General features: G+C 69.6%; 104 protein-coding genes, 2 pseudogenes and 1 riboswitch (1 of these 107 running past the window's edge). Of the genes and pseudogenes, 37 read left to right on the forward strand and 69 right to left on the reverse strand.

Translation table 11 applies throughout. The features are described 5' to 3' along the window. Window positions 1-291: 291 nt before the first annotated feature. The gene (locus FHR38_RS06530) at window positions 292-1,443 is read right to left on the reverse strand and encodes an epoxide hydrolase family protein (protein ID WP_184533688.1); all 1,152 of its coding nucleotides are present in this window, start codon (window positions 1,441-1,443) and stop codon (window positions 292-294) included. Window positions 1,444-1,505: 62 nt separating this feature from the next. Here FHR38_RS06530 and FHR38_RS06535 point away from each other — a divergent pair, with 62 nt between their 5' ends. After that, entirely contained in the window at window positions 1,506-2,462 is a 957-nt protein-coding gene (locus FHR38_RS06535; protein ID WP_184533690.1) for a helix-turn-helix transcriptional regulator, read from the forward strand. A 103-nt stretch (window positions 2,463-2,565) separates the two neighbouring features. Next, entirely contained in the window at window positions 2,566-2,922 is a 357-nt protein-coding gene (locus FHR38_RS06540) for a hypothetical protein (protein ID WP_184533692.1), read from the forward strand. A 77-nt stretch (window positions 2,923-2,999) separates the two neighbouring features. Here FHR38_RS06540 and serA read toward each other — a convergent pair whose 3' ends face one another. The 6 genes from serA to FHR38_RS06570 all read right to left on the reverse strand — a co-directional run bounded on the left by serA (window position 3,000) and on the right by FHR38_RS06570 (window position 12,546). After that, window positions 3,000-4,598, reverse strand: coding sequence for a phosphoglycerate dehydrogenase (gene serA, locus FHR38_RS06545; protein ID WP_184533694.1), 1,599 nt, complete (start codon window positions 4,596-4,598; stop codon window positions 3,000-3,002). A gap of 222 nt (window positions 4,599-4,820) precedes the next feature. After that, entirely contained in the window at window positions 4,821-6,044 is a 1,224-nt protein-coding gene (gene mpgS, locus FHR38_RS06550; protein WP_184533696.1) for a mannosyl-3-phosphoglycerate synthase, read from the reverse strand. A gap of 179 nt (window positions 6,045-6,223) precedes the next feature. Then, entirely contained in the window at window positions 6,224-7,237 is a 1,014-nt protein-coding gene (gene ilvC / locus FHR38_RS06555; protein WP_184533698.1) for a ketol-acid reductoisomerase, read from the reverse strand. A 113-nt stretch (window positions 7,238-7,350) separates the two neighbouring features. Further along, window positions 7,351-7,866, reverse strand: coding sequence for an acetolactate synthase small subunit (ilvN, locus tag FHR38_RS06560; RefSeq protein ID WP_184533700.1), 516 nt, complete (start codon window positions 7,864-7,866; stop codon window positions 7,351-7,353). Window positions 7,867-7,939: 73 nt separating this feature from the next. Beyond that, a complete protein-coding gene (locus FHR38_RS06565) occupies window positions 7,940-9,868 on the reverse strand; it encodes an acetolactate synthase large subunit (protein WP_184533702.1) in 1,929 nt (642 codons plus the stop codon). 245 nt (window positions 9,869-10,113) lie between these two features. Beyond that, entirely contained in the window at window positions 10,114-12,546 is a 2,433-nt protein-coding gene (locus tag FHR38_RS06570) for a putative bifunctional diguanylate cyclase/phosphodiesterase (RefSeq protein WP_376771387.1), read from the reverse strand. 178 nt (window positions 12,547-12,724) lie between these two features. Here FHR38_RS06570 and ilvD point away from each other — a divergent pair, with 178 nt between their 5' ends. Both ilvD and FHR38_RS06580 read left to right on the forward strand, forming a co-directional pair. Then, a complete protein-coding gene (ilvD, locus tag FHR38_RS06575) occupies window positions 12,725-14,572 on the forward strand; it encodes a dihydroxy-acid dehydratase (RefSeq protein ID WP_184533704.1) in 1,848 nt (615 codons plus the stop codon). A gap of 580 nt (window positions 14,573-15,152) precedes the next feature. Continuing rightward, window positions 15,153-16,271 carry a glycoside hydrolase family 183 protein gene (locus FHR38_RS06580; RefSeq protein ID WP_184533706.1) on the forward strand — a complete coding sequence of 373 codons (1,119 nt, stop codon included), beginning with the start codon at window positions 15,153-15,155 and terminating at the stop codon, window positions 16,269-16,271. Window positions 16,272-16,305: 34 nt separating this feature from the next. On the opposite strand, the gene FHR38_RS32795 is transcribed toward FHR38_RS06580, so the two are convergent. The 5 genes from FHR38_RS32795 to FHR38_RS06600 all read right to left on the reverse strand — a co-directional run bounded on the left by FHR38_RS32795 (window position 16,306) and on the right by FHR38_RS06600 (window position 19,663). Next, on the reverse strand, window positions 16,306-16,440 hold the full coding sequence (locus FHR38_RS32795; RefSeq protein ID WP_281384824.1) for a hypothetical protein: 135 nt from the start codon (window positions 16,438-16,440) through the stop codon (window positions 16,306-16,308). Between the two features lie 233 nt (window positions 16,441-16,673). Continuing rightward, complete coding sequence (locus FHR38_RS06585; RefSeq protein WP_184533708.1) at window positions 16,674-17,186, reverse strand: hypothetical protein; 513 nt, start codon at window positions 17,184-17,186, stop codon at window positions 16,674-16,676. Window positions 17,187-17,567: 381 nt separating this feature from the next. Then, window positions 17,568-18,503: an alpha/beta fold hydrolase gene (locus tag FHR38_RS06590; RefSeq protein ID WP_184533710.1), complete on the reverse strand. Its 936-nt coding sequence runs from the start codon at window positions 18,501-18,503 to the stop codon at window positions 17,568-17,570. Between the two features lie 174 nt (window positions 18,504-18,677). Continuing rightward, complete coding sequence (locus tag FHR38_RS06595; protein ID WP_184533713.1) at window positions 18,678-18,869, reverse strand: DUF397 domain-containing protein; 192 nt, start codon at window positions 18,867-18,869, stop codon at window positions 18,678-18,680. Beyond that, window positions 18,860-19,663 (reverse strand): helix-turn-helix domain-containing protein, encoded by an 804-nt coding sequence (locus FHR38_RS06600; RefSeq protein ID WP_312881905.1) that lies wholly within the window; start codon window positions 19,661-19,663, stop codon window positions 18,860-18,862. The genes FHR38_RS06595 and FHR38_RS06600 overlap by 10 nt, the downstream gene beginning before the upstream one ends. A 479-nt stretch (window positions 19,664-20,142) precedes the next feature. On the opposite strand from FHR38_RS06600, the gene FHR38_RS06605 reads away from it, so the two are divergent. Further along, window positions 20,143-20,493, forward strand: coding sequence for a hypothetical protein (locus FHR38_RS06605; protein ID WP_184533715.1), 351 nt, complete (start codon window positions 20,143-20,145; stop codon window positions 20,491-20,493). A gap of 72 nt (window positions 20,494-20,565) precedes the next feature. Here FHR38_RS06605 and FHR38_RS06610 read toward each other — a convergent pair whose 3' ends face one another. Beyond that, window positions 20,566-21,192 (reverse strand): dienelactone hydrolase family protein, encoded by a 627-nt coding sequence (locus FHR38_RS06610; RefSeq protein ID WP_184533717.1) that lies wholly within the window; start codon window positions 21,190-21,192, stop codon window positions 20,566-20,568. 131 nt (window positions 21,193-21,323) lie between these two features. Between FHR38_RS06610 and FHR38_RS06615 the strand changes: the two genes are divergently transcribed. Beyond that, on the forward strand, window positions 21,324-21,590 hold the full coding sequence (locus tag FHR38_RS06615) for a hypothetical protein (protein ID WP_184533719.1): 267 nt from the start codon (window positions 21,324-21,326) through the stop codon (window positions 21,588-21,590). A gap of 120 nt (window positions 21,591-21,710) precedes the next feature. On the opposite strand, the gene FHR38_RS06620 is transcribed toward FHR38_RS06615, so the two are convergent. Next, the gene (locus FHR38_RS06620) at window positions 21,711-22,556 is read right to left on the reverse strand and encodes an SDR family NAD(P)-dependent oxidoreductase (RefSeq protein ID WP_184533721.1); all 846 of its coding nucleotides are present in this window, start codon (window positions 22,554-22,556) and stop codon (window positions 21,711-21,713) included. Window positions 22,557-22,687: 131 nt separating this feature from the next. On the opposite strand from FHR38_RS06620, the gene FHR38_RS06625 reads away from it, so the two are divergent. After that, window positions 22,688-23,074 carry a winged helix-turn-helix transcriptional regulator gene (locus tag FHR38_RS06625; protein WP_184533724.1) on the forward strand — a complete coding sequence of 129 codons (387 nt, stop codon included), beginning with the start codon at window positions 22,688-22,690 and terminating at the stop codon, window positions 23,072-23,074. A gap of 108 nt (window positions 23,075-23,182) precedes the next feature. Here FHR38_RS06625 and FHR38_RS06630 read toward each other — a convergent pair whose 3' ends face one another. Beyond that, window positions 23,183-23,608: a hypothetical protein gene (locus FHR38_RS06630; RefSeq protein WP_184533726.1), complete on the reverse strand. Its 426-nt coding sequence runs from the start codon at window positions 23,606-23,608 to the stop codon at window positions 23,183-23,185. Continuing rightward, window positions 23,605-24,093: a winged helix DNA-binding protein gene (locus FHR38_RS06635; RefSeq protein ID WP_184533728.1), complete on the reverse strand. Its 489-nt coding sequence runs from the start codon at window positions 24,091-24,093 to the stop codon at window positions 23,605-23,607. Before FHR38_RS06635 ends, FHR38_RS06630 begins: the two co-directional genes overlap by 4 nt. A 62-nt stretch (window positions 24,094-24,155) precedes the next feature. On the opposite strand from FHR38_RS06635, the gene FHR38_RS06640 reads away from it, so the two are divergent. Next, window positions 24,156-24,620 (forward strand): MarR family winged helix-turn-helix transcriptional regulator, encoded by a 465-nt coding sequence (locus tag FHR38_RS06640; protein WP_184533730.1) that lies wholly within the window; start codon window positions 24,156-24,158, stop codon window positions 24,618-24,620. Window positions 24,621-24,819: 199 nt separating this feature from the next. On the opposite strand, the gene FHR38_RS06645 is transcribed toward FHR38_RS06640, so the two are convergent. Continuing rightward, window positions 24,820-25,356, reverse strand: coding sequence for a hypothetical protein (locus FHR38_RS06645; protein WP_184533732.1), 537 nt, complete (start codon window positions 25,354-25,356; stop codon window positions 24,820-24,822). A 287-nt stretch (window positions 25,357-25,643) separates the two neighbouring features. Next, window positions 25,644-25,730, forward strand: a riboswitch (ZMP/ZTP riboswitch). A 32-nt stretch (window positions 25,731-25,762) separates the two neighbouring features. Between FHR38_RS06645 and glyA the strand changes: the two genes are divergently transcribed. Further along, complete coding sequence (gene glyA, locus FHR38_RS06650; RefSeq protein WP_184533734.1) at window positions 25,763-27,028, forward strand: serine hydroxymethyltransferase; 1,266 nt, start codon at window positions 25,763-25,765, stop codon at window positions 27,026-27,028. 70 nt (window positions 27,029-27,098) lie between these two features. On the opposite strand, the gene FHR38_RS06655 is transcribed toward glyA, so the two are convergent. The 3 genes from FHR38_RS06655 to FHR38_RS06665 are packed head-to-tail and all read right to left on the reverse strand — an operon-like array spanning window position 27,099 to window position 28,675. Next, window positions 27,099-27,809 carry a DUF998 domain-containing protein gene (locus FHR38_RS06655; protein ID WP_184533736.1) on the reverse strand — a complete coding sequence of 237 codons (711 nt, stop codon included), beginning with the start codon at window positions 27,807-27,809 and terminating at the stop codon, window positions 27,099-27,101. Beyond that, the gene (locus tag FHR38_RS06660; protein WP_184533738.1) at window positions 27,806-28,438 is read right to left on the reverse strand and encodes a Clp protease N-terminal domain-containing protein; all 633 of its coding nucleotides are present in this window, start codon (window positions 28,436-28,438) and stop codon (window positions 27,806-27,808) included. Before FHR38_RS06660 ends, FHR38_RS06655 begins: the two co-directional genes overlap by 4 nt. Further along, window positions 28,439-28,675 carry a helix-turn-helix domain-containing protein gene (locus FHR38_RS06665; RefSeq protein ID WP_184533740.1) on the reverse strand — a complete coding sequence of 79 codons (237 nt, stop codon included), beginning with the start codon at window positions 28,673-28,675 and terminating at the stop codon, window positions 28,439-28,441. A 103-nt stretch (window positions 28,676-28,778) separates the two neighbouring features. Here FHR38_RS06665 and FHR38_RS06670 point away from each other — a divergent pair, with 103 nt between their 5' ends. Next, window positions 28,779-29,156, forward strand: a complete 378-nt coding sequence (locus FHR38_RS06670; protein ID WP_184533742.1) for a PH domain-containing protein — start codon at window positions 28,779-28,781, stop codon at window positions 29,154-29,156. On the opposite strand, the gene FHR38_RS06675 is transcribed toward FHR38_RS06670, so the two are convergent. Together FHR38_RS06675 and FHR38_RS32805 are read right to left on the reverse strand one after the other, a co-directional pair. Continuing rightward, complete coding sequence (locus tag FHR38_RS06675; protein WP_184533745.1) at window positions 29,150-30,067, reverse strand: 2-hydroxyacid dehydrogenase; 918 nt, start codon at window positions 30,065-30,067, stop codon at window positions 29,150-29,152. The genes FHR38_RS06670 and FHR38_RS06675 overlap by 7 nt on opposite strands. Window positions 30,068-30,342: 275 nt before the next feature. Next, on the reverse strand, window positions 30,343-32,241 hold the full coding sequence (locus tag FHR38_RS32805) for an ArnT family glycosyltransferase (protein ID WP_312881908.1): 1,899 nt from the start codon (window positions 32,239-32,241) through the stop codon (window positions 30,343-30,345). Window positions 32,242-32,350: 109 nt separating this feature from the next. Here FHR38_RS32805 and FHR38_RS06690 point away from each other — a divergent pair, with 109 nt between their 5' ends. After that, window positions 32,351-33,532, forward strand: coding sequence for a PQQ-dependent sugar dehydrogenase (locus FHR38_RS06690; RefSeq protein WP_184533748.1), 1,182 nt, complete (start codon window positions 32,351-32,353; stop codon window positions 33,530-33,532). Between the two features lie 84 nt (window positions 33,533-33,616). Continuing rightward, window positions 33,617-35,179, forward strand: a complete 1,563-nt coding sequence (locus FHR38_RS06695; RefSeq protein ID WP_184533751.1) for a metallophosphoesterase — start codon at window positions 33,617-33,619, stop codon at window positions 35,177-35,179. Between the two features lie 54 nt (window positions 35,180-35,233). Here FHR38_RS06695 and gatB read toward each other — a convergent pair whose 3' ends face one another. From gatB to FHR38_RS31540, 6 genes and pseudogenes are all read right to left on the reverse strand, one after another. After that, window positions 35,234-36,739 carry an Asp-tRNA(Asn)/Glu-tRNA(Gln) amidotransferase subunit GatB gene (gene gatB / locus FHR38_RS06700; protein WP_184533754.1) on the reverse strand — a complete coding sequence of 502 codons (1,506 nt, stop codon included), beginning with the start codon at window positions 36,737-36,739 and terminating at the stop codon, window positions 35,234-35,236. 140 nt (window positions 36,740-36,879) lie between these two features. After that, window positions 36,880-37,497, reverse strand: a complete 618-nt coding sequence (locus tag FHR38_RS06705) for a hypothetical protein (protein WP_184533756.1) — start codon at window positions 37,495-37,497, stop codon at window positions 36,880-36,882. 46 nt (window positions 37,498-37,543) lie between these two features. Next, a pseudogene (locus FHR38_RS33510) lies at window positions 37,544-37,735 on the reverse strand (hypothetical protein); the annotation flags it as partial. After that, entirely contained in the window at window positions 37,722-38,489 is a 768-nt protein-coding gene (locus FHR38_RS06710) for an ABC transporter permease (RefSeq protein ID WP_184533758.1), read from the reverse strand. The pseudogene FHR38_RS33510 and the gene FHR38_RS06710, both read right to left, overlap by 14 nt. Next, window positions 38,486-39,400: an ABC transporter ATP-binding protein gene (locus FHR38_RS06715; protein ID WP_184533761.1), complete on the reverse strand. Its 915-nt coding sequence runs from the start codon at window positions 39,398-39,400 to the stop codon at window positions 38,486-38,488. Before FHR38_RS06715 ends, FHR38_RS06710 begins: the two co-directional genes overlap by 4 nt. A gap of 101 nt (window positions 39,401-39,501) precedes the next feature. Then, window positions 39,502-39,744, reverse strand: a complete 243-nt coding sequence (locus FHR38_RS31540; protein ID WP_221448933.1) for a hypothetical protein — start codon at window positions 39,742-39,744, stop codon at window positions 39,502-39,504. A 163-nt stretch (window positions 39,745-39,907) separates the two neighbouring features. Here FHR38_RS31540 and FHR38_RS06725 point away from each other — a divergent pair, with 163 nt between their 5' ends. Genes FHR38_RS06725 through FHR38_RS06735 form a run of 3 tightly spaced genes read left to right on the forward strand, consistent with a single transcriptional unit; the run spans window position 39,908 to window position 42,172 of the window. Beyond that, on the forward strand, window positions 39,908-40,279 hold the full coding sequence (locus FHR38_RS06725; protein WP_184533764.1) for an MmyB family transcriptional regulator: 372 nt from the start codon (window positions 39,908-39,910) through the stop codon (window positions 40,277-40,279). A gap of 27 nt (window positions 40,280-40,306) precedes the next feature. Beyond that, on the forward strand, window positions 40,307-41,524 hold the full coding sequence (locus tag FHR38_RS32000) for a sensor histidine kinase (protein ID WP_184533766.1): 1,218 nt from the start codon (window positions 40,307-40,309) through the stop codon (window positions 41,522-41,524). Then, complete coding sequence (locus tag FHR38_RS06735; RefSeq protein ID WP_184533768.1) at window positions 41,525-42,172, forward strand: response regulator; 648 nt, start codon at window positions 41,525-41,527, stop codon at window positions 42,170-42,172. 40 nt (window positions 42,173-42,212) lie between these two features. On the opposite strand, the gene FHR38_RS06740 is transcribed toward FHR38_RS06735, so the two are convergent. From FHR38_RS06740 to FHR38_RS06810, 15 genes are all read right to left on the reverse strand, one after another. Further along, window positions 42,213-42,842 carry a DUF4276 family protein gene (locus FHR38_RS06740; protein WP_184533770.1) on the reverse strand — a complete coding sequence of 210 codons (630 nt, stop codon included), beginning with the start codon at window positions 42,840-42,842 and terminating at the stop codon, window positions 42,213-42,215. Next, window positions 42,842-44,236, reverse strand: coding sequence for an AAA family ATPase (locus FHR38_RS06745; protein ID WP_184533772.1), 1,395 nt, complete (start codon window positions 44,234-44,236; stop codon window positions 42,842-42,844). Before FHR38_RS06745 ends, FHR38_RS06740 begins: the two co-directional genes overlap by 1 nt. A gap of 10 nt (window positions 44,237-44,246) precedes the next feature. Beyond that, window positions 44,247-45,722: an Asp-tRNA(Asn)/Glu-tRNA(Gln) amidotransferase subunit GatA gene (gene gatA / locus FHR38_RS06750; RefSeq protein ID WP_184533774.1), complete on the reverse strand. Its 1,476-nt coding sequence runs from the start codon at window positions 45,720-45,722 to the stop codon at window positions 44,247-44,249. A gap of 159 nt (window positions 45,723-45,881) precedes the next feature. Next, the gene (gene gatC / locus FHR38_RS06755) at window positions 45,882-46,181 is read right to left on the reverse strand and encodes an Asp-tRNA(Asn)/Glu-tRNA(Gln) amidotransferase subunit GatC (protein WP_184533776.1); all 300 of its coding nucleotides are present in this window, start codon (window positions 46,179-46,181) and stop codon (window positions 45,882-45,884) included. 202 nt (window positions 46,182-46,383) lie between these two features. Continuing rightward, a complete protein-coding gene (locus tag FHR38_RS06760) occupies window positions 46,384-48,861 on the reverse strand; it encodes a putative bifunctional diguanylate cyclase/phosphodiesterase (protein WP_376771388.1) in 2,478 nt (825 codons plus the stop codon). Window positions 48,862-49,087: 226 nt separating this feature from the next. Then, window positions 49,088-51,217 carry an NAD-dependent DNA ligase LigA gene (ligA, locus tag FHR38_RS06765; protein ID WP_184533781.1) on the reverse strand — a complete coding sequence of 710 codons (2,130 nt, stop codon included), beginning with the start codon at window positions 51,215-51,217 and terminating at the stop codon, window positions 49,088-49,090. A gap of 118 nt (window positions 51,218-51,335) precedes the next feature. Then, window positions 51,336-52,367, reverse strand: coding sequence for an ADP-ribosylglycohydrolase family protein (locus FHR38_RS06770; RefSeq protein ID WP_184539326.1), 1,032 nt, complete (start codon window positions 52,365-52,367; stop codon window positions 51,336-51,338). A gap of 100 nt (window positions 52,368-52,467) precedes the next feature. Further along, window positions 52,468-52,827, reverse strand: coding sequence for a VOC family protein (locus tag FHR38_RS06775; RefSeq protein WP_184533783.1), 360 nt, complete (start codon window positions 52,825-52,827; stop codon window positions 52,468-52,470). A 30-nt stretch (window positions 52,828-52,857) separates the two neighbouring features. Beyond that, window positions 52,858-53,817 carry a methionine synthase gene (locus tag FHR38_RS06780; protein WP_312882525.1) on the reverse strand — a complete coding sequence of 320 codons (960 nt, stop codon included), beginning with the start codon at window positions 53,815-53,817 and terminating at the stop codon, window positions 52,858-52,860. Between the two features lie 124 nt (window positions 53,818-53,941). Continuing rightward, complete coding sequence (gene mnmA / locus FHR38_RS06785; protein ID WP_184533785.1) at window positions 53,942-55,015, reverse strand: tRNA 2-thiouridine(34) synthase MnmA; 1,074 nt, start codon at window positions 55,013-55,015, stop codon at window positions 53,942-53,944. 54 nt (window positions 55,016-55,069) lie between these two features. Beyond that, window positions 55,070-56,248, reverse strand: coding sequence for a cysteine desulfurase family protein (locus tag FHR38_RS06790; protein WP_184533787.1), 1,179 nt, complete (start codon window positions 56,246-56,248; stop codon window positions 55,070-55,072). Window positions 56,249-56,368: 120 nt separating this feature from the next. Further along, complete coding sequence (locus FHR38_RS06795) at window positions 56,369-57,328, reverse strand: electron transfer flavoprotein subunit alpha/FixB family protein (protein ID WP_184533789.1); 960 nt, start codon at window positions 57,326-57,328, stop codon at window positions 56,369-56,371. A gap of 12 nt (window positions 57,329-57,340) precedes the next feature. After that, window positions 57,341-58,120, reverse strand: coding sequence for an electron transfer flavoprotein subunit beta/FixA family protein (locus FHR38_RS06800; protein ID WP_184539330.1), 780 nt, complete (start codon window positions 58,118-58,120; stop codon window positions 57,341-57,343). Between the two features lie 357 nt (window positions 58,121-58,477). After that, a complete protein-coding gene (locus FHR38_RS06805) occupies window positions 58,478-58,885 on the reverse strand; it encodes a hypothetical protein (RefSeq protein ID WP_184533791.1) in 408 nt (135 codons plus the stop codon). A gap of 1 nt (window position 58,886) precedes the next feature. Next, window positions 58,887-59,690: a GNAT family N-acetyltransferase gene (locus tag FHR38_RS06810; RefSeq protein WP_184533794.1), complete on the reverse strand. Its 804-nt coding sequence runs from the start codon at window positions 59,688-59,690 to the stop codon at window positions 58,887-58,889. A 41-nt stretch (window positions 59,691-59,731) separates the two neighbouring features. On the opposite strand from FHR38_RS06810, the gene FHR38_RS06815 reads away from it, so the two are divergent. The 4 genes from FHR38_RS06815 to FHR38_RS06830 all read left to right on the forward strand — a co-directional run bounded on the left by FHR38_RS06815 (window position 59,732) and on the right by FHR38_RS06830 (window position 62,852). Further along, window positions 59,732-60,124, forward strand: a complete 393-nt coding sequence (locus FHR38_RS06815) for a YidH family protein (RefSeq protein WP_184533807.1) — start codon at window positions 59,732-59,734, stop codon at window positions 60,122-60,124. Then, window positions 60,121-60,549, forward strand: coding sequence for a DUF202 domain-containing protein (locus FHR38_RS06820; RefSeq protein WP_246446341.1), 429 nt, complete (start codon window positions 60,121-60,123; stop codon window positions 60,547-60,549). The genes FHR38_RS06815 and FHR38_RS06820 overlap by 4 nt, the downstream gene beginning before the upstream one ends. A gap of 97 nt (window positions 60,550-60,646) precedes the next feature. Then, a complete protein-coding gene (locus FHR38_RS06825; protein ID WP_184533808.1) occupies window positions 60,647-61,075 on the forward strand; it encodes a PLD nuclease N-terminal domain-containing protein in 429 nt (142 codons plus the stop codon). 157 nt (window positions 61,076-61,232) lie between these two features. Next, window positions 61,233-62,852 carry a DUF2339 domain-containing protein gene (locus FHR38_RS06830; RefSeq protein WP_184533809.1) on the forward strand — a complete coding sequence of 540 codons (1,620 nt, stop codon included), beginning with the start codon at window positions 61,233-61,235 and terminating at the stop codon, window positions 62,850-62,852. On the opposite strand, the gene FHR38_RS06835 is transcribed toward FHR38_RS06830, so the two are convergent. Together FHR38_RS06835 and FHR38_RS06840 are read right to left on the reverse strand one after the other, a co-directional pair. Next, a complete protein-coding gene (locus FHR38_RS06835) occupies window positions 62,825-64,471 on the reverse strand; it encodes an acetolactate synthase (protein ID WP_184533810.1) in 1,647 nt (548 codons plus the stop codon). The two genes, FHR38_RS06830 and FHR38_RS06835, sit on opposite strands and share 28 nt — an antisense overlap. A gap of 124 nt (window positions 64,472-64,595) precedes the next feature. Next, the gene (locus tag FHR38_RS06840) at window positions 64,596-65,369 is read right to left on the reverse strand and encodes an enoyl-CoA hydratase/isomerase family protein (RefSeq protein ID WP_184533811.1); all 774 of its coding nucleotides are present in this window, start codon (window positions 65,367-65,369) and stop codon (window positions 64,596-64,598) included. An 88-nt stretch (window positions 65,370-65,457) separates the two neighbouring features. Here FHR38_RS06840 and FHR38_RS06845 point away from each other — a divergent pair, with 88 nt between their 5' ends. Both FHR38_RS06845 and FHR38_RS06850 read left to right on the forward strand, forming a co-directional pair. Then, on the forward strand, window positions 65,458-65,934 hold the full coding sequence (locus FHR38_RS06845) for a DUF6232 family protein (protein ID WP_184533812.1): 477 nt from the start codon (window positions 65,458-65,460) through the stop codon (window positions 65,932-65,934). Beyond that, complete coding sequence (locus tag FHR38_RS06850) at window positions 65,931-66,905, forward strand: DUF1152 domain-containing protein (protein ID WP_312881910.1); 975 nt, start codon at window positions 65,931-65,933, stop codon at window positions 66,903-66,905. Before FHR38_RS06845 ends, FHR38_RS06850 begins: the two co-directional genes overlap by 4 nt. A gap of 118 nt (window positions 66,906-67,023) precedes the next feature. On the opposite strand, the gene FHR38_RS06855 is transcribed toward FHR38_RS06850, so the two are convergent. Next, a complete protein-coding gene (locus FHR38_RS06855) occupies window positions 67,024-69,075 on the reverse strand; it encodes a PrsW family intramembrane metalloprotease (protein ID WP_184533814.1) in 2,052 nt (683 codons plus the stop codon). Then, on the reverse strand, window positions 69,072-69,629 hold the full coding sequence (locus FHR38_RS06860) for a hypothetical protein (protein ID WP_184533816.1): 558 nt from the start codon (window positions 69,627-69,629) through the stop codon (window positions 69,072-69,074). The genes FHR38_RS06855 and FHR38_RS06860 overlap by 4 nt, the downstream gene beginning before the upstream one ends. A 129-nt stretch (window positions 69,630-69,758) precedes the next feature. Here FHR38_RS06860 and FHR38_RS06865 point away from each other — a divergent pair, with 129 nt between their 5' ends. Then, the gene (locus FHR38_RS06865) at window positions 69,759-70,238 is read left to right on the forward strand and encodes a DUF6232 family protein (protein ID WP_184533818.1); all 480 of its coding nucleotides are present in this window, start codon (window positions 69,759-69,761) and stop codon (window positions 70,236-70,238) included. 54 nt (window positions 70,239-70,292) lie between these two features. Here the strand turns inward: FHR38_RS06865 and FHR38_RS06870 are convergent, their stop codons facing one another. From FHR38_RS06870 to FHR38_RS06880, 3 genes are read right to left on the reverse strand one after another with little or no spacing between them, the layout of a single operon-like run. Next, window positions 70,293-70,781 carry an OsmC family protein gene (locus FHR38_RS06870; protein WP_184533820.1) on the reverse strand — a complete coding sequence of 163 codons (489 nt, stop codon included), beginning with the start codon at window positions 70,779-70,781 and terminating at the stop codon, window positions 70,293-70,295. Window positions 70,782-70,810: 29 nt separating this feature from the next. Further along, window positions 70,811-70,999, reverse strand: a complete 189-nt coding sequence (locus FHR38_RS06875; protein ID WP_184533823.1) for a DUF397 domain-containing protein — start codon at window positions 70,997-70,999, stop codon at window positions 70,811-70,813. Further along, window positions 70,990-71,790, reverse strand: a complete 801-nt coding sequence (locus FHR38_RS06880; protein ID WP_184533825.1) for a helix-turn-helix domain-containing protein — start codon at window positions 71,788-71,790, stop codon at window positions 70,990-70,992. Before FHR38_RS06880 ends, FHR38_RS06875 begins: the two co-directional genes overlap by 10 nt. A 315-nt stretch (window positions 71,791-72,105) precedes the next feature. On the opposite strand from FHR38_RS06880, the gene FHR38_RS06885 reads away from it, so the two are divergent. The 4 genes from FHR38_RS06885 to FHR38_RS06900 all read left to right on the forward strand — a co-directional run bounded on the left by FHR38_RS06885 (window position 72,106) and on the right by FHR38_RS06900 (window position 74,661). Continuing rightward, window positions 72,106-72,378 (forward strand): hypothetical protein, encoded by a 273-nt coding sequence (locus FHR38_RS06885; RefSeq protein WP_184533827.1) that lies wholly within the window; start codon window positions 72,106-72,108, stop codon window positions 72,376-72,378. A 221-nt stretch (window positions 72,379-72,599) separates the two neighbouring features. Further along, window positions 72,600-73,550, forward strand: a complete 951-nt coding sequence (locus tag FHR38_RS32005; protein ID WP_184533828.1) for a hypothetical protein — start codon at window positions 72,600-72,602, stop codon at window positions 73,548-73,550. After that, window positions 73,547-74,398, forward strand: coding sequence for an FG-GAP repeat domain-containing protein (locus FHR38_RS06895; protein WP_184533830.1), 852 nt, complete (start codon window positions 73,547-73,549; stop codon window positions 74,396-74,398). The genes FHR38_RS32005 and FHR38_RS06895 overlap by 4 nt, the downstream gene beginning before the upstream one ends. 77 nt (window positions 74,399-74,475) lie before the next feature. Next, window positions 74,476-74,661, forward strand: a complete 186-nt coding sequence (locus tag FHR38_RS06900; RefSeq protein WP_312881912.1) for a DUF1737 domain-containing protein — start codon at window positions 74,476-74,478, stop codon at window positions 74,659-74,661. A 77-nt stretch (window positions 74,662-74,738) separates the two neighbouring features. Here FHR38_RS06900 and FHR38_RS06905 read toward each other — a convergent pair whose 3' ends face one another. Continuing rightward, on the reverse strand, window positions 74,739-75,218 hold the full coding sequence (locus FHR38_RS06905) for a hypothetical protein (protein WP_184533832.1): 480 nt from the start codon (window positions 75,216-75,218) through the stop codon (window positions 74,739-74,741). A 553-nt stretch (window positions 75,219-75,771) separates the two neighbouring features. Here FHR38_RS06905 and FHR38_RS33515 point away from each other — a divergent pair. Further along, window positions 75,772-76,185, forward strand: coding sequence for a DUF2690 domain-containing protein (locus FHR38_RS33515; protein ID WP_376771469.1), 414 nt, complete (start codon window positions 75,772-75,774; stop codon window positions 76,183-76,185). Between the two features lie 44 nt (window positions 76,186-76,229). Beyond that, on the forward strand, window positions 76,230-77,459 hold the full coding sequence (locus tag FHR38_RS06915; RefSeq protein WP_184533837.1) for a WD40 repeat domain-containing protein: 1,230 nt from the start codon (window positions 76,230-76,232) through the stop codon (window positions 77,457-77,459). A 30-nt stretch (window positions 77,460-77,489) separates the two neighbouring features. On the opposite strand, the gene FHR38_RS06920 is transcribed toward FHR38_RS06915, so the two are convergent. The 13 genes from FHR38_RS06920 to FHR38_RS06980 form a co-directional block, all read right to left on the reverse strand. Next, window positions 77,490-78,362 (reverse strand): HpcH/HpaI aldolase/citrate lyase family protein, encoded by an 873-nt coding sequence (locus FHR38_RS06920; RefSeq protein WP_246446344.1) that lies wholly within the window; start codon window positions 78,360-78,362, stop codon window positions 77,490-77,492. Continuing rightward, complete coding sequence (locus tag FHR38_RS06925; RefSeq protein ID WP_184533838.1) at window positions 78,363-79,547, reverse strand: CaiB/BaiF CoA transferase family protein; 1,185 nt, start codon at window positions 79,545-79,547, stop codon at window positions 78,363-78,365. Then, the gene (locus FHR38_RS32010) at window positions 79,544-81,673 is read right to left on the reverse strand and encodes a formylglycine-generating enzyme family protein (RefSeq protein ID WP_312881913.1); all 2,130 of its coding nucleotides are present in this window, start codon (window positions 81,671-81,673) and stop codon (window positions 79,544-79,546) included. Before FHR38_RS32010 ends, FHR38_RS06925 begins: the two co-directional genes overlap by 4 nt. After that, complete coding sequence (locus tag FHR38_RS06935; RefSeq protein ID WP_184533841.1) at window positions 81,670-82,629, reverse strand: ribokinase; 960 nt, start codon at window positions 82,627-82,629, stop codon at window positions 81,670-81,672. The genes FHR38_RS32010 and FHR38_RS06935 overlap by 4 nt, the downstream gene beginning before the upstream one ends. Window positions 82,630-82,671: 42 nt before the next feature. Next, window positions 82,672-84,018 (reverse strand): ADP-ribosylglycohydrolase family protein, encoded by a 1,347-nt coding sequence (locus FHR38_RS06940; protein ID WP_184533843.1) that lies wholly within the window; start codon window positions 84,016-84,018, stop codon window positions 82,672-82,674. Window positions 84,019-84,024: 6 nt separating this feature from the next. Then, window positions 84,025-85,326 (reverse strand): ADP-ribosylglycohydrolase family protein, encoded by a 1,302-nt coding sequence (locus tag FHR38_RS06945; RefSeq protein ID WP_184533845.1) that lies wholly within the window; start codon window positions 85,324-85,326, stop codon window positions 84,025-84,027. Between the two features lie 2 nt (window positions 85,327-85,328). Further along, window positions 85,329-86,621 carry an ABC transporter substrate-binding protein gene (locus FHR38_RS06950; protein WP_184533848.1) on the reverse strand — a complete coding sequence of 431 codons (1,293 nt, stop codon included), beginning with the start codon at window positions 86,619-86,621 and terminating at the stop codon, window positions 85,329-85,331. Between the two features lie 50 nt (window positions 86,622-86,671). Further along, window positions 86,672-87,481 carry a carbohydrate ABC transporter permease gene (locus FHR38_RS06955; RefSeq protein ID WP_312881916.1) on the reverse strand — a complete coding sequence of 270 codons (810 nt, stop codon included), beginning with the start codon at window positions 87,479-87,481 and terminating at the stop codon, window positions 86,672-86,674. Window positions 87,482-87,512: 31 nt separating this feature from the next. Continuing rightward, a complete protein-coding gene (locus tag FHR38_RS06960) occupies window positions 87,513-88,457 on the reverse strand; it encodes a carbohydrate ABC transporter permease (protein WP_184533854.1) in 945 nt (314 codons plus the stop codon). After that, window positions 88,454-89,524 (reverse strand): LacI family DNA-binding transcriptional regulator, encoded by a 1,071-nt coding sequence (locus FHR38_RS06965; RefSeq protein ID WP_312881917.1) that lies wholly within the window; start codon window positions 89,522-89,524, stop codon window positions 88,454-88,456. The genes FHR38_RS06960 and FHR38_RS06965 overlap by 4 nt, the downstream gene beginning before the upstream one ends. A 222-nt stretch (window positions 89,525-89,746) precedes the next feature. Next, window positions 89,747-90,160 carry a YccF domain-containing protein gene (locus FHR38_RS06970; protein ID WP_184533856.1) on the reverse strand — a complete coding sequence of 138 codons (414 nt, stop codon included), beginning with the start codon at window positions 90,158-90,160 and terminating at the stop codon, window positions 89,747-89,749. A 56-nt stretch (window positions 90,161-90,216) separates the two neighbouring features. Continuing rightward, window positions 90,217-91,134, reverse strand: a complete 918-nt coding sequence (locus tag FHR38_RS06975) for a ribokinase (protein ID WP_184533858.1) — start codon at window positions 91,132-91,134, stop codon at window positions 90,217-90,219. A gap of 18 nt (window positions 91,135-91,152) precedes the next feature. After that, window positions 91,153-91,962 carry an ABC transporter ATP-binding protein gene (locus tag FHR38_RS06980; RefSeq protein ID WP_312881918.1) on the reverse strand — a complete coding sequence of 270 codons (810 nt, stop codon included), beginning with the start codon at window positions 91,960-91,962 and terminating at the stop codon, window positions 91,153-91,155. Between the two features lie 126 nt (window positions 91,963-92,088). On the opposite strand from FHR38_RS06980, the gene FHR38_RS06985 reads away from it, so the two are divergent. Then, window positions 92,089-93,111 (forward strand): ATP-binding cassette domain-containing protein, encoded by a 1,023-nt coding sequence (locus FHR38_RS06985; protein WP_184533868.1) that lies wholly within the window; start codon window positions 92,089-92,091, stop codon window positions 93,109-93,111. Continuing rightward, complete coding sequence (locus FHR38_RS06990) at window positions 93,108-94,100, forward strand: ABC transporter permease subunit (RefSeq protein WP_184533870.1); 993 nt, start codon at window positions 93,108-93,110, stop codon at window positions 94,098-94,100. Before FHR38_RS06985 ends, FHR38_RS06990 begins: the two co-directional genes overlap by 4 nt. A gap of 68 nt (window positions 94,101-94,168) precedes the next feature. Here the strand turns inward: FHR38_RS06990 and FHR38_RS33520 are convergent, their stop codons facing one another. Together FHR38_RS33520 and FHR38_RS07000 are read right to left on the reverse strand one after the other, a co-directional pair. Further along, on the reverse strand, window positions 94,169-95,731 hold the full coding sequence (locus FHR38_RS33520) for a golvesin C-terminal-like domain-containing protein (RefSeq protein WP_376771389.1): 1,563 nt from the start codon (window positions 95,729-95,731) through the stop codon (window positions 94,169-94,171). Window positions 95,732-95,968: 237 nt separating this feature from the next. Then, window positions 95,969-97,144: an ROK family transcriptional regulator gene (locus tag FHR38_RS07000; RefSeq protein WP_184533872.1), complete on the reverse strand. Its 1,176-nt coding sequence runs from the start codon at window positions 97,142-97,144 to the stop codon at window positions 95,969-95,971. Between the two features lie 288 nt (window positions 97,145-97,432). On the opposite strand from FHR38_RS07000, the gene FHR38_RS07005 reads away from it, so the two are divergent. Both FHR38_RS07005 and FHR38_RS07010 read left to right on the forward strand, forming a co-directional pair. Continuing rightward, on the forward strand, window positions 97,433-98,890 hold the full coding sequence (locus FHR38_RS07005) for a glycoside hydrolase family 3 N-terminal domain-containing protein (RefSeq protein ID WP_184533874.1): 1,458 nt from the start codon (window positions 97,433-97,435) through the stop codon (window positions 98,888-98,890). 149 nt (window positions 98,891-99,039) lie between these two features. After that, on the forward strand, window positions 99,040-99,984 hold the full coding sequence (locus tag FHR38_RS07010) for a type IV toxin-antitoxin system AbiEi family antitoxin domain-containing protein (protein WP_184533876.1): 945 nt from the start codon (window positions 99,040-99,042) through the stop codon (window positions 99,982-99,984). Here the strand turns inward: FHR38_RS07010 and FHR38_RS07015 are convergent. Continuing rightward, window positions 99,974-100,180 carry a hypothetical protein gene (locus FHR38_RS07015; protein ID WP_184533877.1) on the reverse strand — a complete coding sequence of 69 codons (207 nt, stop codon included), beginning with the start codon at window positions 100,178-100,180 and terminating at the stop codon, window positions 99,974-99,976. The two genes, FHR38_RS07010 and FHR38_RS07015, sit on opposite strands and share 11 nt — an antisense overlap. 642 nt (window positions 100,181-100,822) lie before the next feature. On the opposite strand from FHR38_RS07015, the gene FHR38_RS07020 reads away from it, so the two are divergent. Further along, window positions 100,823-101,218: an NUDIX hydrolase gene (locus FHR38_RS07020; protein WP_184533878.1), complete on the forward strand. Its 396-nt coding sequence runs from the start codon at window positions 100,823-100,825 to the stop codon at window positions 101,216-101,218. Window positions 101,219-101,263: 45 nt separating this feature from the next. On the opposite strand, the gene FHR38_RS07025 is transcribed toward FHR38_RS07020, so the two are convergent. Both FHR38_RS07025 and FHR38_RS07030 read right to left on the reverse strand, forming a co-directional pair. Further along, window positions 101,264-101,935, reverse strand: coding sequence for a GNAT family N-acetyltransferase (locus FHR38_RS07025; protein ID WP_184533879.1), 672 nt, complete (start codon window positions 101,933-101,935; stop codon window positions 101,264-101,266). Window positions 101,936-102,519: 584 nt separating this feature from the next. Further along, on the reverse strand, window positions 102,520-103,581 hold the full coding sequence (locus FHR38_RS07030; protein WP_184533880.1) for a hypothetical protein: 1,062 nt from the start codon (window positions 103,579-103,581) through the stop codon (window positions 102,520-102,522). Between the two features lie 337 nt (window positions 103,582-103,918). Between FHR38_RS07030 and FHR38_RS07035 the strand changes: the two genes are divergently transcribed. The 4 genes and pseudogenes from FHR38_RS07035 to FHR38_RS07045 all read left to right on the forward strand — a co-directional run. Next, window positions 103,919-106,618, forward strand: a complete 2,700-nt coding sequence (locus FHR38_RS07035; protein ID WP_184533881.1) for an ATP-binding protein — start codon at window positions 103,919-103,921, stop codon at window positions 106,616-106,618. Between the two features lie 209 nt (window positions 106,619-106,827). Continuing rightward, window positions 106,828-107,643 (forward strand): annotated as a pseudogene (locus tag FHR38_RS32020) (serine/threonine-protein kinase); the annotation flags it as partial. 194 nt (window positions 107,644-107,837) lie between these two features. Next, entirely contained in the window at window positions 107,838-113,090 is a 5,253-nt protein-coding gene (locus tag FHR38_RS07040) for a DEAD/DEAH box helicase (protein WP_221448937.1), read from the forward strand. Between the two features lie 91 nt (window positions 113,091-113,181). Then, window positions 113,182-115,343 carry the 5' portion of a DEAD/DEAH box helicase gene (locus FHR38_RS07045; protein WP_184533883.1) on the forward strand. It continues 883 nt past the right edge of the window, so only the first 2,162 of its 3,045 coding nucleotides appear in the window; the start codon lies at window positions 113,182-113,184; its stop codon lies off the right edge, out of view.

Genomic DNA, 115,343 nt, shown 5'->3' on the forward strand with positions numbered 1-115,343 from the left:
GGTGGGTCATCGGGTGACCGGCCGATGGTCGAGAGACAGCTGACCGTCGCTCGCCGTCCACAGCGGACGTTCTAATCGGAGACATGACCAGGCCCTCACGGTTGCGGCAACGACCGTGAGGGCCGGATCAGACGGGTGCGCGTGGCTCGCGCACGCGAACTGCCGATCACCCGACGCTGGCGCCGCGCCTCATCACCCGAAGACGAGCCCGCGCCCGGGGAACTCGCCGGGTAACCGCGTCGCCACGCTATCGACTGGCGATGACGGGGCGCAAGATCTCAGGCTGTCGGATCAACCACCGGATCCCACCTGCCGGAAGAATTCCCGGATGTCCGTCACCAGTAGACCCGGCGCCTGGAGCGAGGCGAAGTGCCCGCCCCGATCGAACTCCGACCAGTGCGTGACGTTGTTCGACAGCTCCGCCAGGCCGCGGAGGGCCCGGTCGCCGAGGAAGTTCGCCACCCCCGTCGGGACCGGCGAGGACGCGGGACGCTCCCCCCACCCCTCCGCACCGGCCTCGCGATAGATCCGGGCCGCCGAACCGGCGGTGCCCGTCAGCCAGAAGATGGACACGTTGCTGAGAATGGCGTCCCGGTCGACCGGGGTCCTCTCGCTCGTCGTCGGATCCCAGTCCACAAACCACTCCAGGTTCCAGGCGAGCTGCCCGGCGGGCGAGTCGTTGAGCGCGTACGCCAGGGTCTGCGGCCGGGTGGACATCTGGGTGGCATAGCCGGAGTGCTCGTACCACCACATCTCCTGCTCCTGTGCCAGCTTCCGCTCGGCCTCGGAGAGCTTGTCCAGGTCGCTCGGGTCGGTCGGCACCGAGGCGTTGGCCAGCGCGTTGACGTGCACCCCGATGACCTCGTCCGGGGCGACCCGGCCCAACTCCGGCGAGACGATGCTGCCGAAGTCCCCGCCCTGGGCCCCGTAGCGCTGGTAGCCCAGGCCACGCATCAGCTCCGCCCAGGCGCGGGCGGTCCGGTTCGACCCCCAGCCGGTGTCCCGGGTCGGCCCGGAGAACGCGAACCCGGGCACCGAGGGCACGACGAGATGGAAGGCGTCGGCCGGATCGGCACCGTGCGCCCTCGGGTCGGTGAGTGGGCCGATGACGTCGAGAAAGTCGTACACGGTGCTTGGCCAGCCGTGCGTCATGATCAGCGGAGTGGCGTCCGACTCCGGTGAGCGCACGTGCAGGAAGTGGATGTTCTGGCCGTCGATCGTGGTGGTGAACTGCGGGAACTCGTTCAGCCGCGCCTCGTGGCGACGCCAGTCGTAGCCGGAACGCCAGTAGCCCACCAACTCGACGAGGTAGTCCTTGTTGATCCCGTACGACCAGCCCACCCCGGGCAGTTCGTCGGGCCAGCGGGTCTTCGCCAGCCGGTCCCGCAGGTCGTCCAGGTCAGACTCGGCGATCTCCACCCGGAAGGGTTGCGTGTTTTCCATACCGCACAGCCTGGAACCGATCTAGGACAGATACGTTCCTAGTCGGCTGTCATCGTGAACCTATGTTGGCAACCTCCGCCCGCCTGCTCCGACTGCTGTCGCTGCTCCAACTGCATCGTGACTGGTCCGGCACCGAGCTGGCCGAACGCATGGGGGTGACCAGCCGGACCGTACGCCGCGATGTCGAACGGCTCCGGGAGCTGGGCTATCCCATCCACGCCTCGATGGGCACGACCGGCGGCTACCGGCTGGGCAGCGGCTCCTCCCTGCCCCCGCTGCTGCTCGACGACGAGGAGGCGGTGGCGGTCGCCATCGGGCTGCACACCGGTGCGGTGGGTGCGGTGGCCGACATCGAGGACGCGTCGGCCCGCGCGTTGACCAAGGTGGAGCAGGTGCTGCCGGCCCGGCTGCGGTATCGGGTGGGTGCCCTGGCAGAGGCACTGGTGACGATGCCGTCCCGCGACGGCCCGACCGTGGACGCGGCCGGGCTCACCTCGTTCTCCGCGGCGATCCGCGCCGCCGAGACGCTGCGCTTCGACTACGTCGACCACCACGGGACCGAATCCCGCCGGGACGTCGAGCCGCACCGGCTCGTGGTCTGGGGACGACGGTGGTACCTGGTCGGGTGGGACGTCGGACGGGCGGACTGGCGTACCTTCCGGGTCGACCGGATAACCCGGCGGACCCCCAACGGGCCCCGGTTCACCCCCCGCGAGCCGCCCGACGGTGATGTGACGGCATACCTGCGTCGGACGATGGTCTTCGACATGTGGCCGTACCGGGCCCGGATCCGGTTGCACGTGTCCGCGGCGGAGATCGCCGGACGGGTCGACGGGGTCGTGACCGCGATCGACGACCGGACCTGTCGGGTGGACCTGGCCACGGACTCGTTCGACATGGTGGCGTTCGTGCTGGCCATGCTCGACGTCGAGTTCGAGGTCGAGTCGCCGCCGGAACTCGCCCAGCACCTCCACCGGCTCGCCGGGCGCTTCACCCGAGGTGCCGGGCCGAGACGCTGACATCGTCCAGATTCGGCACCCACCGAACTCCGAAGACGATTCGGACCGCGTGTTGCCCAGGGTAGGCGTCACGCCGGGCCGGCGGGATGGCACGCTATCGCGCGTGACTTTCGATCTGGTCGTGTGGGCTCTGGAGGCCGGAGCCCCGGCAGCGAACGTACGAGCGGCCCACGAACGGTGCCGACAGGGGCAACACCTCCAGAGTGCACCCGATCCCCGGCTGGTGTCGTTCTACCGGGCGATCACCGCACGCTATCCGGACCGGCCGCCCCGGCCCGGCACCCCGTGGGCGGTGCTCCCCCTGCACACCGCCGCGGACCACATCGAGATGAACCTCACCGAGTCCTGCCCCGACCAGGTACTGCTGGACATCGAGCGGCTCGCCGCCACACACGGTCTGCTCCTCTTCGACCCGCAGGACGGCTCGGTCTATCCGCCCCCCGCACCGGTGGCGCGCTGACCCACCACCGACCCGTCCCTACCGACCACAAAGGGGCCCGGCCGAATGGCCGGGCCCCTTCGCCTGATCGCCGGTTCCTACTCGTCGCGCAGGTCCGCGGTGCTGGCGGCGACCGCGCCGACCGAGTCGGCCGCCGAGGCGAGCAGGTCGACGCCGACGGCCGAGTCGACGGTCAACGTCATCAGCGCCTCACCGCCGGCCTCCCGACGGGCCACCTGCATCGAGGCGATGTTGATGCCGGCCTCGCCGATGATCGAGCCGACCGTGCCGACGACGCCCGGCCGGTCCGCGTAGCGCAGGAACAGCAGGATGCCCTCGGCACCGATCTCCAGGCCGAAGCCGTCGACCTCGGTGAGCTTGACGACGTCCCGGGTGCCGGTGGTGACCACCGTGCCGGAGACGCTCACCGTACGACCGTCCGGCAGCGCGCCCCGGACGGTGACCAGGTTGGGGTGGTCGACCGTCTCGGCGGTGGTGGTCAGCTCGATCGCGACCCCCCGATCGGCGGCCAGGTGCGGCGCGTTGACGTAGGTCACCTGCTCCTCGACCACCGAGGTGAACAGGCCCTTGGTGGCGGCCAGCTTCAGCACCGACACGTCGTGGGCCACGATCTCGCCGCGTACCTCGACGGTGACGCTGGCGGCGACCCCACCGGCCACGGCGGTGAAGACCTTGCCCAGCTTCTCGGCCAGCGGCAGCAGCGGGCGTACGTCCTCGGCGACGACCCCGCCGACCTGCACGTTGACCGCGTCCGGCACGAACTCGCCCTGGAGCGCCAGCTTGACGCTGCGGGCCACGGCGAGACCGGCCTTGTCCTGCGCCTCAGCGGTCGAGGCACCGAGGTGCGGGGTGGCCACCACGTTGTCGAAGGCGAACAGCGGCGAGGAGGTGCACGGCTCCTTGGCGTACACGTCGACCCCGGCACCGGCGACCCGGCCCTCGGCGATCGCGTTGGCCAGCGCCTGCTCGTCGACCAGGCCGCCCCGGGCGGCGTTGATGATCCGCACCTCGGGCTTGACCAGCGCCAGTTCCTTCTCGCCGATCAGGCCGACCGTCTCCGGGGTCTTCGGCAGGTGGATGGAGATGAAGTCGCTCTCCCGCAGCAGCTCCTCCAAGCCGACCAGGCGTACGCCGAGCTGGGCCGCGCGGGCCGGCTGGATGTACGGGTCGTAGGCGATCAGCCGGGTGCCGAAGGCGGCGATGCGCTGGGCGAAGAGCACCCCGATGCGGCCCAGGCCGACCACACCGACGGTCTTGCCCTGCAACTCCACGCCGGTGTACTTGGACCGCTTCCACTCCCCCGCCTTCAGCGCCGCGCTGGCGCTGGCGGTGTTGCGCGCCACGGCGAGCAGCAGGGCCACGGCCTGCTCGGCGGCGGAGACGATGTTGGAGGTCGGGGCGTTGACCACCATCACGCCACGGGCGGTGGCGGCGGGCACCTCGACGTTGTCCAGGCCGACCCCGGCCCGGGCGACCACCTTCAGGCGGGGTGCGGCGGCGACCGCCTCCGCGTCGATCTGGGTGGCACTGCGCACGATGACGGCGTCCGCCTCGGCGAGTGCGGCGAGCAGGGCCGGGCGGTCGGTTCCGTCGACGTGACGTACGTCGAAGTCATGCGCCAGTACGTCGATGGCGGCGGGAGCGAGTTCTTCAGCGATCAGTACGACAGGAGTCATCGTTCCTCGTAAGTTCGGCAGTGGCAGGTACTGCGGCGAAGGGGCGCCGCGCTGCGCCCTACGCTCCTCCGTGTGGCGGTCCGGCGGGGCCGGATGCGACCTACCCCGCGATCGTAGGCGTAACGACTACGGACCATGGCTCTCCATTCGGCGTGAGTGCCCTCACAAACCAGACCTAATGCCCTTGTCACGACCTGTTTCCGACGGTAAGCGTGTCGCCCCTCACGCCCGGCGTGTCCATACTCTGGACCCCTCCACCGTCGAGTGACCGCCGATCTTGCACAGCGTCTCGGCCTCGGTGTCCAACTGGTCGCGGAGCAGGTCCAGTTCGAGCGAGCCGACCGGTGGATAGATCCGCTCCCGGGGTGGTTCCGCGCCGGGCGCCAGTGCCCCCTGGGCCACCATGAACTCGACGATCGCCGCGCGTACCGCAGGCAGGGTCACCGGGGAGTGGTAGAGCACGTTCAACGCCTGTAGGCGCATGCCCTGGACGTGTTCCTCGCCCTTGTTGTCGTGGAAGTGCGGATTACGCGTCTCGATCTGCAACACCGGCACCGAACTCGCCATCACCTCCGGCTGCGCCGCCGTGTCGAGCACCCCGCCGAACTGCTCGAACAGGTCGACGTACTCGAAGGGTTCGACGGCGAACCCACCGGCGAGCCGCAGCCGCAGACCGAGGTCGAGACTGAGCGCATGCTCCCCGGCGTTGCCGGTGGCGATGACCTCGGTGCCGAAGCCGGAGTACTCGGCGATCAACCGGTTGAGGAACCCGTTGGTGATCTCGGAGCTGCGGCCACGCCGGCTGAAGAAGAGACGGCCGTCACGCAGCTTGGGCTTGGAGTGCCAGGAGATCCGAACCATCGCGTACGGATTGTCCGCCAGGTGCAGGCCGGCGGCGTAGACCTTGACGTACTCGTGCACCGCCCCGGGAACGTAGTTGTCGGCGTCGATGTAGCCCAGGTAGCGTCGCCCGGTCAGGGCCGCCACCGCCATGCCGACCAGCATCGCCTCGCCCTTACCGGAGCGGACCAGCCCGTCGTCGCCGATCAGCTCGGGCATGCCGGCCGACTTGAAGGCGGCGGCGAGTCCCGGATCCCGCTGGTGCACCGTCACCGCCGGCCGATCCGCCAACCGGCAGAACTGCTCGACGGTCTGCGCCTCGATCTCGTACCGGTCGACCGGGTGTCGGGAACTGTTGGAAACGAGCACGATCAGACAATCCTGGGGTATCCCGGAGAGCACTCCCTCAATTACCCGACGCGTCTCGTTCATGCAGGGAATGACGATGACCATTTCCCGCTCGATCGCCCGGATGGCATCGTGCGACACGACGCCATCGTCCACCGCACCTCGGGCATCTCCCGAGTCGAGCTGGATGACGCGCTGAAGCTCGTGGATACGTACGGCGCCGAAGCGCTCGGTGCGGTGCGACTGCTCCAAACGCATGCGGCGACATTACCCGAATGGCTCGATGACCAGCCGCGATCAGCATGGCATTCATCGACGCAATGGTGTGGTGTCGAGCGGCCGGAATCCGAGGACGGTTTTCCACAGCCGCCCACCGCGCGCCCGGCACCCGTACCCGGGGCCGGAACAGACCCCGGGTACGGGCGGACAGAAGAAGGTCAGGCGGTCTCGGTGATCGGCCGGTCGACCCAGCTCATCATGTCCCGCAGCTTCTTGCCGGTCTCCTCGATCGGGTGCGCCGCGCCCTCGGCCCGCATCTTGGTGAAGTTGGGCCGACCCGCGTCGTCCTCGGCGATCAGCTCGCGGGTGAACTCACCCGACTGGATCTCGCTGAGGATCTTGCGCATCTCCTCCTTGACCCGGGCGTCCACCACGCGCGGGCCCCGGGTGTAGTCGCCGTACTCGGCGGTGTCGGAGACGCTGTACCGCATCCGGGCGATGCCGCCCTCGTACATCAGGTCGACGATCAGCTTCAGCTCGTGCAGGCACTCGAAGTAGGCGATCTCCGGGGCGTAGCCGGCCTCGGTGAGCACCTCGAACCCGGTCTGCACCAGCGCCGCCGCACCACCGCAGAGGACCGCCTGCTCGCCGAAGAGGTCGGTCTCGGTCTCCTCCTTGAAGGTGGTCCTGATGACGCCGGCCCGGGTGCCGCCGATGGCCTTGGCGTACGCGAGCGCCAGGGCGAGTGCGTTGCCGGTGGCGTCCTGCTCGACGGCGACCAGCGCCGGCACACCCTTGCCGTCGACGTACTGGCGGCGGACCAGGTGACCCGGGCCCTTCGGGGCGACCATCGCCACGTCCACGTCGGCGGGCGGGGTGATCAGGCCGTACCGGATGTTCAGGCCGTGGCCGAAGAACAGCGCCTTGCCGGCGGTGAGGTTGGGCGCGATCGCGTCGGCGTAGAGCGAGCGCTGCACCGTGTCCGGCGCCAGCACCATGATCACGTCGGCCTCGGCCGCCGCGTCGGCCGGCGTCAGCACCCGCAGGCCCTGCTCCTGCGCCTTGGCCCGGCTCTTGGAGCCCTCCGGCAGACCGATCACGACCTCGACACCGGAGTCACGCAGCGAGAGGGCGTGGGCGTGCCCCTGGCTGCCGTACCCCAGCACCGCGACCTTCTTGGCCTGGATGAGTGCCAGGTCGGCGTCGTCGTCGTAGTACACCTCAACGGACATTGTTTCCCTTTCCTGCGGCGGCCCGGTGGCCCGCCGAACCCGATGGCGGCGCGGAGCGCCGTGACCTATCCGACGCGCAGCGTCGTGACCTGTGCGAGGCGCAGCGTGGTGCCCTATGCGGCGCGCAGCGCCGTGCCGGTGGTGATCGAACGTGAGCCGCGACCGATGGCCACCGTGCCGGACTGCACCATCTCCTTGATGCCGAACGGTTCGAGGTCGCGCAGCAGCGCGTCCAGCTTGTCGGCGGTGCCGGTCGCCTCGATGGTGAGGGTGTCCGGTGCGACGTCCACGACCCGGGCCCGGAAGAGGTTGACCGTCTCCAGGACCTGCGCCCGGGTCGCCCGGTCGGCCCGGACCTTGACCAGCAGCAGCTCGCGGGCGACCGACACCGCCGGATCCAGCTCTACGATCTTCAGTACGTTGACCAGCTTGTTGAGCTGCTTGGTCACCTGCTCCAGCGGGGAGGAGTCGGCGTTGACCACGATCGTGATGCGGGAGACCTCGGGGTTCTCGGTCTCCCCGACCGCGAGCGAGTCGATGTTGAAGCTCCGGCGGGAGAACAACCCACTCACCCGGGCCAGGACACCCGGCTTGTTCTCCACCAACACGGAGAGCGTGTGCGTCGTCATCAGGACATCTTCCTCGTCGTTTCGAGTGCCACCCGGTTCATCCGTTCCCCCGTGTCCGTACCGGACCGGCGCATCAGAGGTTCTCGTCGTCGTCGAAGGCGGGCCGGACCCCACGGGCGAACATGATCTCGTCGTTGCTGGTCCCGGCGGCCACCATCGGCCACACCATCGCGTCCTTGCCCACCACAAAGTCGATCACGACCGGCGCGTCGTTGATCGCCATCGCGGCCTCGATGGTCTTGTCCACGTCGGCGGCGCTCTCGCAGCGCAGGCCGACGCAGCCCAGCGCCTCGGCGAGCTTGACGAAGTCCGGGATGCGGTGCTTGTGGGTGCCCAGCTCGGTGTTGGAGTAGCGCTCCCCGTAGAACAGGGTCTGCCACTGCCGCACCATGCCCAGGTTGCCGTTGTTGATCACGGCGATCTTGACCGGGATGCCCTCCAGGGCACAGGTCGCCAGCTCCTGGTTGGTCATCTGGAAGCAGCCGTCGCCGTCGACCGCCCAGACGGTGGTCTCCGGCTTGCCGACCTTGGCCCCCATGGCTGCCGGCACGGCGTAGCCCATCGTTCCGGCACCGCCGGAGTTGAGCCAGGTCTGCGGCTTCTCGTAGGAGATGAACTGCGAGGCCCACATCTGGTGCTGACCCACACCGGCCACGTAGATCGCGTCCGGCCCGACGATCTCGCCCAGCCGCTTGATCACGTACTGCGGGGCGAGGGTGCCGTCCGCCGGCTCCTCGTAGCCCAGCGGGTAACGGTCCCGCAGGTCGTTGAGCTGGCTCCACCAGTCGCCACGGTCGTTCGGTCCGGTGGCGGCCTGCTCCGCCGTCACCGCCGTGATCAGCTCCTCGATGACGTACCGGGCGTCGCCGACGATCGGCACGTCCACCGCCCGGTTCTTGCCGATCTCCGCCGGGTCGATGTCGGCGTGCACGATCGCGGCACCGGGCGCGAACGACTCGACCTGGCCGGTCACCCGGTCGTCGAACCGGGCCCCGAGCGCCACGATCAGGTCGGACTTCTGAAGGCCGTAGACCGCGGCCACCGTGCCGTGCATGCCGGGCATGCCCAGGTGCTGCGGGTGCGAGTCCGGGAACGCACCCCGGGCCATCAGCGTGGTGACCACCGGAACGCCGGTCAACTCGGCCAGCCGGCGCAGCGCCTCGGTGGCCCCGGCCTTGAGCACCCCACCCCCGACGTAGAGGACCGGCCGGCGCGCGGTGGTGATCAGGCGGGCCGCCTCACGGATCTGCTTGCCGTGCGGGTGCAGTGTCGGGCGGTAGCCGGGCAGGTCCAGCACCGGCGGCCAGTTGAACGTCGTCTTGGCCTGGAGCACGTCCTTGGGGATGTCGACCAGGACCGGGCCGGGACGGCCGGTGGCCGCCAGGTGGAACGCCTCGGCCAGGACCTGCGGGATCTCCTCGGGGGTACGGATGAGGAAGTTGTGCTTGGTGATGGGCAGGGTGATCCCCTGGATGTCCGCCTCCTGGAAGGCGTCGGTGCCGATCATCGGGCGGGCCACCTGCCCGGTGATCGCCACGATCGGCACCGAGTCCATGTACGCGTCGGCGATCGGGGTCACCAGGTTGGTCGCGCCCGGACCGGAGGTGGCGATGCAGACACCCACCTTGCCGGTGGCCTGGGCGTAGCCGGTCGCCGCGTGCCCGGCCCCCTGCTCGTGCCGGACCAGGATGTGCCGCACCGACGAGTCGTACAGCGGGTCGTAGGCCGGCAGGATCGCCCCGCCCGGAATGCCGAACGCCACCTCGACGCCGAGCGCCTCGAGCGACCGCACGAGCGAACCCGCACCGGAGACCTGGAGCGGGCCCGTCGCCCGTACGGCTGGGGTCTGCGCCGCCGTCCCCGCGCTGGTGGCGGGGGTCGGCGCGGCGGTCGGATCGGGCTGGTTGCCGGAGGGGGCGGTGGTACCGGCCCCCTCGGTGGCGACGCCCCGGTTCCGCCGGACGGAGTTGGCGAGTGTCTCAGGGGTGGGTCTGCTGGTCATGGCGATTCAGGCCTTCGGCTCGGGTCGGTGGTGGTTCTGTGGGTGCAACGCGGGCGTTCCGCCCGCCCCGATGCGGTGTGACGATGCCAGTAGCGGTGACGATGCCAATAAAAAAGACCCACGTGCAGATGCACGGGGTCAGCGCACTCTCGAAGAGGAGAGTGCGCTCAGGGAAGTACTCGGAACGACCTGGTCGGTGACATGGGGCTAAGCCTGACGCATCTCACGCGATGAGTCAACTGATCTCACATCCTGGGCGGAAAAAGTCGCTGACCTGCGTCACCCTCCGGGTCGGCGGACGCCGACTGACCGCCCGAGGCGGTCTGGGCCGCGGTCATCCCGGCCGGCTGGTCCGGCGGTGTCCGAGTCGCCCCGTTCGGCGGGTCGGCGTGCTCCCACAGGTCGTCCGGCCCTTCGGAAAGCTGTCCCATCCGGGGCATCGGCACCGCCCGCGCGGCCGGCGAGGTCGCCGCCTCCAGCATCGCCTCCAGGTGTTCGGCCGGCACCCCCCAACCGAACAACTGGCCCTGGCCGAACCGGCAACCCGCACCGACGACCACGGCCAACTCCGTCGGGTTGGTCACCCCCTCGGCGATCACCTCCAACCCCAACTGGTGTCCGAGTCGCATCACCACGTCGACCATCGGGGCGAAGGGTCGACCGGGACGGGCCGGCGGGCGGTTCGCCCGAGGCTCCCGTTCCGCCACCAGACTGTGGTCGATCTTGAGAATGTCGATCGGCAGCCGATGCAACTGCCCCAGGGACGAATAGCCCGCCCCGAAATCGTCCAGGGCGATCCGTACCCCGGTCCGCCGCAACGCGGTCAGCCGGCGGATCAGCTCGTCCAGGTCGGTCGCCACCGCGTGCTCGGTGATCTCCAGGACGAGTCGCTGCGGGGGGACCCGGTGTGCCTGCAGCGCCTCGGCCACCTGCACCACGTACTCCGGGGCGTGCAACTCACGAGGAGAGACGTTGACCGACACCCAGACGTCGTGCCCGTCGGCCAGCCACAGGGACAACTGGTGGCAGGCCTGATGCAGCACCCAGCCGCCCAGCTTCGCGATCATCCCGCACTCCTCGGCGAGCGGGATGAACTCGTCGGGACGTACCCGGCCCAGCTCCGGGTGACTCCAGCGCAGCAGCGCCTCCGCACCGACCGGACGTACCGACGGCACCGCCACCACCGGCTGGAAGACCAGGCGCAGCTCGTCGCGCTCGATCGCCCCGCGCAGCTCGTGCTCCAACGTCGTACGCCGGCGCAGTAGTTGGTCGTAGGCGACGTCGTAGCGTTCGACCCGGTTCTTGCCGCGCTGCTTGGCGTAGCGCAGGGCGAGATCGGCGTTGCGCAGCAGCGTCTCGACGTCCGGTGCCGCCCCATCGTTGGTCATACCGATGCTGACCGACAGGAAGATCTGCCCCTCCGGCTGGTCGTACGGCTGGCTCAGCACGGCGAGCAGGCGCTCGGCGGCCCGCTGCGCCTCCGGTGGCCGGGCCCGCATGAGTACGGCGAACTCGTCACCGCCGAGCCGCGCGGCCACGTCACCGGGGCGCAGGTTGCCGCGCAGCCGCTGCCCCACCTCCACCAGCACCGCGTCCCCGACGTCGTGCCCGCGCATGTCGTTGACGTGCTTGAACCCGTCAAGATCCAATCCGAGCAGCGCCCGGGGAACACCGGGTGCCTCGTTGTGCAGGGACCGCAGCAGGCCGCGTCGGTTGGCCAACCCGGTCAGTGGGTCGGTGTGCGCCAGTTCGCGGAAGTGCGCCTCCCGCTCGACCAGTCGGCTGGCGTAGCCCCGGACGTCCCGCAGGGCGAAGTACTGCCGGGCCACCAGCGCGAAACCCTCCATGCTGCCGGCGACGATGCCGAAGATGTCGAAGGTGCCGCCGCGCAGCAGGTGGTAGATGGCGGAGACGGCCATCGCCGCCATCGGCAGTACGGCGTAGCCGCTGGCACCCCGCATCACGTCGAAGTCGACCGGGCCGGGGATGTTGTCACCGACCTTGCCGGCCAACATGATCAGCAACAGCCCGACCGGCAGTACGGCGGCACCGGTCACCGCCGTACCCGCTCCGCCCTGGCAGACGCCGGTCGCGAACGTCAGGCCGGCACCGGCCACCAGGGTGACGCCGGAGGCGAGCAGCACCATTCCGGAGCGGGGCCGCGACGACCGGATCACGACGATCGCGGCCAGCCCGACGATCTCCGCCGCCGTCATGGTGGCCAGCAGGGTGGGGGTGCAGCCGATCGGGGTGGCGTCGCCGAACAGCCGGGTCGGTTCGGAGAGCAGGACCCACCCGACGAACCACAGCGCGCTGGCGATCACCAGCCCGTCGAGGACGGTGCGTACCGCCGCGGCCGGGGTGTCGGCAACGCCCGGCAGCCGCAGCAGACCGGCGCAGAGCACCAGCCCGCTCACCGTCAACCCGATCGCCACCACCATGCTGAGCGAACCGCGTTGCGACTGCTGCTCGCCCCACCCTCCGGCGCCGAGCAGCATCCCGGTGAACCCGACGACCACGCTGAGGGTGACCAGCCCACCGCCGATGGCCAGCAGCCGGCGGGCGGGCAGCAGCCGCCCGGTCGGCCGGCGGGCCAAGGCGATCAGTGTGCCCGCGCCCAAGATCGCCGCGAGAGCGCTCACAGCCGCGCCAGCCACCATGCCCGAGGGGAGTTGCACGCATCAACTTTGCCGGATCCAGCCCGCGCGTGGGGGACCGGGTATCCGGCGAGTTCTCGCACCAGATGTCCGGGGGTTCTCGTACCAGTTGCCCGGGGTTCTCGTACCAGTTGTCCCGATGGATGGACGGGCGCGCTGCGGTTCGTCGACGACCGTGCCGTGGTGCCACACTTGTCGGATGCCTGACCTGCGGTCAAAGACCTCCACGCACGGCCGGACGATGGCCGGGGCCCGCGCACTGTGGCGGGCCACCGGGATGACCGACGACGACTTCGGCAAGCCCATCGTCGCCATCGCCAACAGCTTCACCCAGTTCGTACCCGGGCATGTGCACCTCAAGGACCTCGGCGGGCTGGTGGCCGACGCGGTGGCCGACGCCGGCGGGGTCGGTCGGGAGTTCAACACCATCGCCGTGGACGACGGCATCGCCATGGGCCACGGCGGCATGCTCTACTCGCTGCCCAGTCGCGAGCTGATCGCCGACGCCGTGGAATACATGGTCAACGCGCACTGCGCCGACGCGCTGGTCTGCATCTCCAACTGCGACAAGATCACGCCGGGCATGCTGCTGGCCGCGCTGCGGCTCAACATCCCCACCATCTTCGTCTCCGGCGGCCCGATGGAGGCCGGCAAGACGGTGGCGATCGAGGGCGTCGTCCACGACAAGATCGACCTGATCGACGCCATGACCGCCGCCGCCAACAACGCGGTCACCGAGGCGCAGCTCGACACCATCGAACGCTCGGCCTGCCCGACCTGCGGATCGTGCTCGGGCATGTTCACCGCCAACTCGATGAACTGCCTCGCCGAGGCGATCGGCCTGGCGCTGCCCGGCAACGGGTCGGCCCTGGCCACCCACGCCGCGCGCAAGTCGCTCTTCGTCGAGGCCGGACGCACCATCGTGGAGATCGCCAAGCGCTGGTACGACGGTGACGACGCCTCCGTACTACCCCGGTCGATCGCCAGCCGCTCCGCCTTCGAGAACGCCGTCGCGCTCGACGTGGCCATGGGCGGCTCCACCAACACCGTGCTGCACCTGCTGGCCGCCGCCCGGGAAGCAGAGCTCGACTTCGGCGTCGCCGACATCGACGCCATCTCCCGCCGGGTGCCATGCCTGGCCAAGGTGGCACCGAACAGCCCGAAATACCACATGGAGGACGTACACCGGGCCGGCGGCATCCCCGCTCTCCTCGGTGAGCTGGACCGGGCCGGGCTGCTGCACCGGGACGTGCAGTCGGTGCACTCCCCCACCCTGGAGAAGTGGCTGGCCGACTGGGACATCCGGAGCGGATCGGCCACCCCGGCGGCGATCGAGTTGTTCCACGCCGCCCCGGGCGGGGTACGCACCACCGAAGCCTTCTCCACCACCAACCGGTGGGCCACCCTGGACACCGACGCCGCCGAGGGCTGCATCCGGGACAGGGCGCACGCGTACACCGCCGACGGTGGGCTGGCCATCCTGCACGGCAACCTCGCCCCGGACGGCTGCGTGGTCAAGACCGCCGGTGTGCCCGAGGAGGTGTGGCGGTTCACCGGCCCAGCCAAGGTGTACGAGTCGCAGGAGGCCGCGGTCGAGGCGATCCTCGGCAAGCAGGTCGTCGCCGGGGACGTGGTAGTGATCCGCTACGAGGGCCCCAAGGGCGGGCCGGGCATGCAGGAGATGCTCTACCCCACCTCGTTCCTCAAGGGACGCGGCCTCGGTCGGGCCTGCGCCCTGATCACCGACGGCCGGTTCTCCGGCGGCACCTCCGGCCTCTCCATCGGGCACGTCTCCCCGGAGGCGGCCGGCGGTGGGCTGATCGCCCTGGTCGAGGAGGGCGACGAGATCGTCATCGACATCCCGGGCCGGTCGATCGAACTGAACGTGCCCGAGGACGTGCTGGACGCCCGGCGGATCGCCCAGGAGAAGCGGGACCGCCCGTACACGCCGGTGGACCGGCAGCGGCCCGTCTCCGCCGCCCTGCGCGCGTACGCCTCGATGGCCACCTCGGCCAGCGACGGCGCGTACCGCCGCGTCCCGGAGTGATGTTAGGAAACGGCCCCTTCCTGTGCAAAGAGCGATAGGAAGGGGGCCCTTCCCAACACCCTCAGTCAGTACGGGCCAGTCACGCCAGATCACGGAGCAGCACCACACCACAGGCAAGGATGAACCCTAGGACGACCAGGCCGATCCGCAGCCAGGGCACGTCACGAGCCGGCTTCACACCGATGGAGACCGACCCCGAGGCTTCCACCCATGATTAGGCAGCTGATGATGGCCAGAATCCGGTATCCCCAGCTCTCCTCAGACCACCAGGTAAATGCTCCGAACAGGGCTGCGGCGAGAAAGAGCGAGCTCAGCCCGATCAAGGGGTAGGCGAGTTGCCACCGCCACCAGGCGTGGTCAGCACCGCGCGGGTAAGCGGTTACTGGACGATGTCGTCGGTCATGTTCCCCTTCGGCAGCCGGCTGGTGTCGATACGGCTTGGGTTCCGGTAACCGGGCAACCTCTGCTCCCGCCTCGATCATCGCAATCGAACCTGCGATCGCTTTGAAGGTGGCCTCGGCATCTCCGAACGACCATAATCACTACCGTCGATGACACCTGCCTACTGGAGGGGTTGCTCATGACACTCGCCCGTCGCTCGTTCCTCGGAAAGATCGCCATCGCCGGCGCGGCCGGAGCGGTCGCACCATTCCTGCTCCGCCCCGGCACCGCCCAGGCCGCGACCTGGAAGAAGCGCCTCACCGGCACGGACCTCGACACCAACAGCCGGTGGCAGGTCGCGGGCACCGACCTCGGCATCCCGTACGTGCTGGAGAACGGCTCGATCGGCTACCTCTTCGGCGACACGTTCAACACCCCGTGGCCGGAGGGCCCACCGCTGCCCAACGACTGGCGGTCACCGGTGATGCTGCGCTCCAACATCCACCCGGGTGCACCCGGCGGGGTCGTCTTCGACAGCGCGGCCCGGGTAGCCGGCAACGGCCGCGCCCCGGAGCTGATGCACAACGGCCACAACGGGATCGGCATCGACGGCCTCTGGGAGGTCACCGTCATCCCCAACGACGGCATCAGCTTCCCGGAGACCGGCCGCCAACTAATCTCGTACATGAGCATCGAGAACTGGAACTCCGCCGGACCAGCCGGGCCGCACTGGAAGTCGCGCTACGCCGGTCTGGCCTTCTCCGACAACGGCAACGACTTCATCCGTACGTCGTTGAAGTGGTGGAACACCGGCGACAACACCGACCCGTTCCAGATGTGGACGATGCAGCGCCACGGCGACTGGGTGTACGTCTTCTCGGTCCGCTCCGGTCGCCAGGACGGCCCGATGATGCTGCGCCGGGTCCGCTGGGACCGGTTGTTCTACCCCGAGTCGTACGAGGGTTGGGGTTGGAACGGCAGCAACTGGGGCTGGGGCCGACCGTGCACCCCGATCCTGACCGGCCGCTTCGGCGAACCCTCGGTACGGCGGCTCAGCGACGGCACCTGGGCGATGGCGTACCTCAACTGCGCTACCGGTTGCATCGTCACCCGTACGGCCGCCGGGCCGGACCAGGTCTGGACGGGCGAGAAGATCCAGGTCACCCCGTGGCAGGAGCCTGGACTGTACGGCGGTTTCATCCACCCCTGGTCCACAACCGGCGCGAACAACCTGCACTTGATGGTCTCCAAGTGGACCAAGACCCTCGACAACCGGAGCACCGCCTACCACATGAGCCAGTTCGTCGGCTCGCTGTAACGCTCACCTCGGCTGCACGATTCGGTGGACGCTGCTAGCAGGAGTTGACCTTCGCAAGCAACTGGGGGTGGTGGAACCAGTCAGCGTCGAGTCGGAGGCCGGTCAACGATTCGACGGTGACCATCGCGGTTTCCCAGTCCGGCGACGGGCCCCGATGGGTTCCTGACATCGCACGATCATGAAGCTCGCACATCGCATCGAGGTGGTCGGTCAGGGCTTCCAGGTCGGCACCCCACCTGTGCAGCGGGCTCAGCACGTCCAGCTCATTGACCAGCCCGTTACCGCTTTCAGGTCTACTTACCCTGTCCCCCTGCGAGATCCCTCAACGCCTCCGGCCTGACATGAAGCGCGTGTCGGTGGCTGAGATTGGTGCGCGAATTCGCCGGCCGACCAGCAAAATGATCAAGGCCGGGGTGGCGTGACGGTGGTTGGTCCGTACGACCTCACGCTACCGGCGATCGCCGCAGTGATCGCCGTCAGGACGCCGAAGATGATCGCCAGCCCTATGGCAATGCCGTCGCCCCCGTCGAAGCCGAAGACGAACTTGAGCTGAGCACTGACGGCCGTGCCCCACAGCACCGGCGCCGTCACGAAGATTGCCACTACGTAGAGCACGCAGAGCACGCACAGTGCCCACGCGCCGAAAATCATGCGGGCGAACGTGAACCCCGCTGCGACCAACAGCAACCCGGCGCCGACGACGCCACCGAGCACGTTCACCAACACCAGGCTGGACCAGCGACCGGCCGGCGCGCTGGCGTAGACGACGTTGTAGAGCGCGAACCAGACAAACATGCCAGCGGTGAGCAGCGCCAGAATGCCGGCAATCACCGCCGTCGGGGCGTTTGCCCTCGGCCTGGGCGGCATCGCCAACAGGCTCGGCCCGCCACCCCACGCCGCGGGTCCGCCCGCCATCGGCGGCTGACCATGCTGAGGAAGCCTGGGCTGCGATGGATTCGGCTGCATCCGTACTCCTCGCGCGTTTCGGCGACTCGACCTGCCGCCCGCTGTGATCGCCGATCATCGTAGCGACAGGTATCGAATGGCGGCCGGTGGTGACAGCAAGCGGCAATGCGCAGCATCAGCGCGAGCCCATCCATCGCGAACCCATCCCGTGCGAACCCACTCAGCGCGACTGAGGGACGTAGCCCCTGACCAGGTGCGCGAGAACGGCCTCGGCGAGCATCACGCCACCCCCAGCCACTTAATGCAAGAAAGGGCGCATCCGTTGCTGCCGGAACAGCTACCAGCGCAGCAACGGATGCGTACCAAGGGAGGCTGCCTCGCGGCTCAGCGCTACGCGGTATGGGTCAGGATGAGGTCGGCGATCTGCTGGGGCAGGCCCGGCGACCAGAGCGAGTGGCCCATTCCGGTGACAACCTGGAGTCGGGCACCCGGGATCTGTCCGGCGAGGGCCTCGCCGTGTGCCAGCGGGAAGAGCGGGTCGGCGGTGCCGTGGACGACCAATGTTGGCGCGGTGATCGAGGAGAGTGACGCGAGGCGATCGGCGGTCATCTGCCGACCGGCGAGGTCGTGGTTGGCGGCGGCCGGGTCGCGCGCCCGGTCGTACGAAATCTCGACGAACCACCGTACGGCCTGCTCGGCAAAGGGCAGGACGTCCCCGTTGAGCATGCGCCACGTCTGCACGCCCGCCTCGATGTGCTCTTCCCGAGTGGTCCGCGGTCGGCCCGCCGAGGTCTTGAGGAAGTCGAAGAACCGCGCACTGGGCGGCGGCAGTTCGTCGGGGTCGGCGGGCTGCCCGCTCATCGCCCGCAGCCAGGCTGGCCCGGGGTTGTTGCCCATCGGGGACGTCATCATCGTGGTCAGCGTCCTGATCCGCGCTGGGTGGTGCACGGCGAGCCACTGCCCGATGGCCCCACCCAGTGATGCGCCAACGATGTGCGCTGCGGCGACGCCGTGCCCGTCGAGCACCGCCAGGCTGTCCGCCGCCAGGTCCGCCAAGGCGTACGGGTGGGTCGCGAAGTCGACTCCGTCGGAGCGGCCGGTGTCGCGGTGGTCGAAGCGGATGACGTGTCGTCCCCCGTTGACCAGCCTCGTCACGAGTTCATCGGGCCAGCCGATGCCTTGCGTCGACGTTCCCATGATCAGTAGCACGGTCGGGTGTACGGGGTCGCCGAACTGCTGGGTCCACAGTTGCAGGCTTCCGGACGCCACGATCGTCTCGGAACCGGGTTCGGCAGTCGGGGCTGAGGCAGCTTCTTCGATAGCCATGGCGGCGAAGATAGCGAGCCGCCCATCGACGTTCATTGACCACTACCAGCACTCACAAAAATGGCCAATGATACAATTAGGGCGGCTCGCCGGCTCTCTTCGCTGATCATCCGCGATCCGGGTCAGCCACAATCCAACCGGCAACTCTTTCGGCCCCTGCCGGGGGCGGCGGAGTCAGTTGTGGGCTGGCACCGCCGCGACGAATGTGCGCCAGGCCGCCGGGCCAAAGACCAGCACCGGACCGGTTGGGTCCTTGCTGTCGCGCACCCCGACGACGCCCGTGAGGTTGTCGGCCACCTCTACACAGTTTCCGCCTGCGCTGTTGCTCCGGCTGCTCTTGCGCCACCGCGCCTTGCTCAGGTCCATGTCTCCGCCACTTCCAATATCAGCTTGAGGGACTGCTGGTGGGACAACGCCTCACCCCGGATAGATTCCCACAACTGGACCGCCGCCTTCAGGTCCTCCGGGCGGTCGAAGATCTTGGCGTGGAGCTGACCCTCCACATAGACGATGTCCTCTCCGGTCGGCGGCGTGGCGATCACGAACGGACCATCGAGGCCGGCGTAGGGGCCAACCGAGAGCGGTACGACGTGGATCCGCACCCGAGGCATCGACTCGCCCACCTTGGCCAACTGGAGCAACTGCTCACGCATCACCTCCGGGCCGCCGATCCGCCGCCGGAGCACGAACTCGTCGACGACCACGGTGAGCAGTGGCGGCCTATCGCCGGCGAGGACCTCCTGCCGGGTCAGCCGGGTCGCCACCTGCTGCTCGACCTCCGCTGCGGAGAGCAGCCCGGGACCGGTCAGAATCGCCCGCATGTACGCCTCGGTCTGCAACAGACCCGGCACGTAGAGCGGCTCGAAGCCGCGTAGCGCGCTCGCCTCCGCTTCGATGCCGGCCCACTCACGGAACCAGGCCACCAGGACTTCCCGGCTGAGCTGCCGCTGGATACGGGCGAAGAGGCCGTTCGTGTTGAGCACCGTGTCGCATCGGTGAGCGAAGTCGGCACTCGGTCGACGCTCCCCCGTTTCGATCTTCGCGATGGTGGCCGGTGAATAGTTGAGCAATTCGGCGAGTTGCGCCTGGGAAATGCCCGCCGCCGCGCGGGCGACCTTCAACTCTTCCGCAAAGTGTTCGAGCATGGGCGAGATCGCCACGGACAACCTCCGTACAAATAAGAGCTTGGCACAAAAGATCTCAGTCACTCGCCGCTGGCCAGCGCGATTCGCCTTCCCACAGTAGTGGCACGGACACCAAGCTGCATCTATCGGATGTGGCGGTTCTCGGCAGACCGCATGAGGGACACATCCGCCGGGGGCCGCCGTCGCCTCATCACCCGTCCCCACCGGCGGCGGCCCCATTCCACGCAATCCACAGGGAGGATTTCGATCATGTTCAGCGGAGACTTCGAGCAGATTCCGTATCCCACTCAGCGATCCAAGACGGAAGCCGGATCGACATCTGACTCCATCCCTACTTCGGTTCCGGAACCGAACTCCGATGACGCGCCTGCCGGTGGGACATCCGACAGTGGGACACCCGACAGTGGGACACCCGACAGTCCGGCACTCGACAGTCCGGCACCCGCCGAACCCACTTCGACGCAGCGGCAGATGCCCACGCGCCGGTCCATCTGATGGCTTCGCCGCCCCTCGGCGCCGCCCGCAACAACCCCGACGCCGAAACCCGCAATAATGCCCACGTCAGCACCGATGCCGCTGCGCTGACCGCCGAGGTACGAAAGCTGGTACAGCCCGGAGACACGATCACCATTCCCGAGCCGTACTACTACCTCGGAAACGGGACGCTACGGATGGAGGTGTCCAGTGTCGGCACGATCCTCCAGATCGGCGCGCTGGTCTTGGTGGAGTTGCGCGGCTGGGAAACGAGCCGTCTCCTCCCCGGACGCTCGCCGCGCCGGGCAGCCGTACACCTGGCGGCGCTACGGCTGCCCGGCGCGGTGACCAGACCCCTCGACCCGGAGTAGCCGGCCCTCTCGACGTGGCGTGGCCAGCCCTCCCGAGCTGGGTGGCCTGGCAGGCGGGCCGCTGCCACTGGGTCAAATACGATCGAGAAACTCCAGGCTGCGTTGCCAGAGGCGGGCGGCGGCCACCTCGTCAAGGACAGCCGTACCCGGATCTGCGGTTTTCGGATCTGCGGCTTCCGGGTCTGCAGTTTTCGGATCTGCGGCTTCCGGGTCGGTGAAGAGATGCCTCACCCCGGGATAGGTGAAGACCTCGACGGCCGCACCTGCCTCGGCCGTGGCCGTCCGCCAGGTGGTGACGTCGGCCTCGCTGAAATACTCGTCGGGCTGGGCGATGTGCAGTTGCACTGGCAGTCCGGCACGCAGCGGCATCAGTTCGCCACCAGTGCCGTGCAGCAACAACAGCCCGGTGGTCTCCCGACGCTCGGCAAGTAGGCCGCTGACCACACCCGTACCCATGGAAAGGCCGGCCAGAACGGTGCCGGCGGGTAGGTCCCGCACCGACTCCCGCGCCCGCTGCATGATCATCGGCCAGCCGATCCGCTCGCTGAGCGCGAACCCCTCGTCGACGGTGGTTGCCACCTGTCCGTCGTACAGGTCGGGGGTGACGACCTGGTGCCCGGCTGCGCGCAACCGATCGGCGGCGGCCAGTACGGCGGGGCGCAGCCCGTACACGGAGTGGAACAGTGCAATATGGGTCACCCGGACATCGTGCCCGATCGGGCCCCGATTTTTGGGGAACGATTGTTGCTGCTGGGTAAGGACCTGGGCTCCGGCCGACGTACGCATCCCGGGCAAACCTAATCGGCACCTGCGCATGCAATGATGCGCCGATGTCGCTCCCTCGCCCCTCCCGGGTCATCCGCGCAAACGACATCCTCGGCGGTCGGGTGATACTCGACGGCTATCCGTTCCGGTACATCGTCGTCGCCCCCGGGATGTCGGTGTCGACACTGGTAGGTGCCACCTTCAATCGTGCCGGCGCCGAGAACTCGATGTTCGATGAGGTACTGACAGCGGTGGAGTTCCTGGAAACGAGAGGATGGGAACTCGTCAGCATGGATCAGGGCTTCGTAGCCTGCTTACGGCGGGTCCGCTGATGACGACCTGGTGACCGGTGGCGCGAAACCGGTCGGCGGCGGTCCGTACGGCGGCACCCCTGGGAACGGTTATTGCGGCAGGGGCAGCAACAACCGTTCCCAAAGCACGCTTGTTGCGCCCTATTCCCTGCGTGTTCCCTGCTTGGACAACTCCCGCAACTCAGCCACCAGTCGGTGCGCGTCGGTCGGATCGAACGCCGGACCGGCGACATCGACCCGGCGACGGACCCGGTACCCGGACAGCACAGCCTCCGGCGGCGAACCGATCAGCTCCGTGATCGGTCGAATCGCCCGCGTGACCGGAGTGCCGAAGAGCTTCGCGAGCACCTTCACCACACCTCGCAATGGCTGCCGGAACGGGTCGGCGAGTCCAGTGTTGACGAACATCGGGTTGTACAGGACGTACCGGATCCGGCTGTCCGGATGTTCAGCGGCGAACGCGACCCCGAGCAGGTCGTTGGCGCGCGCACCCTGCATGGTGGCGGCGAAGGCGCGGTAACCCTCGCGTTGCTGAAGATCATCCCAGTGCAATACCCCGGCCTTGATCCCGCCGGTACCGCACAGGTTCACGATGACGGGGCGTGGTGCCCGTTCCAACGCCTCGCGCAGCCCCTCGACCAGCAGGAACCGGCTCAGTACGTAGAGCGCGAAGGTGCGCTCGATCCCCTCCCCGGTCTCCTGTCGCGTCATCTGGTAGCGGAAAGCACCGAGCACCAGGACATCGATGACCGGATGCTGCTCGCGCAACTGTTGCGCAAGCGCGCGTGTGCCTGTCGTCGAGCTGAGATCCGCTGCGACGAACGAGCAGCGGTCACCCGCGCCGAGACGGGCGGCCTCGGCGCGGAGCGACTGTCCCTTGGCCGGACTGGTGCCGATGGCGATAACACGATCGCCCTGGCGGAGATGGTGCAGGGCGAGGGCCCTGCCGATGCCGTCGGTCCCACCGGTGATGACCAGGGTTCGCACTGGATGCTCCTTCGCTGTTCACATGCTCCGGCGCGATTACGGCTAATCGTCACGATTACGCGTACTCGTCGCGCGGCGCGGATACGCTCGATCCTCGATCGACGATTCCGGCCGCGAAAGAAGGAACATTGATGTCCCCGGTCATCCCGGTACCGGTCACGGTGCTGGAGCGCACCTCGTGTGCGGCGACGGACGTGCTGCATCGCATCGGTGACAAGTGGAGCCTGCTGATAATGGCGGTGCTGGCCGAACGGCCGTACGGCTTCAACGAGCTGGACCGTACGGTGCATGGCCTGAGCCGTCGTATCCTCATTCGCACGTTACGGACGCTGACCCGGGATGGGCTGGTGAGCCGTACCGAACACGACGGTGTGGCAGCGCGGGTCGACTACGCGTTGACCGACCTCGGCCGGTCGCTGCTACCGCTGGTGATCGCGGTGGGCAGATGGGCCGAGTCACACGACGGTGAGATCCAAGCTGCCCGCGCCCACCACGACGCCACCTTTCGGGGCCGCTGACTACATTCGACGTGCCTGGTAGTCGCCTGCTGGGCCTGGTAGTCGCTACTGGTTCGGGCACCCGAGCCGACGCGCCTGGTAGTCCACTATCGGTTGCCTGGTAGTCCACTATCGGTTCGGGAACCCGAGCCGGTGGGCGACCCACACTCGTGCTGCGCCGATCACGGCCCCGACGGTGGCGAGTGCGATCACGCCGGGTGCGACCAGGCCCGGCGCTTTCCCGCCCTCGGTGAGGATCGCGAGGAGGGGACCTGCCTCTGCGGCGATACCCGCCACGAGGAGGGTGGCGGCGATGCGGGTCGTGACGGATGCGAACGGCTCGAACACGGCCATGAGGATGACGCCGAGGCCGTAGACATTCAGCGCCGGTACGACGGTCGCCTGCCCGGAGGAGAATTCGGCATCGCCGACGCTTGGCCACCCCCACTCGGGGATCGCCCCGGCCAGGACGAACGCGATGACTGCGTAGAGGGCGATCGCCGCGAAGCTCAGGAGGAGCCGAAGCCAGACCCGATATCGGATGCGCCCGCTCATGCCCCCGCCTCCAGGTTGCCGATCATGAACTGGAGGGTGGTCACGGTGCGTTCGTATTCGCCGTCGGCAAGGCCGGCAACGGTCAGGTCCCGAGTGGCCTGGACCTCGATCACCAGGCGCTCGTAGAACGCGTGGCCCGGTTCAGTAAGTGTGTAGACATCGTCGTCAGCCCGGATGAGCCCGTTCTCCGCGAGCGGTTCCAGGTGTTGTTTCACGGTTTCTTCGGCGCGCTGGTCGAGGAATGGGGCTACCGCCGAGGCCAACGCGTCGAGCGAGGCCCCATCCTCGGCGAGTGGGACGACGTTCCCGGCGAGCAGGTCCCTGTCCCCGGCGAGCGTGTGCAGGAGCTGCCACTGGCGACGGGTGATGCCGCGGATGCCCAGGGTGCGCTCGAATCGCTCGTCGATGAGACGGTCGAGCTTGCGCAGCAGTAGCCCGATCGGGGGCAGGGACGGGTTCGCCACTCCACCAGTAGTTGTATTCATGCAACTGTTGTAACGATACAAGCATGTAGTTGTCAACTAGCAACTGTTGTACCGTGGCAATCATGACGTCGGATGATCGTGCGCCAGACGAGGTGATCGAGCGGGCGTTGGTACGCATCAGGCGCCACCAGCAGTCCCGCCACCTGCAACACCGCGCTGCCCAAGGCGATCCTGCGGCGGCCTCGGTCGCGACCGCGACGCGGTTCCGCTACCTCGACGCCCTCGACGGCACGAGCGACGGCCTCGCCATCTCCGAGGTCGCCGAGGCGATCGGCGTCGACCGGCCCCGCTCCAGCCGGCTGACCAGCGAACTGGTCGAGGACGGCCTGGTGCAGCGCGACACCGTTCCGGGCGACTCCCGCTACGCGCGCATCCGGCTGACGCCACGGGGCAAGCAACTGGTGGACGACATCCACGAGACCCGCCGCCGCACTGTCACCGACGCACTCTCGGAATTCACCGCCGAGGAAGCGCGTACCTTCGCAGTGCTCCTCGAACGCTTCGTGGACGCCTGGCCTACGGCGTAGCTCGGGCGGCTCGCAGTCATCGGCCGGCTAACCGACCGGCATGAGGGTGGCTGACCCCTCCTGCCCTGGGCATCCTAGGACCCTAAATAGAAAGATCATCGGATTGGGGCGCACCCATCATCATCGTGCGGCACAGCCCCGGCGTTAGGAGGCGGCCCTCCTATACCGAAAGCGACAAGAAGGGGCCCTTCCTTACACCTCAGTAGCCGACCAGGGCGATGACCAGGGAGGAGACCGCAGCGGCGAGCAGTACGCTGCCGGCGCCTACGCCGACGACCGCACTCACCTTCAGCGAACGGGAGCGGGCTACCGGAATCGCGGCGAGCGCCACCAGCGTGATCAACGCGGCCACCACGTGGATCAGCGGATAGTCGATCAACTCGGCGACCGGGAACAGGTGTACTCCCACGACCAGGGCGATCCAGGCCGAGATCAGCTCACTACGGCGAAGGGCCGCGAGGATCCCCGCGCCGATTCCGGCGAGGCCGAACTCGATGCCGACCACGATGCCGAAGGTACGGCTGGTGTCGGCGTCGAACGCCGTCCCGTCCGACCAGTGTCGCCAGGCGAGTAGCCCACCGGCGACTGCCATGAGGATGGCGGTGATCGAACCGGTGGCGAGCAGTTTCCGCCAGGCGGGCGGGGGTGCCTCCTGGGCCCAGCCGTACCAACTGGACGCGAAGAAACCGAAAATGACGGCGGTCGCCGCCGCGTCCCGGACGTGCAGCGCGATCATTTAGCTCCCCCGATGCCGGTCGATGTTGCGCTAGCCGAGCCCACCGGAGTGCAGATGCCAGTTGACCTTGCGCGACCTACCGGAACGTACACCACGCGCGAAAGGCCGGAACGAGGATGGCAACCGAGCGCAGGTGCGGGGCTGCCGCCGGCTCCTCCCGGCCCGACGCAAGCCGGGCCAGAGGCCGACGCAAGCCGGGCCAGAGGCCGACGCACCCTGGGCCGTGGCCAGAGGCCGACGCACCCTGGGCCGTGGCCAGGGGACCATCGGAGACCGGATAGCATCTTCGCCGTACCCGCGACTGGCGCAGCGAGGTGGAAACGACCACCGGGGAGCGACCGTAGAGGAGTGCACCGCGCGCCTGGGTGCATCCCGCTAGGCACCGCCGCCTGCCAGGAGGACGCTCGTGCACGTACCACCGATCCCCAGCCTCGCCACCGAGGACCCGCAGCTCGCCGCCCTGATCGAGGGGGAGGCACAGCGCCAGCACGACAAGCTCCGAATGATCGCCTCGGAGAACTACGTCTCCACCGCCGTGCTGGAAGCCAGTGGCACGGTGTTGACCAACAAGTACTCCGAGGGGTACGCCGGCAAGCGCTACTACGAGGGTCAGCAGTTCGTCGACCAGATCGAGACGCTGGCCATCGAGCGCGCCAAGGCCGTCTTCGGTGTCGACCACGCCAACGTGCAGCCGTACTCCGGCTCGCCGGCCAACCTCGCCGTCTACCTGGCCTTCCTCTCCCCCGGTGACAAGGTGATGGGGATGGCGCTGCCGATGGGCGGCCACCTCACCCACGGTTGGTCGGTCTCGGCCACCGGCAAGTGGTTCACCTCGGTCCGCTACAACGTCTCAAAGGAGACCGGCCGGATCGACCTCGACGAGGTACGTGACATCGCCCACCGCGAGCAGCCAAAGGTGATCTTCTGCGGCGGCACTGCGGTGCCCCGGACCATCGATTTTCCCGGTTTCGCCGAGATCGCCCGTGAGGTCGGGGCGGTGCTGGTGGCCGACATCGCGCACATCGCCGGCCTGATCGCCGGTGGCGCGCACCCCTCGCCGGTCGGCTACGCCGACGTCATCACCACCACCACGCACAAGACCCTGCGTGGTCCGCGCGGCGCAATGATCATGACGACGGCGGAGCACGCCGCCGCGATCGACAAGGCGGTCTTCCCCGGCCTCCAGGGTGGTCCGCACAACCACACCACCGCCGGCATCGCGGTAGCGCTGAAGGAGGCCGGCACCGACGACTTCCGGGCGTACGCCCACCAGGTCGTCGCCAACGCCAAGGCGCTGGCCGCCGCGCTGACCGAGCGCGGATTCGCGCTCTCCTCCGGCGGCACCGACAACCACCTGATCCTGGCCGACCTGACTCCCAAGGAGATCGGGGGCAAGCCGGCCGCGCAGGCGCTGGACCGGGCCGGCATCGAGCTGAACTACAACACCGTGCCGTACGACACGCGTAAGCCGTTCGACCCGTCCGGCATCCGGCTCGGCACTGCCGCGCTGACCACCCGAGGGCTCACCGAGGAGCAGATGCCGCAGGTGGCTGCCTGGATGGATGAGGCGATCACGGCAGCCGGCAAGAACGACGAGGCGACCCTGGAGCGGATCGCGGGCGAGGTGCGGGACCTGCTCGCGTCGTACCCGATGCCGGGCTTCGCCCGCTAGGACGCCAACGAGTCGCCGGCTGCGGTGCGACCCGAGTGGGTCGCACCGCAGCCGGCGATGCAGGGAACCGCTAGCGTGCGCGATCCAGTTGTCGCCACTGCTGTACGCCGAGCAGGGTCAGCCAGGCAAAGCCGGTGACGACGGCGATGCGTTGGAACAGTCCGCCGTACTCCACCAGGCTCGCTACCTGGGCAAAGGCCAGGTTGGAGAGTTCGAGCGCGGCCACGAAGACGATCACCGAGGCGACCGAATAGGTCAGCCAGCCCCATCGCTTCTCAGTCGCGAACCGTCGGGCGAGTACGACGAAGGCGATCGGTAGCGCCAGGAACCCGGGGATCGACACCAGATCGTGCAGGATGCCGTGCCAGGTCGGTTGCGAAATCTGGTCGGGTGTCCCGGCCGGGAAACCGCTGATCGGGTCGGTGACGAAGATCCCCGCGCCGATCAGGGTGATCCCCCAGCAGCCGACCAGCAACGGCCCCCAGGTCGCACCCCGGCCCGGTCGAAGCGCTCGGCGTAGGCCAAGGGCGAAGGCCATCGTCAGCAGACCGGCGGCGATGAAGTTGACGTCCTGGATCCACCCGAGTTGACCGAGGGCCAACGAACTGACCGGATGCCGCAACGGTTCGTAGTCGGCCCGGGTGGCCCCCTGGACGAGGAACACGAGGACGAAGAGTGGGCCGGCAAGCACTCCGCAGGCCAGGAGCCGTCTGGTCAGGGCCGGCCCGGACCGGCGAGGTGCCGGTCCGGGTGTCGCGGTACGCGTGAGCGTCGTCGTCATCGCGTACCGACCTCAGGTTGCCTTGCCAACTCGGCGAGGGTCGCGGCTCGGAGCGCCTCGGTGGTGACGCCGGCCTCGGCGAGGACCGTGGCGGAAAGGCCGGCGTCGTCGCGAAGCAGGCCGAGCAGGATGTGTTCGGTACCGATGTGCCGGTGACGCAGGTGAAGGGCTTCCCGCAGCGCCAGTTCGAGGGTCTTCTTGGCCCGTGGGGTGAACCCGGGACCGAGTTTGGACACCTTGGACTCACCACCCTGGCTGGCGCGCTGCCAGGGCCAGAGCCGCTCGCGTCGGGGCGTTGCCGGCGGGGGCACGGCCAGCGCCTCCGGCCCGAGGGACTCCTCGATCCGCGCCAGCACCGCGTCGAGGTCGATGCCGATCGTCCGTAGGGCGGCAGCGTCCTCGTCGCCGAGGATCTGCGACTGTCCATCGGTCAACCGCACCACGTCGGACCGGACCTGTGCCCGGTCGAGGCCAGCCTGACGCAGCACGGTGGCGGCGATGTCGGTCTCCTCGGAGAGCAGCGCCAACAGGAGATGCTCGGTGCCGACCTTCGCGTGGTTCAACTGCTGGGCGGTGATCCGGGCGTTGATCACCGTTTCACGAGCCGCAGCGGTGAATCGTTCGAACATTCAATCCTCCCGTGGGCCTGGTGCCGGCATTCGACCGGCGTACTTCTTGTGAACGGCCTGTCTGGTGACCCCCAGCGCGTCGGCGATCTCCTGCCAGGACCAACCTTGTCGTCTGGCGTTGGCGACCTGCGCCGCCTCCAGGGTTTCCGCCAGGCGGCGCAGCGCCAGCGTGGCCCGTAGACCCGCTCGGGCGTCCGCGCCGCTGGCTTCCGTGGCCAGATCCGCCACATCACTCATGACGTCAACCGTAGTTGACAACGACCGACGGCGTCAACTCTAGTTGACATCTATGAGCGCGCCCGCCGGTAGCGCACTCCGGCAGGGGTGCGAAAATCGCCGGGTGAGCAGCGCCAACACCATCCGCTTCCGACACAGCCAGGCGATCTTGGTAGCCGCGATCGTCGCGTTCATCGGCACCCTGCCGCTGGCCTCCGCCCGATGGTTCCTGGTCCCGCTGCTACTCGTACCACTGGCGGTCGGGGTGTGGGCCTGGCGCGCCGGCACCGACGCCGACCCACAGGGGCTGCACCTACGCGCACTGTTCGGCCAGCGACTCATCCCCTGGTCACGGGTCGTCGAACTGACCGCCGACCCGCGCGGTCAGGCCGTCGTCCGGCTCGACGACGGCAGCCACACCCGGCTGCCCGCCGTACGCGCCGAAGACCTGCACAAGCTCGTCACCGCCAGCGGCCAGACCATCGAGGATCCCGCTCAGTAGCCGTCCACCACCTCGTTGACCAGTGGCTCGCCGGCCGCGTACCGCCGCAACTGCGCGCCGACCAGCCGATACGCCCGGGGCAGCAGGCCGGAGACCGATCCGCCGACATGCGGGGTGAGCAGCACGTTGGGCAGCCCCCAGAGCGGATGACCGGCGGGTAGCGGCTCCGGGTCGGTGACGTCCATCGCCGCCCCGATCCGGCCGGTACGCAACTCGGCGACCAGGGCCTCGGTATCGGCCACCGGACCCCGGGCGGCGTTGACCAGCAGAGCCCCATCGGGCAGGGCGGCCAGGAACCGGGCGTCGATCATCCCCCGGGTCTGCTCGGTGAGCGGCACGATGACGACCACGACGTCGGCCGCCGGCAACAGCCCTGGCAGGTCGGCCACGCCGTACACGCCCTCGGCCGGTCGGGCGGTGCGCGCCACCATCGTGAGCGTCACCTCGAACGGCTCCAGCCGACGCCGGATCGCGGCGCCGATCGAACCGGCCCCGACGATCAACACCCGCTTACCGGCCAGCTCGCCAGTCGCCTCCGGGGCCCACTCCCCTCGGGCCTGGGCCCGCACGAAGGTCGGGAAGGCCCGCAGGTACGACAGGATCGCGGTGACCACCCACTCGGCGGTCGACGAGTCGTGCACCCCTCGGGCGTCGCAGAGAGTCACCCCGTCGGGCAGCCGACCGACCCAGACGTCCGCCCCCGCCGACAGCAACTGGACCACCCGCAGGTCGGGCAGGGCGGCCGCGACCGGCACCGACTCCGTCTGGGACAGGAACGGCGGCACCCAGAACTCGACCCCGACCGGGTCCGGGGCCTGCCGGGCCGGCTCGGCGACCACCTCGACGGCAACCCCGGACGGAATCTCACCAAGCAACTCGCGGCCCCGCTCGTGGGCGATCCAGACCTTCACGCTCGCCGACGATAGCCGGAACGAACCATCACCGCTTTCGGCGCACGGTGGCCGTACTTCCAGTCACCAAAGTTGCCAGCGGAACGGCATCGGCCACGACCGCACCGGCCGCGACCCCGGCGTCACGGCGTCACGGCGTCACGGCCGATGCTGACGCCCGGCAAGATCGTGGCACCGGCACCGATCCACACGTTCTGCGCCACGTCGATGGGTCCACCGCTGAGCCACCCCCATCGCTCCACAGGATCCACCGGTGCGAGCGGTCGTACTCCGGTTCAACCGAGCGGCAGGTCGACCGGCCCGGCCGGCTGGTAGATGTCGTAGCCAGCGACTCGGGTCACGGTGACCGGGACGGCACTGTCGCGCAGATACCCAGCGACCGCCCCGCTCAACGGCGTACCGGCCGGCAGCACATAGGCGGGGCGCTCGGCACGCCGGACCTGCTCCCGGTACGGCAGGTAGCGGTCCCAACCAACCCGTAGGTCGTCGCGGATCACCGCGCAGACCAGCCGTTCCTCGGTCATGAAGGTGAGGTTGTTGCAGGTCCAGTACTCGCTGTAGAAGCGGTTGACACCGAGCCGGTCGAGGGTCGCCACCAACTCCCGCCGTTCCTCGGCCACCCGAGCCAACTCCGGCGCCTTGGCGATCATCGAGCCGGTGGCCACCACCATGGTCACCGCCAACGCCACCAGCGGGACCAGAGCGGCCCACCGGGTCAGTGCGGGACGCCGCGACGCATCCCGGCCGCCCCCGACCGGATTCGGGCCACGACCGGAAGCCGCCACCGCCCACAGCGGCCAGAGCACTGCCGGGGTGGAGATCAACAGCGTGTGCAGATAGCGGGAACTCTCCACCGGCGTGGCGCCGGCGGCACCGCTGACGGCGTACGCGAGCAGGGTCAGCGCAGCCCCGACGACCAGGGCGAGCCGCCCGGCCTGCCGGACCCGCTCGTCGGTCGCGGCCGATGCCGATCCGACTGTGCCGGCCACCGACAGCGGCGACCCAGCCGCATCAGACACCGACAGCGGCAATCCGGCTACGCCGGACACCGCCGGCCGCGACCCAACCGCATCAGACACCGACAGCGGCAATCCGGCTACGCCGGACACCGCCGGCCGCGACCCAACCGCATCAGACACCGACAGCGGCAATCCGGCTACGCCGGACACCGCCGGCCGCGACCCAACCGCATCAGACACCGACAGCGGCAATCCGGCTGCGCCGGACACCGCCGTCGAAGCCCGGCGCAGTCCCCGGACCGCGAGCACCCCGGCCGCGACCAGCAGGATCGGATAGGCGACGCCCCACCACATCTGCCAGGGCGCACACTGGCTCGGGGCGCACAGTCCGCCGCTCATCGGCAGGCCGAAGAGAAGCCCACCGTAGAGGCGGTCCGGCCAGGACGCGTCCGCGCCGCCGCTGAGGTTGGCGTAGATGGCCAGGGAGCGGTGCTCCGGGGCGGCGATCAGGTTGTGCAGCACGATCGGGATCAGCCCGACCAGCAGACCGCCGACGAGCGCCAGGCCGTCCCGGCCCCGCAGCGCCCGTACCCCGGTGACCAGCAGCAGCATCAGGCCGGCCGCGCCGACGTACGGCAGGATCAGCCAGTCGTCCCAGAGGGTGAGGCCGGCGACGAGCCCCCATCCGGCGAAGGCAAGCCACCGGCGGCGTACCACCCCGAACCCGAGGTTGACCGCCAGCAGCACCAGCAGCACCCCGATCGGGTTCATCTCCGGGTAGCCGCCCCCGGCGATGAGCTGGTTCTTCAGGATGCGGTCGGAGCCGAGGGCGAGCAGACCCACCGTGACCGCCGCCAGCCACGGGCTGTAGAGCCGCCGGGTCAGCTGCCAGATCAACACCAGGAAGACGGCGTAGAGCAGCAGGTTGGGCAGGCGTAGTGCGAAAGTGGACGATCCGAAGAGGGCGAAGAGCGGCACCGCCAGGTACGACTCCAGAGCCCCCATGTAGTACTGGCCGTAGAAGAAAAGTGGAAACTCCCGCCCCTGCACGATGTGCATGGTGACCAGCCCGCTGGTCGCCTCGTCGCTGTTGGCCGGGGGTAGTTCGGCGAGGAGCACGGCCAGTCGGTAACCGACGCCGAGCACGCCGAACACCACCGCGAGCCAGGCAACAGAAGGCCACCGGGTAAGACCAGCCGTCGCAGTCTTGGACACGGACGGCTCTCCCGCCCTCAGGATCGTCATCGCCAGCAGTTTCGCACGCATCCCCGATCGTCGTTGAATCCGGCGCGGCAGCGCGGCGAGACATGGCTACCCTTGGGCAGTGAGCCTTCGTCCTCCGTACCCCCGGCCCACCCGTACCCGGGCGGCGGTCGCGCTCTGCGCGGCGGTCGTCCTCGCGACCGGCGGTTGTGCCTTCGGCGAGCCTGAGCCCGACCCCGCCGGCGAACCTCCGAGATTTCCCACCCCGTCCGTGTCGCCCAGCCAGGGCGGTGGCGTCGACCAGCAGGTGGCGGCGACGGTGCTGGCCAAGGGGCTGCGGGTGCCCTGGGGCATCGGCTTCCTGCCCGACGGCGGGGCGCTGGTCACCGAGCGGGACACCGCCAAGATCCTGAAGGTCGGCCCGGAGTCCGGGCCGGACGGGCTCAAGGTGACCACGGTGCAGACCCTGGACGTGGTCGACGCGGCCGGTGAGGGGGGCCTGCTCGGGCTCGCCGTCTCGCCGGACTACGCGAAGGACCAGACGATCTTCGTCTACTACTCGACCCGGCAGGACAACCGCATCGCCAAGCTGACGCTGGGCGCAGCCCCGACCCCGATCGTCACCGGCATCCCGCGCTCCGGCATCCACAACGGGGGACGGCTCGCGTTCGGCCCGGACGGGTTCCTCTACGCCACCACCGGGGACGCTTCCGACCGGGGCCTGTCGCAGGACGTCAAGAGCCTCGCCGGCAAGATCCTGCGGATCACGAAGGACGGCAAGCCGGCCCCGGGCAACCCCTTCCCCAACTCGCCGGTCTGGTCGCTGGGGCATCGCAACCCGCAGGGCATCGCCTGGGACACCAGCAAGCGGATGTACGCCGCGGAGTTCGGGCAGAACACCTGGGACGAGATCAACCAGATCGAGCCGGGCAAGAACTACGGTTGGCCCGAGGTGGAGGGGCCCGGCAGGAACCCGGATTCCCGCTTCGTCGACCCGATCGTCAACTGGCAGACCGGGGACGCCTCCTGCTCCGGCCTGGCCGCCGTCGAACGTCTCCTCGTCACCGCGTGTCTACGGGGCGAACGGGTGTGGCTGGTGGAACTCACCGCCTCGGGCGGTGTCCTCGGTCAGCCCCGGGCGCTGCTCACCGAAAAGTACGGGCGGCTACGCACCGCCGTCGTCGCCCCGGACGGCTCGCTCTGGGTCTCCACCTCCAACCACGACGGGCGGGGCCAGCCCAGCCCGGAGGACGACCGGATCATCCGGCTGGTCTTCTCCGGCGGCGGAGCCGGCAAGAGCTGACCCCGTCCGGCCGGGTTTGCCGTTTACTCGACTCGTCTGGCCGGGTTTGCCGAGATCATCCGTGGGGCAGGTGATGATGTGAACATGGACGGACGCCACGACGACGAGCAGACCGCCAAGGGCCGACCGGACTCGGCGGTACGTCGTGCCCTACGGACATCCCGCACCGCCCTCCGGTCGACCGCCAGCCGCCGGATCGGAGTCGGTCTGGCCGTCCTGGCGGTCAGTCTGGTCGGCATCGTGGTCGGCATGCTCCTCGGGGGTCGGGTGCAGACCGACGTCGGCCCGTTCCAGGCCGAAATGGCGATCACCCCGTCGGCGACCGGCGAAACCCGGGTCAACATCCCGCCGCTGGGGGCGCTCCAACTCGACAGCCACGACGGGCCGACCCGGCTGACGGTCCAGCTCGGCTCACTCGACCAGCGGCGCACCGAGGCGCTGATCGACGACCCGGCCAGCCTCAACCGGGCCAGCCAGTCGGCGGTCAAGGACGTCACCAGCGGGGTCATCCGGGTCGGCATGCGCACGATTGCCGCCACCGTACTCTGCACGCTGATCCTGGCCGCCCTGGTCTTCCGCAACATGCGCCGGGTCGCCTGGTCCGGCGTACTGGCCCTGGCACTCACCGGCGGCAGCCTCGGCATCGCCGGATTGACCCTGCGCCCGGAGTCCATCGAGGAACCCCGCTACGAGGGGCTGCTGGTCAACGCCCCGGCCATCGTCGGTGACGCCCGGCGGATCGCCAACGACTACAGCAAGTACGCCGAGCAGCTGCAACGGCTCGTCGGCAACGTCAGCCAGCTCTACACCACGGTCTCGGCACTGCCGGTCTACGAACCCGCACCGGGCACCACCCGGGTGCTGCACGTCTCCGACATGCACCTGAACCCGACCGGATGGCAACTCATCCGTACCGTGGTCGAGCAGTTCAACATCGACGTCGTGGTCGACACCGGCGACATCACCGACTGGGGCAGCGAACCGGAGGCGTCGTTCGTCGGCTCCATCGGGGTGTTGAAGAAGCCGTACGTCTTCATCCGGGGCAACCACGACTCGCCGGCCACGGCGGCGGCGGTGGCCCGCCAGCCCAACGCGATCGTGTTGAACAACTCGACCACCACCGTGGCCGGGCTGACCATCGCCGGAATCGGCGACCCTCGGTTCACCCCCGACAAGGCGACCTCACCGGCCGGCTCGGGCCTGTCGAAGGAGACCGCCGACGCGCTCATCGGGACCGGCGACAAACTCGCCGCCACGGTCAAGGCATCACCGACCCCGGTCAACATCGCCCTGGTGCACGACCCGGCCTCGGCCGGACCGCTGTCGGGCACCTGTCCGCTGGTGCTGGCCGGGCACACCCACAAGCGCGAGACACGCACCCTGCCGGAGGTCCCCGGGCAGCCGCCGACCCAGTTGATGATCCAGGGCTCCACCGGGGGCGCGGGCCTGCGCGGTCTGGAAGGCGAGAAGCCCACCCCGCTGACCATGACCGTGCTCTACTTCGACCAGCAGAAGCTGCTCCAGGCGTACGACGACATCCAGGTCGGCGGGACCGGCGAGTCCCAGGTCAGCCTGGAACGGCACGTGATCAGGGAGCCGGCCGGGGTAAACCCGTCGGCCCCGGTGACCCCGACCCCCACTCGTTGAGGTCGACGCTCCCGGGGCCGCTTCTCCGTTCCGGTCAGCCCGCAGACCTTCCGGTCAGCCCTCGACGCCGAGGCGGGACAGGATCAGCTCCCGTACGGTCTTGGCGTCCGCCTGGCCCCGGGTGGTCTTCATGACCGCGCCGACCAGCGCCCCGGCCGCCGCCACCTTGCCGTCCCGGATCTTGTCGGCGATGGCCGGGTTGGCGGCGATCGCCTCGTCAACGGCGGCGGTGAGCGCGCCGGTGTCGGAGACCACCTCCAGGCCACGAGCGGTCATGATCTGCGTCGGCGAGCCCTCGCCGGCCAGCACCCTGTCCAGCACGGTACGGGCCAGCTTGTCGTTGAGCTTGCCCGCGTCGACCAGCCCCTGCAGCTCGGCCACCTGGGCCGGGGTGGCCCCGACAGCGGCCAGCTCGACACCGGTCTCGTTGGCCCGGCGGGACAGCTCGCCCAGCCACCACTTGCGGGCCCCGGCCGGGGTGGTGCCCGCGGCCACGGTCTGCTCGATCAGCTCCACCGCGCCGGCGTTGAGCACCGACTGCATGTCGAGGTCGGAGAGGCCCCACTGCTCCTGGAGCCGCTTACGGTGCACCCGGGGCAGCTCCGGCAGGGCGGCCTTCAGCTCGGCGACCCAGGCGGCATCCGGCGCGAGCGGCACCAGGTCCGGCTCGGGGAAGTAGCGGTAGTCGGTGGCGGTTTCCTTGGACCGGCCCGAGGTGGTGTCCCCGGTGTCCTCGTGGAAGTGCCGGGTCTCCTGGGTGATCCGGCCGCCCGCGTCGAGCACCGACGCCTGCCGCAGCATCTCGGAACGTACCGCCCGTTCGACCGAGCGCAGCGAGTTGACGTTCTTCGTCTCGGTACGGGTGCCCCACTCGGTCGCGCCGACCGGGTTCAGCGACGTGTTGACGTCGCAGCGCAGCGAACCCTCCTCCATCCGTACGTCGGAGACGTCGAGGGAACGGATCACGTCACGCAGCTCGGTGACGTAGGCGCGGGCGACCATCGGTGCCTGCGCGCCGGTGCCCGGGATCGGCTTGGTGACGATCTCCACCAGCGGAATGCCGGCCCGGTTGTAGTCCACCAGCGACTCGGTGGCACCGTGGATCCGACCGGTGGCCCCGCCGACGTGCAGCGTCTTGCCGGTGTCCTCCTCCAGGTGCACCCGCTCGATGCCGATCCGGACGAGTTCGCCGTCGACCTCGACGTCCAGGTAGCCGTCCACGCAGAGCGGCTCGTCGTACTGGCTGATCTGGAAGTTCTTCGGCATGTCCGGGTAGAAGTAGTTCTTCCGGGCGAACCGGCACCAGGAGGCGATCGAGCAGTTCAACGCCAGGCCGATCCGGATCGTCGCCTCGATCGCGGCCTTGTTGGCCACCGGCAGCGAGCCGGGCAGGCCGAGGCAGACCGGGCAGACCCGGGTGTTCGGCTCGCCACCGAAGTCGGTCGGGCAACCGCAGAACATCTTGGTGTTCGTGCCCAGTTCGACGTGGGTCTCCAGGCCGATCACCGGCTCATAACGCTCGACAACCTCGTCGTACGACGGCAGCACGGTCGTGCTCATCAAGAACTCCAGCTCTGCGTGGCAACCGGATTAACCAGCACCAGCCTAGTGGCTCGCCCCGGCCGGGCTGCCGGGGGTTTGGGGCGTTCCGGCGCTGACGGTAGCGGGCGGGTTGCCCCTGGCGCTGAGTGCCGCCCGGCTCAGCCGGTCAGCGCGGCCCGCAGCGCCTCGGCGCCAGAGCGACGCAGCAGGATCGGCCCGGTCAGCTCCAGCCACGAGTCGTCACGGAACTCCACCCGCAGCCGGGCACCGTGCAGCCGGTGCCGCCGACGCCGGACGCCGGTCACCTGCGTCCGCGCCACCCACCACAGCAGCGTCAACCGCTCGGGTGCCACCGGCTCGGGCGGCTCCCCGAACGCCCGGATCGGGTCCTGGCCGGACAGCTTGAATATCAACATTCGCCGATCGGTCACCGCGACCACCAGCGTGTAGGTGGTAGGGACTGCCATGGCCCAACTGCCCGCGACCGATTCCGGCCGGCCACGCGCTGCCCGGCCGAAGAGCAGCCGCATCAGCCAGTCCGTCGGGCCACCGGAGCCGAAGTTGTCGATCGCGTCGGCAGCGTTGGCCAGGACGCCGACCACCGCCATGGCCCCGACCGCCGTGCCGGTGCCCGACGGCGGGTCGGGTGGCCGGACGGGCTTCTCAGGTGCCGGGCCCAGCGGGCGCTTCGCCTCGCGCGCCTCGATCAGGGTCTCGCCCGGTGCGAGGTGGGCAGCGAAAGCGCTCTCGTAGCGCAGTCGGTAATCGGTGGCCACGGTCAGCCCAACGGGTAGTCGTTGTCGCTGTCGAGCATCTCGCGCATCAAATTCGTTCCCCCGGCCCAGTCACGGCGCACACAGTAATCGACGCGCCTCGAAGACGCTGACCTGTAGTCGTGGGCACCCGAATGGTCTTCATGACCGCACCCACCAGCGCGCCGGACGCCACCACCCTGCCGTCCCGGATCTTGTCGACGATGGCCGGGGTCGCGGCGATCGCCTCAGGCATCGCGGCGACGCAGCGCCAGATAGCCGCCGATGAGGGCAGCGGCGGCCCAGAGCGCAAGGATGCCCAGCCCGGTCCACGGGCCGTAGGCGCGGGCCCAGCGGGGATCATCCGGTGGGCCTGCCAGGTGCATGATCACCCAACCCGCCTGGTCCGGCAGGAACTGTGTCACGGTCTTCAGCTTCGGAATGTTGCCGAGCCCCTGCCCGCCGAGAAAGAGCAGCGGAATCAGGACCCCGAGCGACAGCGCCGAGCTGCGCAGCGTCGCCGCCACCCCAGTGGCGAACAGGCAGATCAGTGTCAGATAGAGCCACGCGCCGACGATCGCCTGCGGCACGCCATCCGCGCCGAGGGTCGTACTGCGCGGGCCGAGCGCCGCCTGCGCCACGAAGAAGGTGACCAGCACGGTGACCAGCGAGACTCCCGCCACCAGCAGTGCGGCGGCAAGCACCTTGCCGGCGTAGAAAAGGCCCCGGCGGGGCACCGCCGCCAACGACGCGCGGATCGTGCCGGAGCCGTACTCGCTGCCGACCACGAGCACCGCGAACGCCACCAGGGCTAGTTGACCGAGGGTGAGGCTGTAGAACGCGGCAAAAAGCGGATCGAAGTTGTTCAACCGCTCCGACGGAGTGTTACGGAAGCTGAGCCCGAACAGGGCGGCGAGGCCGACGCAGAGAGCGAAGCCCAGCAGCAGGGTCCAGTTGGTCGACCGGACAGTCCGGATCTTGGTCCATTCGGCGGTAAAAACCGCGCCGGCGCTCATCGCTGCCCTCCAACGGCCCGGTACTCGACGGTGTCCCCGGTGAGCCGCATGAACGCCTCCTCCAGCGTGGCCGACTGGGTGCTGACCTCGTGGACGATCAGGCTGTGCGCCGCCACCAACTCACCGATCCTCGCGGCCTCCGCTCCGTGACTCTCCAACGTGCCGTCCGCCGCCGGCCGCACCGGAATGCCGGCCGCCGTCAGCACGTCACGCATCCGCTCCGGCTCCGGCGTACGGATCCGGACGTACGAGCGGGCGTGGGCCGCGATGAAGTCGTCGACGGTGGTGTCGGCGAGGAGCCGACCACGGCCGATCACGATGAGATGCGCCGCGGTGAGCGCCATCTCGCTCATCAGGTGGCTGGAGACGAAGACCGTGCGCCCCTCGGCGGCCAGCCCTTTCATCAGGTGCCGGATCCAGAGCACGCCTTCCGGATCCAGCCCGTTGACCGGCTCGTCGAACAGCAGCACCGGCGGATCGCCGAGCAGCGCGGCGGCGATGCCAAGCCGCTGCCCCATGCCGAGCGAGAACCCCTTGACCCGCTTCTTCGCCACACCGGTCAGGCCGACCAGCTCCAGGACCTCCCACACCCGGGCCTTCGGGATCCGGTTGCTCTGCGCCAGCCACAACAGATGGTGGTACGCGCTGCGGCCGGGGTGCACCGCCCTGGCCTCCAACAGCGCGCCGACCCGCCGGAGCGGTTCCGTCAGGTGCCGATAGCGCGTACCGCCGACGAGGACCTGACCGCTGGTCGGCCGGTCGAGGTCCAGCATCATCCGCATCGTGGTGGACTTACCGGCGCCGTTCGGCCCGAGAAACCCGGTCACCTGGCCGGGTCGTACGGCGAAGGTTAGCCCGTCCACGGCAACCGTGCTCCCGTACCGTTTGCTGAGATTCCGCACTTCCATCACCGGATCAACGCTATGGACCGGGCCGGGCATGGGCAGTCCTCGAAGGTTGTCGGTCGCCGCCGCCAAAGTTGATCCGCTTGCGCCAGGTGGTCGGACACGGGTTACTGACTGCCCTGCCGCTGTCGCCCCCAGCGGCGCAACGCGTCGATCGTGCCCTCCGGCGACGTGTTGAAGCAGAAACTGATCCCGGGCTGGCTCTCGGTCAGGACGTTCACGAGCCGTTCGAACAGCAGCGTGTGCTCCGGGGCCATCCGTACACCTGCTCCGATCATCGCGACCCGGAACGGCCCGGCGGCGACGCACTCGCGCACCCTTGCCTCGGCCTCGTCGGGTGCCGACGGCACCTGGCACGAGACAAAGTCGAAACCGGCCTCGCGCAGCGCGGCCTCACCGGCCTCGATCCGGCGGCCAGGGTCGCCTCGTCCAGACCGGGGTGCCGGCGATAGTCGACGGCGCTCGGGTGCAGCCCGATCGACAGGATGTCACTCCCCCTGCGCGCCTCACTGGATGCCATGGTGCTCTCCTCTCCTGCGCCGCCGGTCACCAGGGGGCCGGGCCCGTACGGTCGAAGAAGCCGCCGGTGGGCCCGGCCCCGACGACCCCCGGCTCAGGCGCCTGATCGCCGATCTGCGCTCCGGCAGTGAACGGTTCGACGAGCTGTGGCGAGCTGCGCGATCGGAGCGGTTGCGGGGCACCACCACGACCATCCTGCACCCCACGCTCGGCACTCTCACCCTCGACTGCGACGCCCTCCTGGTGCCGGACGCCGACCAGACGCTCATCGTCTATTCGGCCGCGCCGGGCACGGCCGAGAGTGTGGCACTCGACCTGCTGCGGGTCACCGGCACCGAACGATTCACGCCGCTCGCTGCAAAGTAGTCCGGCTGTCCATCTAGCCTGCTAGGCGTGGGCAAACATCTTCTCGCCGCCCTCGTGGTCACCGTGGACACCTGGCTGCTGGCGGCCAGCCGCGCCGACGGCCTGCCCCCGGCTGCCGTCGCGGGATACGCACTCGCCGTCGCGCTGGTGATCGTCCTGCGATATCGCAGCCCCACGGCCGCGTTCGTGGCCGCGCTGGTGCTCGCCACGCTGACCGGCGCTACCTACGTCCTGCTGCTCTGGGCCGCCTACCAGGCCGGGCGGTCGATCGTCTCCCGGACCGGCACCGCCGTGATCGTCGGTACGGCGGTTGGGGGGCTCGGCACCCAGTTCGTGGCCCGGGGCGGACAACCGCAGGCAATCGGGCCCATCATCTCCACGTTCCTCGTGTTCGTCATGCTGCCCCTGCTGGTCGGCGGATATCTCGGGCAGCACGAGCGGCTGGTGTCGGCACTCGGCCGAAACAACCAGCAGCTCCGCCGGGAGCAGGAGATCATCGCCGAACGGGAACGGCTCAGCGAGCGGTTACGAATCGCCCGGGACATGCACGACTCGCTCGGCCACCGGCTCAGCCTGGTATCGGTCCAGGCAGCCGCATTGGAGGTGTCGGAACTGCCGCCACGGCAACAGCAGGCGGTCCGCCAGCTGGCAACCGCGACGCGCGGGGCGATGGACGAGCTGTACCAGCTGGTGGGGGCGCTGCGCGAACCGGACGATGCGCTCGCCGGAGCGCCGGGCGTCCCGGCGATCGGCCGACTGGTGGTGGAGTTCCAGGCGGCCGGGGTGTCCGTGGCGCTGCACCAGCACGGCAAGCCGCGACCACTGTCGACAGCGGCCGGGCAGGCGGCGTACCGGGTGGTCGAGGAAGGGCTGACCAACGCCGTCAAACACGCCCCAGGTCAAGCAATCACGATAGACCTCGGGTGGGAGACGGACGCGCTACTGCTCACCGTCACCAATCCGCTGGCAGACCCGCCGCCCGCGCCGAGTGCCGGTCACGGTCTGACCGGGTTGAGCGAACGGGTGCTACCGGCCGGCGGGTTCCTGGATCACTGCCTGGCCGACGGGGTCTTCCGGCTCTACGCGATGCTGCCCGCCGTACCGCCCAGCGCCGTAGACCAGCCGGTCGACGAGGTCAGCCATCCATCCCCGGTCGGCCGCTTCCGTACGGTCGCCGTCGGGTTCGCCGCCGCAGCACTGATGTTCGTGGTCCTGCCCGCGACCCTCCTGGTGGGGGTGAGCTAAGTGATCAGGGTGCTGGTCGCCGACGACGAACCCCTGATCCGGGCCGGCATTCGTACCGTTCTGGAATCCGCGCCGGACATCACGGTCGTCGCCGAGGCGGAGAACGGTCGGACAGCCGTGACGGAGGCGATCCGGCACCGGATTGACGTGGCGCTGATCGACCTGAAGATGCCGGTCCTGGACGGGCTGGGCACGATCGAGGAGCTACGTCGACAGGTACCCGCGCTGCGGGTGGTGGTGCTGACGTCGTTCGGCGCGGAACCGAACGTGCTGCACGCCCTCCAGCACAGCGCGGCGGGATTCGTGCTCAAGAACTGCACGCCACACGAGCTGATCCGCGCGGTCCAGGCGGCACACGCTGGCGACGCCTACCTCTCCCCGGCGGTGACCCGCCTGGTGCTCGGCATGGTCACGCCGAAGACCGCCCGACGCAGGCAGGAGGCCGGTGATCGGCTGAGCGCCTTGACGTCTCGTGAGGTGGAGGTCGTACGCCTGGTGGCCGAGGGCCTGTCCAATGCCGAGATCGGCCGGCGGCTGCACATGAGCGAGACAACCATCAAGACGTACGTGAGCCGCATCCTGACCAAGCTGGGCTGCGCCAACCGGGTCCAGGCAGCCCTGCTGGTCCGCGACACCGAGGGCCGATGAGCCGGGGCTCACCTCAGGCGACGTCGCGACTTCCGGTCCGTCAGATCCGGCGATAGCCCAGCTTTGACAGCGCCACTGCCGAGTCGTTCCACCACTGGGCATAGGCAGGAACCAGATTGAGCCGCTCCAACGAGACCAGTTCGCCCAGTTGGGCGTAATGATCCTCGGTCGAGCGGCGTACCCGACGCATCACGTCGTTCAGCACCCGCTTGGGGTCGGCGATCCGCTCGACCCCCTTCGGGTGCGCGGGAAGTCCCATTTCGACATCGCTCCACCGCACCCCGAGCGCACGGCGCAACGCCTCTCCGTCCGCCAGCAGCCACGCCTCCGTCTCCCGGATCGGGACGACCTCGACCACCTGTTCGGCACGGTCACCCCACCGCTCACGCAGCAGCTGCAGCCATTCGCTCGCCACCCGAGCGGGATTCGCCCCCTGATCGTGGTGGAAGAAGATGACGGAGAAGCTGCCGGCATTCCGCTCGACAAGTTCGATTACCCCGTCGATGGGCGAGGGCCCCTTCCGGTCCCGCAGCGGCTGGACATCCGCCACCTCGACCAGATCGTCAAACTCGGAGAAGCACAGTTCGGTCAGTGCCCGGCCGAGCAGTCTCGGTAGGAACTGGTCGTCCGTGACGCCCTCCGAGACCAGTGCGGAGGTCAGATAACGCATCAGCCGTCCAACTCCGCCAGGACCTCGAATTCGTCGATCTCCGTCCGACCGACCACCTTGCCCATGTCAACGGCGTTTCTGATGGCGAACAGCCCGTCTCCGGCAATCGACCGCCACCGGCTGACCCGGCTACGCGGCTCATCACGTCGAACCCGGGTCACCACGTCTAGGAAGATCGCGTCGGTGCGCAGGTCCGACTGCACCGGCTCCAGTGCCCGCAGGATGGCCGGTGAGTGACTGCTGAGGATTAGTTGGGTCAGGGCCGAACCTTCCGACTTGCTGGCCGGCGCACGTGTGACCAGGGTACGAAGGTATCGGACGAACTGCGCCAACCGCTGTGGGAAGATCCCGTTCTCCGGCTCCTCGAAACAGATCAACCCCGCACCACGCGGGTCGTAGAGCGCTGCCAACAATGCGATCGCCCGAAGGGTGCCGTCAGACGCCACCCGCGCCGAGAACGGTGCCTCCTCCCGAGTGATCACCTCTACCTGCCGCTGCCGGCGGGCGTCGTCCTCGGCGAGCCGCACCCGGGTCACGCCGGGAATGACGGTAGCCAGATCGGCCGAGAGGTCGTTCAACGCACCTTCGGGCCGGTCGTCGGTGCCGGTCTCGTCCGCCAGCCTCCGCAGTGTGTTGGCCAGGTGCGCCCCGTTCGCGGCCAGGCTGTCCGGGTCGTCATAGGAGTCCGGAGTACGAAGGGCACTCGGGTCGAGATGCAGTAGCCGCCACGACTGTAACTCCCGCTTCAGCGCATAGAGTAGGGGAAAGTCGGTGGCGGTGGTAAGGCTGGAGAGCACGGTCGCGGTCGCGGCGCTCGCCGGAAGCTTACGTTTGCGCCCCTGGTTTCCCTGCTGCCGGATGCTGAACACCGGCCGCCCCTGGTCGTCCTGCTCCGTCTCCAGCAGATCTACGCCGCCGCCGTGATAAACCGCCAGCCGCTTCCACTGCTCCACGTCCGGCCGCGCCATCCACCGGTCGTCGGACTTCCGGAGCCGCCGCACTGCCTCCCGAACGACGTACGGCCGTTTGGCTCCGCTATGGCCGGTCGAGCGCAGCTCGATCTCCAGCTCGTAGCGGAGCCGAGAGTGGTTGACCTCGGCGGTGTCACCGAAGGCATCGGTGACCGACCGGTCCAGCAGCACCTCCACCGCGAACGACATCCGGTCGACCTGGCTACCGGCGGTGTGCCGATGGAACAGGTCGACCACGTCGCCGCGCATGTGCTGGGCAGCCTCCAACACCGGCTCCCCCGCCAACCGGCTGAGCAACTGGATGGCGTCGAACAGGTTCGACTTACCTGCGGCATTACGCCCGATGATCACGAGAAACGGCGGGATGTCCAACTCGAAGTTCCGGAAGGACTTGAACCCGTCGATCTCGATCCGGGTGAGCATGCCGCAGGCTCTACAGGGCCGGTGGGGTGAGGGTGCCGACAGCGGACTCCAGCGCGGCGGCGATCCGGTACATCCGGTCGTCGGCCATCGTCGGGGCCATGATCTGTAGGCCGACCGGCAGCCCCTCCGACAGACCGCACGGCACCGAGATGGCCGGGCCGCCGTACAGGTTGGTCGGAATGGTGAACAGGTCCGCCAGGTACATCTGGTAGGGGTCGTCGGTGCGGGCCCCCATCGGGAACGCCACGAACGGCGTGGTCGGCGAGATCAGCGCGTCCACCTGCTCGAACGCGGCGGTGAAGTCGCGGGTGATCAGGGTCCGCACCTTCTGCGCCTGACCGTAGTAGGCGTCGTAGTAGCCCGACGACAGGGCGTAGGTGCCAAGGATGATCCGGCGCTTGACCTCGGGCCCGAAGCCGGCCTCCCGGGTCAGCGACATGACCTCCTCCAGCGAGCGGTTGCCGTCGTCGCCGGTGCGCAGCCCGAACCGGACCCCGTCGAAACGGGCCAGGTTGGAGGAGCACTCGCTCGGCGCGATCAGGTAGTAGGCCGGCAGCGCGTACTCGAAGTGCGGGCAGGACACCTCGACGATCTCGGCACCCAGCTTGCGCAGGGTGTCGACCGACTCGCGGAACGCCGCCGCCACACCCGGCTCGGCCCCCTCGCCGGAGAACTCGGTCACCACACCCAGGCGTACGCCGCTGAGGTCACCGGTCGCGCCGGCCTTGGCCGCTGCCACGACGTCCGGCACCGGCTGCGGGATCGACGTGGAGTCGCGCGGGTCATGCCCGCCGATCACCGCGTGCAGCAGCGCCGCGTCGAGCACGGTACGCGAGCACGGGCCGGGGGTGTCCAGCGACGACGAGAACGCCACCAGGCCGTAGCGGGAGGTGCCGCCGTACGTCGGCTTCGCCCCGACGGTGCCGGTGACCGCGCCCGGCTGGCGGATCGAGCCACCGGTGTCGGAGCCGATCGCCAGCGGTGCCTCGTAGGCGGCCACCGCGGCGGCGCTGCCACCACCCGAGCCACCCGGGATCCGGGTCAGGTCCCAGGGGTTGTACGTCGGCCCGTAGGCGGAGTATTCGGTGGAGGAGCCCATCGCGAACTCGTCCATGTTGGTCTTGCCGAGCATCACCGTGCCGGCCGCCCGCAGCCGTTCGACGATGGTCGAGTCGTACGGCGGACGCCAGCCTTCGAGGATGCGCGAGCCGACCGTGGTCGGTACGCCCTTCGTGGTGAGTACGTCCTTGACCGCGACCGGCACCCCGGCCAGCGGGCCGAGTTCCTCGCCGGCGGCCCGGCGGGCGTCGACGGCGCGGGCGGCGGCCAGCGCGCCCTCGGTGTCCACGTGTAGGAAGGCGTGCACCCGGTCCTCGACGGCGGTGATCCGGTCGAGGTGGGCCTGGGTCACCTCGACGGCCGACGTTTCGCCGGAGGCGACGAGCCCGGCGATCTCCGCCGCGGTCATCCTGGTCAGGTCGGTCATGCCGGCACTCCGCTCCGCTCCACGCCAGCATGACCCGTCACACTGAACTGGCTGATTCGCTCGCTACGCTCGCTCATGCCGGCACTCCGCTCCGCTGCGCACCAGCATGAGCCCTCACACTGAACTGACCGATTCGCTCGCTACGCTCGCTCATGAAACTCAGGCCTCCTCGTCCAGGATGCGGGGCACCCGGAAGCGCTGCTCCTCGGCGTCCGGCGCACCGGAGAGCGCCTCGGCCGGGGTCAGGCCCGGCACCACGACGTCGTCGCGCAGCACGTTGGTCAGCGGCACCGAGTGCGAGGTGGGCGGGATGTCCCCGGCAGTCACCTCACCGACCCGGGCGACCGCCTGGAGGATCACGTCGAGCTGGCCGGCGAAGGTCGCCAGCTCCTCCTCGGTGACGGCGAGCCGCGACAGGCGCGCCAGGTGCGCGACCTCCTCGCGGGAGATGGCGGCCATCGGTGCCCCCTTCATGCCTAGCGTGCGGATGTCATGCCGGACGTGCCGGCGAGCGGTCGGGTCGTATCCCGGACGCCGTGACCTGAGCGAGTCTATTTGTGGCCGGCGGGCGATGCACCGCCGACTCCCCCGAACCCGGGCGACCGGTTCGTTGGCGCGTCGGTGGGCCCGCCGCTGCCTATCGACGCGGGACCGCTTCGGCTCAGTTCCGGGTTCGGTGGCGGGTGGGAAGTTCCTGGATCGGCGTGGGCTTCAGCGGCCGGTACCGGCCCAGCCAGGTCACCAGTTCCGCCGCTGGCATCGGCCGGGCGAAGAACCAGCCCTGGGCGACGTGGCAGCCGGCCGCGTGCAGCAGCCGCCAGGTGGCTTCGTCCTCCACGCCCTCGGCCACCACCCGCAGGCCGAGCGCCCGGGCCAGTTCGATCACCGACCGGACGATGGCGGCATCGTCGGCGTCGGCCGCCATCCCGAGTACGAACGAACGGTCCACCTTCACCTCGGCCAGGGGCAATCGGCGTAGGTGCTGCATGGAGGAGTACCCGGTGCCGAAGTCGTCCAGGGCGATCGCCACCCCGATCCGGTCGAGCCGGGAGATGGTGGCCAGCACCCGACGCGGGTCGGCCATCAACGCGCCCTCGGTGATCTCCAGCTGGAGTTGCGCCGGGCTGACCTGGAAGCGGGCCAGCCGCTCGGTGATCTGGTCGGCGATCTCCCCGGTGTGCAGGTCGCGCACGCTGACATTGAGCGCGGCCCGCAGTTGCAACCCGATGGCGGACCACTGCGCGAGTTGCTCCACCACGTCGTCCACGACCCGTCGGGTCAGCAGTCGCATCACCGCACTCTGCTCGGCGACCCGGATCAGTTCCTCCGGGTCGACCATGCCCCGGCGGGGGTGCCGCCAACGTAGCAACGCCTCGACGCCCACGACCTCCCCGGTGTCGATGGCGATCTGCGGCTGGTAGTACATGGTGATCTCACCGACGTCACCACCGCCGAGCGCACCGTCGCCCACCGTCGCACCGCCCACCGGGCTGTCGGCGGCGGCACCGTCACCGCCCACCACCGGGCCGGTCACGTCCACCATCGGGCCGGTCGTGTCCGCCAGTGGAGCGCCGGTCACCTCCGGCAGTGGACCGCCGCCGCTGCCGGGGAGCGCGCCGTTGTACCTCGCCGCACCGGTGGCCTCCGCCGGGTCGGTCGTCGGCCGATTGGCCGTACCGAGGATGCTCGCCACGGAACTCGGCACGATCGCGGCCTCGCTCGGCGTGTCGAACACGGAACCGGGCTCGGTGACGTCGACCGGCGCAGCAGGAACACGGTCGGATGGCGGGGAGGTCGCCTCGTCCTTCGTTCCCGCTGGGGCGGTCGCCACCGGGAGGGCCTCCGGGCGGCCGTTCGAGCCCTCCGCGAGCGCAGGGCGGTTGTCCAGCACCCGACGCAGGTCGGCCAGGAGGCTCAGTCGCTCCGGCGAGTTGTGGTCGGACTCGGGAGCGTAGACGGCGATGGGGTCGCCCTGGTGTTTGGCGTCGTACATCGCCACGTCCGCGTGCCGCATGAGGGTGGCGAAGTCCTCGCCATGCTCCGGATAGAGCGCGATCCCGATGGAACCACCGACGTCGAGCGGCAGCCCGTCGAGGGCGACCGGTTCGGCCAGCACGGCCTCCACCTGTTCGGCGAGTTGCCGGGCTTCCTCGGTGTTGCGCAGCCGGGTGAGCAGGATGGCGAACTCGTCGCCTCCGAGCCGGGCCACCACGTCCTGGCTTCGTACCGTCGCCGTGAGCCGGTGGGCCACCTGCACCAGCAACCGGTCACCCACCGCATGTCCCAGAGCGTCGTTGACGTGCTTGAACCGGTCGAGGTCGAGCAGCAGCAGGGCCAGTTGGGCATCGGGGCCGCCCTTGGCCGCCTGTTCGGTGTGGACCCGCAACTGCTCGGCCACCTCGGTGCGTAGCGCCTTGCGGTTGACCAGTCCGGTGAGCGGATCCAGGCGGGCCAGCCGTTCCTGCTCGCTGGAGAGCCGGGACATCCGGTAGACCGCGAAGAGCGGCACGACGACCAGTGGGATCAACGCCGCGCTGGCCTCTGCCGCAGCCACCAGCACTGGGCTGAGCAGCAACAACGATCCGGTGGAGAGCAGTTCGAAGGCGAGGGGTTGACGGAAGTGGGGCCACCAGGCACCACCGAAGCGCAGCCCGAGGGCGATGCTGACGCAGCCGTACGTGATGACGAACCAGACGGTCGCCGCGCCGACCACCAGCAGGACGTCGGTCCAGCGCGGATGCACCACCGTACGGAACGCGATGTCGGTGGTGCGTCCGGTGATCGCACTGGCGGCGGCGAGCCCAACGGCGTACTGGGCGATGTTGAAGATCATCCGCCAGGGTGCGTGGCGCATCCGCCAACTGGAGACGACGACCGCCCCGGCCTGCACCGCCACAGCCGGGCCGAGTCCCCAGGCCAGCAGGATCGCGAAGGCGAAGCAGACCGAGGGGAAGACGGCCGGACTCTGCCGGTGGCCGGGCGGGGTGAACGGACGGGCGTCGGAGACCAGGGCCAGCGCGGCCATCGTCCAGAACGCCACCGGCAGGTCCGGGATCTGCTCGGGCAGCCGCAGCAATGGCGCGATACACAGCAACGCCGCCAGGGCGACAACCGTCCAGACGAAGCTGAAGAAAGGCACAGCCCGGCCTGGGGGCACGGAGTTCCGCAGTACGGCGGCCTCCATCGAACCTCCCGACGCAGCTATCCCCGGCGCAGCCGAGCGCCACGCCGTGCCCCCATCAAACGCCCCCACCCTGCGATTGTGATGGGTGACAGCCACGAAACGGACGCACTCGTAACGAACTTGGAATACGCGGCCCTACGCTGCCAAGATTCACATATACCCAGCGTTAACCATGGGCGCATCACTCGTTACTTTGCGCAACCTTCAGTGCTTCCTCCGGTCCCTGGGTCAATAGGACACGGAAACCGTCCTCGTCGAGCACCGGCACCTTGAGCGAGAACGCCTTCTCCGCCTTGGACCCGGGGTTGTCCCCCACGACGACGAAACCTGTCTTCTTCGACACCGAACCGCTGACCTTGCCGCCCAACGACTGGACCGCCTCCGCCGCCTGGTCCCGAGAGAATCCGGTGAGCGTACCGGTCACCACCACCGTGAACCCGGCCAGCGGGCGCGGCCCCTCGTCGGTGCGCTCCTCGGCCATCCGTACGCCGGCCTCGGCCCACTTTCGCACCACCTCGCGGTGCCAGTCCACCGCGAACCACTCCCGCAGGCTCACCGCGATCGTCGGCCCGACCCCCTCGACAGAGGAGAGTTCCTCCTCGCTGGCCGCCTCGATCGCCGGAATGGAACCGAAGTGCCGGGCCAGTGCCTGGGCGGCGGTCGGACCGACGTGCCGGATGGACAACGCGACCAGCACCCGCCACAGTGGCCGCTGCTTGACCTCGGTGAGGTTGTCGAGCAGCTTGGCCGCGTTGGTGCCCAGGGTCCCGTCCTTGTTGACGAAGAACGGCGCCTTCGTCAACTTCTCGGCGTCCAGAAAGAACAGGTCACCCTCGTCGGTGATCGTCTGCGAGTCGAGCAGCGCCGCCGACCCCTTCTCGCCCAGCACCTCGATGTCCAACGCGCCCCGGCCAGCCAGGTGGATCACCCGCTGCCGCAGTTGGGCCGGGCAGGTACGGGTGTTGGGGCACCGGATGTCGATGTCGCCCTCCTTGGCCGGGGCCAGTGGCGAACCACAGTCCGGGCAGTGGGTCGGCATCACGAACGGGCGGGCGTCGACCGGCCGCAACTCCATCACCGGGCCGAGCACCTCGGGGATCACGTCACCGGCCTTGCGCAGCACCACCGTGTCGCCGATCAGCACCCCCTTACGCTCCACCTCTCGGGCGTTGTGCAGAGTCGCCTGGGCGACGGTGGAGCCGGCCACCCGGACCGGTTCGAGCACGGCGTACGGGGTGACCCGACCGGTGCGGCCCACGTTGACGGCGATGTCGAGCAGCTTGGTGGTGACCTCCTCCGGCGGATACTTGAAGGCGATCGCCCAGCGGGGGGCCCGGCTGGTCGAGCCGAGCCGCCCCTGGATGGCGACCGGGTCCACCTTCACCACCACACCGTCGATCTCGTGCTCGACGTCGTGCCGGTGCGCGTTGTAGTAGTCGATGTAGTCGCGGACGCCGGCCAGGTCCGGCACCACCCGCCACCGGTCGCTGGTCGGCAGGCCCCACGCCTTCAGCGCCGCGTACGCCTCGGACTGGGTCACCGGCTGGAACCCCTTGCGGGCCCCGACCCCGTGCACCACCAGGCGCAACGGCCGGGAGGCGGTGATCCGGGGATCCTTCTGCCGCAGGCTGCCGGCCGCAGCGTTACGCGGATTGGCGAACGGGGCCTTGCCCTGCTCGACCAGGCTGGCGTTCAGGTCGGCGAAGGCCGCCACCGGGAAGTAGATCTCGCCGCGCACCTCCAACAGCTCCGGGATCGGCTCGGTGCCCTCGGTCAACCGCTCCGGCACGTCCCGGATGCTGCGCACGTTGGGGGTGACGTCCTCCCCGGTCCGGCCGTCTCCCCGGGTCGCGGCCCGGACCAGGCGGCCGTTCTCGTAGGTGAGGTTGATTGCCAGACCGTCGACCTTCGGCTCGCAGAGGTAGGGCACCTCCCCCCCGGCGTCCCGCTCGACCCGTTCCGCCCACGCCGCCAACTCCGCGTCGTCGAAGGCGTTGTCCAGCGACATCATCCGCTCGGCGTGCGCCACCGGCGTGAACTGCGTCGAGAAGGTGCCGCCGACCCGTTGGGTGGGCGAGTCGGGGGTACGCAGCGCCGGGAACTCCTCCTCCAGCGCCTCCAGCTCACGCAGCAGCACGTCGAACTCGGCGTCGGCGACGGTCGGTGCGTCCAGCACGTAGTAGCGGTACTGGTGTTCGGTGATGTCCGTGCTCAGAATGGTGTGCCGCTCCCGCGCCTCGGCGGTTGGCTCGGCTCCTGCCGCAGCCTCCTGCTCGGCGCTGACCTGCTGCGGAATGACTTCTTCGGACACCGGCGACCTCCGTGATCACGCTTCTACGGAACGGTAACCGGACCGTACGACAACTGTTGCCCCGCCCCACCCCACCTGCGCGAACGCCACCTCAACGTCGACGCGTGCGCGGCCGGTCTCAGTCCCAGGCCGCGCCGAGGGTGGTGAGCTGATCGGCGTACTCGACCTGGTCCGACCAGCGGGTCGGCCAGGCGGACATCCCACGCTCCGCGCCGAGGAACGCCCCGGCCAACGCGGCGATGGAGTCCGAGTCACCGGCGGTGGTGGCCGCCCGCCCCAGCGCCGCCACCGGGTCGTCGCGGTGCCACAGCGCGCTGAGCAACGCCGTGGCCAGCGCCTCCTCGGCGATCCAGCCCGCCCCAGTACGCAGGCACGGGTCGCCCCCGTCATCGGGTGCCGCGAGCGCCGCGTCGAGCCGGTCGAGTACGGCCAGGCACTCGTCCCAGCCCCGCGCGATGAACTCCACCGGGTCGGTGACGCCCGGCCGCTGCCACAGGTCGCCCAACCAGTCACCCCGGTAGACGCTGCGCTGCCCGGAAGCGCGCTGCCGCAACAGGGCCGGCACCTCGGTCAGGCTCGCACCGTCCCGCAGCACGCGCACGGCGTACGCGGTCAGTTCGCTGGCTGCCAGCCCGGTCGGGTGACCGTGGGTCAACCCGGCCTGGAGCTGCGCGACCCCGGCCAGGGTGTCCAGGTCGTAGCCGGGCACCAACCCGACCGGGGTGACCCGCATGTTGGCCCCGCACCCCTTCGAGCCGGCGACGGTCGCCTCCTGCCACCGCGTGCCCCGGGCCAGCTCCCCACACGCCCGCAGACACGTCATGCCCGGTGCCCGGTTGTTGTCCGGGCTGGCCGCCCAGGCCAGGAACCGGTCCCGCAGCAACGGTTCCAGGATCTCCGGGGTGGCGGCGCTCGCCTGATGCAGTGCCCAGGCGACCGCCAGCCCCATCTGGGTGTCGTCGGTGACCAGGGCCGGCTGGCCGGTCAGCTCGCGCGGACCGTCGGGACCGTAGCGCCGCCGGATCTCGGCGACGGTGAGGAACTCGGTCGGCTTGCCCAACGCGTCACCGTAGGCCAACCCGAACAACGATCCCGAGGCACGCTGCTCCACTGGGACTCCACCAACCGGTCGGGCGGGCTGCTCGATCATGATCGCCATGATCGCAGATCCCCGCCAGCCGATCCGCCCACATGAAACGCCGTTGGCCGGGGGGGGCCAGACACCCCGGATAACGCCGTTGGCCGCCGGGTCAGACGCCCCAGAGTAGGCAGAACGGGTGGCCCACCGGGTCGGCATAGACGCGGAAGCCGTCGCCCTCGCCGGGCAGCCGCTTCGCCCCCAGCGCGAGCACCTTGGCCTCAGCCGCCTCGACGTCGTCCACCAAGACGTCGAGATGGAGCTGCTGGGGGCGTTCCGGATCGGGCCAGCGAGGTTCGCGCAGCCCGGGGGCCTGCTGGAAGGCGAGCCGGGCTTCGCCTTCCCCGCCGCCGATCACCACCCACCCGCCGTCGTCGGAGGTCACCGGCAACCCGAGCAACTCGCTGTAGAAGTCGGCCAGGGCGCGTGGCTCCGGACAGTCCAGCACAACTGTGCGTAGTTTTCCTATCATGTCCGGCCTCTTGCCCGGCCGGACTGGTGGCTAATCCTCGTACAGTCGGCGGCCGGCATCCCGACACGCGGTGAGCACCGCGCGGACGTACTCGGGGCTGGCCCCGGCCAGCCCGCAGGCGGGCGTGACCACCACCTGCTCGGCGAGCTGGCGGATCGGGAAGCCGAGGCGGTGCCAGAGTTGGCGTACCCGGTCGGCGACCTGCGCCGAGGTCGGCGGGCGACCGCTCGACGGCGGTGACGTGGGCGCGGCCCCGACCAGCAGGCCGAGGCCGGCGTCGATGGCCTCGCCGAGCGGGTCGAGCTGCTTGACCCGGTCCAGGTCGAAAGCGACCCCTACCGCGCCCGCGGTACGGATCAACTCCAGCGGTACGTCCGGCGCGCAGCAGTGCACCACCACCGGTGTGTCCACCGCCTCGATCACCGTTGCCAGCATGGCGCGGGCGGTGCCCGGCTCGACCGCCCGGTAGACGCTGAAGCCGCTCTCGGTGGGAATCTGCCCGGCCAGTACCGCCGGCAGCGACGGCTCGTCGAGTTGCAGCAGTACGCGCGCCCGGGGCAGCCGCCGCCGCACGTCGGCGACGTGGGTCCGCAGCCCCTCGGCCAGCGACTCGGTCAGGTCCCGTACCGCCCCGGCGTCACGCAACATCCGCCCGCCGATGGGCAGGTCCAGGTTGGCGGCCAGGGTGAATGGGCCAGCCGCCTGCACCTTGATCGGGCCGGCGTACTCCTCGGCCTGCTCGGTGAGCTGGTCCAGGTCCCGTTCCATCAGGTCGTGGGCCCGACGCAGGTCCCGTCCGGGGCGGCCGGCGATGCGCCACCGGGCCGCGTACAGCTCGACCGGCAGGTCCACCAGCAGGCTGGCACCCCGCCCGACCAGGTCCGCCCCCGGCCCTCGGGCCGGCAGTTCGGGCAGGTGTGGCAGGGCCGGCAGCTCGCCGAGGACGATCCGCTGCGCCTCGGCGACGTCCGTGCCGGGCAGGGACCCGATCCCGGTCGCCGCCCCGGCCGGCCACGGCCAGCCGCCAACGGTCTGCTGCTCCTCGGCCGGGCGCTGCTCGCGACTCTGCTCGTGCGCTGTTCCGGGCACCGGTTGTTGCTCCACGGGCGGAAGGTTAACCGGTGATGGTGGCCGAGCCGAGCACCACGTCGCCGGCCGGGTCGGGGCGGTACGCCACGATCGCCTGACCGGCGGCGACGCCGCGCATCGGCCGGTGCAGGTCGGCGTGGAGCGTGCCGTCGTCGACGCGTACGGTCGCCGGTACGACGTTGCCGTGTGCCCGGAGCTGCACCTCGCAGTCGACCGGGCCGGTGGGGGTCGGGCCGCCGGTCCAGACCGGCCGCTGTGCCCGGACGGTGGAGACCTCCAGCGCCTCGGCCGGGCCCACGGTCACCGTGTTGGTCTTCGGGGTGATCGACAGCACGTAGCGCGGCTTGCCGTCGGCGGCCGGTACGCCCAGCGCCAGCCCCTTGCGCTGGCCTACCGTGTAGGCGTACGCCCCGGAGTGTGAGCCGAGCACGGCACCCGTGCTGGCCTCGACGATGTCGCCGGGGGCCTCGCCCAGCCGCTCGGCGAGGAACCGGCGGGTGTCGCCGTCGGCGATGAAGCAGATGTCGTGCGAGTCGGGCTTGTCGGCCACGGCCAGCCCGCGCTCGGCCGCCTCGGCGCGTACCTGCTCCTTGGTGGAGTCGCCGAGCGGGAACATCGACCGGTCGAGCTGCTCACGGGTGAGCACCGCCAGGACGTACGACTGGTCCTTGGCCAGGTCGACGCTGCGGCGCAGCAGGCCGTCGGGGCCGAGTCGGGCGTGGTGGCCGGTGACGACCGCGTCGAAGCCCAGGGCGACGGCCCGGTCCAGGACCGCCGCGAACTTGATCTTCTCGTTGCAGCGCAGGCACGGATTCGGGGTACGGCCCGCCGCGTACTCGGCGACGAAGTCGTCCACCACGTCCTCGTGGAACCGGTCGGCCATGTCCCAGACGTAGAACGGGATGCCGATCACATCCGCCGCCCGACGCGCGTCCCGGGAGTCTTCCAGCGTGCAGCAGCCCCGGGCCCCGGTCCGGTAGGTCTGTGGGTTACGGGCCAACGCCAGATGCACACCGGTCACGTCGTACCCGGCTGCCACCGCTCGTGCGGCGGCCACCGCCGAGTCGACCCCGCCGGACATGGCTGCCAGAACCCTCACCGGTTCACCTCCCCCATCCCGTCGAGGGTAGCCGCCCGGCCCGGCGGCACCGGGTCAGCCCCGAGCCGACTTGATCACACCGGCCCGGCGGGCCCGCTCGACCACCCCGGGCAGCGCCGCGACCAGGGCCTCCACCTCGTCGGCGGTCGAGTTGTGGCCGAGGGCGAAGCGCAGCGACGACCGGGCCCGGTCGTCGTCGGCTCCCATGGCCAGCAGTACGTGCGAGGGCTGGGCCACCCCGGCCGAACAGGCCGACCCGGTCGAACAGGCGATGCCCTGGGCGTCGAGCAACAGCAGCAGGGCGTCCCCCTCGCAACCGGGGAAGGAGAAGTGCGCGTTGCCCGGCAGCCGGTGCACGGGGTCACCGTTGTAGATCGCCTCGGGCACGGTCTGCCGTACCCGGGTCACCAGGTCGTCGCGGAGCGCGGCGACGCGGGCCGCGTACTCCTGTTGGGTCTTGACCGCCTTCTCGACGGCGACGGCGAAGGCGGCGATGCCGGCCGCGTCCAGCGTGCCGGAGCGGACGTCCCGCTCCTGGCCCCCGCCGTGCAGCACCGGCGTGCAGGCCACGTCCCGACCGAGCAGCAGCGCGCCCACGCCGACCGGGCCGCCGAGCTTGTGCCCGGTGACGGTGAGGGCGGCCACTCCGCTGGCCGCGAAGTCGACCGGCACCTGGCCGACCGCCTGCACGGCGTCGGTGTGGAACGGGACGCCCCGTTCGGCGGCCACAGCGGCCAGCTCGGCCACCGGCTGGACCGTGCCCACCTCGTTGTTGGCCCACATGACGGTCACCAGGGTCACCTGGTCACCGTGTTCGTCGAGCACCGAGCGCAGCTCGTCCGGGCTGAGCCGCCCGGCCGCATCGACGGGGAGCCAGCTTGCCGAGGCGCCTTCGTGCCGTTGCAGCCACTGCGCCGAGTCGAGTACGGCGTGGTGCTCGATCGCGCTGGCCACCAGCCGGGTCCGGGCCGGGTCGGCCGCGCGTCGCGCCCAGAAGATGCCCTTGACCGCGAGGTTGTCGCTCTCCGTACCGCCCCCGGTGAAGATCACTTCGGACGGGCGGGCACCGAGCGCGGCGGCCACCCGTTCCCGGGACTCCTCGACCCGGCGACGCGCCAGCCGGCCGGAGGCGTGCAGGGAGGAGGCGTTGCCGACCTCGCGGGCGGTGGCGACGTACGCCGCCAATGCCTCGTCGAGCATCGGGGTGGTCGCCGCATGATCCAGGTATGCCATCGCACCCCAGCCTATCCGCCGCTGCTCAGATGGAAAGGGTGGCCATCCGAGGTCGGATGGCCACCCTTTCCGCCGTGGGCGCGACGGCAGGAGAAGCCGTGCGGATCGCGGGCGATGAGGCTACTTGCGCTTGCGGATCTCGTCCGCCGCCTGCGGTACGACCTTGTGCAGGTCGCCCACCACACCGAAGTCGGCCAGTTCGAAGATCGGGGCCTCGCCGTCCTTGTTGACCGCGACGATCGTCTTCGACGTCTGCATGCCGGCCCGGTGCTGGATGGCGCCGGAGATGCCGAGTGCGATGTAGAGCTGCGGCGAGACGGTCTTACCGGTCTGCCCCACCTGGAACTGGTGCGGGTAGAAGCCGGAGTCGACGGCCGCCCGGGACGCGCCGACCGCGCCGCCGAGCAGGTCGGCCAGCTCCTCGACCAGCTTGAAGTTGTCGGCGTTGCCGACACCGCGGCCACCGGAGACGACCACCGACGCCTCGGTGAGCTCGGGGCGGGAGCCCTTCTGCTCGGCGACCCGGTCGACGACCTTGGCCAGCTTGTCGGCGTCGCCGAGTTGGACGTCGAGCTGCTCGACGGCCGGGGTGGCCGGGGCGGGTGCCGGGGTGACCGAGTTGGGGCGCAGGGTCACCAGCGGCAGGCCCCGGGTGACCTTGGACTTGACGACCGTCGAGCCGGCGAAGGCGACCTGGGTGGCGGTGCCGTCGGCGGCCAGGCCCACCACGTCGGTGAGGATGCCGTTGTCCAACTTGACGGCGAGCCGGGCGGCGATCTCCTTGCCCTCCTGGGTGGAGGCGAGCAGCACGGCGGCCGGCTGCACCCGCTTGACCAGCTCGGCCAGGACGGTGGCCTTGGGGGCGACCAGGTGGCCGTTGATCTCCTCGCTCTCGGCGGCGTAGATCTTCTCCGCGCCGTACTCGCCGAGCTTGTCGCTCAGGGCGGCGACCGCGCCGGGACCGCCGAGCACCACCGCGGCCGGGGTGCCCAGGTCTCGGGCCAGGGTGAGCAGTTCGAGCGTGACCTTCTTGACGCCGAAGGCGCTGGTGGCTTCGACGACTACGAGTACCTCAGCCATGACTCAGACTCCTCACACGAACTTCTCGGTGGCGAGGAACTCGACCAGCTGCACGCCGCCGGAGCCCTCGTCGGTGATCTTCTCGCCGCCGGAGCGGGGCGGGCGCTTGGCGTGCTCGACGACCGCGCTGGTCGCGCCGTCGAAGCCCACCTCGGTCGGGGCGACGCCCAGGTCGGCCAGGGAGAGGGTCTGCACCGGCTTCTTCTTGGCCGCCATGATGCCCTTGAAGGACGGGTAGCGCGGCTCGTTGATGGTGTCCCAGACCGAGACCACGGCGGGGGCGGTGGCGGTGACGACCTCGTAGCCCTCTTCGGTCTGCCGCTCGATGGTCAGCGTCGAGCCGTCCACGGTCAGCTTGCGGGCACCGGTCAGCGCGGCGATACCAAGGCGCTCGGCGAGCATGTGCGGCATGGCCTGGACCCGACCGTCGGTGGACTCGGAGCCGCAGAGCACCAGGTCCGCGCCGAGGGTACGCAGCGCGGCGGCGAGCACCTTGGAGGTGGCCACGGCGCAGGAGCCGTGCAGGGCGTCGTCCACGATGTGTACGGCCTTGTCCGGCCCCATCGACAGCGCCTTGCGGATCGACTCGGTGGCCTTGTCCGGCCCCATGGTCAGGACGGTGACCTCGCCACCGTGCGCTTCCTTGATCTTCAACGCCTCTTCGATGGCGTATTCGTCCATCTCGTTGATGACGTTGCTCGCCGAGCCGCGGTCGACGGTGTTGTCGTCACTACGCAGGTTGCGGTCCGCGCCCGAATCGGGCACCTGCTTGACGAGTACGACGATGTTCATCGCGATTCGACGACCCTCCTGTTGGTGTTGCCTTCCCACGCCCTGTTCTGGGGCGCAGCCTCCCGCGTTGCCGGACTTTCGGTCAACCGTGAGCGCTGTGGAGTTGCCCACGACGCAATGTTACCTGCGAGTAGCATAGCGCCCCGGCGAGCCCTCAGTGACACATCTCACCCCCGGCCGATACCGGCGGGTAGAGTCCCGAAATCAGGAGGTGTCGTGAAATGTCAGGGCAATCCGCACCACGCGGGTCCCATTCCATCGTGGGTTGTGCACCGGATCCGGAGCAGGGCCATCGATGTCGCTGCGGCCGACTCCGCCACCACTGCGTACGGGATGCCGTACGCGGAATCTGGCGGGTCAGCCCGAGAGCCCCAGCGCCGACCGGATCTTCACGATCATCGCTGCCTCGGCCTCGGTGATCCCGGCAGACACCTGCCCGACCTGCTCGACGGCCGCCACCACCGTGGTCCGATACCGGTCGGCCTCCGCCGGAACCTTCGCTTCGAGGATCTGCACCGCCTGCCGCAACGCCGGCAGCACCTCCCGCTCCACGTCGGCCGGCGAGTCGCTGGCCAACCGAGGCAGGCCGCCGCTGGTCAGCACCTCCCGGATCAGACCGGTCGAGTCCGCGAAGGCACCAGAGGCGGCGAAGCTCTCCTTGATCAGGTCGAGCACCCCGGGGTCGGCGTTGGACACCAGGAAGACGGCACCGAACGCGGCGGTCTTGACGACCTGCCTCTCCTCATCCGTCAGCTGTTGATCCACATCATGGAGTGTAGACGTACGGGGTGGTCGTCGTGATCGTGACGAACCCAAGCCGGTGCAGAATCGGCCGGCTGTCGTCGGAGGCGTCGACCTGCAACAGCGTGAAGCCCCGGGTGTCAGCCAATCGGGCCCGGTGGGTAACCAGCGCCCGGTAGATCCCCCGGCCCCGCCACTCGGGCCGGGTCGCCCCGCCCCAGAGGGAGGCGAATCGGGTGCCGGCCTGGTAGCGCACCCAACCGGCACACACCACCCGCCCGGTCTCGACCTCCTCGGCCACCACCACGGTCAGCCGGTCGACCCCGGCGGCCAACTCCTTCTCCAACATGTCGGCCACCCGAAGCCGCTGCTCACCCCAGACCGCCGACTCCAGCTCCGCGATCCGGTCCAGGTCCGCACGAGCGGTCACCTCACGCAGCCGTACGCCCTCGGGCGGCACCGGCAGCACGGCCGCCAGCGGCGCGACCGGGCCCACCACCACGGCCTCCCGTGCCTGCGGCTCGAACCCGGCGGCCCGCAACCGGTCGCCCAGATCGGCCGGCTCATCGTGCTCGACCAGCTTCCACTCGACCGGCTCGCCCCGACGGGCGAAGATCTCCCGCTGCCGGACGATCAGCTCGTCCAGCTCGGCCCCGGACAGCCCGCCAAGATCCCGATAGGTGAGGAAGCCGCCTGAACTCTGACCGAGGACCCGCACCAGCGGACCGTCCCGCTCGACAGTGACACCGGCCGGCATGGGATCCGGAATCTCGGGTCGCAGTTGGTGGTCATAAGCGGCACGAAGTGCGGAAACGTCGAGATCGGTCACCTGCTCAGGTTACGGCGGCGATCAACCGGATATTCGGTGTCGTGCTCCAGGCGATCAGACAGTGGTTCGACACCCGGGAGGTACGCCAGGTCGGCACCGCCCCGGACTACCGGTTCTCGCTGGCCAACGAGCGGACCTTCCTCGCCTGGCTGCGTACCGGGCTGGCCCTGATCGCCGGTGGTCTCGGCGTTGCCCAGTTCCTCCCCCCGCTGCCGGTGGCACACGGACGCGAGGCGATCGCCGTGGTCCTGCTCCTGCTCGGGGCGGCAGTCGCGGTCGGAGCGGTGGACCGCTGGACCCGTAACGAGCGGGCCATGCGACTCGGCCAGGAGCTACCGCCCGCGCGGCTGCCCGCCGTACTGGCGATCCTGGTCAGTCTGGGCGCGCTGCTGCTGGTGGTCATGGTGCTGCTGCCGTCGCGGGGTGGCCGGTGAGCCGGCCTCCCGGACCACCACCGCAGGACCCCGAGTCGCAGACGGCACCGCAGGACCCCGAGCCCGGAGCACCACCGCAGGACCCCGAGTCGCAGACAGCACCGGAGAACGCCAAACCCGGCCTGTTCGCGGAACGCACCCGGCTGGCCTGGCTCCGGAGCAACCTGGCGATCATCGTCGTGACCCTGCTCCTCGTCCGACTGGCCCTGATCAAAGGGCTCTTCGAACAGCCGCGAGCGGCTCGGTCGATCACCGGTGTCACGCTCGCCGGCTGCCTCGCCCTCACCCTGATCACCCTGCCCTGGGTCACCGGCCGGGCCCGGCGACACACCGACGGCGGCGGAGCCGTGCTGCCACTGGTAGCCCTGATCGCCGTCGGTCTCGCCATGCTCGGGGTGCTGTTCATCCTCGTTGGAGAAGCCTGATCATTCTTGTCGGACAGACCTGATCGATTTCGGCGGAGTGGGCTGGTAATCGCTGCCGGATTGCGCTGGCCTTCGGCCCATGGGCCATCATTGTCGAATGGCCCGCCTGTACGTCCTCCTCTTCATCGTGCAGATCATCCTCGCGGTCTGCGCTCTGATCAGCTGCCTCTCCACCGAGGAAGGGAAGATCCGCGCCCTACCCCGGCTCGTCTGGGTGCTGATCATCCTGTTCTTCCCGCTGGTCGGCTCGATCGCCTGGTTCCTCGCCGGTCGGCCGGCACCAGCCGGCAAGCCGGGTAGCGGTTGGCGTCCGGGCGAGGGCCCGTCAGAACGGGAACGTCCGCGTCAGGTGGCCCCGGACGACGACCCCGAGTTCCTCCGTTCCCTCGACACCGAACGCGCCAAGCAGGACCGGGAGATGTTCGACCGCTGGGAGGCGGATCTGCGCCGTCGCGAGGAGGAACTGCGCCGCCGCGACGCCGACGAGCCACCCCGGGACGACTCCTCCCCCACCGGCAACGGATAGCCGCCGGCGAACGGCCCGAATCACCGACGGGACACGGGTAATGGACTACGATCCCCGTAACTATCGATCGTCTCGCCTATCCGGCTGAGCCATCTCCCATTACCCGGCCCAGTCCGCCGGCTGATTCTGGTCAGTTTCGAACGGGACAGTGATGCACTTGCCCAGCGGCACCGATTCCATCCCCCCACACCACGTCGAAACCACCACCGACGTACGACCCGACGGCCCGGCCACCGCGAAACCGCGACCCATCGGAAACCGGTCACCGCGACAGATCACGTACCGGCTGCCGCGACCGTCGCGACTCGGGCTGGTCACCTTCGGTCTCAGCCAAGCCGTACTGCTGTTCTGGTGGTTGGCCTATCATCCGGCCCTGTTCACCCCGGATTCGATCAACTACATCGCCCAGTCCACCACCGGCAACTGGAACACCCACCACCCGATCGCGTACACCGCCCTGGTCTGGCTGTCGCTTCAGCTCACCGGCGGCGTGGCCGCCCTCACCCTGGCACACACCATCGCCCTGGCCGCCGGCCTGGCATACGCGGTAACCGGGCTACGCCGGCTCGGCGGGCCGGGATGGCTCTGGCCGCCGGTCGCGGTCGCCATCGTCGCCCTGCCCCCCGTCGGCTCCTTCGTGATGTGCCTGTGGAAGGACGTCCCGTTCGTCATCTGCCACGTGTTCCTGGTCGGCACCCTGGCCAGACTGGTCGCCCATCGCAGGAGGGGGGCTGACGGGCCGGCATTCCCCCGGGTGCTGCTCGTCGCGGTCTTCGCCGAACTGGCGTTGATCTGCCTGTTCCGGCAGAACGGCTTCATCGTCGCGGCCATCACCGTCGTGCTCTGCGTACTGCTGCTACGCGGAACCACCCTCCGGATGATCGCCGTCGGCGGGTCGGCGATCGCCGTCGCGTTGCTGACCAACTGGATGCTGCTGCCCGCACTCGGCGTCAGCAAGAGCGAATCCATCGTCGCCTACGAGGCGTTCTTCTCCGACATCGCCGTCGCCTACGGAACGGACCCGGCCGCCTTCCCGGCGGCCGACACGGCAGTGATGGCGAAGGTCGCCCCGCTGACCCACTGGCGGGAGTCCGGCGACTGCCTCGTGGTCGACAGCACCGTCTACCACCCGGACTTCGACCGCCTGGCCGCCAACGAGCACAAAAGTGAACTGCTGACGGTCTGGTGGGACCTGACCCGCCGTTCCCCGGGCACCGTCGTCGACGCCCGGATCTGCCGCGGTGCCATCGCGTGGCGTCCCGACTCCACCGGTTGGGTGGTCCACAACCCGATCTCCGGCTGGGGAATACAGTCCTATCTCGACCGGGATCCGCTGATCCAGCAGAGCCCGTTCCGCGACGCGGTCGTCAGTCGACCGGTGAGCCACCGGGCCTACAACCTGGCGGTCGCCCTCAACCGGCGCACCACCGAGCCGGAATGGTTGTTCTGGCGCGGTGCCACCTGGAGCTACCTCGCGTACGCCGCCGTCGGGCTGGCCGCCTGGCGACGCCGGGACCGTCGACTACTCGCCCTGGCCAGCGTCATCGTCGGCAACCAGATCTCCGTGCTGATCGTGAACGGTACGCAGGCGAGCCGGTACATGGCCGCCCCGTTCGTCGTCGGCATCCTGTTGGCCCCGCTGCTGGTCGCCCGCCCCGGCACCGAACCGGCGGCCAGGACGGGCGGCCAGCCGGATCAGACCGGAACGGGCGACCAGCCGGATCAGGCCAGGGCGAGCATCGAGCAGGATCAGGCCAGGTTGGACGAGCGGGGGTAGGCGTCGGTCGGGTCGGTGAGCACGTTGACCAGGTACGGCACACCGGCGTCGAACGCCCGCTTCAGCGCCGGACCGAGGTCGGCGGCCTTCGCCACTGTCTCCCCCGCCCCGCCGAGCGCGGTCACCACGTCGTCGTAACGCAGCCCGGGTTGCAGGTCGGCGGCCACGTCGTAGCCGTACATGGCCTGCATCGGGTGCTTCTCCAGACCCCAGATGCCGTTGTTGCCGACGACGATGACCACCGGCAGCTTCTGCCGTACCAGGGACTCGACGTCCATCAGTGAGAAGCCGGCGGCCCCGTCACCCATCAGCACGCACACCTGACGGTCCGGGTGGGTGATCCGGGCCCCCATCGCGTAGCCCATGCCGGTGCCGAGGCAGCCGTACGGGCCCGGGTCGAGCCAGGTGCCGGGCAGCGCCGGCTCCAGGTAACGACCGGCGTACGACACGAAGTCACCGCCGTCGCCGATGGTGATCGCGTCGCGGTCCAACACCTGGCGCAGCTCGCCGTAGATCCGGGCCGGGCGGATCGGGTCGCTGTCGGCGGCCATCTCGCCGGCGTGTTTCGCCTTGGCCGCGTCCTCGGCCACCCGCAACTCGGCGATCCAGTCGGTGTGGTCGGTCCGGTCACCGGGGTGATCGGCCAGGGCGGACAGGATCAGCCGCAGGTCACCGACGGGCGCGGCGGCCGGTGCGACGTGTCCGGCCCGCTGTTCGGGGGCGTCCACGATGTGTACGACCTGCGCGTCACCGAAGTCGCCGAAGCTGAGCCGGAAGTCCAGCGGGGTGCCGACCACCACGATCACGTCGGCGCCCTTGAGCGCGGTCCGGCGGGACTTGGCAAAGGCCAGCGGGTGCTCCGGGGGCAGCGCGCCCCGGCCCATACCGTTGGTGAAGACCGGCACGCCCAGCGCCTCGGCCGCCGCCCGCAACGCGGTGACGGCGTCCCCGGCGTAGACGTCGGAGCCGGCGACGATGACCGGCCGCTGCGCGGCGGCGATCAGGCGGGCCGCCTTGGCGACCTCCTCGGGGTCCGGCTCGATCGGCGCGATCACCGGCACGGCGGGCAGGTCGACGTCGGCGGTCGAGAAGACCACCTCCAGGGGCAGGTCCAGGAAGGCCGGGCCCCGGTGCGGGCGCAGCGCGGCGGTCAACGCAGTGTTGATCGCGGCCGGGACGTCCTCGGTGGCGAAGACGGTGGCCGCGTGCTTGGTGACCGGCGCGACCAGCGGCACGTGGTCGATCTCCTGGAGGCTGCCCGAGCCCCACCGGAAGGCCGGTGCCCGGCCCCCGAGCACCAGCACCGGTGAGGCGTTGAAGTAGGCGCTGGTCAGGCCGGAGATGCCGTTGGTGACGCCGGGTCCGGCGGTGAGTACCGCCAGACCCGGGCGGCGCTGGAGTTTGGCGACCGCCTCGGCGGCGAAGACGGCCGACTGCTCGTGCCGGACGTCGACGATCCGCATCACCGGCTGGCCGTCGGCGGCGTCGCCAGCCCGGTGCGCGGCATCGTAGAGCGGGAAGACGTGACCGCCGGAGAGGGTGAACATCTCGCGCACCCCGTACCCCCGTAGGGCCGCCAGCACCAGATCACCGCCGTTGCCTTCGATCCGCTCCGTCATCGTCGCTCCTGTCGATCGGCGTGGGTTGGCCTCGGCCTTGATCAGCCGCGAATGGCCTCGATCGGCCGCATGTTACCGGCCAGTCGGGGACGGTAAGAAGGGCACAACGTCCCTGAGTTCGCGGTCAGCGACCAGTGAAACCGGGCTTACGCTTCTCGACGAACGCAGCCATGCCCTCGCGCCGGTCGTCGGTGGCGAAGAGCGCCGCGAAGAGCTGACTCTCCCAGGCCAGCCCGGAGGCGAGATCCATCTCCAGGCCGCCGTCGACCGCCAGCTTCGCCGCACGCAGCGCCTGGGCCGGGCCCGAGACGTACGGCTTGACCAGCGCCACCGCCGCGTCGTAGACCTCAGCCGCCGGCACCACCCGGTCGACCAGCCCGATCCGCAGCGCCTCCGGCGCGTCCACCATCCGCCCGGACATGATCAGGTCCTTGGCGCGGGCCGGACCGACCAGGCGGGCCAGCCGCTGCGTACCACCAGCGCCGGGGATGATGCCCAGCTTGATCTCGGGCTGGCCGAGTTTGGCGTCCTCGGCGACCACCCGCCAGTCACAGGCCAGCGCCAACTCACAGCCCCCACCGAGGGCGTATCCGGTGATCGCGGCGACCACCGGCTTGGGAATCCGGGCGAAGGCACCCAGCGCGCTGGACAGGTCAGCTGACCGTTCGGCCATATCCACGTACGACATCTCGGCCATTTCCTTGATGTCGGCACCGGCCGCGAAGACCTTCTCCCCGCCGTACACGATGACCGCCCGGACCTGGGGGTCGGCGGTGGCCTGCGCCGCCGCGTCCCGCAGTTCCTCCTGCACCTGGGTGTTGAGCGCGTTCATCGGCGGCCGGTCCAACCGGATCGTGCCGATGCCGTCGTTGATCTCCAGTCGGACGAAGTCCCCCACGCTGCACCTCCACGTTGAAGTCGCGAGCCAGCGTACGTCCCCGGCTCGTTGGGTAGGTTGTCCGGTAGCGGAACGATCGGGGCCGGAAATGATCACTTACTACGACGACCTCGGCATACAGGTCACCTCCGACGCCATCCGGGTAGGTGGGCGAAGCTATCCCTTGCGCGGCCTCGCCCGGGTGTGGCACCAGCGGGGTCGACGCTCGTGGCGGGCGTTGGCCGGTCGAGGTGCCATCGGCGCGGCACTGATCGGGCCGATCGTGGCCGCCGTCATCGGCCTGGTCGTCGCGCTCCGGATCGACGCCTCCCTGGCCGTCACGATCCTCCTGGTCGGCATCGCCTGCCTGGTCGGCCTGGCCGCCGGGCCGATCGCCGACCTCCTGCTCGAACACCTGGACCGGTCCTACGCCCGAGGTGCACACGACCTGGAGATCTGGGCCGAATTCCAGGGCCGCCCGGTGCTGCTCGTGCACACCCGCGACGCGCTGCGGTTCGGCCAGATCTACCGGGCCCTGCAACGGGCGGTAGAAAGCGGCCAGCCCGTCCACGGTTCCCGTACGTGATCCCACCGGGCACCCCGCCGTCCCTGGCGACGCCACCGCTCTTCGCGGCGCTGAGCGAGGCACGCAGCGTCCTGCTCGCCGGTGCCGGCGGCGGCTTCGACGTCTACGCCGGTCTGCCGCTGGCGCTGACACTGCTGGAGGCCGGCAAGCAGGTGCACCTGGCCAACCTGTCGTTCACCCAACTGGAACTGCTCGACCTGGACAGTTGGCTCGCCGAGGACGTGGCGGCCGTGGAGCCGGACACCGCCGGGCCGGACGACTACTTCCCGGAGCGGATCCTCGCCCGCTGGCTGGCCGCACACGATCTCCCGGCCACCGTCCACGCCTTCCCCCTGACCGGTGTGCAGCCGCTGCGGGCCGCCTACCGCGCCCTGGTCAAGCACCTCGACATCGACGCGCTCGTGTTGGTCGACGGCGGAACCGACATCCTGCTACGTGGCGACGAGACCGGACTGGGGACGCCCGAGGAGGACATGACCAGCCTGGCCGCGACAGCCGGGCTGGACCTGCCGACCAAGCTGGTCACCTGCCTCGGCTTCGGCATCGACTCGTATCACGGGGTCAACCACGTCCAGGTGCTGGAGAACATCGCCGCCCTCGACCGCGAAGGGGCATACTTCGGCGCGCTCTCCATCCCCAGCCAGAGCCGCGCGGCGGTGCTGTACCGGGACGCGGCGGCGGACGCGCAGGCGGCCACCCCGTTACGGCCGAGCATCGTCAACGGCCAGATCGCGGCGGCGACCCGGGGCGAGTGCGGCGACTACCAGTTCACCAGTCGCACCCGGGGCAGCACGCTCTTCGTCAACCCGCTGATGGCGATCTACTTCACCGTCGACCTGGCCGCGTTGGCCCGACGGTCGCTCTATCTCGACCGGTTGGAGCACACCGTCGGGATGCGCCAGGTCAGCCTCCGGATCGAACAGTTCCGCGAGGAGATCTCCCCTCGGGCACCCCGGGTCTTCCCGCACTGAGCTGTGGCCGAGCGCTCCGCTGGTTCCACGTGCTGGTTCCACGTGCTGGTTCCGCGTGCTGGCTCCGCGTGCTGGCTCCGCGTGCTGGCTCCGGCGCGCATCAGGTCGCCCCGGGTGCTCAGATCTCGCCGGGGAAGAGCAGCAGCATCACCCAACTGGTCAGCCAGAGATAGCCGCTGAAGACAACAGCGGCCACGGCCCAGGGCAGCCGGGGTGGTAGCGGCCGCTGCCGCCGCCACGCCAGCACCGCCGGCACACCCATCACCAGTACGCCGAGCAGCGCCGCCGCCCAGTGCACCACACCGAGCACGGCCAGCCCATAGCCGCTGGCGAGCAGCCAGGCCGGTGCCGGTGCCGGCGTAGCGGGGGAAGCAGGTGGATTCTCCGAACCGGTCAGTCGCGCCACCTCGGCGCGCGCGGCGGCCAGTTCGACCCGAGCGGCCTGCACGGGTGTCGGTCGGAGTGCCGGCGGCTGCCAGGTCGGCGGCGCAGGCATGGGATACCCGGCCGTCGGGGTGGGCGTGGGATACCAACTCCCGGGCGGGACGGGCGTGGGATACCCGGGTGGGACGGGCGTGGGATATCCGGGCGGGACGGCAGGCATGGGGTACCAGGCCCCGGGTGCGGGCGGCGGATACTGGCCGGGCACCGGTGGCCACTGCCCGCCGGGCACGGGTTGTGGCCAGTGGCCACCCGGGACCGGCTGCCACTGCCCCGGAGCTACCGGCGCGGGTCCGTACGGGCCCCACTGCCCCGGCACCGGCGGTAGCTGACCTGGCAGGGGTGGCGCTGCCATCGGCGGATACGGCCAGGGGGCAGGCGCGGCCACCTGGCCAGGCACAACGGGGGCACCCTGCACCGGGGCACCCTGGACTGGGAAAGCGGGGGCCGGGACCGCGAGCGGAGCCGGCTGGGCCGGCACAATCGGGGCGAGCATCGGCTGGGCCGGGATGGCCGGGAGGTAGGCGGCCGGGGCGGCCGGCACCGGATCGACGGGGAGCTGCACGAACCGCAACTGTGCCCGGTGTAGACGGCGAACGGCACGTGCGGCGGCAGCACCGTGTGCCCGGCGCACCGCCCGTACGACCCGGAAGCGCCGAAGCGAGGACGCCAGGGTGTACGCCTCCTCCGCCGTCGCCACCCCAGCAGCCGCCGGCTCGGCAGCTGCCGGCTCGGCAGCGTCAGATTCGCCAGGATCGGATTCACTGGATTCGGTAGCGCCGGATGCGGCGGGACCGGCCGGAACGGTGGCCGGAATCGGGTCCACGAAGCGGGTCGGGTCGGCGAGTTCGGCGGTGAGCTGCGCCGCCTCGGTACGCCGGAGCCGGGCCAGCCAGATCCAGCCCAGCAGCGCGGGTACAGCGATGACCAGGAGGAGGCCGCCCAGCGGGGCGAACCCGGGCAGCCGGTCCAGGGCGTTGGTGGCAGCGAAGCCCAGCGGCGCGTTCACGGCGAAGTGGCCCAGCGCCCCCAACCCGAAGCCCAGCCCGAGCATGGCGAACCGTCGGCCCCGGCTTCGGTCGGTACGCAGCGCGAAGTAGGCGATCCCGGCCCCAACCAGGGCACTGAAGAGCGGATGCCCGGCCACACCCGGCACCATGACCCGCAACACCAGCAGGCGAAGCGCCTCGCCGACGTTGTCCGGCAGCGTCTCGTCCGCCGCCGCCCAGGCGTAACTGGCATCCTCCACGATGGTGAAGCCGACGCCGACGATCGCGCCGTACACCGCTCCGCTGAAGACCGTACGCAGGTGCGGGCGGGCGGCCAGGATCAGCAGCGCCACCCCGACACCCTTGATGATCTCCTCGCCGATCGGGGCGACGATCGCCGCGCCCCACTCGGACGCGAACCACGGGCCGAAGACCTTGGCCAGGATGACGTCGGCGAACCAGTTGAATCCGCTGGCGGCCAGGATCGACGCGGTCGCGCCCCAGGCGTACGCCATGAGCACCAGCCACCATGGGCGGCGACCGAGGTGGTCGAGTTGCCGGATCAGCAACAGCGACAACAGGCCGAACACCAGCAGCGGTGGCAGGCTGACCAGCGCGGACAGAGGCGTGAACAGGGCCAGGAAGCCCATCAGCAGAAACGTGCCGAGGGTCCCGATCGCAAGCGTGGCCAGCAGCAGCCAGAACGTCGGGGTACGCAGCGGCGACCATGGCCGAGTCATGCGGCCCCCTCGATCTCGATGCTGGCGAGCGCGTCGCTTACCGACGTGGGCAGGACGGCGCAGTTGGTGACCGGGGTGACCAGGGCGACGACGCCGACCGACCCGGCGGTCAGGATGGCATAGCAGCCGTTGTCGCTGACGGCGTACTCGTCCTCGGCGACCAACGAGCCGCGCTCGCCGGTGACCCCGGAGGTGGTACGCAGCGGTTCGGGCCGTCCGAGCAGTTGCAAGCCCTGGTCCCGCTGGAACTTGTCCCGGGCGTGCGCGGCGTACGGCTCGCCGTCCCCCCGGAACGACTGGGCGCTCAACCGCACCTCCACCCCGTCGACCAGCAACACCACCTCGCCGCTGCCGGGCCGGGAGTCGGTGACATCGAGCCGGGAACCGGCCGGTGGCTGGATGGTGGCGCCGTACCCGATGTCGAGCCGCTCGGTGAGCGGTCGCCCCTCGTTGGGCAACGCGCACGACACCACGCCGGGCACCACGACCAGCACGACCAGGCCGCCCAACAGCAGCAGCCCGTAGAACGCGTTCTTCCACCCCGTTGCGGCCACCCGGGTGCCACCCCTCTTCGACGTACGAAGCCGCCCAGGACGTCGTGGGCGGTCCGTACAGGGTGCCAGGTGCACGCCCGTCGGTCCGCCCCGGGGATCGGGAGGTATTGACAGACACGGTTAGCTGGAATGGTGACCGTCTATTACCGCGACGACTCGGTGCAGATAACCTCCGACACGGTCTGCGCAGGTGGTCACACCATTCCGGTCGCCGAGTTGACCTACGTCTGGCACGCCCGCCGCCGAGGCTCGGTACGCGAGGGCGGCCGACTGGTGGGCCGGGGCGTACTCATCTTCCTGCTGTCGATCCCGCCGCTGCTGGCGGTAATCTGCGTGCTTTCCCTGGCGTACACCGCCCACGACCGGGGCGACTGGCTGGTGCCGGGGGTCATCCTGGCGCTCTGCGTGGTCGGGGCGCTGGCGTTGGCCCCGTTCTTGGAGGTGCCACTGGGCTGGCTGGACCGCTCCTACGACAAGGGCGCGCGGATCCACGAGCTGTGGGTGCAGCGCCGGGGGCAGGAGATCCTGCTGCTGAGTACGTCGGACGCGCTGCGGTTCGGCCAGATCTACCGGGCCGTGCAGCGGGTGGTCGAGCGGCACGACACCTGAGGCGTCGACTTGATTTCGAGTCAGTTGGCGAATCGGATCAGTTGGTGGATCGGGTCAGCGGGTGGACTCGTCGCCGGCGACCAGGATGACCGGCTCGTTGCGTACCGGAAAACTGACCGAGTTGGCGATGAAGCAGATCTCGTGCGCGGCCTCGTGTAGCGCGGTGGCCTTCTCCACCTGATCCACCGACGCGACGGTGACCTTGGGACGCAGCACGACCTCGGTGAAGCTTCCGCCCCCGTCGCCGGTCTCGGTCATCGTGCCGATCGGGCTGTCGACGTACGCGGTCACCACGACGCCGCTGCGCGCGCAAAGACTGAGGTACGACAGCAGGTGGCACTGGGACAGCGAGGCGACGAGCAACTGCTCCGGGTTCCACCGGGTCGGATCACCCCGGAACGCCGGGTCGGCGGTGCCCGGGATCGCGGGCAGTCCCGGGGCGCTGACCTCGTGCTCCCGGCCGTAGGCCCGATAGTTGATCGTGCCGGTGTCCCCGGCCCCGGTCCAGTCCACGGTCAACTCGTAGCTGTGGCTCCTCGACATCAGCTCTCCTTCCTCTGAGTTACGAGCGCTCAGTTGTTCTTGGTCTGCGTGACGAACGCGCGCCAGGCCGCACGCGCGAAGACGAGCGCCGGGCCGGAGGGGTCCTTGCTGTCCCGTACGCCCACCACATCGGGCAGGTTGTCGGCGACCTCCACACAGTTGCCAGAGTTGCCACTGCTCCGGGTGCTCTTGCGCCACTTCGCGCCGGTCAGCTCCATGCCCGCACCGCCTCCCTGATCATCTCGATCGTCTGCCCATGCGACAGCGCCTCCGCCCGAACAGCCTCCCACGTATTGCGCAACGTCAACAGGTCGGCGGGATTCTGCACGAGGTGCCCCTTCAGTTGGTTGTCCAGATAGGCCACGTCGTCCCCCTCGGCGGGGGTGGCGATGGCGAAGGCACCGTTGAGCCCGGGATACGCCCCGACGCTGGCCGGCACGACGTGCAGATGAACGTGGTGTCGGTTGCCGACCTCGACCAGGTGCAGTAGCTGATCCCGCATAACCTCCGGCCCGCCGACCGGTCGGCGCAGCACATACTCGTCGAAGACGGCGACAAGCATCGGCGGCTTCTCCGGGGAGAGCACCGCCTGCCGTTCCATCCGGGCGATGACCTGGGCTTCCATCTCCTCACCGGTAAGCGGGCTCGCCCCGACATGCAGGGCTCGCGCGTACGCCTCGGTCTGCAACAGGCCGGGTACGACCAGCGGCTCGTACGACCGCAGCGCCACCGCCTCACGCTCGATCGCCACCCATTCGCGGAACCACGGCAGCAGCGTGTCGCTGAGCAGCACGTGGTGGATGCGGCCCAGCAGCCCTTCGGTCTTGAGCACCCGGTCACAACGCTCGGTGAAGTCGAGCTTCGGTATCCGCCGGCTCTGCTCGACCATGGCCACCAGCGAGCCGGAATAGCTGATCTCCTCGCCGAGGGCGATCTGGGTCAGACCACGGGCCGTACGCGCCCGGCGAAGCTCACCGGCGAGCAGGTCCAGTAGGGGGCGGTTCGACATCTACACACTCCTACACACGAGCACTGGGTGGGCGTACGTCTTGCCTGGTAGGCGCGTCGCCCCTGCCATAAGTAGTCACCCAATCACAAAAATGAGGGGCAGCGGAACCGCTCGGACCCGCCAGAACGCCGACAGAACTTCCCCTTCGCTCGGCGTTCGCCAAAGGACGGGCGGAACCGCGGGGCCGCCCTGGCCGCCGCCTTCCGGCACGTTCTCCCCGGCAGGGCTCCCCGCGTCAGGGCGGCCCCTTCCAGAGCGTTATGCACAGCCACCCTGACCGATGACCGATGTGCCACGACCGACGAAAGGCAGACCATGACTCCGCACCTGCGCCCCGATCCGCATCGGACGGTACGGCCGCTGTGGATCTGTGGCTTCGACGCCCAACCCTGGCCGTGTGCGCAGACGCGACTCAGCCTGCGTCGACAGTTCCAGGACAACCCGGTGCCGCTGTACGTCCACCTCAGCGGCCTGCTGCACGAGGCGATGACCGACCTCTACACGCTCAACCCGGACACCGCCCCCGAGCCGTACGCGCTCTTCGCCCGGTTTCTCGGCTGGACCCCGTCCCGCCACCACCAGACCTGACCCGCATCACCCCACAACCCGGCCCCGGTACGACTGACGGCAAGCAGTCGTACCAGGGCCGGGTTGGCAGCGATTAAGGATCTTGACGGTCAACATGAAGATCAATAGGATCCGCTATCCACAGTAGTCGACTCGCTACGCGGAGGATCGTCATGCCTATCTCACCTGCCGTACGTTGGGGGCCAACCGCTTCCCGGCGGTGTACGGCCATCGCAGCGATCATGAGCAGTGCACTGCTCACGATCCCCTTCGCAGGGCTACCGGCTTCTGCTGCCACCGCGCAGAACGCAGCGCCGGACGTGCCGGCCCAACTGACCACCTATCCCGCCACCGCCTGCGGCAGTTCCACACATCCCATCCTGTGGTCGGCGAGCATGGCTGACGCCTCGTTCACCGCGCGCCTCTCCGACCCCGACGGCAACAACCTCGCCGCCCACCTGGAGATCCGGCGGGCGTCCGACGGCACCGTGGTCTATGGTCCAGCCGTCTCCGCTTTTGTCCCATCGGGGTCGCCGGTCACCTGGCCGGCCGTGCCGAGCGGAGTCCTAACAGCCGATGGGACCGTCTACTCCTACCGAGCCCGTGCCCAGGACAGTAAAGGCGCGTACGGGCCGTACACCGAGGACTGCTACTTCTCCGTCGACGACATTCGGCCGGGTGCCCCCGGCATCACGTCGACCGACTATCCGGAAGGTGGCACCGGTGTCGACGCCGGCACCGTCGGCCTGGTGACCATCACGCCGGCCACCGGAGACATCGACATCGCCGGCTACCACTACGGCTTCGACGACACCGTCTTACTCTGGGCCCCGGCAGACACCACCGGTACTGCCACCATCCCGATCACTCTCTGGGAGATCCCGATTTCCCCGGATGGGGAGCTTCGGCGAACTTCTGGGTCGCGGCGGTCGACCGGGCCGGCAACCGGCAACTCGGCGGGGCAACCGGACCGCGCACCCTCAACGCCAACGACACCGGCGCAACCGTGGCCGACCGGCGGGGGGATATCAACGGCGATGGTCGGGCGGATGTCGTCGTTCCGTTGGACATGGGCCAGGGTCGGACGGCAGCCTGGACGTACATTTCCTCCGGAACCGGCTTCCACCCACCCACGGTCGGCTGGGACAGCGGTGTCAACGGTGGGCACACCCTCGACCGGATCAAGACGGTGAACGGTGACTTCGACAACGACGGGCGTACCGACACCGCTCTGTTCCGACAGGACCCCGACGGTCAGGTCCGGCTGTTCAACCTGCGGTCCGACACCAACCAGTACCGTGCGAACCAGCGCACGGCCGACGCCGGCACCTGGGCACTGAGCAACGCGCGGGTCGTGGCCGGCGACTTCACCGGTGACGGCATCGACGACGTCGCCGCGATCGTCGACGACCAGGCGGGCGGCTGGACAGCCCACGTCTATCCGTCCACCGGCCGCTTCTTCAGCACTCCGGCCGCCCCCTGGCATGTCCAGGGCAGCGGCACCTACACCTGGGCCAGCTCACACCTGCTCGCGGGTGATTTCACCGGTGACGGCAAGGCCGACCTCGCTGTCGTACAGGAGGGCACGGGCGGTCAGAGCAGCATTCGCGTACATGCCTCCACCGGCAGTGGCTTCACAGCCGGCAGCCAGTGGTGGGACAGCGGCACCGACGCCGACCCCGCCGGCTTCGCGGGCAACTCCGCCAGGTACGTCGTGGGCAACGTGACCGGCAGCGGCGCGGACGACGTCGTCGCCCTCTACCACGACGGTACGAAGTCCTCGGTCAAGGTCCTCACCACAGTCGGCAGCACCTTCGCCAGCCCGGTGACCTGGTGGGACAGTGACACCGGCAGCGCGACTGGCTGGAACTGGGCTGACACCACGCAATTGACGCTCGGCGACTTCGACAACGACGCGGATCTCGACCTCGCCGCGATTGTCGGCACGGGGCAGCCCGGCCAGGCCGAGCTGTGGCGGTTCCCCAACGCCGGCACCAGCTTCGGCCAGGTCATCAAGCAGGGCACCATCGGTACACCCTGACCTGCTGATAGATCTGATGCTCAGGGCACCGTCGGCATTGGTTGGGCTGGCGATGCCCTGGTGGATATCGTCAGGTCGTGACCGATGAGAAGGCTGAACAACGGCTGCGCTACCGCCTGCTGACCGGCCCGGACGACGCGACCTTCTGTCAGCGGGTGAGCCAGGCCCTCGCCGATGGATACCAGTTGTACGGATACCCCGCACTGACCTTCGACGGGGTACGGGTGGTAGCGGCCCAAGCGGTGATCCTGCCCGGGCAATGACCGGTGTCGGCCCCGGTACGACTGACAGTGAGCAGTCGTACCGGGGCCGGACGGGTGCTGGTGATAACTCCTGATGCTCAGGCGCAGGCGGTCTTGACCTTCTGCGCCACCTCGGCGAGCTTCTTGGTCACCTGGTTCGACGGCGTCTTGTCGTCCGGGCTGTTGAGCGCGGTGATGGCCGCCGCCGCCTCGGTGAACGTGGCCTTCACCGCCGGATCGGCCTCCTGGCCGGCCAGGGTGGTCAGCTTGTCCGACCAGGCCTTGAGCTTCGCCCGGAACGCCTTCTCCAGCTCGGTCGCCTTCGCCTCGTCGCCGCTCATCGCAGCGTCGAGCATCGCCTTGAACTCGGCCTCCATCGAGGCGGCGACGGTCTCGCCCGCGCTGACCGCCTCCTTGCAGGCAGCCGTGGTCGCGGCCTTCGGGTCGGGGGTGGACGCAGCCGCTGCGGTCGTCGGAGCCGCCGCCGGGGGAGCCGACTTTTCCTCATCGGTGCCGCAGCCGGTGATGCCCAGGGTCAGTGCCGCAGCAATGGCGGTAGCCGCCACAAGACGTCGCACGAGAAACTCCAGTTCGTCGGGGGTTACGCTGCGGAGGGCAGCGCCACACGACGCGGCTCTCCGTAGCGGGACATGATCGTAGAGCAACGCATACCGATGCGAAACTTGGTTACCCCGCTCCGTGACGGTCGACACAGGACAGACAGCGCTGCCTCGCCTGGCTGCCCCGCCCCGCACGGAACCACGGCCCGCTCACGCCTTGACCCGAGTGCCCGACATCGGGAATGCGCGCCAAAAAATGACGGCAGCGAGCAGCGGATCCGGCCGAGAACAGTAGTAGGACAGCACCTTCAATCGACCTTCACGTCGGTCAACCAACTTCCCCGCCGAGGTCCACCGAATCCCGCGACCGGCAGGCAACCCGGTTCAGAGATGAACACGACTTCCTCAAGAACGAGGCACACCGAACTCTTGGGGGAATCAGTTGCACCAGACCGCGAAACGACTGGCTAGCATGACCATTGTCCTCGCGGCTGGAATCACTGCGGGGTTGGGCATCACCACAGCAACCGAGGCGGTCGCCAACACCCGTACCTCGGTCCCACCAGCGTCGATGGCCTGTAGGGCCAGCTGCGACTACCGGGACCCTAGCTCGTACCGGATCTATCACAGTGGCTGCTCGACGTGCTACCACTACTGCAACGACGACGAACGCATACTGACCACAACGGATGGCGGTGCGCTGGGAAACATCGAGTTGAGATACAGCCCGCGATGCCGTACGGCATGGGCACGGACCGGATTCTCACAGGTAAACATTCGGATCGACAGCCGCGACCGGAATGGCAACCATCGAGCGACCGCCAGCTCGATGGTCGGGGACCACGGTTTCAATTGGAGCCCGATGCTGGACGGCACCCGGTTCATGGTGCGTGCCTGCGTGAGCATCTTCGGACCAGTAACTGGTCAGACCTGCACCAAACGAATGGCCCTCCCCCGTGAGGGACTCGCGGAGCCCCACGGATGACGATCTCGGCGACCGATGTCGGATCCCTTGGCTACCTTCCCCGGGTGCGACAGGATGAGATCACGTTGGTGCACCCGGAACCGCCCAAGCCCAGGTACGTCCGACTGGCCGTCGATGGGCCCAGGTTCGAGCGAACCAGCTGGGCCGGCAACGGCAAGGCCCGACACGGCGGAAAGACGTATGCCTCGGAGTCCGCCGCACGGCTCGCCACCGAACGGGAGACCATCAAGCGAATGCAGGAGGGATTCGTGCTGCTGCGCGGTCCCGACGACGTCACACCCGGCGGCATCGTCATGCAGTGCGCCGTACCGAATCGCGGTGCCTCCGACTTCTTCGACCTGCACCCGGACGGCCACACACTCGCCGTCGGCACGATGCTCCACCAGGGGTACGGGGCCGAAATCCATCTGATCGACATCCGGACCGGGCGACGGCAACCGGTACACGCCGAACCGGTCACCAACGAACAGACCTTCATCCACGCGGTGCTCTTCGACGCCGACGGTCGAGGCATCGTCTACGCCGTGAACGGCGAGACCCGATACCTCGACCTGGACACCGGCGCGAGCACCGTCATCGCCTCCTACCGGCAGTTCACCACCGCAAGGTTCAACCCGTTCCGCCTACGACCAGCCTGGGACCAGGCCCGGAACCGGCTACTGGTCTTCCACACCGACGACGTCGTACGGGTGCTCGACGCTGCCGGGAATCACCTGCTGGAGGTGCCGACACGAGACCGGCCGGAGTGCCAGGCCGGTGCACTGTCCCGGTCCGGCCGGCTACTGGCGCTCAGCTACGAACTGCTGGAAACCGAGATCTGGGACGTCGACACCGGCGAGTTGTTGGCGACCCACCCGTTCCCGGTCCCCTTCGATCGCAGCGCCAGCGGCCTCGGCCTACGTACGGTCGGCTTCGACCCGACCGAACTGCTGGTCGTGGCGGAGGGCGGATACGCCGAGGGACCGGCCGCGATGTCCGTCGAATCGGGAGAGCTGGAATGGGCGATCCATGACCCGTACCGCACCGACCGGTGGGGCACCTGCCATTCGTGGAGCTACTCGCCGGACGGCCGGCTGCTCGCCGTCGGCGGACACGGCAGGGTCGAGCTACGGGATGCCGACACCCGGGAACTCGCCCCCGACCAACTGTCCCCGTCATCGACCGGGCACACCCGACGCGTCGTCTTCTCCACCGACGGGAAGCTCATCGTCGCTGGTGGAGGCACCGGACGCATCTCGGTCCACCTCGCCGGTCAGCCCACCACGACGCCCTGATCGGCGACCTCGGATGACCGACGGCTGATCTCAGGGTGCTGCGGCGAGGGCGACGGTACGCTGCGCGGCGGCCACCATGGCCCGGTCGGCGAACCGGCCATCCGGCAGCACCACGGTCCCCGAGTCCCGGGTCTGCGCCTCGGCGACAGCGGCCAGCAGTTCCCGGGCCCGGTCGACCTCCTCCGCCGAGGGCCGGAACGCGTCCCGGACAACCGGAAGCTGACGCGGGTGAATCGCCGCCCGGCCGACGAAGCCGAGCCGCCGGCCGGACCGGCAGGAGGCGGCCAGCCCGTCGAGGTCGGTGACGTTGGCGTACACGGACATGGCCGGTGGGGGCAGGCTGGCGGCACGGGCGGCGACCACCACCCGACCGCGCGCCCAGAGCAGGCCCTCCTCGCCGAGCACCCCGAGGTCGGAGCGCAGGTCCGCCTCGCCCAGGCCGAGCGAGGCCACCGTCGGGTGCGCGCTGGCGATGGCGTACGCCGCCTCCAGCCCGACCGCCGACTCGATCAGCGGATGCAGCGGGGTGCCGGGCAGTTTGCCGGCCACGGTCACCACGTCGACCGGGGACTCCACTTTGGGCAGGCGCAGTCCGGCCACACCCGGTCGACCGGCCACCGCCGCGAGGTCGGCCGGCAGGTCCGGGCCGGTCAGCTCGTTGACCCGTACCTGTAGCGGCACGGGGTGCGGTGACGAGACGAACTCGGCGACGGCGTCCCGGGCGTACGCCTTGCGCCCGGCCACCACCGCGTCCTCCAGGTCGAGGATCACCACGTCCGCCCCGGCATCGACTGCCTTGGCGAACCGGTCCGGCCGGTCACCGGGCACGTAGAGCCAGGTCAGCGGCACGAAGGCAGCCAGATCAGCGCCGGCGGAAGCCACGCTGGGCGGGACGGCGGGCAATCAGATCGCCCCCCGCTCGCGCAGTGCCGCGATCTCGTCGACGGTCAGGCCCAGTTCGGTCAGCACCGCCTCGGTGTCCTGGCCGTGCCCCCGGCCGGCGTGCCGGATCTGCCCCGGCGTCGCCGACATCCGGAACGGCACGTTCTGCATCCGCAGCTCACCCAGGTCCTCGTCCGGCACGGTGACGGCGGTGTCCAACGCCGCGTACTGCGGGTCGGCCAGGATGTCCCGTACGTCGTAGACCGGCGCGACCGCCGCCTGCGCCTCCTCGAACGCGGCCACCACCTCGTCCCGGTCCCGCTTCGCGACCCAGGCACCCACCGCCGCGTCGAGTACGTCGGCGTGCGCGGCCCGGCCACTGCCGGTGGCGAACCACGGCTCGTCGATCAGCTCGGGGCGGCCGACCAGCCGCAGCACCCGTTCGGCGATGCTCTGCGCACTGGTGGACACCGCCACCCAGCGCCCGTCGGCACACCGGTACGCGTTACGCGGCGCGTTGTTGTTGGACCGGTTGCCCAGCCGGGGCTGGACGTAGCCGAGCTGGTCGTACCAGGTGATCTGCGGGCCGAGCATCGCCATGATCGGCTCGATGATGGCCAGGTCGACCACCTGCCCGGCCCCGGTCAGCTCCCGACCGCGCAGGGCCAGCATGACCGCGTACGCGGTGGCCAGCGCGGTCACCGAGTCGGCCAGCCCGAACGGCGGCAGCGTGGGTGGCCCGTCCGGTTCGCCGGTGGCGGCGGCGAAGCCGCTCATCGCCTCGGCCAGCGTCCCGAACCCGGGTCGGCGGGCGTACGGCCCGACCTGCCCGAAGCCGCTGATCCGGGCGATCACCAGCCGGGGGTTGATGGCGTGCAGCTCCGCCGGCCCGATCCCCCAGCGTTCCAGGGTGCCCGGCCGGAAGTTCTCCACCAGCACATCCGCGTCGGCGATCAGCCGACGCAGCAGTTCCGCGCCTTCCCGGTCGGAAAGGTTGGCGGTGACTGTCCGCTTGTTGCGGCCCAACACCTTCCACCAGAGTCCGACCCCCTCCTTGGCCGGGCCGTGGCCCCGGGACGGGTCCGGCTTGGCCGGATGCTCGACCTTGATCACGTCAGCCCCGAAGTCGCCGAGGAACGCGGCGGCCAGCGGGCCGGCGAAGAGGGTGGCCAACTCGACCACCTTCACGCCCTGTAGCGGCATCATGCGGCACCCTCCCCGGGCAGGTCAGCGGCGGTCTCCGGCCGGTCCGGCCCAGGCTCGGTCAGGTCGGCGGCGCAGCGGAAGCCGATCGACGCCGAACGGGTCATGCCAGCACCGAGCAGCAGCAGCTTCACGCTCACCTCCGGCGGCTGCGGGCCACCGTCGAAGTACCAGTCCGAGCCCTCTGCCCGATAGGCCATGCCGCCCTTGAGGATCACGAACCGGGTACGACCGTCGCTGTGCTCGCTCTCGGTCAGGTTCCACACCAGCGGGTCACGCCGCTGGATCAGTCCCGCCTCGGCGGCCACCTGCCACTCGTCCTCGGTCGGCAGACGCAACCCGGCCCAGGTGGCGTACGCCCGTGCGTCGGCCAACTCGACGTGGGTGACTGGCGCGTCAGCCGGTCCCTGACCGGCGGTGAACCTTTCGGGGCGCACCGGCTGGTATCCGGTGGTGGTCAGGAACGCCGCGAACTGGGCGTTGGTCACCTCGTGGGTGTCGATGGCGAACCGGCCCAGGGACACGCTCCGGTGCCGGGTGCCGGTGCCGTGCAGCCGGGGCGGCAGCGGCTTCCACTCGTCCACATAGGGCGCTTCGCCGTACAGGCCCGTCTCCCGTACCCGGTGGCGGACCACCAGGTCCCGTCGCCCGCCGTCGACCGCCACCATCCCATCCGGTACGTCTGTACGCGGCGCGACCGGCACGCTGGTGCGTACCGCCTCCCGGGCCGGGAAGCTCGGGTCCCCGGTCGCCGGCTCGTACCGTTGCGGCGTCGCCGGGTCGGAGGTGGCAACGGCCGACCCGTCGGAGGTAGTGGCGACGACGACTGACTCGTCGGACGTGGTGACGACGGTGACCGCCGCGATGCCACCCGCCGGGAGTGCACCGCCGACGCTCACCCGTCCGTCGGGCAGCTCGGTCACGGTCAGCTCGGACCCGGTGACCAGGTCGACGAAGCGGTGCCCCGAAGGCGCGTCGGCGACCAGCCACGGCCCGTCGTACGCCGTACCCCGGTTGACGATCGTCCACAGTGACAGATTCTGGTGCGTCCAGCGGGAGGCGTACACGGGAATGTCACCGCCCGGGTGGTCGGCCAGCGGCACCCAGTCCTCGGACCGCAACCACTCGGCGTGGCTGGCCTGCACCCGGCGCATCGCGCGCAGCACCGCCCGGTCCCGGTCGTTCCAGCCGACCCACACCCCGAAAACGCTCTCCCAGACCAGGATGCCGGCCCCGTTCAGCCAGGCCGAGTGCAGCTCGTCCAGGTGGCTGCGGTTCCACCGCCGGGTGTGGTGCAGCATGTGCCGCCGCTCGAACCACTTCGCCCGCAGCACCCCCGGCACGGTCGAATCGGCGAACCACTGCGCCCAGGACATGCCGTGGTCGGCGATCCGGGCCAACGGCACCCGGGACTCCCCCTCCAGCGCCAGCCCGGGTCGTACCGCGTCGAGGGTCTTGCGCAGCTCGCCCGCGCCCTCCTTGAGGGTGTCCAGGAAGACGCCGTCCACACCGAGCTGCCCGGCCAGTTCGGCAACCGCCTCGGCGTCGGCAACCACCTCGGCGTCCGGGATCACGTCGGCGGCGGGAATCTGCTCGGCGTCAGCAGCCAACTCCCGGCGGGTACCGGTGTCCCACGGGTTGTAGTCGACGTAGACACGTATCCCATGCTCCTGGAACTGTCGGACCACGTCCGGCAACTCCGGCACCTGCCGGTAGTAGTCGAACTGGTTGCGATCGTCCAGCCCGATCACCGGGTACGCGTGCCAGAGCACCACCCCGCCGAAGCCGCCGAAGTCCCGTTCCGCCTCGGCGATGAACCGCTCGACGGTGAAGACGCCGCGCTCGTGGTCGTACAGCGTCTCGTCCCAGAGCCAGGCCAGGCAGACACTGAAACAGTCGGTGGGGATCTCGTCGTAGTGGCTGCCGTCGTAGCCGATCCGGGCCCTGGCCTCGGTACGCCACGCGGTGAGCCGCTCCCGCCACGCCGGCCAGTGCGCCGGGTCGTCCGGGGCGGCGAAGATCTTCGCCTCGTCCAGCACCGACAGGTCGACGTCCGGGGTCAGCGGGACCTCGGTGGACCGGTCGATCGGCCGGGGCACGTACGGGTTGAAGTTCGGGTCCAGGTTCACCCTGTCGCTCCGTAGGTCGTGGCGGACAACTCGTCGATCTCGTCCCGGGTCGGGATGGCGGTGGAGGCACCGGGCCGCCGGGCGCAGGCCGCCCCCGCCGCGCACGCCCAGCGCAGCGCAGCCACCACCGCCTCCGGTGCGGCCACGCCAGCTACGGCGGTTCCCGGTGTCGCACCGCGTTCGGCCCAGGCCACCGCGAACGCCCCGGTGAACGAGTCACCGGAGGCGGTGGTGTCCACCGCGTCGACGCGCGGCGCGGCCACCGTCAGGCGCAACCCGGCCCGATCGGCGTACGCGGCTCCCCGCGCGCCCAGCGTCAACACCACCCGGGGCACCAGGTCGAGCAACGCCGTCAGCAGCGCTTCCGGCTCGTCGTCGCGCCCGACGATGGTGGCCGCCTCCCCCTGGTTCACCACCAGCACGTCCACCAGGGCGAGCAGCTCCGCCGGCAGGGACCGGGCCGGAGCGGCGTTCAGGATCACCGTCGTACCGCCCGCGCGGGCCGCCTCGGCGGCCTCGGTCACGGCGGTCAGCGGGGTCTCCAACTGCAACAGCAGTACGTCGGCGGCGGCCACCAAAGCCTTATCCGCCTCGTCCAGCCGGGTCAGCCCACCGTTCGCCCCGGGGGCGACCACGATGAAGTTCTCGGCCGAGGTGTCCACCGCGATCAGCGCCACCCCGGACGGGCCTGGGACCGACCGGAGCCGGGTCACGTCCACGCCGGCGGTGGCCAGGTTGTCGCGCAACTGTGCGGCGAAACCGTCCTGCCCGACCGCACCGACGAAGGCGCACGCGCCACCGGCCCGGGCGGCGGCGACCGCCTGGTTCGCCCCCTTCCCCCCGGGTACGGTGTCGAACCCGTGGCCCAACACCGTCTCCCCCGGCCGGGGCAGGCTCGGTGTGTTCACCACCAGGTCCAGGTTGACGCTGCCGACCACCACCACCCGTGCGGTCATGCCTGCTCCCCCATCCCCGTCATGCCTGCTCCCCCATCCCCGTCATGCCTGCCCTGCCAACCGCAGGGTCCGGTCGGCCAGCTCTGCGAAACCGATCCCATCGAAGCCGGCGATGCTGCTGCGCAGCCGCCCGTGCAACGGCTCGACCCACTGCGCTGGCAACCCGGCGGCTCCGGTCAACGCCCCGGTGATCGAGCCGACCGTGGCCCCGGTCGAGTCGGTGTCCCAGCCGCCGCCGACCACCGCGCAGATCGACCGCTGGAAGTCACCCCGACCGTACGCGAGCGCGGCGGCGACCAGTGCCGCGTTGTTGCGTACATGCACCCAGTGCAGGTGCCCGTGCCGGGCGTACAGTTCGTCGACCACCGACTCCCAGTCGGCACCGGAGCCGCCCAGCGCCCGCGCCTCGCGCACGGTAGCCGCGAAGCGGCTCTCCGGCGGCAGCACCGACTCGCCCACGTCCAGCACGGTGTCCACGTCGGCGGCGACCAGGGCGGCTGACGTCATCGCGGCCACCCACTGGGCCCCGTACACCCCGGCCCGCACGTGGCTCACCGCCGCGTCCCGGTACGCCATCTCGGCGGCCAGGTCGGGACGGCCGGGGTTGACCCAGCCGTAGACGTCAGTGCGGATCTGCGCGCCGATCCACTCCCGGAACGGGTTGTGCCGCAACGCGGTGGCCGGCGGGACGAGCCCGAGCAGCAGGTTGCGGTAGGCCACCCGTTCGGCGGTGAAGACCCGGCCGCCGGGCACCCAGTCCAACCAGGCCTGGGCGACGTCCTCGCTGGTGAAGTCCCGTCCCCGGGTCTCCAGGACTCGCAGCGCCAGCAACGCGAAGTTGAGGTCGTCGTCCTCCGGCATCCCGTCGATGTTCTCGACCAGGCTGTTCACCTTGCTGCGTCGGTTCCACGGCCAGCGGGCCGCCACGTCGTCCGGCAACCCGACAGCGGTGAAGTACGCCGACAGCGGCCACCGGCCGGTCGCCTCCAGGATCTCCCGGATGCCCTGCCGGTGGATCTTCTCCACCGGTTTGCCGAGCAGACAACCGGCGGCCCGGCCGAGCCAGGCCCCGTGCATCCGGTCCGGGGCGACCGGCCCGGCCGACACCGCCCAGGTCGCCGGCCAACTCGCCCGGATCGCCTCCAGCGTCTCCGGCTCGGTGGCCGAACTGGCCGCCGGCAGCGCGTCGCAGACGTCGAGCAGCTTCGCCGCCAGCGCCCGCAACACCGGCCCGGCCGGCACGGCCGACGCGCCGCTGACCGGCGCGTCGGGCGACCCACCAGCCGCCACCCAGCGGTCCAGGACCGCCGACACGTCCCGGCCCTCGTCCCGGCTGGCCGCCAGCTCGTGCGGCAGCAGGTCCTCCGGCTGCACCCAGGTCAGTCTCATGTCAGGTCAGCTCAATCTTTCGGTCGCGACTGCGGGGCTCGCAAGCTCACTCCTCGCGCTCCCAGCCACCCCTCCAGTCGCGACTGCGGGGCTCGCAAGCTCACTCCTCGCGCTCCCAGCCACCCCTCCAGTCGCGACTGCGGGGCTCGCAAGCTCACTCCTCGCGCTCCCAGCCGCCCCCAGCTCCTGGAACCGGGTGGCCCGACGGGCGAACCGCTCCTGGTCGCGGGTGAACACCTCACCCGCGATCTCGGCCAGCACCCGGGCCGGCTCGACCAGGTCGACCCGGGACGCCTCGGACACCACGGACGACCACTCGGTGGGGACCACCTCGGCACCCCCCAGCGCCCCGGCGATCGCCGCCGCCATGGTGGCGGTCGAGTCGGAGTCCCGCCCGTAGTTGACCGAGCCGAGGACCGCCGCCCGGAACTGCCCCCGAGCCACGACCAGCATGCCCAGCGCGGCCGGCAACTCCTCGATGGAGTGCAGCCGGCTGGGCCGTCGTGCGCCCAGTCCCGGGCGGCGGTACTCCTCCCCCACCGTGTCGTACGGGGCGATTGCGGCGCGCAGCGGCTTGATCGCCTCGCGCCAGTCGTCGTACTCCCGGGCCTGGGTGACCACCGCGTCGATGGCGGCGCGGGTGCCGTCCCGAGCCAGGTCCAGGGCCGCGCCGACCACATCGTCGACGGTCGCGCCCGGCGTCATGGCGGCGGCGACCGCGGCGGCGAAGACCGCCGCCGCCTCCCGCCCGTAGCTGTGCTGGTGGGCACCGGCGATCTCCACCGCCTCCGCGTACGCCCCGGCCGGGTCGCCCGCGTTCACGACGCCCACCGGCGCCATGTACATCGCCGCACCACAGTTGACGATGTTGCCGACGCCCGCCTCACGCGGGTCGGCGTGCGCGTGGTGCAGACGGGTCACCAACCACCGCTCGGCGGCGGCCAGGCGGTGGAAGGTGAGCCCCTCCCGCTCCAGGTCCGGGATGTAGACCACCCGCTCGATCAGGTCGGGCACGAGCAGTTCCACCACGTCGTACGCGTCGAGGTGGTCGCGCTTCCTGGCGTACGCCCGCACCAGCGCGTGGGTCATCAACGTGTCGTCGGTGATGTGCCCGTCGCCCTTGTGGTACGGCGCCATTGGCCGCGCGGTGGCCCAGTTGGCGTGGAACGGCGGCGCGATGCCGTCGACCCAGCCGCCGAATCGGGCCTGGATCTCCTCGGGCAGGGCTGTCTCGGTGGCCCCGCCGAGGGCATCGCCCACCGCAGCGCCAACCAGGCAGCCAACCGACTTGTCGAGCAAGAGTCCCATGGTTACCTCAGAACCTGCTTCCCACCGTCGACCAGCTGGGTCGCCATCTGGTCGAGCGTGATCTTGTTTGCGAAGTACTGCTGGAGCGCCGGGGTGGCGTACTTGGTCTTCCACTCCGGGTAGCCGTCGGCCTTCTGGAACGGCGCGACGGTCAGGTCGGCGGCGCTGTCCGCGGCGACGTCCCAGCCCTGCTTACCGCCGGTCAGCTTGACCAGTTCCTCGTTGGCCTGCTTGCCGGTCGGCACCAGCCAGTCGCCCTTGGCCAGGGTGGCCATGTTGGTCGGGTTGAGGAAGTACTCCAGGAACTGCACGGCTTGCTTCTTGTGCTTGGAGTCCGCCGAGACCGACAGCGTCTGCGGGTTCGCCGCCTGGGTGGTGGACAGGCCCTTGATCGGGGGCAGGGTCACCCACTCGAAGCCCGCCGGTGCCTGCTCCACCATCTGCTGGCGCAGCGAGACCGAGCCGGGGAGCATCGCGTACTTGCCGGCGAAGAAGCCGGGTAGGGTGTCCGCGCCGCTCATGCCCAACGCCTCGGGCGACGCCGACTTGGCGGTGTAGATCATGTCGTGGATTCGCTTGGGGATTTCCTTCTCCCCGTCGCCGACCCGGATCTCGGTCTTGCCGTTCTCGGTGTAGAAGAACTTGCCGTCGTAGTTCAGCGCCAGGTTCATCACCCGGTTGGTGGGCGACTTCAGCGCCCAGGCCGCACCGAACCGGCCCGCCGTGGTGAGCTTCTTGGCGTTGGCCTGGAACTCGTCCCAGGTCCACCCGCCGTCGGCCGCCGGGATCGCGATGTTGGCCTCGTCCAGCAGCTTCTTGTTGGCGATGATGACCTGTGACTCCAGCAGGAACGGCACTCCGGTGATCTTGCCGTCGTAGGTGGCGGTGTCCCAGATACCCGGCTCGATCTGGCCCTTCAGCTCACCGGAGATCAGGTCGGTCAGGTCGGCCAGGTAGCCCTGCTTGCTGAAGTTGCCGATCCCGGACGCCTCGTACTGCACGATGTCCGCCGCGTCGCCACCCTCGAACGAGGTCAGCAACTGGTCGTGGACCGAGTTCCAGTCACCCTGGACATACTCGATGTGGATGTCCGGGTGGTCGGCGTTCCACTTGGCGACCAGGTCCTTGTTGGCCTGCATCGATTCCTTCTGCCAGGCCAGGCTGAGGAACCGCAGCTTGGCTGGACCGTCGCTCTGCTCGTCGTCGCCTGTGCCACAGCCGGCGAGCGCGCCCAGGCCGACGACGCTCGCCACCGCTGTGGCGACGAGTCTGCGACCGAATCTGTTCCGTGACATGGGGGATACCACTCCTTTGTGGGGGATGGCTGACCGCGCCGAGTAGGCGGTCAGCCCTTGACTGCGCCGGCCATCGACCCGGAGGAGAGCCGGCGTTGCATGAACGCGAAGAAGATCAGGCTCGGGATGGTGGCGAGGAGTGAACCTGCCGCCAGCGGTCCGAGCCGGGCGGTGCCCTCGATGCCGACGAACCGGGCCAGGGCTACCGGCAGGGTCGCCAACTCGGGGGTCTTGATCAGCACCAGGGCGAAGAAGAACTCGTTCCAGGCGGAGATGAAGGAGAACAGCGCGGTGGCGACCAGGCCTGGTGCAAGCAGTGGGAACACCACCCGGCGCAGAGTCTGCAACCGGCTGGCCCCGTCGACGGCGGCAGCCTCCTCCAGTTCCCGGGGGATGTTGCGGACGAAGCCCTGCAACATCCACAGGGCGAACGGCAGCGCCCAGACCACGTAGATCAGGATCAGGCCGGCGTGCGAGTTGGCCAGGCCGACCTGCCGCAACACCAGGAAGATCGGGATGATCAGCAGCACGAACGGGAAGAGCTGGGAGAGCAGCACCCAGCCCAGCGCCACCGTACCGAGCTTGCTCTTGAACCGGGCCAGGGCGTACGACGCGGGCAGCGCGATCAGGACGGTGACTACCGCCGAGGCCAGCGATACCTGGAGGCTGTTCCAGGCTGCCCGGCCCAACTCCTGCTCGGTGAACGCCTGCACGAAGTTGTTGAACGTCGGGTTGTCCGGGATCAGCGTCGGGTGCAGCTTGACCAGCTCACGGGGTGGCTTGAACGAGGTGGAGAGCAGCCACACCAGCGGAAACGCCAAGAAGACCAGGTACGCCAGCAGCGCCAGGTACTGGAACACCTTCCCGACCCGAGACGACTTCCCATGCACGCTAGTTCGCCTCCTTGAGCCGGCGGCGTAGGTACACCGCGAGCAGCGCCACGATGATCACGACCATGACGTTGCCGAGCGCCGCCGCGTAGCCGTAGTTGCCGTAGCGGAACGCCTCCTCGTACGCGAAAAGCATCGGCAACATCGTCTTGCCGCCCGGCCCACCGGCGGTGAGCACATAGACCAGGCCGAACGAGTTGAAGTTCCAGATGAAGTCGAGCGAGGTGATGGCGACGATCACCGGAGCCAGCGACGGCAGGGTGATCCGGCGGAACCGCTGCCAGGTGGTGGCACCGTCAACCGCCGCCGCCTCGTGCAGTTCCCTCGGCACACCCTGCAACCCGGCCAGGAGTACGACGGTGGTCTGCGGCATGCCCGCCCAGACCCCGACGATGATCACTGCCGGTAGGGCGGTGCTGAAGTCACCGAGCCAGTTGGTCCGCAGCCCTTCCGCGCCGATCTGGTAGAAGAACTCGTTGAGCAGTCCGGCGTCCGGGTGGTAGACCAGCTTCCACAGGATGCCGACCACCACCGGCGGCATCGCCCACGGCACCACGGCCAGCACCCGGGCCAGGCCCCGGAACCGGATCTGCTGGTTGAGCAGCAGGGCCAGCCCGAGGGCGAGCACGAACTGCAGCACGGTCACCCCGACCGCCCAGATCAGACCGATCTTGAACGAGTTCCAGAACAGCTCGTCGGAGAGCAGTTCGCGGTAGTTGGCCAGACCGGTGAAGTTGACGTCCACGTTGCGGCCGGCGCGGGCGTCGGTGAAGCCGAGGTACATCCCGCGCACCAGCGGGAAGACCGAGAGCGCCACGATCGGCAGCAGTGACGGCAGCAGTAGCAGGTAGATGGTCATCCGGTCCGAACGGGCCCGGTTCGGACGCGGTTTGCGTCCGGCTCCCCGGTCGACGTCCGGCCGCTCGGTCGACGTGGTCACGCTCATGCGGTCACCTCCACCGTGGGCAGCCCGTGCGGCGTCGGGGACTCGGCGACACTGGAGGCCCGGACCACGAGGCTGGGCGCGACCTGCTCGCGCCGGGGCGGCAGGCTCGGGTCTGCGATTCGTTCCAGCAGCAGTTCGGCGGCGCGCCGACCACGGGTGACCGAGCCGAGCGACACGCTGGAGATCTGCGGGAACGCCATCTGGGCCAGCTCGGTGTCGTCCATGCCAACCAGGGCCACGTCCTGTGGCACGGTCTGGTTCGCGCCGTAGAGCGCGTGCAGCGCACCGACCGCGATCAGGTCGTTGGCGCAGAGCAACGCGTCGGGCTGGGCCCGGGCGAGCAGCCGTTGGGTGGCGGCCCGGCCGGCGGCGTACTGGAAGTCGCCGACCTCGATCAGCCGGTCGTCGATCTCGATGCCGTGGCTCGCGAGCGCGGCCCGGAAGCCGGCGTCGCGGGCCGCCCCGGGCACGGTGTCCAGCGGGCCGTTGACGAAGCCGATCTGCCGCCGTCCGGACTCGACCAGGTGGTCCACGGCGAGCGCCACGCCGGTACGGGAATCGGTACGTACATTGTCGACCGGCGCGTCCTCGGGGAGCTGTCCGACGACGACCACCGGCACCGGGCTGTCGACCAGCGCGTCGAGGTGTGCGTCGGTAACCCGGATCGGCGACACGATCATGCCGTCGACGTAGCGGTTGGCCAGTCGGCGTAGCAGCGCGGTCTCGTTGTCGACCTTTCCACCGGTGGCGTGTACGAGCAGTTGCCGGCCGGATTCGGCGACGACCGCCTCGATGGCGCGCATCATCGCCACGTAGACCGGGTTGCCGATGTCCTCGACGGCGAGCGCGATGAGGCCGGTGCGCTGCGACTGTAGGGATCGGGCGATGGCGTTGGGTACGTAGCCGACCTCGGCGGCGGCCTCGCGGACCTTGCGGATGGTCTCGGGGCTGCCGCCGACGCCGTTGAGCACCCGGGAGGCCGAGGCGATGGAGACGCCGGCCCGGGCGGCGACGGTGTGCACTGTCGGGCGTGCGTCACCGCCGGACGGTAAACGTTTACGCACCACGCACCGCACCTCCACCTCGCACTTGTAAACGTTTCCGCGAAGTCTGCGACGGGAGGTCGAGCACGTCAAGGGCTCGTTACGAAAACGTTTCCAATCCGCGCGAGGCTGCGCTGAGCTGGGCGAATCCGATCAGCTTCGGTCAGCCGTTCGGCCGAACGGCAGAGATTCAGCCGCCCGACCGAACGGGCAGGGATTCAGCCGCCCGACCGAACAGCGGGGGATTCAGCCCGCCGGCTGGACGACGGGGCCACGCAGGTCGTCCACCTCGACAACCTCGCGGCCCAGTGGCCAGAACGCCGCCGGCACCAGCTTGAAGTTGGCGATGCCGAACGGAATACCAATGATGGTCACGCAGAGCCCAATCCCGGCCACGATGTGCATCAACGCCAGCCACCAGCCGGCAAGCACGACCCAGAGCACATTGGCCAGACCGGAGGCCAGACCGGCACCGGGCTTCGGGACCAGGGTCCGCCCGAACGGCCACAGCGAGTAGTAGGCCAGCCGCAACGCCGCCACCCCGAACGGGATCGTCACCACCAGCGCGAAACAGATCAGCGCCGCGATGCCGTACCCGATCGCCAGCGCGATCCCACTACCGAAGATCAGCCAAAGGAGGTTGAGGATAAATCGCACCATGCCTCCCATGGTGCGCCACTCGATCAAGTTCCGATCATGCGACGGGCATGCAATGGTCAACCGGCGTCACGGACGAGACCGTCGCCGTGGAAGAGGGCGTCGATCTCGGCCCGCTGCGGCAGCGAGACCGACGCGCCGAGCCGCCGGGCACAGGCCGCCCCGGCGGCGCTGGCCCACCGCAACGCGTCGACCAGGTCCCGCCCCTCACCCCAGGCCACCGCCAACGCGGCGGTAAACGCATCCCCGGCCCCGGTCGAGTCGACCAGGTCGACCTTGAACGCCGGGATGTGCGCCGTACCGCCGTCGCGCTCGCCGTACCACGCACCCTGCGCACCGAGCGTCAGCACCGCCCGGGGCACCAGCGACAGCAGCGCCGCCGGGTCCTCCCGGCCCCGACCGGTGAGCGCCCGCGCCTCCACCTCGTTGACCACCAGCAGATCAACCGCGTCGAGCAGCTCGGTCGGCAGTCTTCCGGGCGGGGCGGCGTTGAGGATGACCCGGGTCCCGCCGGCGCGGGCCGCCAACGCCGCCTGGGTCACCGTCTCGACCGGCACCTCCACCTGCGCGACCAGGACGTCCGCCGCCCGTACGGCGGACAGCTCGGCCTCGGTCAGCGTGGTGAACGCGGTGTTGGCCCCCGGCGTCACCACCACCGAGTGCTCGCCGGTCGCCCCGACCGTGACCAGCGCCACGCCCGACGCGCCGTAGACCACCCGGACCAGGGACGTCTCCACGCCAGCGGCGGCGATCCGGGCCTTGAGTGTCACACCGAACGAGTCCGAGCCGATCGCACCGAGGAACGTCGCCGCCCCACCGGCCCGGGCCGCCGCGATCGCCAGGTTGGCACCCTTGCCGCCGGCCACCGTCAGGAAGTCGGTGCCGACCACCGTCTCCCCCGGCCCGGGCACCTTTGGTGCCATCGCGACCAGGTCCATATTGGCGCCGCCCACGACGACCACCCGTGGCCGGTCCACGAGCACCTCCCAGAGCTGTCAGGCGGCGCGGGCGGTGAACCGGTCACCGGAGCGCTCGACGGTCAACGGCAGGCCAAACGTCTTTGACAGGTATTCGCTGGTCACTGTCTGCCCGATCAGTCCCTGCGCCACGATCGTCCCCTCGCGCAGCAGCAGCGCATGGGTGAAGCCGGGCGGGATCTCCTCCACGTGGTGGGTGACCATCACCATCGCCGGCGCGTCCGGGTCGTACGCCAGATCGGCCAGCCGGGCGACCAGGTCTTCCCGCCCACCGAGGTCGAGCCCGGCGGTCGGCTCGTCGAGCAGCAGCAACTCCGGGTCGGTCATCAGCGCCCGCGCGATCTGGGTCCGCTTACGTTCCCCCTCCGACAGGGTGCCGTAGGCCCGATCGGCCAGCGTCGCGATGCCGAGCTGGTCGAGCAGTCCCTGCGCGCGGGCCTCGTCGCTGGCGTCGTAGCTCTCCCGCCACCGCCCGACGACCGACCACGCCGCGGTCACCACCACGTCCCGCACCCGCTCCTGCGCCGGGATCCGCTCGGCGAGCGCCGCCGTGGACAACCCGATCCGGGTACGCAGCTCGTTGACGTCGGTACGGCCGATTCGCTCACCGAGCACGTGTGCGGTGCCGGTGGTCGGGTGCAGCCGACCGGCGGCCAGGTTGAGCAGGGTCGTCTTGCCGGCACCGTTCGGGCCGAGCACCACCCAGCGTTCGTCCAACTCGACCCGCCAGGTCACGTCCCGTAGCAGGTGCGCGCCGGAGCGAAGCACCCCCACCCCATCGAGATTGATCACCAGGTCGTCGTTGTCGGGCGTCGGATCTGTAGGCACCCGCCCATCCAACCACGCAGCCCGCGGCTGCCCCCCGGGGCGTGTCGCGCCACCGTAGGGTGGGGCGGCGTGTCGTTGGTCACTCGACAGAAAGGACGACATGGACAAGTGCTCCCGGGTGGTGCCGTGACCGCGGTCATCGAGATCGAGGGGTTGCGCAAGACCTTCCGTACCCGCCGCGGCCGGCACACCGTACTGGACGGTTTCGACCTGCACGTCGAGGCCGGCCAGGTGCACGGTTTCCTCGGGCCGAACGGCTCTGGCAAGACCACCACCCTGCGTACGCTGCTCGGTCTGGTGCAGGCCGACGGTGGGCGGATGACGGTGCTCGGTGCGGCGGCCCCGGACCACCTGCCCTCGGTGATCGACCGGGTGGGTGCCATCGTGGAGAGTCCCCAGTTCTTCGGCAACTTCACCGGCCGACGGACCCTCCGGCTGCTCGCCACTGCCGGTGGGTTGCCGCCGGCCCGGGTGGAGGAGGTGCTGGACCAGGTAGGCCTGCGCGACCGGGGTGACGAGCGGGTCAAGGCGTACTCGTTGGGCATGAAGCAGCGGTTGGCGGTGGCCTCCGCGCTACTCAAACGACCGGAGCTGCTGATCCTCGACGAGCCGGCCAACGGGCTGGACCCGGCCGGCATCCGGGAGATGCGGGACATGATGCGGGCTCTCGCGGCCGATGGGGTGACCGTGCTGGTCTCCAGCCACATCCTGGCCGAGATCGAGCAGGTCTGCGACCACGTGACGATCATTTCGCGGGGTCGGCGGGTGGTCGCCGGGCCGGTCGACGAGGTCCTCGACGGCTTCGACCGGGGTGAGTTCCGGGTACGCGTCGACGAACCGGATCGGGCGACCGAACTTCTCCAGGCCGCTGGTCTGCTGGTCACGCAGCACGCCGACTGTTTGGTGGTTGGCGGCGTCACCGAGCCGACCGACGTCAGCCGGGTCCTGGGCGAGCAGCAGTTGTGGGTCCGGGAGTTGACCCCGCTCGTACCCGACCTGGAGAGCGTCTTCCTCCAGCTCACCGGGACCGAGCCGCGCCCGGAGATACCGCGCCAGGTCGACGACTCGGTGCTACCCGACCCCGGTCGGCCGCCCGGCCAGATCGACCTGGGCACGACGACGACCGACGACGAGGGGGTATCCGCGTGAACCTGGTACGCGCCGAGTTCGGCCGGCTCTACGCCCGCCGCTTCGTACGCCTCATGCTGGTGCTGTTGATCGTCGCGTTCGGTATCACCGTCGCCACCACACTTGTCAGCACCCACCAGCCCACCGCCCGGGAGTTGGCCCAGGCCGAGGAACTGGCCGAGCAGCAGCGGCGGGCCAACGAGCGGTTGTACGCGGACTGCCAGGCCGCCAAGAGCGGCGCGGCGAACAGCGAGTATCCACCGGAGTTCCTGGCCAAGTGCAACCTGGACCGGCCGGCGGAGGTACACGAGACCGACTACCTCTACGGGGTCTTCGTCTTCGAACGGGAGATCCGCCCGTTGACGTACTTCCTCATCACCTTCCTGGTGCTGTTCGGGTTCCTGGTGGGCGCCTCGTACATCGGGGCCGATCTCCACTCGGGTGGGATGACCAACCTGCTGCTGTGGCGACCGAAGCGGATGGTCGTCCTGGGCACCAAGCTGGGTACGCTGCTCGCCGGTGTCCTCGGCGTGACGGTGCTCTCCGCAGTGGTCTATCTCAGCGCGTTCTGGGTAATCTCCGAGGTCGGCGGCTTCCCCGGGAACCTGGACGGGGAGTTCTGGCGGTGGTTGTCCCTCACCGCCGTCCGGGGTGGGACGCTGATCGCGCTGGTCACCGCGTTGAGTTTCGGGCTGGCCGTACTGGGTCGGCACACCGCTGCCGCGCTCGGGGTGGTCGCCGGCTACGCCGTGGTGTGGGAACTCGGCGCCCGGATCGTGATGGAGATCGTCGATGCGTTCCGGCCGGACCAGTGGATGCTCTCCACCTACGTCGCTGCCTGGATGTCCGGCAAACTCGACCTGTGGGACAGCGCTTCCTGTGTGGGACTCGGCTCCTGCGACGGCCGCTACACCATCACCTGGCTATCGGCGTTGATCGTCCTGCTCGTCGTCGTGGGTGGCTGCGTCGGTGCCGCCTTCGCCAGCTTCCGCCAGCGCGACCTCGCCTGATTCCTGCCTGGTAGGGAAGGGCCCCTTGTTATCGGAAAATGCCTTTGCAAGGGGCCCTTCCTGACACCTCAGACCCGGGTGACCCGGATCGCGTCGGCGATCACGTAACCGGTGCCGTTGGTCCACCGGCTCACGCCCACCTTGTTGGCGTCACCGGCGGCGAGGTTGAACGTGCCGATCGACCGCCACTGGCCGCCGTTGGCCCGCTGGTTGACGTTGACCGTCTGGTTGCCGGAGGTGGTGGCCACGATGTACGGGGTGCTGTCGTTGTAGCCGGCGTCGGCCGGGTACCAGACGTCCACCCGGTAGGTGCCGGTCTCCGGGATGTTCACCTTGTACCAGGCGGCATCGCTGGAGAGGACCGGATTGGCGAACCGGTAGTCGGCGCCCTGCCGCTGCGACGAGTACGTCGAGGTGCCCCAGTTGCCGCTGGCGGTGAACCGGCCCGCCGTGGTGTTGTCCACCGTGGTCGACCAGCCGCCACCGGACGAGCCGGTGATCAGCTGCATGTAGTACGTCCAGTTCCAGTTCGGCCCGGGGTCGGTGTGGGTGGCACCCGGCACCTGGTTGTGGCCGATGATGTTCGACCGGGTCTTCGGGATGCCGTACTTGTCGCAGAGGAACTTGGCCAGCGCGGCCGAGGAGCGGTACATCGCGTCGGTGTACCAGGACGGGTTGTTGATGTAACCCTCGTGCTCGATGCCGATCGACTGGGTGTTGTAGGTCCAGTTGCCGGCGTGGTAGGCGATGTCCTTGTCCCGCACCATCTGGGTGACGGCACCGTCGGAGGAGCGAAGCAGGTAGTGGGCGCTGGTGCCGGCGGCCGGGTTCTGGAACCAGCTGATCGAACCGGCGTAGCTGCCCTGCATGGTGTGGATGACGATGTAGTTGATCGGGTACGACGACTCGCGGCTGGACGCGGAGTAGTTGCCGGAGTGGGCGGGCACCCAGGCGGCCGGGCCGTAGTCGGTGCTGAGCGTGCCGACGTCACCGGCCGTACCCAGCGGGGCCACCGAGGCCAGCGCGCCGCGCTGCGGGGCTACCTGGCGACCGGCGATGCCGAACGGGCCGGCCGTGGTCTGCGCGGTGAAGCCGGTGGCGAGCAGGTCGTAGACGGCGTCGGCGTAGAGCCGGGCGGTGGCCGGCTGGGTCGAGCCACCGTACTTCGCCACCGCCGGGTACCACCGGTTGACGTCGGCGCGCTGGGCCCTGGTCAGCCCGGCCGAGTCGGCGTACGACCGCAGCACCGCCGCCGCGCCGGTGATGTTGGCGGCATCCTGGCCGCGTAGGGCACTGGCGGGCAGGCCGGTGAGGGTGGCCGCCTCGTCCAGGGTGCGCAGCTTGGGGTTGCTGGCCAGGTGCATCATGCCGTAGCCGTTGGAGGCGCTCGGCTCGCCCGCGTGCCCGTCGAGACGGGTCTCCGCGTAGCCGAGGGCGGCAAGCAGGTCGCGCGGTACGTCGTAGCGCTTCGCCGCCGAGTCGAAGGCGGCGGCCAGGCCCGCGTTCGGCCCGGTATCCGTGGGCGCTGCCGCCCCGGCCAGCGCGGGCTGGCCGGACAGGCCGATCATGGTCACGATCAGGGAGCCGCCGAGCAGTTGGCTCGCGCGACGCCGGGAAATCCGTACAGTCACCGTCACTCCTCCCCGAGTGATGTGCACGTCCGCAGGTGGTGGGACGCAAGGTGGCCGTACGTTATAGCCTCAAACACATCTATGTCGAGAGCTTGCAAAAGCTTTAACCTTGGCGAAGAATTCCTTCACATGCCCGCCAGGCCAGCCGACCGTGGACTCACCACACCGGCCGACGGCAGAGTTGCCACACCAAGCGACGGCAGAGTTGCCACACCAAGCGACGGCAGAACCGTCAGGTCAGCCGACGGTGGAGCCGAACACCTCGTCCCGGACGGCGTCCAGGGCGGTCTGCAACGCGCCCCGCAGGATCGGCTCCTCGGTCAGCCGGGTCACCACCACCCGGGGCTTCACCAGCGTGATCGCGGCCACCTCGTCCTGCACCCGCCCGGCCAGGGCGTCGCCACCGGCCTGCCCGACCTCACCGGCGAGCACCACCAGCGGTGGATCGAGCACCACACAGGTGCTCGCCACCCCGAGCGCGAGTCGGCGGGCCAACTCGTCGAGGACCGGACCGCCGGCCGTACCCGCCGCGATGGCGGCCCGCACCGCGTCGGCGGCGGAAGTCCCCCTGAAACCGCCCTCCCGGGCCACCGCACGTACCGCCTCGGCCCCGGCAAGCTGGCCGAACGCCGGCTTGGCCCGTCGGGAGGCATCCCGGGGAATGGGTACGCCGGGCACCGGCAGGTAGCCGATCTCGCCGGCGGCACCGCTGCTGCCGTGGTGCAGTCGACCGTTCAGCATGATGGCCAGGCCGACACCGACCCCCACCCAGACCAGTACGAAGTCGTCGACCCCCCGAGCGGCCCCGGACTGCGCCTCGGCGACCGCGGCCAGGTTGACGTCGTTCTCGAAGACCACCGGGGTGTGCAGGTCCTCGCGCAGCGCGGCGAGCAGACCGCGATGCCAGCGGGGCAGGTTGAACGCGAAGGTGATGTCGCCGGTGGCCGGGTCGACCAGGCCGGGGGTGCCCAGCACCACCCGTCGTACGCTCTCCAGCGGAGCCTTCGCGTCGCTCGCCGCCCGCACCACCGCGTTGTGCACCACCCCGACCGGATCGTCGGTGTCCCGAGTGGACTGCTCCACCCGTCCGATCACCGCGCCGGTGATGTCCGCACAGGCGGCGACTACCCGATCCGGCCCGACGTCCACCCCCACCACGTGCGCACTTTCCGGTCGTACCGCGTACAGCTGGGCATTGGGTCCGCGGCCACCGGCCTGCTCCCCGACCCGGGTCACCAGTCCACGCTGCTCCAGCCGTTCCACCAGCTGGGAGGCGGTCACCTTGGACAGGCCGGTCAGCTCACCGAGCTGCGAGCGGGTGAGCGGGCCCCGGGCGAGCAGCAACTCCAGTGCGGCCCGATCGTTCAGCGCACGTAGCAGGCGCGGGGTGCCGGGCAGGCGGGTAGAAGCCATGGCATCCTCTAAGCTTTAGGAAGGTTTGCTAACTGTTCTGCAGCTTCACGACAAGTAGCCCGTAGCGTAATGGCCGCCCCTGGGACCGGTGTTCCGACGACCCGGTGACACATCGACCCCAACCCGGCCCGACTCGACCGCACGATCAGGCCGGGTTGGGACCGCGCAACCGGGTCCAACCCGGCCGCAGCCGGACCGGGTTGGGGCCACAGGCGGGCCTGGGTACGGCCGTAACCTGGCCCTGCGCGGTACGACACACATCCGCACAGGGATCGAAGAGGGAGACACGTGGGAACCGATTCCGGACTTCGCCGACTGGCGCTGGGCACGCTGCTCGCCGCCTTCCCCGGCAGCACCCCGCCCGAATGGGCACTCGACCTGGTCGCCGAAGGGCTCGCCGGACACACCCTGTTCGGGCACAACATCGAGCATCCGGACCAGGTCGCGGCGACCACCGCCGCACTTCGGGGTGCCCGATCCGACGTACTCGTCGCAATCGACGAGGAGGGCGGCGACGTCACCCGGCTCGCACACGCCACCGGCAGCCCCTACCCGGGCAACGCGGCACTCGGGGCGGTCGACGACATCGGGCTGACCCAGCGGGTCTACCACGCCATCGGCAGCGAACTCGCCGCCCTCGGCATCAACGTCGACCTGGCCCCGACGGTCGACGTCAACTCCGCCGACGACAACCCGGTCATCGGCACCCGATCCTTCGGGGCCGATCCGGTACGCGTCGCCGCCCACTCCGCCGCCGCCATCGCCGGCCTCCAAGCCGCCGGCGTGGCCGCCTGCGCCAAGCACTTCCCCGGCCACGGTGCCACGGTCACCGACTCGCATTACGAGCTGCCCACGGTGGACGTACCCCTGGACGTGCTGCGCGCTCGTGACCTGCCGCCCTTCGCGGCGGTCATCGCGGCCGGCACCCGGGCCATCATGACCGCACACATCCGGGTGCCCGTGTTGACCGGCGACGACCCGGCCACCTTCAGCCGGGCCGCCCTCACCGGCCTGCTACGCGGCGAGTACGGCTTCACCGGCACCATCATCACCGACGCGCTGGAGATGAAGGGCGCCTCCACCATCGCCGGTGGCCCCGGCCCGGCCGCCGTCCGAGCCCTGGCCGCCGGCACCGACCTGCTCTGCATCGGCGCCCAGGTGGACGCCAACCTGGTCGAGCAGGTGGTCGCCGAGATCGTCGCCGCCATCGGCGACGGGCGGCTCGACCGCAGCCGGGTCGAGAAGGCCGCCGAGCGCGCCGCCGCACTCGCCGCCTGGACCCGGACCGCCACGCCCGTCCACGAGACGTCGACCGATCTCGGGTACGCGGCAGCGCGCCGCGCGGTACGCGTGGAGGGTGTGCTCTCCGGCCTCGACAAGCCGCTGGTCGTACAGTTGCTGTCAGCGTCCACCATCGCCGAGGGACGGGTGCCGTGGGGGCTCGGACCCCACCTCGACGGCAGCGAGCATCTTCCGGTGGTGGCCACCGAGACCGAGCCGGCCGCCCTGCGCGAGCTGGCTGGCGAGCGGCCGATCGTACTGGTCGGGCGGCACCTGCACCGGCTCGCCGGAGCAGTCGAACTCGTCGAGGCGCTGGCCGCCGACCATCCGGTGACCGTGGTCGAGATGGGCTGGCCGTCGAGCTGGCGACCGGCTGGAGCACGCGCCTTCGTCACCACGTACGGGGCCAGCCATGCCAACGGCCGTGCCGCAGCCGAGGTCCTCGGCCTCGCCACCGTTCGGTAACGCTTCTGCACAGCGTGGAAACTTCTCCGTCGCGGGCGGCGGAGAAGTTTCCACGCTGTCCGCTCTGTATCTGTGGAAAACCTGCGTGTCGTCCACAGAAAAACCGCTCGGGGTAGCCGGTCGGATCTGCTCCGGCCACGCTCACCGACATGTGGAACGAGTTGGCCGGCCAGCAGCAGGGCGTACTGAGCCGAGCCCAGTGCCAGCAGATCGGCATCACCGACGAGATGGTCTACCGACGGATCGCCAGCAACCGGTGGCAGCAACTCTTCGTCGGCGTCTACGCGACGTTCAGCGGCCCGATCCCCCGGGCCGCCAGGCTCTGGGCGACGCTGCTGTATGCGGGCGACGGCGCGGTGCTCAGCCACGAATCCGCAGCCGAGCTGGTCGGACTGCTCGACCAACCGGTGTCCCCGGTGCACGTCACCATCCCCGCCCACCGCCGGGTACGACCGGCCACCGGTGTGGTCGTACACCGGGCGGCGCGGGTGCCGCTCGCCCGGCACCCGACCCGGCTACCGCCGCAGACCCGGGTGGAGGAAACTGTCCTCGACCTGACCCAGTCGGCTCGGCAGCTCGACGATGCGTTGAGCTGGCTGGCCCGGGCCTGCGGTCGACGACTGACCACGCCGAGTCGAATAGGCAGTGCCCTCCGGCTCCGGCCCCGGGTCCGGTGGCGCGCTGAACTGCTCGCCGCGCTGGACGACGTGGCCGACGGTTGCCACTCGCTGCTCGAACTGCGCTACCTGCACGACGTCGAACGCCGACACGGACTGCCCATCGGGCGGAGGCAGTCCATCCGGCTACGCCGGGGCGGTCGCTGGTACGACGACATTCGATACGACGACTTCGCCACCCTGGTCGAGTTGGACGGCCGGGTGGCACACCCGGCGGAGTCCCGGGCTCGCGACCGCCGACGGGACAACTCGGCGACAGCCGAGGGACTGAGTGTGCTGCGATACGACCTGGCGGATGTCTTTCAGCAGCCCTGCGCCGCCGCCGCCCAGGTCGCCGCGACGTTACGTCGCAACGGCTGGCCCGGCCGCCCGACCCGCTGCGGGTCGAACTGCTCGATCAAGCGTCTTACCGACTGACCGGGGCACAGATCAGGACGGCGGGGGCGGGGCCGGGGCAGGGCCGGGGCAGGGCCGGGGCAGGGCCGGGGCAGGGCCGGGGCAGGGCCGGGGCAGGGCCGGGGCAGGGCCGGGGCAGGGCCGGGGACGGGGTCGATGCCCGGCCGTGACATCCGCTGACCGCATGCGACGTCGTCACCACCCGGGAGCCGGTCATGGCGGCTCTCCTCTCCCCGCCCCTGGGCATCGCCTCGTCGGCGGTCGCGGAGACCATCGACCGGCTGCCGCGTTGAGCTATCGACCAGCTGCGGCATTGAGCCATCGACCAGCTGCGGCGTTGAGCCGACCGGCATTGGTGTTCCCGGTGGGAGATTGCCCTCCGGCGGGCCACCTCCCGGCAAAATCCGATGATCGGGCGACCCGAACTGGCCGGCGGAAGCCGGGACCGGGGCCAACCGAACGGGTAAAACGCGACGGGGCACCTTGAAAGGGCAAGTCTGAATACGTAGCGTTACCGGAATACGGCCGGTCGTCGTCACCCGGCCTACTCCGCTCGTGACCGTCGGCGAGTCCACCGCGCCGATCGACACTCGCGTACCGGGCTGGTCGTACCGACTACGACCTGGGGACGGATGCGGACCGTGGGCCCCGATGGGTCCACGGTCCGCGCCAGTTTCTCGACACCTACCGCCCCGACCTGTTCCGCCCCTGGCCGGCTCCCGACCGACCCGCATCCCCGCCAGCCCGTACTCGGCTTGACCCGGCCCGGTTCCGACGTCGATGCTTGCGCCGCGATGGCCGCCCGTCCGGCGGCTGAGGTGTTTCACTGGCGCGGTTACGCCGGTGAGAGGGGATCGGCATGCAGCTCATCGACAAGCTCGCCTGGCTGCGGGTGGAGGACGGAAGGATCCTCGGCGCCCGGTCGTACGGCAAGGACGTCTACTACGTCCCGGGCGGCAAACGGGAAGCCGGCGAGACCGATCACCAGGCGCTCAAACGGGAGATCCGGGAGGAACTCTGCATCGACCTGGTCGACGACACGATCGAGTGGGCGGCCGTCTTCGAAGCGCCGGCGCACGGCCACGCCGAGGGCACGACGGTACGCATCACCTGCTACCGGGCCGACTACACCGGGTCCATCGCCGCCAGTTCAGAGATCGAGGACGTCGGCTGGCTGGACTACTCGGCGCGGGACGGGTTGTCTGCGGGCGGCAGGATGATCTTCGACTGGTTGCGGGCTCGGGGCGAACTGTGACCCGACACCGCCGGGCGTGCTGATCCGGCCCCCCTACCGGCCGATTCAAGGAGCGTCGGGGGTGGCCACGGCGTACGCCCACCAGCCCTGATCGGCGAAGCCGGCCGCCTCGGCGACCCGCGCCGAGCCGACGTTCTCCGGTTCGTGCAGGTACGTCGGCACCGCTCCCCCGGCGAGTACCCGGCGCGCCGCCTGCGCCACCAACCGGCGGGCCAGGCCTCGACCCCGCGCCGCCGGTTCGGTGCCGACCGACAGTTCGTGCCCGTACCGGTCGTGCCGCTTGATCCCCACCCCGGCGAGGTAGCGGCCGGAATCGTCCCGGACCACCAGCACCTCGTCGCCGAACGGGCGCAGCCACTCCGGCACCACCGGATCGTCGACCTTGATCCACTCGCCCACCTCGGGCAGCTTGGCCGGGGTGGTGGTGTATCGAAACACCGCTCGGTAGCTGGGCCACCCCTCCCGACCGACGGCCGCCGGCAACTCGGCGAGCAGCTTCGACGGGGACAGATGCCGCAACTCCCGGGCGCTCGCGACCCGGTCCGGCGGCACCGAGAGCACCATGCCGGCGGGTCCGTCGATGCCGATGGCCGGGTAGATCCGCCCGTCCCAGCCCGGTTTCGTACGTCGGGTCGAGCCCACCACGTGCAGCGGTTGCCGGGCTGGCCACTGCCCCAACCGGGTCACCAGGTGGCGGTAGAGCCGCTGATCGAGCATCCGTCCGCTCCTCGCGTGGGGACCCAGAGGGGCCAGTCGAGTATCGTCACCACCCAGAGTGGGCGGTGAGACTAACTACTCGCCGATCTCAGACAACTACCCACCGCACTCGCGATCATAGGACCCGCTCGCTGGTTGTCAGCCTGTCCGGTGGCACCCAATCGCTGTGAAGCGGATTACACACCCCCCTGGGCATCCTAGGAGGTCAGTCCACTTTGGGTCCCGATGAACCCAGCTTTCGCCGCATTTCCCCGATCACTTTTCGCCAATGTCTTGATTCTCGGCAGCGTTTCGATTCCCATCAGCGTCGGGGGCGCGAGGTCGGTTGACCCCGCGCCCCCGGCCGTCACACCCGGGATTGGCCGCCGCTATCCACAGATAGCGTCGTGATCAGTGGTGAGGCCGTCAGCCGTGCCACCGTTCTCCCCACCCCGGACCAGAACCAGCACCGTTACGTCTCGCATTTCTTCCTCCTCTGACTGACCGTAGCCTCATTAGCCACGGTTGCATTACCTCGTTGAATCAACCTGGGTGTTGTCTGACAGCGCTTGAAAGAACGACGTCACTGGGCCACGAAAATCGGCCTACTCGAGTTTCGGTACGGGCACGGGCCGGTACCTGGTTCGGCCTTGCGGCCCGTCAAGGCGCAGCAACGGATAAATCTGGGAACGAAGTGCGCAGGCCGACCGACCGGGCATCGACGTCAGGCGGTCGACGATCTCGTAGCGACCTGCCGCTCGGCGGGCCACCGACGTCGGGATCTGCTGGCAAAGCGGTACCACCGGATCGATGAACGACGCCACCGACAGGACGGACTCGGCAATCGACCCGGGCACACCGGTTTTCGGCCCGTCCGTCAACCACACCGGCCTACCGATCGCCGCCGCGTAACCGGTAACGGTTCCGTATTCTCCCACCACCTGGTCCGCCGCGATCAGGATGGACCGCCAGTCGATTTCCGGCTCGATCAGCATGAATCGGTTTCCGTCGGCTCCCGAAATCCGGGCCCGAGCCTGCCGGATGCCCGGCGCGTACCCCGCCCCGGACGGCAACAGGAGCATCAGCCGGTATTTGACGGCCGGCAACTCGCGGGACAGGCGCCGAAGAAGCTTCGTGGACCTGTCGAACCATGACCCGGGGTCACCGGCCAGCGCCACCAATACGAGGTTCTGCCCCGCACACACCTTCACCGCCGTGCGGTAGTCACTCCGCATCGGCTTGCTCGCGATCAGCCGGTCGTACGTCGGATCCCCCACCACGACGCAGGGCAGAGCCGGCCCGGAATACCGGGCGCGCAGGCGGTCCCGCTGCCGCTGATGGGCGAGCGCCCACGACCGGGGGGTCGACCGATGACCGGGGGGCGCTTCAGCGCCCGGCAACTCGACACCCGGCAGTTCGACGCCGCGCGGTCCGGCGGTTTCCTGCTGGATCGGGTCGGGCCCCAGGACGATCGCGGGGCCGGAAATCCCCGACACGAGTGTCGGCTCCGCCGCCAGCACCAGGTCGAAGTACGCGATGTCCAGCTCCTGCCAGGGAATCCGCACCCCTCCCGCAGCGGCCAGAATCGCAGCCGACCCCTCACTCGTGCCGGACGGCACGCTGTAGTGCAGCCGCACCCGAGGTTCGTCCCGGACGATCTCGCTCACGTCCATCACCCGACGGCTTTCGACAGCCGTTCTGGCGACAACGAGCACATTCCGCGTCGGTGGTCGCGCCGCCCCCGACGGTGTCATCAACTGACTTCTTCTCTCCATTGCCACCCTTCCATCTGCCGCATCTCGGCACAGCAGAGCCTCCCAGCCGAGCGTGGGACGAATGTGGGACAGACGTTGGACGAATGTGGAACAAGATCGAAAGAAGAATCGGGGGGTTCCCACAAAGGCACGATGGAGGCATCCTTGAACGATGAACCTCGACGGTCAAGCAAACGAGTTGGATATCCAACTATTGGGCAAGGTTACGATTCTGCGAGATGGCCAGCCGATGCGCACACGGTCCCAGAAAGCGCTGGCCCTACTCGCGGTCCTCGCCCTCGACAAGAACCTGCGAGCACAGAATGACATAATCAGGAAACACATTTGGGCGGAGAAACCGGCCGGCGACGACACTCTCCGAACGTACGTCGCAGAACTGCGAAGGCTGATCGACGAAAAGGCGCTGCCCAACAAGAAGGGGGAATACTACGAGCTGCGCATCCCGCGCGAGCAAATCGATTACTGGCGGTTCCGGAAGTTCGTGGCGCGGTCCGAGCAGGAGGAGCTCGGCGACCGGGTCGACACCCTGCGCGCGGCGGTCGCGATGTGCGGCGAGCCGCCACTGAGCGGCCTGGGCCGGGACGTGAACTTCGCGGACCAGATCAGCGACATCGAAGAACGTTGCCGACAGGCCTGGATCCGACTCGTCGAGGCCGAGTGGCAACGGGGCAACATTGCCGGGATCCTGTCCAACCTCGACCAGTGTCGCCACCGGTTTCCCCGCGACTCAACGCTCCTCGAATATCACATGACCGCCCTGGCGGAGAGCGGCGCGCCCGACCGGATCGACGCGCTCCTGACGGCGTACGAGAAATCGGTCGGCGTGGTCAGCGAGTCCGTACGCAAACACCACCGGGACCTCACCGATAGCAGCTACCGCCCCGCGCCGGTACGACCCCAGCACAGCGGGTACGCCCTGCCTCGGACGTTGCCCCAGGACCGAGAGATCTTCGGCCGGCACGACGAGTTGGCCGCTCTCGACGAGTCGTTGTTCGACCTGTCATCGCGCGCACATGTCGCCGTCATCCACGGTCTACCCGGCGTGGGCAAGACCCAACTGGCCGTCCGCTGGGCCCACCGGGCGCGCGAAGAGTTTCGCGACGGCACCCTTTATGCCGATCTGCACGGCTACTCGATGGGCTCACCCACGGCACCCACGCAGGTGTTGATCAGATTCATCAGGGCCCTGAAGGGTGACGCCAAAGGCGGTTCGGAGGAGGAGCTGACGGACGAATACCGGTCCGCCCTCGCCGACCGTTCGATGCTCGTCGTGCTCGACAACGCGCGGGACTTCACGCAGGTGTGGCCGCTGATGGCCACCGGTAGCGCCTGCGCGACGCTCATCACCAGTCGTACCCGCCTGGACGAGCTGGTCGCCCGCACCGGGGCCAAGTCGCTGCCCCTCGAACCCCTCGACACCGCCGGTGGCATCGACCTCCTGGGCGACCGGTCGGTCATCGGGGCGGCCCGGGTCGACCGGGAATGGCGGGTCGCGGAAGACCTGGTGGAGTTCTGCGGCGGACTTCCACTGCTGCTTCACGTCCTGGGTGCCTGGGTCCACCGGCGCAGCGGCCGATCACTGGCCCAGCTCCACCGGGAGCTCCGACGCTCCCGGTATCAGTTCGCCGCGTTGCCCAGCAGCGAGCCGCGATCCGACCTCAGAACGGTCTTCTCCTGGTCGTACGCCCAACTCGCCCCGGCGGCGCGCCAGCTGTTCCGCCTGCTGGGGTTGCATCCCGGGGCGACGATCACCCTCTCGTCCGCCCGGCACCTGGCCGGAGCGTACGAGATCGCCGACGACCAGTTGATCGACGCACACCTGATCGAGATCACCGATAGCCGGGCGGACACCCGGTTGAAGCTCCACGACCTCCTGGCCGAGTACGCGCGGGACCGAGCCGTCGCCGAGATCCCCGCCGACGAGCGGGACGCGGCGCAACGTCGCCTCCTGGACTATCTGCTGCACGGCGCGTACGCCTGCGACCGGGCCCTGGGCTCCAACCGACGGGTGCCGATCGGGCCGCCGCCGACCGGCATCGAGGTGCCCCGCCCGACCAGTCTCGAGGAGGCGATGGGCTGGTTCGAGGACGAATACCAGACCCTGCTGGCGGCGATCCCGTTGGCGCATGAGCAGAAGATGCCGACCACGGCCCGGCTGCTGACGGTGGCACTGGTCACCTACCAGTGGCGGCACGGCCACCTGACGGACGCGGAACGGCAGCTCACCGACGCTCTCCGGGAGGTCGACGAGTCCTGCGACCTGGTCGACCAGGCGACGCTCCACCTCGCCCTCGCCGGCACCCGACGGCACCTTCAGAAGCTGGCGCTGGCCGGTCAGGACGCGCGCACGGCCCTCCGGCTGAGCGAGCGTGCCGACGATCGCCTCGGTGAGGCGCAGGCGCAGCAGCTGCTCGGCATCATCATCGAGGCGCAGGAGGGTCCGATTGTGGCGGCCGAGCAGTTCAGGGAGGCACTGCGGCTCTATCGGGAGCTGGACCAGCCACGGGGGATCGCCCATGCGCTCAACGGGCTGGCGAACGCCGCGCTCGAGGCCGGGAACCTCGACAGCGCCCTGACACAATCCATCGAAGCATGCGGATTATTCCGGAACACGACGGACCTCAACGGCACCGCCGCCGCGCTACGGAAACGGGCGGAGATCTATTGCGCGATCGGTGACCACGCGCGCGGCTTCGCCGACTACGAGGCGGCGATCAAGTTGTACCAAGAACAGAATTATCGCCACAACGAAGCGCGGACCCACTGCCTCCTGGGGATGGCACAGCAAGCCGCCGGCCTCGCCGGGGAGGCACGGACGTCGCTGGAGCAGGCGAGGAAGATATTTGACAGCGCTCCCGCCCGCCCGAGAGACAACACGCTTCGCGTCAAGCTGAAGGCGGCGCTCGATGCCCTGACAACTACCGGTTGACCAGCAACAATGTCGATTGTGCGACACCCCGCACCCCATGACATTTGTCCAGATAGATACACTTCCGCCGGTTGATGCAGCAAACGAAGAGCACCCAACGAATCACTGACATCGACTAATCTCCTGCGGACGTACGCCACTTCGTAAATTCGTGAGCTTTCCTTGGCGGCCCGATTCCGACGTGGGCCAGAACGCGAGCAGGAGCGTCAGTGGTTCCCGAACAGGTAGCGAACAGGTTCTGCCGTCTGGAGCCCATCGGTAGCGGCAACATGGCAGATGTGTACCGAGCGGTGGATCTCCAGGCTGCCGAGGGCTCGCCCCATCGCGTGGTCGCGGTCAAGCTGATCCAGCCGAAGTATCTCCGGAAGATCTCCGGCCCACTCGGGGAATCCAGGCCGGTACGGCGAATCGAGCAAGAGGTGCGCAACATGCGCCAACTCGTCGCCCACCCCAACCTTCCGCACATCATCGCCGGCGGGGTGGACGATGCCGGCTGGGCCTACCTGGCAATGGAATTCCTCGACGGCAAGGACCTGGGCAAGCTCATGGATGAGCGAATCAGGCTACCCATCGGCTGGGTGGCCGCCCTCGGCGCGCAGATCGCGAACGGCCTGGCCGCCGCGCATGCCGTTCGTGTCATCCATCGCGACCTCAAACCGACGAATGTGATGTTGACTCGGGGCGGGGCGGTCAAGGTTCTCGACTTCGGAGTCGCACGAATCATCGACGATGATAAGGACGGCAGCCGGTTGACCCGCACCGGCTTCCCACTCGGAAGCGACGGCTACATGGCACCGGAGCAATTCCGGGGCGCAAAGCAGGCAACCCAGGCGGCCGATCTCTATTCGCTCGGTTGCACGCTGTTCGCACTGCTCACAGGTGCCCAGCCCTTCGAAGAAGGTTCGACTCGTGAGCTGGAGGAGCAGCACCGGCGGGAAACCGTTCCCCCCGTACGGCAATTGCGGTCGGATACGCCGACGGAGCTGGTGCGACTCATCGAGGCATTGTTGGCCAAGGACCCGAGTAATCGTCCTGCCGACGCCGTGACGGTCCGGGAGACGCTGCTACGGTTCGCCGCCGACGAGGACCCGATTCCGGGCTGGGAGGAGTTCGACCCCGTACGGTGGCTCCTCGACACGCGCCAAGCCGGCGTGTCCGGCCGGCGGCCGGCGTACCCCCCCCCCCCCCCCCCCCCCCCCCGGCGAATGCCAGGCCGGGCATGGACGTGTTCGGGGTGCACCAGAAGCTCATCGACGACTACCGGAAGTTCACCGGCAGCGGCACTGTCGTCCGGGATGAACGAATCACCGCCTTCATCGAGGAAGACCTCGAAGCCAAGTCCCAGTGGCCCGATCCCTGGCTGTCGCTGAGTCCGCTCTTCGCTTCCGGTGGTTCGGTGGCCGAACTCGCCACCGCCGGGGTGCTGCATCCCGAATGCGCGCGGATCTTCCAGACCGGAAAGACCGAGGGCGGCACGGTATGCGACGGACGGCCGCTCACCCTCCACCGGCACCAGCGGGAGGCGATCGGCCTCGCCCAGGCCAACGCCTCCTACGTACTCACCACCGGCACCGGCTCGGGAAAGTCGCTGTCCTACCTCGTCCCGATCGTCGACCGGGTGCTGCGGGACCGCGAGCGGAAGACGAGCCCGGACCACAAGCGGGTACGGGCGATCATCGTCTACCCGATGAACGCGTTGGCCAACAGCCAGCTCAACGAGCTCAACAAATACCTGCGTGACGGCTACGGCCTGGGCCACGAACCGGTCACCTACGCGCGGTACACGGGCCAGGAGAGCGACGAGCAACGTCGCAGCATTCGCGCGAATCCGCCGGACATCCTCCTCACGAACTACGTGATGTTGGAGTTGATGCTCATCCGGCCGGATGACCGGCGGTCGCTCATCAGGATGGCCAAGGGGCTGGAGTTCCTCGTCCTGGACGAGTTGCACACCTACCGGGGCCGGCAGGGTGCGGACGTCGCCCTGCTCGTCCGGCGGGTACGCGAGGCGTGCCAGGCCGAACGGCTGCTCTTCGTCGGCACCTCCGCGACCATGGCCAGCGAGAACACCGGCGACGACCAGCGTGCGGCGGTCTCCCGGGTCGCGACGGCGTTGTTCGGCACCGAGGTCAGCCCGGCGAACGTGGTCGGGGAAACCCTGGTCCGGGCCACGGAGGAGACCCCGGCGACGGTCCCGACCGAGCGGATCCGCGCCGAGCACCCGCCGCAGACGTACGCGGATCTGGTGCGGGACCCGCTCGCCCGATGGATCGAAACCCGGTTCGGCGTCGCGGCGGACCCTACCGACCCGACGGGTCGGCTCGTCCGGCGTAAGCCGGCCCGGATCGAGGAGGCGGCGGCCGAGCTGGCCGAGCAGAGCGGACTGCCCGAGGCGGTCTGTGTCGAGGCCATCCAGCGCACCCTGAAGGCCGGTTCGGAGGCCCGGCATCCGGTCACCGACCGTCCGCTCTTCGCCTTCCGGCTGCACCAGTTCATCGCAAAGGGTGACACCGTATATGCCACGCTTGAGGACAAAGAGGTCAGGCATCTGACCCGCGACTATCAGCTGGTCCAGCCCGGACCGGATCGCAAGATCCTGCTCCCGCTGGCCTTCTGCCGGGAGTGCGGTCAGGAATACCTGACGGTCTGGCGAACGGAAACCAACAATCAGGTCGTCTACACGCCACGTCGGGACACCATCGCCACCGGCGGCCGGGCCGGCGACGGCTACCTCTATGTCGACGCCGACCGGCCGTGGCCGCTCCGGGTGGCGGATGCCATTGCGCAACGTCGCCTGCCGGAGTCCTGGCTGGAGGTCGACGACCACGGCCAGGATGTGGTACGCGACACACGCCGGTTGCCGCACCCCATCACCGTCGACGCGCAGGGCGTCGAGGGCCGGGGCGGCCTCGCCGCCGCCTTCATTCCCTCCCCCTTCCCGTTCTGCCTGCATTGCGGCGTCAGCTACGAGCAGTACCGGGGGCGGGACTTCGCGAAGCTCGCCGCCCTCGGGCAGGAGGGGCGTTCCACGGCGACCTCCCTCATCTCCGCCTCCATCGTCCGCTCGCTACAGGAAGCGCCGCCCGAGGCGCTCGACCAGAAGGCCCGGAAGCTCCTGACGTTCGTCGACAATCGACAGGACGCTGCCCTGCAGGCCGGGCACTTCAACGACTTCGTTCAGGTCACCCAGCTACGCGGTGCCCTCTACCAGGCACTTCTGGAGGCGGGCAAGGAGGGCCTGAAACATGAGCAGCTCGCCAACCGGGTCACCGACGCGCTGCACCTGGAGCCCGCCGACTATGTCGGGACCGCGAGCCTGCCGCCCTCGATGGCCCGAAACGCCGCCAAGACGTTGAGCGACGTCGTCGCCTTCCGGCTCTATCTGGATCTCGAACGTGGCTGGCGGGTGACCATGCCCAACCTGGAACAGACCGGCCTGCTGAAGATCGACTATTCGGATCTCGACTGGCTCGCCGGGGAGCAGGACCGGTGGGCCGACACCCTGCCGGTGCTACGCAAGGCGGAGGCCAGTCAGCGGCTCGAAATCATGCGCGCCCTGCTCGACGAGATGCGCCGCGCGCTGGCGATCGATGTACAGATTTTCCGCGACGACTTCGATGCGCTCCAACGGGCCAGCGAGGAGCGTCTCGACCATCCCTGGGTGCTCTCCGCCGGCGACCTGCCCAAGGTCCGCATCGCATACCCGCAGCCGTCGACGCCGGGGCTAAAACAAACCGGGCTGTTCCTCTCCGGTCGGGGAAAGTTCGGAAAGTACCTGCGACGCGTCCATTTCCGCGATCTACCGATCACGGATACCCAGCAGGTGATCGAGGAACTGCTCCGGGTGCTTGCCGCCGACCAGATCGTCACGGCGATCGCGCCGACCACGTCGCGACAGCCCCGGCGGTTCCGCAAGCCGGTCAGCCCACCGGTCACCGGCTATCGCATCGCGGCCCGGGCACTCATCTGGCGTGCCGGATCGGGCGAGTCCGGTTCCCACGACCCCCTGACCCGCACCTACGCCAGCGGCGACGGTCCCCGCGTCAACACGTTCTTCCGCGACCTCTACCGGGACACCGCCGACACCCTCGGCGGTCTCAGCGCCCGCGAGCACACCGCCCAGGTCGCACCGGAGGAACGGGAACGGCGGGAGGCCGACTTCCGTAACGCCGATCTGAAGCTGCTCTACTGCTCACCCACCATGGAGCTCGGCGTCGACATCTCCGAGCTCAACGCGGTGATGATGCGTAACGTGCCGCCCACCCCGGCCAACTACGCCCAGCGCAGCGGCCGGGCCGGCAGATCGGGCCAACCGGCGCTGATCGTGACCTACTGCCACACCGGCAACAGCCACGACCAGTACTACTTCCGCCGCTCGGACCGGATGGTGGCGGGCGCCGTCGCCCCACCCCGCCTCGACATCGCCAACGAGGACCTGGTCCGCTCCCACGTCCAGGCCATCTGGCTGGCCGAGGCCGGGCTCAAGCTGGGTCGGGCCATCCCCGGGATCATCGACATCAGCTACCCCGAGGGGGATCGCACGCCAAACCCCGACTTCGCGCTGCACGACGACATCGCGGCGGCGCTGGCCGACACCGCCGCCCAGCGGCGAGCGGTGACGGCCGCCCGACAGGTGCTCAGCGGGCTGCTCGCCGACTTCGCCCGCGCCACGTGGTGGGACGACCGGTGGATCGAGGAGACGGTACGCAAGGCTCCGGATCGGTTCCACCGCGCCTTCGACCGGTGGCGCGACCTGTTCCGGGCCGCCCTCGTCGATCAGGCCGAGCAGAACCGCCGCGTGTTGGATCACACGTTGACCGAGCGGGACCGCTCCGAAGCCGCACGTCGGCGCCGGCAGGCCGAGACCCAGCTCACCCTGCTCAAGAACGAGAGCGTCGACCGCGCCTCGGTACTGTCGGACTTCAACCCGTACCGATATCTTGCCAGCGAGGGCTTCCTCCCCGGTTATTCGTTCCCCCGGTTGCCGCTCGCCGCCTACATCCCCACGACGGGACGCCGCTTCGGTGAGGGCGACTACCTCCAGCGTCCCCGGTTCCTCGCCATCCGTGAGTTCGGCCCGGGTGAGCTCATCTATCACGAGGGGGCCCGCTACCAGGTCGCCCGCATCCAACTGTCGACGGACGACTCCGGTCAGGTGTCCACCAGCGCGGCCCGGCGATGTGCCACCTGCGGCTACCACCACGACGTCAGCGACCGCTTTGACCGGTGCGAGTTGTGCGGCGATCCGCTGCCCGCCCCCAAGGAGGGGCACCTAAAACTGCACACCGTCTTCACGGTGCGGCGTGCACAGATCTCCTCCGACGAGGAGGAACGTCGGCGGGCCGGCTTCCGCCTCATCACCTCCTACCGCTTCCAGGCCCACGGGGTGCGCCCCGGTCGGCAGGACGCGGTCGCCGCCGACACCGAAGGCCCGTTGGCCACCCTCACGTACGGCGATTCGGCGACCGTACGGATCACCAACATCGGCTGGGTCCGGGCCAGCGCCGATGAGCCGGATGGCTTCTGGCTCGACCCGGCCACCGGCCGGTGGATGACCAAAAAAGACGCCGCCGAGGCGTCCGGGGACTCCGCCGAGCTACCGCTCGTCGATGCCGACGGCAACGAGCAGCGACGCAAGGCACGGGTCATCCCGTACGTCGAGGACCGGCGCAACATCCTGGTGCTGAAGCTGGACCAGCCGCTGCCGGAGCCGGTCGCCGTCTCGTTGATGTACGCGCTCGAACGCGGCATCGAGGCCGCCTTCGAGCTGGAGGACTCCGAGCTGACCAGCGAGCTGATGCCGCAGGAAACCGGGGTGCGGCAGTGGCTGCTCTTCACCGAGGCCGCCGAGGGCGGTGCCGGCGTCCTGCGGCTCATGCAGGCGGAGCCGACCGCCTTGGCGCGCGCCGCGGCCGAGGCGTTGAAGATCTGCCACTTCGGTCCGGACGGCTCCGACCTCGGCGGCCCGCACCCGGGTCGACCCTGTGCGATGGGGTGCTACGAGTGTTTGCTCACGTACTCCAACCAACTTGATCATGGCCTTATCGACCGGCACCTGATCCGAGACCTGCTGCTACGTCTCGCCGCCGCGAAGGCCACGATGATCGATGGGGGCGAGTCCCGCACCGAGCAGGTGGCCCGGCTGACGGCGGTGTCGGCCACGGCTTTGGAGGCCGAGTTCCTCGCCTGGTGCGCGGACCGGGGCCTGCGCCTGCCGGATGACGCCCGGGTGCTCGTCCCGGAGGCGCAGGCCCGACCGGACTACGTCTATCGGCTGCCCGGCGTCAACGTCGCGGTCTTCGTCGATGACGCCGGGCACGTGCTTCCCGACACCGGCGAGCGCGATCTTGACGCCGAGGAGCGCCTGCACAACAGCGGCTGGGATGTCGTCCGGTTCTCCCGGGACACCGACTGGTCCGCGATCACGACGAAGCACGCGCACTACTTCGGTGCGGGTATCGGCGGCGGCTGAACGGGTCGGCAGTGAAGAAGGTCTCGGCTCTCCCTCTCGACGGGTCGAGACCGCTCCGCTCCCCACCCCGTCAAGCTCCGAGGGACTGCCGATGTCGACGACCACCTTCACCCCCGGTTCCCTGGTCTCCGCCCGTGGCCGCGACTGGGTCATCCTGCCGCAAAGCGCGCCCGACATGCTCGTCCTGCGCCCGCTGGGCGGGACGGACGACGACGTCGCGGCCGTCTTCCCGGCCTTCGAGCCGGTCCGGGTGGCCCAGTTCGCTCCCCCGTCCGCCGCCGACCTGGGCGACGCGTACGCGGCGGGGCTGCTCCGCTCCGCGCTGCGGATCGGTTTCCGCTCCGGTGCCGGTCCGTTCCGATCGCTGGCCGGGATCGCCGTGGAGCCCCGGGCGTACCAGCTCGTGCCGCTGATGATGGCGCTGCGGCAGCAGACGGTACGGATGTTGATCTCCGATGACGTGGGCATCGGCAAGACCATCGAGGCCGGGCTGATCGCCAGTGAACTCCTCGCCCAGGGCAGCGCCAAGGGGCTCGCCGTACTCTGCTCGCCGGCCCTGGCCGAGCAGTGGCAGGCGGAGCTACGTACGAAGTTCGGCATCGACGCGGAGTTGGTGCTGGCCTCCACCGTGTCCAAACTGGAACGCGGGCTGGATCTGGGGCAGTCGCTGTTCGACCGGCACCCGCACGTGGTGGTCTCGACCGACTTCATCAAGTCGACCCGGCATCGGGACGATTTCGTCCGGCACTGCCCCGATTTGGTCATTGTCGACGAGGCGCACACCTGCGTCGCCGCCCACGACAGCACCTCGACGCAGAGTCAGCTCCGCTACGAGCTGCTGCAACGGATCGCCACCGACACCGACCGGCATCTGCTGCTGGTCACCGCCACGCCGCACAGCGGCAAGGAGAGCGCCTTCCGGAACCTGCTCGGCCTGGTCAACCCGCAGCTCGCCACGGTTGATCTCGGTTCGGACGCCGACCGAAGGGCGCTCGCCCCGTACTTCGTACACCGCAAACGCGCCGACGTCCGACAATATCTGACCAAACGGGACGGGCTGGCCGACGACCGCCTCGCCGAGCAGACCTCGTTTCCGTCGGACCGACACTTCAAGGACGAGACCTACCAGCTCTCCCCGGCCTACCGGGCGCTGCTCGACGACGCCATCGCGTACGCCAGCGAGCGGGTGACCGCCGCCGACAGTCGGGGCTGGCGGGAGGCCCGGATCGCCTGGTGGTCGGCGATCGCCCTGCTGCGCTCACTGGTCTCCTCGCCCCGGGCCGCCGCCCAGACCCTGCGCACCCGCTCGGCGACCGCCACGGCCCACACCGCCGAGGAGGCCGACCGGCTCGGTGCCCCGCTGACCGGCGACTTCGCCGACAGCGACGCGCTGGAAGGGCTGGATGTCGCCCCCGGTGCGCAGACCGACGAGTTCCATGCCCTCGGCGCGGGGAGCGGCGATTCCGGAGTGGCGGGCGACGACAGCGCCCGGGGCCGGCTCGCCGCGCTGGCCGACCGGGCGGCCAAACTGGCGGGCCCGGCCGAGGACCGCAAGCTGGCGGCCCTGGTCAAGCAGGTCAAGGGCCTACTCAAGGACGGCTACCGACCGATCGTCTTCTGCCGCTACATCCCCACCGCCGACTATGTCGCCGAGCACCTGGGCGACAAGCTCGGCAAGAAGATCCTGGTACGGGCGGTCACCGGCACGCTCTCCCCGCAGCAGCGGCTACACCGCATCGAGGAGCTGGCCGAGACAGCCGGCGACGATCCGTCGGTCCGCCATGTCCTGGTTGCGACGGACTGTCTCTCCGAGGGCGTCAACCTCCAACACCATTTCGACGCGATCGTCCACTATGACCTGGCCTGGAACCCCACCCGGCACGACCAGCGGGAGGGGCGGGTCGACCGGTACGGCCAGAAGCGGGACGTCGTCCGGGTCATCACCCTCTACGGCAGCGACAACGGCATCGACGGCAAGGTCCTCGAAGTCCTCATCAAAAAGCACCGCCAGATCCGCAAGGATCTCGGCATCTCCGTCTCCGTCCCGGACGCCGCCTCCACCGGGGTAACCGACGCAATCGTCGAGTGGCTGCTGCTCCGCGGCCGGCAGCACAGCGAACAGGGCGCTGAGCGGGGCAGCAAACAGGGCAGCAGACAGGGCAGCAGACAGGGCAGCGAACAGGCCAGCCTCTTCGACGTCGAGGAATACCGGGCGATCGACCGGAAGGCCGAGGCGTTGGTCGCGGACTGGCA

The organism is Micromonospora polyrhachis (genome assembly GCF_014203835.1).
GTDB classification, from domain to species: Bacteria; Actinomycetota; Actinomycetes; order Mycobacteriales; family Micromonosporaceae; genus Micromonospora_H; species Micromonospora_H polyrhachis.

What these genes read in the sequence shown, in the direction of transcription:
- FHR38_RS33515 (WP_376771469.1), top strand. Translation starts at nt 75,772, where the DNA reads ATGGCCTGTAGGGCCAGCTGCGACTACCGGGACCCTAGCTCGTACCGG.
- FHR38_RS06775 (WP_184533783.1), bottom strand. Translation starts at nt 52,827, where the DNA reads ATGATAGGAAAACTACGCACAGTTGTGCTGGACTGTCCGGAGCCACGC.
- FHR38_RS06770 (WP_184539326.1), bottom strand. Translation starts at nt 52,367, where the DNA reads ATGATCGAGCAGCCCGCCCGACCGGTTGGTGGAGTCCCAGTGGAGCAG.
- FHR38_RS06835 (WP_184533810.1), bottom strand. Translation starts at nt 64,471, where the DNA reads ATGACGGAGCGGATCGAAGGCAACGGCGGTGATCTGGTGCTGGCGGCC.
- ilvD (WP_184533704.1), top strand. Translation starts at nt 12,725, where the DNA reads ATGCCTGACCTGCGGTCAAAGACCTCCACGCACGGCCGGACGATGGCC.
- FHR38_RS06945 (WP_184533845.1), bottom strand. Translation starts at nt 85,326, where the DNA reads ATGGGACTCTTGCTCGACAAGTCGGTTGGCTGCCTGGTTGGCGCTGCG.
- FHR38_RS06885 (WP_184533827.1), top strand. Translation starts at nt 72,106, where the DNA reads ATGACTCCGCACCTGCGCCCCGATCCGCATCGGACGGTACGGCCGCTG.
- FHR38_RS06865 (WP_184533818.1), top strand. Translation starts at nt 69,759, where the DNA reads ATGGTGACCGTCTATTACCGCGACGACTCGGTGCAGATAACCTCCGAC.
- FHR38_RS06790 (WP_184533787.1), bottom strand. Translation starts at nt 56,248, where the DNA reads ATGGCATACCTGGATCATGCGGCGACCACCCCGATGCTCGACGAGGCA.
- FHR38_RS06595 (WP_184533713.1), bottom strand. Translation starts at nt 18,869, where the DNA reads ATGGACCTGAGCAAGGCGCGGTGGCGCAAGAGCAGCCGGAGCAACAGC.
- FHR38_RS06625 (WP_184533724.1), top strand. Translation starts at nt 22,688, where the DNA reads ATGTCCCCGGTCATCCCGGTACCGGTCACGGTGCTGGAGCGCACCTCG.
- FHR38_RS06565 (WP_184533702.1), bottom strand. Translation starts at nt 9,868, where the DNA reads ATGACCAGCAGACCCACCCCTGAGACACTCGCCAACTCCGTCCGGCGG.
- FHR38_RS06710 (WP_184533758.1), bottom strand. Translation starts at nt 38,489, where the DNA reads ATGAGCGCCGGCGCGGTTTTTACCGCCGAATGGACCAAGATCCGGACT.
- FHR38_RS07035 (WP_184533881.1), top strand. Translation starts at nt 103,919, where the DNA reads ATGCGCACACGGTCCCAGAAAGCGCTGGCCCTACTCGCGGTCCTCGCC.
- FHR38_RS06665 (WP_184533740.1), bottom strand. Translation starts at nt 28,675, where the DNA reads ATGAGTGATGTGGCGGATCTGGCCACGGAAGCCAGCGGCGCGGACGCC.
- FHR38_RS06615 (WP_184533719.1), top strand. Translation starts at nt 21,324, where the DNA reads ATGTCGCTCCCTCGCCCCTCCCGGGTCATCCGCGCAAACGACATCCTC.
- FHR38_RS07025 (WP_184533879.1), bottom strand. Translation starts at nt 101,935, where the DNA reads ATGCTCGATCAGCGGCTCTACCGCCACCTGGTGACCCGGTTGGGGCAG.
- FHR38_RS06795 (WP_184533789.1), bottom strand. Translation starts at nt 57,328, where the DNA reads ATGGCTGAGGTACTCGTAGTCGTCGAAGCCACCAGCGCCTTCGGCGTC.
- ilvN (WP_184533700.1), bottom strand. Translation starts at nt 7,866, where the DNA reads ATGACGACGCACACGCTCTCCGTGTTGGTGGAGAACAAGCCGGGTGTC.
- FHR38_RS06880 (WP_184533825.1), bottom strand. Translation starts at nt 71,790, where the DNA reads ATGTCGAACCGCCCCCTACTGGACCTGCTCGCCGGTGAGCTTCGCCGG.
- FHR38_RS06535 (WP_184533690.1), top strand. Translation starts at nt 1,506, where the DNA reads ATGTTGGCAACCTCCGCCCGCCTGCTCCGACTGCTGTCGCTGCTCCAA.
- ilvC (WP_184533698.1), bottom strand. Translation starts at nt 7,237, where the DNA reads ATGTCCGTTGAGGTGTACTACGACGACGACGCCGACCTGGCACTCATC.
- FHR38_RS06630 (WP_184533726.1), bottom strand. Translation starts at nt 23,608, where the DNA reads ATGAGCGGGCGCATCCGATATCGGGTCTGGCTTCGGCTCCTCCTGAGC.
- FHR38_RS06740 (WP_184533770.1), bottom strand. Translation starts at nt 42,842, where the DNA reads ATGCGTTATCTGACCTCCGCACTGGTCTCGGAGGGCGTCACGGACGAC.
- FHR38_RS06725 (WP_184533764.1), top strand. Translation starts at nt 39,908, where the DNA reads ATGCCATGGTGCTCTCCTCTCCTGCGCCGCCGGTCACCAGGGGGCCGG.
- FHR38_RS06875 (WP_184533823.1), bottom strand. Translation starts at nt 70,999, where the DNA reads ATGGAGCTGACCGGCGCGAAGTGGCGCAAGAGCACCCGGAGCAGTGGC.
- FHR38_RS06950 (WP_184533848.1), bottom strand. Translation starts at nt 86,621, where the DNA reads ATGTCACGGAACAGATTCGGTCGCAGACTCGTCGCCACAGCGGTGGCG.
- gatB (WP_184533754.1), bottom strand. Translation starts at nt 36,739, where the DNA reads ATGAGCACGACCGTGCTGCCGTCGTACGACGAGGTTGTCGAGCGTTAT.
- FHR38_RS06590 (WP_184533710.1), bottom strand. Translation starts at nt 18,503, where the DNA reads ATGGCTATCGAAGAAGCTGCCTCAGCCCCGACTGCCGAACCCGGTTCC.
- FHR38_RS06530 (WP_184533688.1), bottom strand. Translation starts at nt 1,443, where the DNA reads ATGGAAAACACGCAACCCTTCCGGGTGGAGATCGCCGAGTCTGACCTG.
- mpgS (WP_184533696.1), bottom strand. Translation starts at nt 6,044, where the DNA reads ATGCGTTTGGAGCAGTCGCACCGCACCGAGCGCTTCGGCGCCGTACGT.
- gatA (WP_184533774.1), bottom strand. Translation starts at nt 45,722, where the DNA reads ATGACCGACCTGACCAGGATGACCGCGGCGGAGATCGCCGGGCTCGTC.
- FHR38_RS06645 (WP_184533732.1), bottom strand. Translation starts at nt 25,356, where the DNA reads ATGATCGCGCTGCACGTCCGGGACGCGGCGGCGACCGCCGTCATTTTC.
- FHR38_RS06640 (WP_184533730.1), top strand. Translation starts at nt 24,156, where the DNA reads ATGACGTCGGATGATCGTGCGCCAGACGAGGTGATCGAGCGGGCGTTG.
- FHR38_RS06655 (WP_184533736.1), bottom strand. Translation starts at nt 27,809, where the DNA reads ATGACGACGACGCTCACGCGTACCGCGACACCCGGACCGGCACCTCGC.
- FHR38_RS32795 (WP_281384824.1), bottom strand. Translation starts at nt 16,440, where the DNA reads ATGTCAGGAACCCATCGGGGCCCGTCGCCGGACTGGGAAACCGCGATG.
- FHR38_RS06960 (WP_184533854.1), bottom strand. Translation starts at nt 88,457, where the DNA reads ATGAGCGTGACCACGTCGACCGAGCGGCCGGACGTCGACCGGGGAGCC.
- FHR38_RS06825 (WP_184533808.1), top strand. Translation starts at nt 60,647, where the DNA reads ATGGCCCGCCTGTACGTCCTCCTCTTCATCGTGCAGATCATCCTCGCG.
- FHR38_RS06585 (WP_184533708.1), bottom strand. Translation starts at nt 17,186, where the DNA reads ATGGCGGGCGGACCCGCGGCGTGGGGTGGCGGGCCGAGCCTGTTGGCG.
- FHR38_RS06935 (WP_184533841.1), bottom strand. Translation starts at nt 82,629, where the DNA reads ATGACCGCACGGGTGGTGGTGGTCGGCAGCGTCAACCTGGACCTGGTG.
- FHR38_RS07000 (WP_184533872.1), bottom strand. Translation starts at nt 97,144, where the DNA reads ATGGCTTCTACCCGCCTGCCCGGCACCCCGCGCCTGCTACGTGCGCTG.
- FHR38_RS07010 (WP_184533876.1), top strand. Translation starts at nt 99,040, where the DNA reads ATGTGGAACGAGTTGGCCGGCCAGCAGCAGGGCGTACTGAGCCGAGCC.
- FHR38_RS06925 (WP_184533838.1), bottom strand. Translation starts at nt 79,547, where the DNA reads ATGATGCCGCTACAGGGCGTGAAGGTGGTCGAGTTGGCCACCCTCTTC.
- FHR38_RS06695 (WP_184533751.1), top strand. Translation starts at nt 33,617, where the DNA reads ATGGACGGACGCCACGACGACGAGCAGACCGCCAAGGGCCGACCGGAC.
- FHR38_RS06855 (WP_184533814.1), bottom strand. Translation starts at nt 69,075, where the DNA reads ATGACTCGGCCATGGTCGCCGCTGCGTACCCCGACGTTCTGGCTGCTG.
- FHR38_RS07040 (WP_221448937.1), top strand. Translation starts at nt 107,838, where the DNA reads ATGGACGTGTTCGGGGTGCACCAGAAGCTCATCGACGACTACCGGAAG.
- gatC (WP_184533776.1), bottom strand. Translation starts at nt 46,181, where the DNA reads ATGGCCGCCATCTCCCGCGAGGAGGTCGCGCACCTGGCGCGCCTGTCG.
- FHR38_RS06845 (WP_184533812.1), top strand. Translation starts at nt 65,458, where the DNA reads ATGATCACTTACTACGACGACCTCGGCATACAGGTCACCTCCGACGCC.
- FHR38_RS07020 (WP_184533878.1), top strand. Translation starts at nt 100,823, where the DNA reads ATGCAGCTCATCGACAAGCTCGCCTGGCTGCGGGTGGAGGACGGAAGG.
- FHR38_RS06800 (WP_184539330.1), bottom strand. Translation starts at nt 58,120, where the DNA reads ATGAACATCGTCGTACTCGTCAAGCAGGTGCCCGATTCGGGCGCGGAC.
- FHR38_RS06660 (WP_184533738.1), bottom strand. Translation starts at nt 28,438, where the DNA reads ATGTTCGAACGATTCACCGCTGCGGCTCGTGAAACGGTGATCAACGCC.
- FHR38_RS06970 (WP_184533856.1), bottom strand. Translation starts at nt 90,160, where the DNA reads ATGGTGCGATTTATCCTCAACCTCCTTTGGCTGATCTTCGGTAGTGGG.
- serA (WP_184533694.1), bottom strand. Translation starts at nt 4,598, where the DNA reads ATGACTCCTGTCGTACTGATCGCTGAAGAACTCGCTCCCGCCGCCATC.
- FHR38_RS06940 (WP_184533843.1), bottom strand. Translation starts at nt 84,018, where the DNA reads ATGAGACTGACCTGGGTGCAGCCGGAGGACCTGCTGCCGCACGAGCTG.
- FHR38_RS32005 (WP_184533828.1), top strand. Translation starts at nt 72,600, where the DNA reads ATGAGCAGTGCACTGCTCACGATCCCCTTCGCAGGGCTACCGGCTTCT.
- FHR38_RS06745 (WP_184533772.1), bottom strand. Translation starts at nt 44,236, where the DNA reads ATGCTCACCCGGATCGAGATCGACGGGTTCAAGTCCTTCCGGAACTTC.
- FHR38_RS06635 (WP_184533728.1), bottom strand. Translation starts at nt 24,093, where the DNA reads ATGAATACAACTACTGGTGGAGTGGCGAACCCGTCCCTGCCCCCGATC.
- FHR38_RS07015 (WP_184533877.1), bottom strand. Translation starts at nt 100,180, where the DNA reads ATGACCGGCTCCCGGGTGGTGACGACGTCGCATGCGGTCAGCGGATGT.
- FHR38_RS06870 (WP_184533820.1), bottom strand. Translation starts at nt 70,781, where the DNA reads ATGTCGAGGAGCCACAGCTACGAGTTGACCGTGGACTGGACCGGGGCC.
- FHR38_RS06605 (WP_184533715.1), top strand. Translation starts at nt 20,143, where the DNA reads ATGGCTTCGCCGCCCCTCGGCGCCGCCCGCAACAACCCCGACGCCGAA.
- FHR38_RS06580 (WP_184533706.1), top strand. Translation starts at nt 15,153, where the DNA reads ATGACACTCGCCCGTCGCTCGTTCCTCGGAAAGATCGCCATCGCCGGC.